The organism is Corynebacterium mustelae, from assembly GCF_001020985.1.
In the GTDB taxonomy this organism is placed as follows: domain Bacteria; phylum Actinomycetota; class Actinomycetes; order Mycobacteriales; family Mycobacteriaceae; genus Corynebacterium; species Corynebacterium mustelae.
The window spans coordinates 2824916-2940258 of sequence record NZ_CP011542.1; the positions used below are offsets into that span (position 1 = coordinate 2824916).

General features: G+C 53.3%; 94 protein-coding genes, 2 tRNA genes and 3 pseudogenes (2 of these 99 running past the window's edge). 35 read left to right on the top strand and 64 right to left on the bottom strand.

Annotation, left to right across the window (positions count from 1 at the left end):
• Nucleotides 1-2532, bottom strand: a pseudogene (locus CMUST_RS12610) (DUF1156 domain-containing protein) (it extends 222 nt beyond the left edge of the window).
• A gap of 85 nt (nt 2533-2617) precedes the next feature.
• On the bottom strand, nt 2618-6091 hold the full coding sequence (locus tag CMUST_RS12615) for a helicase-related protein (protein ID WP_047262805.1): 3474 nt from the start codon (nt 6089-6091) through the stop codon (nt 2618-2620).
• 398 nt (nt 6092-6489) lie between these two features.
• On the opposite strand from CMUST_RS12615, the gene CMUST_RS12620 reads away from it, so the two are divergent.
• Genes CMUST_RS12620 through CMUST_RS12630 form a run of 3 tightly spaced genes read left to right on the top strand, consistent with a single transcriptional unit; the run spans nt 6490 to nt 9202 of the window.
• The gene (locus tag CMUST_RS12620; protein ID WP_158408233.1) at nt 6490-6909 is read left to right on the top strand and encodes a helix-turn-helix domain-containing protein; all 420 of its coding nucleotides are present in this window, start codon (nt 6490-6492) and stop codon (nt 6907-6909) included.
• Between the two features lie 24 nt (nt 6910-6933).
• Nucleotides 6934-8586, top strand: a complete 1653-nt coding sequence (locus tag CMUST_RS12625) for an ABC-ATPase domain-containing protein (protein WP_047262806.1) — start codon at nt 6934-6936, stop codon at nt 8584-8586.
• Between the two features lie 55 nt (nt 8587-8641).
• Nucleotides 8642-9202 (top strand): TetR/AcrR family transcriptional regulator, encoded by a 561-nt coding sequence (locus CMUST_RS12630; protein ID WP_047262807.1) that lies wholly within the window; start codon nt 8642-8644, stop codon nt 9200-9202.
• A 117-nt stretch (nt 9203-9319) separates the two neighbouring features.
• Here CMUST_RS12630 and CMUST_RS16130 read toward each other — a convergent pair whose 3' ends face one another.
• From CMUST_RS16130 to CMUST_RS12680, 10 genes are all read right to left on the bottom strand, one after another.
• Nucleotides 9320-9841: a hypothetical protein gene (locus CMUST_RS16130; RefSeq protein ID WP_052844769.1), complete on the bottom strand. Its 522-nt coding sequence runs from the start codon at nt 9839-9841 to the stop codon at nt 9320-9322.
• Between the two features lie 86 nt (nt 9842-9927).
• On the bottom strand, nt 9928-10482 hold the full coding sequence (locus CMUST_RS12640) for a hypothetical protein (protein ID WP_047262808.1): 555 nt from the start codon (nt 10480-10482) through the stop codon (nt 9928-9930).
• 209 nt (nt 10483-10691) lie between these two features.
• On the bottom strand, nt 10692-11216 hold the full coding sequence (locus CMUST_RS12645; protein WP_047262809.1) for a hypothetical protein: 525 nt from the start codon (nt 11214-11216) through the stop codon (nt 10692-10694).
• Nucleotides 11217-11365: 149 nt separating this feature from the next.
• A complete protein-coding gene (locus CMUST_RS12650; protein ID WP_047262810.1) occupies nt 11366-11632 on the bottom strand; it encodes a hypothetical protein in 267 nt (88 codons plus the stop codon).
• 236 nt (nt 11633-11868) lie between these two features.
• A complete protein-coding gene (locus tag CMUST_RS12655; RefSeq protein ID WP_047262811.1) occupies nt 11869-12183 on the bottom strand; it encodes a HepT-like ribonuclease domain-containing protein in 315 nt (104 codons plus the stop codon).
• Between the two features lie 19 nt (nt 12184-12202).
• Nucleotides 12203-12508, bottom strand: a complete 306-nt coding sequence (locus CMUST_RS12660) for a nucleotidyltransferase family protein (RefSeq protein ID WP_047262812.1) — start codon at nt 12506-12508, stop codon at nt 12203-12205.
• A 175-nt stretch (nt 12509-12683) separates the two neighbouring features.
• Nucleotides 12684-12759, bottom strand: a tRNA-Lys gene (locus CMUST_RS12665).
• Nucleotides 12760-12941: 182 nt separating this feature from the next.
• Nucleotides 12942-14480, bottom strand: a complete 1539-nt coding sequence (locus CMUST_RS12670) for a PTS ascorbate transporter subunit IIC (RefSeq protein ID WP_047262813.1) — start codon at nt 14478-14480, stop codon at nt 12942-12944.
• 9 nt (nt 14481-14489) lie between these two features.
• On the bottom strand, nt 14490-15317 hold the full coding sequence (locus CMUST_RS12675; protein WP_047262814.1) for a PTS sugar transporter subunit IIA: 828 nt from the start codon (nt 15315-15317) through the stop codon (nt 14490-14492).
• Between the two features lie 175 nt (nt 15318-15492).
• On the bottom strand, nt 15493-17010 hold the full coding sequence (locus tag CMUST_RS12680; protein ID WP_047262815.1) for an acetyl-CoA hydrolase/transferase family protein: 1518 nt from the start codon (nt 17008-17010) through the stop codon (nt 15493-15495).
• Nucleotides 17011-17415: 405 nt separating this feature from the next.
• Between CMUST_RS12680 and dusB the strand changes: the two genes are divergently transcribed.
• Nucleotides 17416-18561, top strand: coding sequence for a tRNA dihydrouridine synthase DusB (gene dusB / locus CMUST_RS12685; protein WP_047262816.1), 1146 nt, complete (start codon nt 17416-17418; stop codon nt 18559-18561).
• 7 nt (nt 18562-18568) lie between these two features.
• On the opposite strand, the gene CMUST_RS12690 is transcribed toward dusB, so the two are convergent.
• Complete coding sequence (locus tag CMUST_RS12690; protein ID WP_236690117.1) at nt 18569-19480, bottom strand: M48 family metallopeptidase; 912 nt, start codon at nt 19478-19480, stop codon at nt 18569-18571.
• A 311-nt stretch (nt 19481-19791) separates the two neighbouring features.
• The gene (gene mshD, locus CMUST_RS12695) at nt 19792-20688 is read right to left on the bottom strand and encodes a mycothiol synthase (protein WP_047262817.1); all 897 of its coding nucleotides are present in this window, start codon (nt 20686-20688) and stop codon (nt 19792-19794) included.
• Between mshD and CMUST_RS12700 the strand changes: the two genes are divergently transcribed.
• Nucleotides 20687-21544 (top strand): LmeA family phospholipid-binding protein, encoded by an 858-nt coding sequence (locus CMUST_RS12700; protein ID WP_083987576.1) that lies wholly within the window; start codon nt 20687-20689, stop codon nt 21542-21544. The genes mshD and CMUST_RS12700 overlap by 2 nt on opposite strands.
• Before the next feature lie 411 nt (nt 21545-21955).
• On the opposite strand, the gene CMUST_RS12705 is transcribed toward CMUST_RS12700, so the two are convergent.
• Nucleotides 21956-23005, bottom strand: a complete 1050-nt coding sequence (locus CMUST_RS12705) for a diacylglycerol/lipid kinase family protein (RefSeq protein WP_047262819.1) — start codon at nt 23003-23005, stop codon at nt 21956-21958.
• Between the two features lie 66 nt (nt 23006-23071).
• Here CMUST_RS12705 and CMUST_RS12710 point away from each other — a divergent pair, with 66 nt between their 5' ends.
• Nucleotides 23072-23764 (top strand): FABP family protein, encoded by a 693-nt coding sequence (locus CMUST_RS12710; protein WP_047263642.1) that lies wholly within the window; start codon nt 23072-23074, stop codon nt 23762-23764.
• Here the strand turns inward: CMUST_RS12710 and CMUST_RS12715 are convergent.
• Entirely contained in the window at nt 23761-24684 is a 924-nt protein-coding gene (locus CMUST_RS12715) for an aminodeoxychorismate lyase (protein ID WP_047262820.1), read from the bottom strand. The two genes, CMUST_RS12710 and CMUST_RS12715, sit on opposite strands and share 4 nt — an antisense overlap.
• A gap of 53 nt (nt 24685-24737) precedes the next feature.
• Between CMUST_RS12715 and ygfZ the strand changes: the two genes are divergently transcribed.
• Together ygfZ and CMUST_RS12725 are read left to right on the top strand one after the other, a co-directional pair.
• Nucleotides 24738-25853, top strand: a complete 1116-nt coding sequence (ygfZ, locus tag CMUST_RS12720; RefSeq protein ID WP_052844771.1) for a CAF17-like 4Fe-4S cluster assembly/insertion protein YgfZ — start codon at nt 24738-24740, stop codon at nt 25851-25853.
• Nucleotides 25854-26048: 195 nt separating this feature from the next.
• Entirely contained in the window at nt 26049-26273 is a 225-nt protein-coding gene (locus tag CMUST_RS12725) for a DUF3073 domain-containing protein (RefSeq protein WP_047262822.1), read from the top strand.
• Nucleotides 26274-26605: 332 nt separating this feature from the next.
• Here the strand turns inward: CMUST_RS12725 and CMUST_RS12730 are convergent, their stop codons facing one another.
• From CMUST_RS12730 to CMUST_RS12750, 5 genes are all read right to left on the bottom strand, one after another.
• Entirely contained in the window at nt 26606-27508 is a 903-nt protein-coding gene (locus tag CMUST_RS12730) for an LbetaH domain-containing protein (protein ID WP_047262823.1), read from the bottom strand.
• Nucleotides 27505-28455: an LbetaH domain-containing protein gene (locus tag CMUST_RS12735; RefSeq protein ID WP_158408234.1), complete on the bottom strand. Its 951-nt coding sequence runs from the start codon at nt 28453-28455 to the stop codon at nt 27505-27507. The genes CMUST_RS12730 and CMUST_RS12735 overlap by 4 nt, the downstream gene beginning before the upstream one ends.
• Nucleotides 28456-28657: 202 nt before the next feature.
• On the bottom strand, nt 28658-29755 hold the full coding sequence (gene purM / locus CMUST_RS12740; protein ID WP_047262825.1) for a phosphoribosylformylglycinamidine cyclo-ligase: 1098 nt from the start codon (nt 29753-29755) through the stop codon (nt 28658-28660).
• A 91-nt stretch (nt 29756-29846) separates the two neighbouring features.
• Nucleotides 29847-31394 carry an amidophosphoribosyltransferase gene (gene purF / locus CMUST_RS12745; protein ID WP_083987578.1) on the bottom strand — a complete coding sequence of 516 codons (1548 nt, stop codon included), beginning with the start codon at nt 31392-31394 and terminating at the stop codon, nt 29847-29849.
• Between the two features lie 149 nt (nt 31395-31543).
• A complete protein-coding gene (locus CMUST_RS12750; protein WP_047262826.1) occupies nt 31544-31942 on the bottom strand; it encodes a sterol carrier family protein in 399 nt (132 codons plus the stop codon).
• 235 nt (nt 31943-32177) lie between these two features.
• On the opposite strand from CMUST_RS12750, the gene CMUST_RS12755 reads away from it, so the two are divergent.
• A complete protein-coding gene (locus CMUST_RS12755; RefSeq protein ID WP_407922012.1) occupies nt 32178-33104 on the top strand; it encodes an acyl-CoA thioesterase in 927 nt (308 codons plus the stop codon).
• A 35-nt stretch (nt 33105-33139) separates the two neighbouring features.
• On the opposite strand, the gene trhA is transcribed toward CMUST_RS12755, so the two are convergent.
• The 12 genes from trhA to CMUST_RS12815 all read right to left on the bottom strand — a co-directional run bounded on the left by trhA (nt 33140) and on the right by CMUST_RS12815 (nt 51940).
• Nucleotides 33140-33835 (bottom strand): PAQR family membrane homeostasis protein TrhA, encoded by a 696-nt coding sequence (gene trhA, locus CMUST_RS12760; protein WP_047262827.1) that lies wholly within the window; start codon nt 33833-33835, stop codon nt 33140-33142.
• A 106-nt stretch (nt 33836-33941) separates the two neighbouring features.
• Nucleotides 33942-34841 (bottom strand): class C sortase, encoded by a 900-nt coding sequence (locus CMUST_RS12765; RefSeq protein WP_052844773.1) that lies wholly within the window; start codon nt 34839-34841, stop codon nt 33942-33944.
• Nucleotides 34842-34924: 83 nt separating this feature from the next.
• Complete coding sequence (locus CMUST_RS12770) at nt 34925-36448, bottom strand: SpaH/EbpB family LPXTG-anchored major pilin (RefSeq protein ID WP_047262828.1); 1524 nt, start codon at nt 36446-36448, stop codon at nt 34925-34927.
• 334 nt (nt 36449-36782) lie between these two features.
• Nucleotides 36783-42587 carry a DUF5979 domain-containing protein gene (locus CMUST_RS12775; RefSeq protein ID WP_047262829.1) on the bottom strand — a complete coding sequence of 1935 codons (5805 nt, stop codon included), beginning with the start codon at nt 42585-42587 and terminating at the stop codon, nt 36783-36785.
• A 19-nt stretch (nt 42588-42606) separates the two neighbouring features.
• Complete coding sequence (locus CMUST_RS12780; protein ID WP_047262830.1) at nt 42607-43821, bottom strand: isopeptide-forming domain-containing protein; 1215 nt, start codon at nt 43819-43821, stop codon at nt 42607-42609.
• 15 nt (nt 43822-43836) lie between these two features.
• Nucleotides 43837-44694, bottom strand: a complete 858-nt coding sequence (locus tag CMUST_RS12785) for a class C sortase (RefSeq protein ID WP_047262831.1) — start codon at nt 44692-44694, stop codon at nt 43837-43839.
• A 6-nt stretch (nt 44695-44700) separates the two neighbouring features.
• The gene (locus tag CMUST_RS12790; RefSeq protein ID WP_047262832.1) at nt 44701-44994 is read right to left on the bottom strand and encodes a hypothetical protein; all 294 of its coding nucleotides are present in this window, start codon (nt 44992-44994) and stop codon (nt 44701-44703) included.
• Nucleotides 44995-45861: 867 nt separating this feature from the next.
• Entirely contained in the window at nt 45862-48153 is a 2292-nt protein-coding gene (gene purL, locus CMUST_RS12795; protein ID WP_047262833.1) for a phosphoribosylformylglycinamidine synthase subunit PurL, read from the bottom strand.
• A 15-nt stretch (nt 48154-48168) separates the two neighbouring features.
• The gene (gene purQ / locus CMUST_RS12800) at nt 48169-48840 is read right to left on the bottom strand and encodes a phosphoribosylformylglycinamidine synthase subunit PurQ (RefSeq protein ID WP_047262834.1); all 672 of its coding nucleotides are present in this window, start codon (nt 48838-48840) and stop codon (nt 48169-48171) included.
• Between the two features lie 4 nt (nt 48841-48844).
• Nucleotides 48845-49081 (bottom strand): phosphoribosylformylglycinamidine synthase subunit PurS, encoded by a 237-nt coding sequence (gene purS / locus CMUST_RS12805; protein WP_047262835.1) that lies wholly within the window; start codon nt 49079-49081, stop codon nt 48845-48847.
• A 118-nt stretch (nt 49082-49199) separates the two neighbouring features.
• On the bottom strand, nt 49200-49670 hold the full coding sequence (locus CMUST_RS12810; RefSeq protein ID WP_047262836.1) for a glutathione peroxidase: 471 nt from the start codon (nt 49668-49670) through the stop codon (nt 49200-49202).
• Between the two features lie 152 nt (nt 49671-49822).
• Nucleotides 49823-51940 carry a S9 family peptidase gene (locus tag CMUST_RS12815; protein WP_047262837.1) on the bottom strand — a complete coding sequence of 706 codons (2118 nt, stop codon included), beginning with the start codon at nt 51938-51940 and terminating at the stop codon, nt 49823-49825.
• Nucleotides 51941-52066: 126 nt separating this feature from the next.
• Here CMUST_RS12815 and CMUST_RS12820 point away from each other — a divergent pair, with 126 nt between their 5' ends.
• Nucleotides 52067-52864, top strand: a complete 798-nt coding sequence (locus CMUST_RS12820) for a hypothetical protein (RefSeq protein WP_052844774.1) — start codon at nt 52067-52069, stop codon at nt 52862-52864.
• A gap of 77 nt (nt 52865-52941) precedes the next feature.
• Here the strand turns inward: CMUST_RS12820 and CMUST_RS12825 are convergent, their stop codons facing one another.
• Nucleotides 52942-53835 (bottom strand): phosphoribosylaminoimidazolesuccinocarboxamide synthase, encoded by an 894-nt coding sequence (locus tag CMUST_RS12825; RefSeq protein WP_047262838.1) that lies wholly within the window; start codon nt 53833-53835, stop codon nt 52942-52944.
• Nucleotides 53836-54439: 604 nt separating this feature from the next.
• Here CMUST_RS12825 and CMUST_RS12830 point away from each other — a divergent pair.
• Entirely contained in the window at nt 54440-55252 is an 813-nt protein-coding gene (locus CMUST_RS12830) for a class I SAM-dependent methyltransferase (protein WP_047262839.1), read from the top strand.
• A gap of 62 nt (nt 55253-55314) precedes the next feature.
• On the opposite strand, the gene purB is transcribed toward CMUST_RS12830, so the two are convergent.
• Complete coding sequence (purB, locus tag CMUST_RS12835) at nt 55315-56754, bottom strand: adenylosuccinate lyase (RefSeq protein WP_201779248.1); 1440 nt, start codon at nt 56752-56754, stop codon at nt 55315-55317.
• A gap of 347 nt (nt 56755-57101) precedes the next feature.
• Between purB and CMUST_RS12840 the strand changes: the two genes are divergently transcribed.
• Complete coding sequence (locus CMUST_RS12840) at nt 57102-59753, top strand: DUF5979 domain-containing protein (RefSeq protein WP_144414215.1); 2652 nt, start codon at nt 57102-57104, stop codon at nt 59751-59753.
• A gap of 107 nt (nt 59754-59860) precedes the next feature.
• Here the strand turns inward: CMUST_RS12840 and CMUST_RS12845 are convergent, their stop codons facing one another.
• Both CMUST_RS12845 and purD read right to left on the bottom strand, forming a co-directional pair.
• Nucleotides 59861-61531, bottom strand: a complete 1671-nt coding sequence (locus CMUST_RS12845) for an Ig-like domain-containing protein (protein ID WP_052844775.1) — start codon at nt 61529-61531, stop codon at nt 59861-59863.
• 567 nt (nt 61532-62098) lie between these two features.
• A complete protein-coding gene (purD, locus tag CMUST_RS12850; protein ID WP_047262842.1) occupies nt 62099-63367 on the bottom strand; it encodes a phosphoribosylamine--glycine ligase in 1269 nt (422 codons plus the stop codon).
• A 106-nt stretch (nt 63368-63473) separates the two neighbouring features.
• Between purD and CMUST_RS12855 the strand changes: the two genes are divergently transcribed.
• On the top strand, nt 63474-63902 hold the full coding sequence (locus CMUST_RS12855; RefSeq protein ID WP_047262843.1) for an HIT family protein: 429 nt from the start codon (nt 63474-63476) through the stop codon (nt 63900-63902).
• A 6-nt stretch (nt 63903-63908) separates the two neighbouring features.
• A complete protein-coding gene (locus tag CMUST_RS12860; RefSeq protein WP_047262844.1) occupies nt 63909-64553 on the top strand; it encodes an esterase/lipase family protein in 645 nt (214 codons plus the stop codon).
• A gap of 346 nt (nt 64554-64899) precedes the next feature.
• Here CMUST_RS12860 and CMUST_RS12865 read toward each other — a convergent pair whose 3' ends face one another.
• Entirely contained in the window at nt 64900-66348 is a 1449-nt protein-coding gene (locus CMUST_RS12865; RefSeq protein WP_047262845.1) for a sensor histidine kinase, read from the bottom strand.
• A 36-nt stretch (nt 66349-66384) separates the two neighbouring features.
• Nucleotides 66385-67089 carry a response regulator transcription factor gene (locus CMUST_RS12870; protein WP_047262846.1) on the bottom strand — a complete coding sequence of 235 codons (705 nt, stop codon included), beginning with the start codon at nt 67087-67089 and terminating at the stop codon, nt 66385-66387.
• A gap of 175 nt (nt 67090-67264) precedes the next feature.
• On the opposite strand from CMUST_RS12870, the gene CMUST_RS12875 reads away from it, so the two are divergent.
• The 4 genes from CMUST_RS12875 to thrE (CMUST_RS12890) are packed head-to-tail and all read left to right on the top strand — an operon-like array spanning nt 67265 to nt 72074.
• The gene (locus CMUST_RS12875) at nt 67265-68725 is read left to right on the top strand and encodes an MFS transporter (protein ID WP_047262847.1); all 1461 of its coding nucleotides are present in this window, start codon (nt 67265-67267) and stop codon (nt 68723-68725) included.
• Nucleotides 68718-69254, top strand: coding sequence for a TetR/AcrR family transcriptional regulator (locus tag CMUST_RS12880; protein WP_236690119.1), 537 nt, complete (start codon nt 68718-68720; stop codon nt 69252-69254). Before CMUST_RS12875 ends, CMUST_RS12880 begins: the two co-directional genes overlap by 8 nt.
• A gap of 42 nt (nt 69255-69296) precedes the next feature.
• Nucleotides 69297-70646 carry an MFS transporter gene (locus tag CMUST_RS12885; protein ID WP_047262849.1) on the top strand — a complete coding sequence of 450 codons (1350 nt, stop codon included), beginning with the start codon at nt 69297-69299 and terminating at the stop codon, nt 70644-70646.
• A gap of 12 nt (nt 70647-70658) precedes the next feature.
• Nucleotides 70659-72074 (top strand): threonine/serine exporter ThrE, encoded by a 1416-nt coding sequence (gene thrE, locus CMUST_RS12890; RefSeq protein WP_047262850.1) that lies wholly within the window; start codon nt 70659-70661, stop codon nt 72072-72074.
• A gap of 592 nt (nt 72075-72666) precedes the next feature.
• Here the strand turns inward: thrE (CMUST_RS12890) and CMUST_RS12900 are convergent.
• Nucleotides 72667-72739: transfer RNA gene (locus CMUST_RS12900), tRNA-Thr, on the bottom strand.
• Between the two features lie 172 nt (nt 72740-72911).
• Between CMUST_RS12900 and thrE (CMUST_RS12905) the strand changes: the two genes are divergently transcribed.
• The 5 genes and pseudogenes from thrE (CMUST_RS12905) to CMUST_RS12925 all read left to right on the top strand — a co-directional run.
• The gene (gene thrE / locus CMUST_RS12905; protein ID WP_047262852.1) at nt 72912-74330 is read left to right on the top strand and encodes a threonine/serine exporter ThrE; all 1419 of its coding nucleotides are present in this window, start codon (nt 72912-72914) and stop codon (nt 74328-74330) included.
• Nucleotides 74331-74419: 89 nt separating this feature from the next.
• On the top strand, nt 74420-74743 hold the full coding sequence (locus tag CMUST_RS12910; protein WP_047262853.1) for a hypothetical protein: 324 nt from the start codon (nt 74420-74422) through the stop codon (nt 74741-74743).
• A gap of 15 nt (nt 74744-74758) precedes the next feature.
• Nucleotides 74759-76219: an alpha,alpha-trehalose-phosphate synthase (UDP-forming) gene (locus CMUST_RS12915; protein ID WP_047262854.1), complete on the top strand. Its 1461-nt coding sequence runs from the start codon at nt 74759-74761 to the stop codon at nt 76217-76219.
• Nucleotides 76212-76733 (top strand): hypothetical protein, encoded by a 522-nt coding sequence (locus tag CMUST_RS12920; RefSeq protein WP_047262855.1) that lies wholly within the window; start codon nt 76212-76214, stop codon nt 76731-76733. Before CMUST_RS12915 ends, CMUST_RS12920 begins: the two co-directional genes overlap by 8 nt.
• Before the next feature lie 16 nt (nt 76734-76749).
• Nucleotides 76750-76893 (top strand): annotated as a pseudogene (locus tag CMUST_RS12925) (trehalose-phosphatase); the annotation flags it as partial.
• 16 nt (nt 76894-76909) lie between these two features.
• Here the strand turns inward: CMUST_RS12925 and CMUST_RS12930 are convergent.
• A complete protein-coding gene (locus CMUST_RS12930; protein WP_052844640.1) occupies nt 76910-78367 on the bottom strand; it encodes an IS1634 family transposase in 1458 nt (485 codons plus the stop codon).
• A gap of 252 nt (nt 78368-78619) precedes the next feature.
• Here CMUST_RS12930 and otsB point away from each other — a divergent pair, with 252 nt between their 5' ends.
• Nucleotides 78620-79399 (top strand): trehalose-phosphatase, encoded by a 780-nt coding sequence (otsB, locus tag CMUST_RS12935; RefSeq protein ID WP_047262857.1) that lies wholly within the window; start codon nt 78620-78622, stop codon nt 79397-79399.
• Here otsB and CMUST_RS12940 read toward each other — a convergent pair.
• A complete protein-coding gene (locus CMUST_RS12940; RefSeq protein ID WP_047262858.1) occupies nt 79360-80451 on the bottom strand; it encodes a LacI family DNA-binding transcriptional regulator in 1092 nt (363 codons plus the stop codon). The two genes, otsB and CMUST_RS12940, sit on opposite strands and share 40 nt — an antisense overlap.
• Before the next feature lie 114 nt (nt 80452-80565).
• Between CMUST_RS12940 and CMUST_RS12945 the strand changes: the two genes are divergently transcribed.
• The 4 genes from CMUST_RS12945 to CMUST_RS12960 are packed head-to-tail and all read left to right on the top strand — an operon-like array spanning nt 80566 to nt 83980.
• A complete protein-coding gene (locus CMUST_RS12945; protein WP_047262859.1) occupies nt 80566-81630 on the top strand; it encodes a metal ABC transporter solute-binding protein, Zn/Mn family in 1065 nt (354 codons plus the stop codon).
• Complete coding sequence (locus tag CMUST_RS12950) at nt 81630-82343, top strand: metal ABC transporter ATP-binding protein (protein ID WP_236690120.1); 714 nt, start codon at nt 81630-81632, stop codon at nt 82341-82343. The genes CMUST_RS12945 and CMUST_RS12950 overlap by 1 nt, the downstream gene beginning before the upstream one ends.
• Nucleotides 82344-83216: a metal ABC transporter permease gene (locus CMUST_RS12955; RefSeq protein WP_047262860.1), complete on the top strand. Its 873-nt coding sequence runs from the start codon at nt 82344-82346 to the stop codon at nt 83214-83216.
• Between the two features lie 5 nt (nt 83217-83221).
• A complete protein-coding gene (locus CMUST_RS12960; protein WP_236690121.1) occupies nt 83222-83980 on the top strand; it encodes an alpha/beta hydrolase family esterase in 759 nt (252 codons plus the stop codon).
• Nucleotides 83981-84021: 41 nt separating this feature from the next.
• Here the strand turns inward: CMUST_RS12960 and CMUST_RS12965 are convergent, their stop codons facing one another.
• The 6 genes from CMUST_RS12965 to CMUST_RS12985 form a co-directional block, all read right to left on the bottom strand.
• A complete protein-coding gene (locus tag CMUST_RS12965) occupies nt 84022-84528 on the bottom strand; it encodes an SMI1/KNR4 family protein (protein ID WP_047262861.1) in 507 nt (168 codons plus the stop codon).
• A 111-nt stretch (nt 84529-84639) separates the two neighbouring features.
• A complete protein-coding gene (locus CMUST_RS12970) occupies nt 84640-85464 on the bottom strand; it encodes a hypothetical protein (protein ID WP_047262862.1) in 825 nt (274 codons plus the stop codon).
• A gap of 24 nt (nt 85465-85488) precedes the next feature.
• Nucleotides 85489-86328 (bottom strand): hypothetical protein, encoded by an 840-nt coding sequence (locus tag CMUST_RS12975; RefSeq protein WP_047262863.1) that lies wholly within the window; start codon nt 86326-86328, stop codon nt 85489-85491.
• An 11-nt stretch (nt 86329-86339) separates the two neighbouring features.
• Complete coding sequence (locus CMUST_RS12980; protein ID WP_047262864.1) at nt 86340-87173, bottom strand: hypothetical protein; 834 nt, start codon at nt 87171-87173, stop codon at nt 86340-86342.
• Between the two features lie 8 nt (nt 87174-87181).
• Nucleotides 87182-87412, bottom strand: coding sequence for a hypothetical protein (locus CMUST_RS16615; protein ID WP_144414217.1), 231 nt, complete (start codon nt 87410-87412; stop codon nt 87182-87184).
• A 519-nt stretch (nt 87413-87931) separates the two neighbouring features.
• Complete coding sequence (locus CMUST_RS12985; protein WP_047262865.1) at nt 87932-88978, bottom strand: hypothetical protein; 1047 nt, start codon at nt 88976-88978, stop codon at nt 87932-87934.
• A 171-nt stretch (nt 88979-89149) separates the two neighbouring features.
• Between CMUST_RS12985 and CMUST_RS12990 the strand changes: the two genes are divergently transcribed.
• Nucleotides 89150-89635, top strand: coding sequence for a DUF2004 domain-containing protein (locus CMUST_RS12990; RefSeq protein WP_047262866.1), 486 nt, complete (start codon nt 89150-89152; stop codon nt 89633-89635).
• Here CMUST_RS12990 and rlmB read toward each other — a convergent pair.
• The 8 genes and pseudogenes from rlmB to CMUST_RS13040 form a co-directional block, all read right to left on the bottom strand.
• A complete protein-coding gene (gene rlmB, locus CMUST_RS12995; protein WP_047262867.1) occupies nt 89632-90579 on the bottom strand; it encodes a 23S rRNA (guanosine(2251)-2'-O)-methyltransferase RlmB in 948 nt (315 codons plus the stop codon). The two genes, CMUST_RS12990 and rlmB, sit on opposite strands and share 4 nt — an antisense overlap.
• 22 nt (nt 90580-90601) lie before the next feature.
• The gene (gene cysS / locus CMUST_RS13000) at nt 90602-91996 is read right to left on the bottom strand and encodes a cysteine--tRNA ligase (protein ID WP_047262868.1); all 1395 of its coding nucleotides are present in this window, start codon (nt 91994-91996) and stop codon (nt 90602-90604) included.
• Nucleotides 91997-92135: 139 nt separating this feature from the next.
• Nucleotides 92136-94231 (bottom strand): annotated as a pseudogene (nagE, locus tag CMUST_RS13010) (N-acetylglucosamine-specific PTS transporter subunit IIBC).
• Nucleotides 94232-94234: 3 nt separating this feature from the next.
• Nucleotides 94235-95170, bottom strand: a complete 936-nt coding sequence (locus CMUST_RS13015; RefSeq protein ID WP_047262871.1) for a PRD domain-containing protein — start codon at nt 95168-95170, stop codon at nt 94235-94237.
• Between the two features lie 796 nt (nt 95171-95966).
• Nucleotides 95967-96461: a 2-C-methyl-D-erythritol 2,4-cyclodiphosphate synthase gene (gene ispF, locus CMUST_RS13025; RefSeq protein ID WP_047262873.1), complete on the bottom strand. Its 495-nt coding sequence runs from the start codon at nt 96459-96461 to the stop codon at nt 95967-95969.
• On the bottom strand, nt 96454-97230 hold the full coding sequence (ispD, locus tag CMUST_RS13030; RefSeq protein ID WP_047262874.1) for a 2-C-methyl-D-erythritol 4-phosphate cytidylyltransferase: 777 nt from the start codon (nt 97228-97230) through the stop codon (nt 96454-96456). Before ispD ends, ispF begins: the two co-directional genes overlap by 8 nt.
• Before the next feature lie 2 nt (nt 97231-97232).
• A complete protein-coding gene (locus tag CMUST_RS13035; RefSeq protein ID WP_047262875.1) occupies nt 97233-97817 on the bottom strand; it encodes a CarD family transcriptional regulator in 585 nt (194 codons plus the stop codon).
• Nucleotides 97818-97923: 106 nt separating this feature from the next.
• Nucleotides 97924-98682 carry a hypothetical protein gene (locus CMUST_RS13040; RefSeq protein ID WP_047262876.1) on the bottom strand — a complete coding sequence of 253 codons (759 nt, stop codon included), beginning with the start codon at nt 98680-98682 and terminating at the stop codon, nt 97924-97926.
• Nucleotides 98683-98905: 223 nt separating this feature from the next.
• Here CMUST_RS13040 and CMUST_RS13045 point away from each other — a divergent pair, with 223 nt between their 5' ends.
• Complete coding sequence (locus CMUST_RS13045) at nt 98906-99481, top strand: hypothetical protein (protein ID WP_047262877.1); 576 nt, start codon at nt 98906-98908, stop codon at nt 99479-99481.
• 56 nt (nt 99482-99537) lie between these two features.
• On the opposite strand, the gene CMUST_RS13050 is transcribed toward CMUST_RS13045, so the two are convergent.
• A complete protein-coding gene (locus CMUST_RS13050) occupies nt 99538-99918 on the bottom strand; it encodes a hypothetical protein (protein WP_047262878.1) in 381 nt (126 codons plus the stop codon).
• Nucleotides 99919-100158: 240 nt separating this feature from the next.
• Here CMUST_RS13050 and radA point away from each other — a divergent pair, with 240 nt between their 5' ends.
• Entirely contained in the window at nt 100159-101556 is a 1398-nt protein-coding gene (radA, locus tag CMUST_RS13055; RefSeq protein WP_047262879.1) for a DNA repair protein RadA, read from the top strand.
• On the opposite strand, the gene CMUST_RS13060 is transcribed toward radA, so the two are convergent.
• Both CMUST_RS13060 and CMUST_RS13065 read right to left on the bottom strand, forming a co-directional pair.
• Nucleotides 101543-102355, bottom strand: a complete 813-nt coding sequence (locus tag CMUST_RS13060) for a hypothetical protein (RefSeq protein ID WP_236690122.1) — start codon at nt 102353-102355, stop codon at nt 101543-101545. The two genes, radA and CMUST_RS13060, sit on opposite strands and share 14 nt — an antisense overlap.
• Before the next feature lie 69 nt (nt 102356-102424).
• Nucleotides 102425-103042, bottom strand: coding sequence for a carbonic anhydrase (locus CMUST_RS13065; RefSeq protein ID WP_047262880.1), 618 nt, complete (start codon nt 103040-103042; stop codon nt 102425-102427).
• Nucleotides 103043-103104: 62 nt separating this feature from the next.
• Between CMUST_RS13065 and CMUST_RS13070 the strand changes: the two genes are divergently transcribed.
• Both CMUST_RS13070 and CMUST_RS13075 read left to right on the top strand, forming a co-directional pair.
• The gene (locus CMUST_RS13070) at nt 103105-103980 is read left to right on the top strand and encodes an HhH-GPD family protein (protein ID WP_047262881.1); all 876 of its coding nucleotides are present in this window, start codon (nt 103105-103107) and stop codon (nt 103978-103980) included.
• 36 nt (nt 103981-104016) lie between these two features.
• Nucleotides 104017-105402: a lipase family protein gene (locus CMUST_RS13075; RefSeq protein ID WP_144414218.1), complete on the top strand. Its 1386-nt coding sequence runs from the start codon at nt 104017-104019 to the stop codon at nt 105400-105402.
• A gap of 263 nt (nt 105403-105665) precedes the next feature.
• On the opposite strand, the gene CMUST_RS13080 is transcribed toward CMUST_RS13075, so the two are convergent.
• The 3 genes from CMUST_RS13080 to CMUST_RS13090 all read right to left on the bottom strand — a co-directional run bounded on the left by CMUST_RS13080 (nt 105666) and on the right by CMUST_RS13090 (nt 110171).
• Nucleotides 105666-108290, bottom strand: coding sequence for an ATP-dependent Clp protease ATP-binding subunit (locus CMUST_RS13080; protein WP_047262883.1), 2625 nt, complete (start codon nt 108288-108290; stop codon nt 105666-105668).
• Between the two features lie 142 nt (nt 108291-108432).
• Nucleotides 108433-108630: a hypothetical protein gene (locus tag CMUST_RS13085; protein ID WP_144414219.1), complete on the bottom strand. Its 198-nt coding sequence runs from the start codon at nt 108628-108630 to the stop codon at nt 108433-108435.
• The gene (locus tag CMUST_RS13090) at nt 108627-110171 is read right to left on the bottom strand and encodes a glycerol-3-phosphate dehydrogenase/oxidase (protein ID WP_052844857.1); all 1545 of its coding nucleotides are present in this window, start codon (nt 110169-110171) and stop codon (nt 108627-108629) included. Before CMUST_RS13090 ends, CMUST_RS13085 begins: the two co-directional genes overlap by 4 nt.
• Before the next feature lie 89 nt (nt 110172-110260).
• Between CMUST_RS13090 and CMUST_RS13095 the strand changes: the two genes are divergently transcribed.
• Together CMUST_RS13095 and CMUST_RS13100 are read left to right on the top strand one after the other, a co-directional pair.
• Nucleotides 110261-111868: an FAD-binding oxidoreductase gene (locus CMUST_RS13095; RefSeq protein ID WP_083987584.1), complete on the top strand. Its 1608-nt coding sequence runs from the start codon at nt 110261-110263 to the stop codon at nt 111866-111868.
• A complete protein-coding gene (locus tag CMUST_RS13100; RefSeq protein WP_047262886.1) occupies nt 111865-112758 on the top strand; it encodes a diacylglycerol kinase family protein in 894 nt (297 codons plus the stop codon). Before CMUST_RS13095 ends, CMUST_RS13100 begins: the two co-directional genes overlap by 4 nt.
• Here the strand turns inward: CMUST_RS13100 and CMUST_RS16135 are convergent.
• Nucleotides 112742-114010, bottom strand: coding sequence for an HNH endonuclease signature motif containing protein (locus CMUST_RS16135; RefSeq protein WP_052844776.1), 1269 nt, complete (start codon nt 114008-114010; stop codon nt 112742-112744). The genes CMUST_RS13100 and CMUST_RS16135 overlap by 17 nt on opposite strands.
• Before the next feature lie 97 nt (nt 114011-114107).
• Nucleotides 114108-115343 carry the 3' portion of a DHA2 family efflux MFS transporter permease subunit gene (locus CMUST_RS13110; protein WP_047262887.1) on the bottom strand. 105 nt of this gene lie beyond the right edge of the window, so only the last 1236 of its 1341 coding nucleotides appear in the window; its start codon lies beyond the right edge, outside the window; it ends in the stop codon at nt 114108-114110.

Consider the following 115343-nt stretch of genomic DNA (forward strand, 5'->3'; position numbering starts at 1 on the left):
ACCAATTTTGTCTAGCACCGCTGCCAAGCGAACGGCAGCTTCCCACACGCTAACGTGGTCATCCGTTAACGGATCCCATTCACCGTCCAGTTGGGTTGGCGATAACAATCGGGCTTTTCCACCCTTAGCTTCAAAAATACCGCCGCGTTCCAATGCCCCAATAGAGGTATCAGAACTACGCGCTAATTGGTCAGCGATACCAGCGCTGTCTGATTCCCAGCCGTACTGCCGGTACCATTTCACCGCAAATCGGGTATCTGAATCGAAATCCGATTCTTGCTCGCCCAAGACTTCATCCAGCGTTGCATTAATCAGTTGCAACGCATCTTTCACGCTCATATCATCGCCATTTGCTTTCCGCACCCGCGCAAACCGTGAGAACACCGAAATACCCGGACCAATAGCCGCCTGAGCCAAGTCCACCGGCGCAATCGCACCTTGCATCAACGTACGCAGCGATTCCGGTAATTCTGACTTCAATAACCGTTCAAAATCCCGGCGCGTAATAGTCCGTGCTTCTTCTGGGCGGGCACGGCAAGCCAAAACGATGGAGGATGCCAAGGCATTTGTCCCCAAGGAAAGCATCCTGTTCTTCAATTCACTACGCATTGGCCAAGTGGCGGTAATTTCCCATCCTGAGCGAATCAAACCTTCTAATAATGTGTGCCAACCAGTTGAAGCTGTGCCGTCTTTTCCAGCATCTTGCTGTTTATAGGCGTAATACACAGTCATTGGCACAGATGAATTCACATCGTCTTCACGAATCCGATGAAATACCGTGTTGAATCCTTCAACGAAGAACTTTTCCGCGCCTGCTTTTCCATCATGCCGATACGGATTAGCCACCAATTCATCCGCTTTCGGTGTCAGCATCGTTCCTACTGTTGCAGATTGAATTTCAGAAAGAGATTTCCGGAGCCACACATAAAAGAAATCGGAGAGATCCGAATACCCAATGTTGTCGTAATACGGCGGATCAGTTGAAATTACCAACTGGCCATATGTGCGTTCAGTTGCGCTTATCTGTTTTGCTTCGCCTATTGCCACAGCAGGTGTTTTAGCGACTACTTTACTCACCCAGTCGATTTGCCCGAGAAAGTTACCAGACGATTTCGAAAAAGGATTTACTTCCGCAAAGTCCCACACCATCGGAATTGCTTGCCGGCCGAAGACGTTTCGCATTTTTTCGCCGGTGTTATGCCAACTGCAAAGATTTGAAGAATAATCTGCTGTTCGACTTACGCCTAATGCCAAATAACTAGCAACCGCATCCGCGTACGCTTCTGCACCTGTGCCGCCATCATCAAGGCGTTGACCAGTGGGTAGACCTGCTGCGAGCGCGTCTTTGAGCACTTGTTCTCGGGCTTCTGAAACAAGGTCGCTTAAAGTCGTGAGAGCTGTTAGCTGGCGGGGCGTGAATAAATCCGAAAACTTTGTTAACCCATAAGCTGGAGTCCAGATATTACGCGGATCATACGGCAATTCCTGATTAGGAACGTCAACAGGTGTATGAATATCTGAGACATGCGAATGTTCTATAGTTGGCGAAAGATATAGGCGCCCTTTTTTATCCTCCGCAACAATGGCAGTCATATGGACCCCCATTTTTCCATTGACCCCTTGTTCCTTAATATAGTCGGCGGAAATAGGAGTTCCATCAGCTAGCGAGACACCACCACGCCCTACTCGAGTTCCGTCTTCATCCCCTTTAGGCCCATCAGCATTGTGTTGGACTTCGTAATGGACTTGTCCGTCCTTGACTGTGGCTTGAACCCAGGCTTCTTTGCCTTTTTTTGCTAAGCCACCAAGAACGAACAAGGGGGACTTCGATCGGGTTGGCTGGGTTGGGGCTGATGACTGTACGTGCCCAAATCCAGGCGATGACTGTGTGTTCGGTTCCGCCGGGTGCTTTTACTTTCGGGTAAAGGTGACCGATTCGTTTCTCCGCTTCGTCACGCATCCACTCCCCATAATGGCGGACATCAGCGGCTAATCCTTCGGCACGATTCCAAGATGCTTGTTCACAAGCGGTTTTAGGAAATACAGGTTCTTGACCAGAAAACTTTGGCGGTATTTCGATGAGCGCTTTATTTATTAAAACAGCCAGCGGGTTCAGATCGCTAGCATGCGCTTCCAGCCCTAAGCGCTGAGCTTCGAGAGGAATCGACCCCCCCCCGCGAATGGATCAAGAACAGCAGGCAGGGTGCCATTATTGCTCTTTTTTATTTCCTCACGCGCCTGGGCGAATAGGTTTTCATCGTTGCTATTTTCCCACACAATGAGTTTTTCCATCAGGCTATGCAGCCGGGCGCGTTCCAGGTCTTGCGCCTCCGGGGTGGGAAATTCTTCCGGGCGCGATGCGGGGTCGTCGACAAGCTGGGCAAAAAGCACCGCCCGCGCGGTTGCGAGCGGACGGCGTGCCCAATACAAGTGAAGTGTGGAAGGATGACCATGGCGAATGGACTTCTCCCGCGCAGATGCCGCATTGATTGCTTCAAGGGGCAGAGACGTTTCGATCAGTTTCTTCTTCATGGTTACTTTCTATGGCCGGGCTTAATCTGGGGGTATGTAGCCTGCTATATGGCATGTACATTTTTTACAAAATGCCTAGCCTAGTTTATTGCGGTGGGGTGCCCTTATCCCAATACGCATCCCACTTCTCGGTGTAAGCGTGGGTAGTAATTGCGGATTCAATGTGGTCAAAGGCGTGGGTTATGTACCGCACTTGGTCATATTGGGGGCCATCAGGATGGACTTTAACCAAGGCCAGTATGTGGTGATCGCCTTGGGTTTGGGCAAAAGCCACCTCGTTAGCTGTGATGGTAAAAGAATCAGACCCAGCAATCCGGCCTTTCACCTCAATATAGAGATTGCTTTGGGTAGCTGTGGTGGAGCGGATATCAAAACCAGGATTATTGTGCTGCATCTCCTCCGGGTTGCGGCCCAATTTGCGCTCAGCATTGAGGACAGCCGTAACGGCGCGGCGTTCGACTTCTTTCGTGTTGCGGGTTGGGGCGGATTTCAGCATTGCGCTGGGAATAACCAATGCTACGCCACGAATTTGCACTCGTTTGGGTATCAGTTTTGCAGATTCATCCAATTCAACCATGCGGTTTTCAAGGCGTAGTTCCAATTCCAGCACGCGACTCTTGGCGGTCTCAGCGCGCAATCGGCCGACTGTACCTTGTTGCTCTAGTGCATAGAGACGATTGTATTGTTCATCCCAGTGGTTGATTTCGGCATTAAGGCGTTCTAGAACCTGGGTGCGGGTACGTTCGATATCAATGTCCCGCCGGAGTTTAACCTCAGCAAGACGCGGCTGCATTCCGTATTGAAAACTCCACCCACGAACATCGCTATCGTGGTTAGTTTTCAGCCACGGTTGATTTAATATCTCTGTGATCTGGGTGTATTCCTGTTCCGTTGGTGGTTCGTAGTTCAAATACACAGGTGCAGAGGTATTGGTAACCTCACCAGATTCGGTCAGTTGTACGTAGTCGAAATGGTGGGATACCACATCCTCCTTAGCACCCGCCGTAATGCACTGTTCGAGGGTATAGAGCAATACCGGTTCGTTTAGCTGCTTATCACTTCGATCGACGAAAACTGTACCTTCACGTAAAACATCAGGAAGCCCAGCGATGGTTTGCTCAATAACCGAGTGAAGCAACGCATGACCCGGCGCGATCAAAGTCGCATCAATTCGCGACGGGTGCTCAATGAACTTGGTATCGAAAGTCACTCGTTCATAGCGGTCAGTTATGGGCGTTAGGCTTAAGGCGTTGCGTGCGGCTTGTTTCACTTGCGCGGGAACGCGAGTGATCTCATAGCGTCCTTGTTCACGTTTATGTATCGCTCCACCTAACCTTTTGAAAGCAGGAATAAAGAAAGCACTAATAAAGCCAGGTTGAAGTTTTCTCTCCCGGGCATTCTCCATGCGTTTACGCACTTCATCCAGATCAAGGGGATCAAACATCTCTTTATGTAGTGCCCGCTTCGTCATAATGTCTTCTAATCCCACGGAGACACTGGCATCAATGATGTCATCGAGCTTTTCTTTGGTTTGTGGGTTATCGCCATACCGGATGGCTTCGATAAGCAAGTCCCGCAACGACCGGTTCTCAAATGCACCGCCTTCGCCTAAGACATTGAATAAGTTGCCACTGTAAGCACGGTTCATGTTGTCAATTTTGCTAAGTAGCCGACTAAATACTGCACCTTCACGAGTATCTTCAGCTACGAGATTCCATAGGTGACACACCTCCCGCTGCCCGATGCGGTGAATCCGGCCAAACCGTTGCTCAATCCGATTAGGGTTCCACGGCAAGTCGTAATTCACCATCAAATGGGCGCGTTGTAGGTTCAGCCCCTCCCCTGCCGCATCAGTAGCAAGTAACACTACCGCCTCCGGGTCATGGGTGAACTTCTCTCGAACGCGGAGCCGTTCGTCCCTAGAAGTCGTACCATCAATGGTAAGGACCGCTTCTGCCCGGCCAAATTGCGTTCGGATCTTTTGTTCCAAGTAATTCAACGTATCCCGATGCTCCGTAAACACGATGATCTTGCGAGAATCACCGTCGGTTTTTGCCAGGAGTTGTTCATCAAGGATAGTGCGCAGTTCCACCCACTTTTTATCTTCATCCGTACTACGCACCTGACGTGCTAATCGAATGAGGTTGCCGAGAACCGTAATTTCGTATTCCAATTCTGGGATGGTCTTCGCAGCGGTAGAACTTCCCACCAGGTCTTCAATATCGAATTCTAATTGGATCTGTTCTTCAATGCTGAGATGAAATAGTGGAATATCTTCATCGAAATCTCGGTCAGCGGAATAACCCACTGGTTTACCACCGGTTTGTCTTAGCTGCTTTAGCTGCTCTGTAAGTTTTCCGCTACGACGCTCCAATGACCTCAAAATAGCCTCTGGGCTAGACGCTAACCTGCGCTGCAAAACAGTCAACGCAAAGCCAACGTTATTTCCACGTTTCCCATCACCAGACTGGGCTATTTGGTCAGCGCGCCCCATTTCGGTACGTACATAATCAGAAACTTCCTCGTAAAGTTTGCGCTCACCAGGGCTAAGCTCATACGACACCGTGTAGGCACGGCGTTCTGGGAATAGCGGTTTGCCTTCAAAGGTTAATAATTCCTCTTTCACCATTCGGCGCATGAGCCCCTTGGTGTCCGTACGATGTACCCCGTCCCGGAATTGGCCTTCAAACCGGTCCCTATCTAACAACGACATGAATAACTGGAAGTCTTCTTCTTTGCCCGCGTGCGGAGTGGCTGTCATCAGCAAAAAGTGGTGCGCGGTTTCCGACAGAATTTGTCCTAAATTAAAGCGTCTTGTTTGTTTAATATCGCCCGACCAGGTGGAATACCGCGCGGACATACGGTGTGCCTCGTCAACAATGGCAACATCCCACGATACTGCCTGTAGCTGAGTTAGCAATTCATCGTTACGTGACAGTTGATCCATCCGCGCAATCACGAACGGTTGATCCACAAACGGATTGGACATTTGTTCTTGGGCAAACTGCGGGTTGAAAATCTCGAACCGAACGTCAAACTTTTGCGCCAGCTCGTCTCGCCATTGCTCCACCAGACCACCCGGCGCGACGATGATCGCGCGCTCGCAATCGGATCTCAAAATGAGCTCTTTGATATACAACCCAGCCATGATGGTTTTACCCGCGCCGGGATCGTCGGCAAGCAAAAACCGCAACGGAACTCGAGGCAATAACTCTTCGTATACTGCGCGGATTTGATGCGGTAACGGGTCAACATTTGAACTATTGACCGCAGCTATGGGGTCATATAACGCCGCGTATTTAATGCGCAATGCTTCGGCAGCTAGACGGAAATCATCTGGATCTCCAGTAAACTCCGGCGCGGCTTCAGCATCTGTAACGACAGAAATCTGGGCCATGTCATTGCCTGTCACTATGCGGGTGTCGGTTTTACCTTCACCATCTTTGAACACTATTTCCGCAAGATCATCCGACATTTCAATCACAGCAACCAGCTCCACAAGCCCCTGCGAACTCACGCCATGCAGCCGTTGCCCTGATTTCAAATCACTTATGCGCACTGGTTCGTCTCCTGGTTAGGTACGAAGATTGGTTTCCTGCATAGCATTTTCAAATACCTTAAGAGTGATAAATGGGAAAGTGCAGTTACTACAGTTTTAGATTGTGTGTGCACCACCGAAGCGCCCCATAAACCGTTATTGCACACAACAGAATACCGTAGCATTTAGCCAAATTTTAGGTTTTGGTAGCAGATGGTTACTTAAAATACCTACGGACACCACCCCACCACATAGGCCAGAGAAGTAATCCTGTGATGATACTTTCATGACCATCTATCGGGTTAGTCCATGTAGCAGACCTGCAAAACAAAGCTTTACAGTTATAAGTGAAACCCCTACGATGGTGGTACATGCCCTTATGGGCTGGCAAAGGAACCAAAAATGGGGTGTATAACAACATGTCAATTACAGTTCGCAACACCTGCTCTATCCTGCTAGACGAAGACGAGCGGAAGTCAATCATTACGTTCATAGAGAACCTAAATGGCGATAGTTCAGCAAGGGACACCAACAAATGCGACATCCCTGAAGAAGTAACAGCCTTACTTACACACATCCGAGATGCTCTTGCGCAAGGCGAAACCATCTCCCTTTCCGCAATGCCTACGGAAGTGACAACCACGGCAGCCGCTTCCATGCTGAATGTTTCACGCCCTACCGTGATGAAGTTGATCCGCAGTGGCCGTTTGACTGCCCGAAAGGTAGGAAGCCACCATCGGCTTAACACCCAGGAGGTGTGTGCACTTCGGGAGGAGATGAAGCAAACAGAGCGCGAAGCGATCTTTGAGCTGATCAACTTCGAGGAATCCTTAACGTAGAAGCCTCTTGCTACATTGGTTGTCATGTCTTCGCAGCTGAATCGTCTTCTTAACTCCTTAGATGGCAAGGGCTATAGTGCGTATAAAAGCATCAAGGGTTCTTATGATCTTCGGGTGGGACGGTTATCGATTGATCGGGTGCAAAGTGATCCTTATGCGCCGCCGTCGTTGATGCAGGTGACCATTTCCCGCGCGGTAACGGGGATTTCTGACGACCTCATCAGCGATGATGCTGGCCGGATTGCGGTTGCGGATTTCGTTATGCGCCGGGCTGCGGGTAGAGCGGTGGATTCGGCAGTACACGTGGGGCATCCTATCCAAGTCGTGATGGAACGAACGAATGTTGTGATAACAAAGTCCGAGCTGATTATTCGGTGCGCTGTGGCACTTCCGGCGGCGGGGCGGCGGATTAAAGGCCGGTCGGCGGCGCGGTTGTTGTGCCACACGCTTCCGGCGATTATCGATTATTGTCTTGATTTTGATACGTGCGAATTGGCGGCGCATGTTGCCTTGGTTAGGGATCAGGAGTTTATTCGTGCGCAATTAGCCCGCCGTAATTTGGTGGCTTTCGTGGGAAACGGTGCGGTTTTGCCCCGGCGTTCCGGGGATAGTGACCTGCCGCTGGGTTCAGGCGCAGTGCCGTTTGTTTCGCCGGAATCGTTGGCGGTGTCGGTGGCTGTTCCAAGTGGTAAGACGGTTACGGGAATGGGAATTCCTGCTGGGGTTACGGTGATTGTTGGTGGTGGATACCACGGGAAATCCACGTTGCTGCGCGCTATTGAACGCGGGGTGTATAACCATATCCGTGGCGATGGTCGGGAATGGGTGATTAGCAGGGCGGATGCAACGGCTGTTCGCGCCGAGGATGGCCGGGCGGTAACTGGCGTTGATATTTCGCCGTTTATTTCCAATCTGCCCTCCGGGGTGGATACCAGGTGGTTTTCCACCACTAATGCGTCGGGCTCAACATCGCAGGCGGCGAATGTGATGGAAGCGGTGGCTGCTGGTGCTTCCACATTGCTGATTGATGAGGATACTTCGGCGACGAATTTCATGATCCGCGATTCGTTGATGCAACAGTTAATTCCGGCCGATGATGAGCCGATTACCCCGTTTGCGCAGCGGGTTCGGCCGTTATGTAAGCAGTTGGGTGTGTCGACGATCGTGGTTGCTGGCGGTTCCGGGGCATTTTTTGAAAAGGCCGACCTGGTTATCGCCATGAACGCCTATGTTCCGCGCGATGTGACAGATCAGGCGCATGCAATCGCGGGTGGTTCGGTACAGATACAGGAGGCGTCGATAAGCGATTTCACCGCGCGTCCCCGCATTCCGGCGCGTGGTGGGCTTCAGGCCCCAGATAAGCGCAAACCTGCGAAGGCACTAAGGCGCTCAGAGATCCGGTACGGTAAGGACACCATTGATCTTTCCGGCTTAATCCAGCTCATTGACGCCTCGCAGACCACGGGTATCGCCCACGCTCTTGATTGGCTGGCGGCGCGGGCGGATGGAACCTTAAGTGTGACTGCCCTGGTGGATTCGCTTTTCGACGCCATTGCCGCCGATGGGCTTGCGGTTATCGCCCCTCATAACGGGCATCCGGGGTTATTTGCTAGGCCCCGTCGGCAGGACGTTATCGCAGCTGTAAATAGGTATCGAGGATTGAAGCTCGTGCGCTGAAAATAACCTGTTATTTACGCCTGTAATAGCTTTAATTTTTGTTAAAGTCTTGGGTATGCAGCCAGCTTTTCGGCGGGAAAATCCCGTCGCCGCCCGTTCCCGCGCGGCCCTTATCGCCGCAGCCGATACATTGTTAAACCACTCGCCCGCCGCCGAGATTTCGGTTACAACCGTTGTGAGTACTGCTGGTATGAGCCGCCCCACGTTCTACCAGCATTTCACCGATTTAGGGTCTTTATTCGCTGCCGCAGGCAGCGCCAGGTTAGCACAGGTTTTTGCCGCGATCTCCGGTAATTCCGGCGACCAGATTGCTGAGTTGATCGCAGCTGTTGAGAGCGATGCTCAGTTCTATTGGCATATTTACGACGGCCCCAGTGGGATGGAATTTCACGCCCATGCAGTAAAACTCACCGCCGGTTGGTTGTACAGCCGGTCGGGTGCTGTCGAATACGACGATAACCTGTGGGATTTTCTTGCCGCGGGTGTCGTATGGACGTTAACGAAACATGTGGCAGCTGTTGCTAATAATCCGCAGGCTCACATAGTAAGCCCCGCTGATGATCTTAACCGGATTCTTGACAGCGTTTCAGCATTTCCCGCCCACAACGTTTCCTAGAAGTTTTACAAAAGGAAAAAGTTTTACATCTGTTAAATTAGCATGCTGGCCCGCTCAGGGGTGCTCAGGCAGGCCAGCATGTGACGTGCGGCGGTGGTGCGTCGAAAAGCCCAAAACTTATGGACGACGCGGCCAGTTTTTACACACCTGCGCATCGCGGGCAGGAGCAGTGAACGTCTCGGTGTGGGTGGTACTAAACCACTGCACGGAGGAATTCTCCGGGAATATCGAACGAGTAATCGTCAGCGTCGCTTCGATTTCCCCAACACCAGTAAATATGTCATATCCTGAGATATTTCGGCCAACCGAATGAACGGTATTCGTGCCTTCCTGCCCGGTAGCTTTGTTCTTCCAATGAACCGTCGCAGTGTTGTATGGCAGGATTTTATTGAGATCGAAATCGCCCGAACCGATCACCGGCGAATCATCGTCTTCGATGCTGAAGTACAGCGATTGCTCGAATGGCACATAGCCCTTGCCGCCGGGTGGCGCACACTTAGTACCAGCTTCAAAATCGACTTCCCGTAACCCGATAAGCGGATACGGCATTAATACATCCCTAGCAATTGCCGCTGGTTGGCTGGCGAAAGCAAGGCCAACCGCCACCGCAACGGCTATTAGCTTACGTCCGAAAGACATGGTGTTCTCCTCCTTAACTCTGTTAAAAAATACGAAAACCAAAGCTGGCGCAACGAAACCGTCACGCGGACGAATTAACGCCCCTTCTATAGACCACAAGCTGCGCGACTAGCAGCTGGCAATACGAACGTTTCGCTGTGCGTGCCCGACACAAACGGGACGGACGATCCTGGATCTAGTGTCGGAAGCAAGGAGCGCGTGAGCGTTACCGTCGTCTCAATCTCGCCGATACCGGTTTTGATATGCCCAGACATCGCGCTACTTCCCAGGGTGCGGCCTGTAAACGTGCCCTCCTGACCTGTGGTTCTATTCTTCCACTTCACGGTATACGAGTTATGCGTTAGAAAATGTGAACTAGCCGCATCGATGACGTTTTCGTGGAGCTCATCCTTATCGTAGATGTAATGCGAGATCGATTGATCGATCGGTCCTTGCGGGTTGTTTTTGTCCCAATTGCAGATGGTCCCCATAACGAATCTCATCGTGTGTTCACCGCCACGTGGGTAGAACATCCGCACATTCCGCTCTTCTTGGGCCATCATTTTGTTAGCCTCATCCGCCTGCGCAATCCCCACTGCTGAACCACCAAACACAACGCTAGCGGTTAGCACAGCCGCCACTATTTTTCGTCCTAAAGACATGATGGTGTCTCCTTTCCTAGAATTAACTTTTACCTATCAAAGTTCTTTGCTTCATATTGTAATACTGGTTCGCTGGTCAACACCTTCCTGTTCAATAACTCCGTAATTAAAAGTGCCCTACCCCTTACCGGAGCAGGCCACCACATTATGAACCCAAGGGAAATCCTGGCTGAATGCACAACAAACATTCCACCCAGCCATGACGACAATTAACCCGGAGCTTTCTCACAGGCCACCGGGTCGATAGCACGTGCGGTGATGTTCTCCGTATGCGTTGCCGAGAACAATGGGAAAGAGGAGCTCGGGTTGAGCGTTGGGAATAGCGAACGGGTCACCGTGTAGGTTGCCTCAATCTCACCCACACCAGTATCAATATCCCCGATCGCAATTTCCTTACCGATCGACCGGACAGTCTGCGAACCTTCCTTACCAGTGGTTTTGTTCTTCCAGTTCACGGTCGCCGAGTTGAATGGCAAGAAGTTACCGATGTAGAAGATAAGCCTGCCATTGTTGTTCATGTCTTTGTCGTATGCGCTGACAAAGAAGCGCTGATGAACCGGGCTGTTACCCTTCCCATCTGGCCAGTAACATACCGAGCTGCCATAGAAATCAACGGTATGTACGCCCCCAAGCGGGAACGGCATCTTAACATCCCTAGCCATTGCCGCTGGCTGCCCTGCGATTGCGATTCCGGCTGCCATCGCGACTGCCGCGATCTTACGCATCATAGCCATAGCAATTTCCTTTCTTTGCGATTGCCTTTTCCTTTAATAAATCGCCGAACCCCTCTTAGGCGTTACTTCGCACTGCGTAGCGCCGCATCGTCGCCGCGGGTTACTTGTGTCTCCGCGTGCTTTTCGACGCACACCCAAGCTAGTTACTTTTATTCCATTCGGGTGGAAGCTTCCGACAGATGATCTGCAAGCCCGTGTTTAATGGCGAGGCGTTTCGTAATCGCGCGGCTGATGATGTTTGCAACCGTTATCACCAGCGCAATCAGCCCCATTGCCATAGCCCCCATAAGCGCGAAAGCATATCCGAAGTTCATGCCATTCTCGCCCGAATCGATGGCCCGCAGAACCACCGCAAGCACAACCAACCCAAGTGTTAAACCCCAGCTGACCAGAGTGGCTATAGTGATAGGCTTCATTTCCTGGTCCCTTTCGCGATTAAAAATTTTTGTCCGTCGTGCCACGAAGCTCCATAAAGCACCAGTTTGTTTTGCCAAACATGGTTGCGCTTTTCATCGTAACCCGAATCGCACAAGTGGTTAGCCGCCACGGTCGACTGCAACTGTCCACGAAACATCAACCAGACACACTTTTTGTCCCTTAACCCCCAACCCCCTGCCAAAAACCACAACCAGAAGAGCTAGTTTAGTGGTAGTTAGTCCGCCACAAGCTTTTCAAGTTCTGTAATTAAGGCGTCGAGATGTTCTTCCAATATCTCCCAAACGATTTCCATATCCACCTCACCGTAACCATGGGAGATGATGTTGCGTAGACCAATGAGCTTATTCCAGCTACCTGAATGTACTCGTTGGAAATAGTCGGGGAAATTTCGACGGATTTTCGATAGATTCTCGCCCATTTCCTGGAGCCGCATGCATACTGCGTCTTGAATAATTGGGGCAGCTAAGAATTTATCTAATGTAGCTGGTTTGTATGACGATGCTCGACGCCCCGCGTCTATCGTCATCATTAGATAAGGGGAACGGACTTCACAGTGGCAGTTCCACAAGTTCGGGCTCAATATAGGGGCGAAAAACTTCTTTAATAGAAGTAAGGACGTCAAAACGCCTACCGGTGGCTACCTCTAACTCCTCAGAGAGAAGCAAAAGTTTGCCATAATCCACCTTTCCATCTAATTCAACGAGCAAATCAATGTCACTATTTGGCCCAAGCTCACCGCGCGCAGCGCTACCAAACAGCTGTGCCCGCACCACACCAAATTTGCGCAAAATAGCTAAAACGATCTGTTTTTTGGGCAGGTCATAGTTTTGCGTTGAGGTTGATGGAGTGATCATATGTTCGCATTGTACCACGCGAAAAACCGCAGGTGAATGACTAGATTAATGGCTCGCCCCAATGCACCTCTTCACCCCATCTTTTCCCAACGATCTCGAGGTGAAGCCACACCAACACAGCAAAAACCCTCATCACGAAAATATCTCCATGATGAGGGGTCGAGTAAAACACTAATGGTGGGCCCTCCGGGGCTCGAACCCGGGACCTGCGGATTAAAAGTCCGTAGCTCTACCAGCTGAGCTAAAGGCCCGTGGTTGAAATGAATGCAACCAACAGAGAGCTATTTTAGCGGTTTCTGCTGAAGTTGGGAAATCGCAGTTTTACCTGCCCCGATATGTATCGTCGCGAGGCACGTGGGGGCGTCGAAAAGCAAAAGCTCCGGTATCGCGTGGCCGAAACTGACGACGCGATACCTGAAGCCTTTTATCTCATTTAGATTTCTGCAGCGCGCGGTGGCTGTGGTGCGCCTTCCGGCGGCAGAATCTTCGGATACGCGGTAGCGGCGACCGCAGGGGTTGCCGGGGCGTCTACCGAGGTTTCCGTCGCGGCACTAATAGGAGTGATGGAAACGCCGTCGACGAATTTCTTCTGTACCGCGATGGCGCCGAACAGGATGATCGCATAGACCACCAGCACCCCAATAACGCCCACGGCCAGGCCAGCGTGCGCAGAAGTACCGATAGCGATGCCGAACCAGCCGAAATCAGCGTCGCCGAATGTGGTGTTCTCACCGCCAAATTCACCGAGCACACCGAGCAAGATCGACGGCAGGAATGTAATCAGCAAGCCGTTGACAAACGCACCCAGCATGGCGCCCCGACGGCCGCCGGTTGCGTTGCCGTAGACACCAGCCGCACCACCGGTGAAAAAGTGCGGCACCAGGCCGGGCAGAATCAAGGCGAGTCCGAATGCTGGGTTGAGCCACACCGACAAAATGGCGAGGCCAGCTAGGCCGCCTAAGAAGGAGAAAATGAAACCGATGAGCACAGCATTCTGGGCATATGGGAACACGATCGGGCAGTCGAGGGCCGGGATCGCGCCGGGCACCACTTTCTTGGCAATGCCTTGGAATGCGGGCACCAATTCACCCAACACGGTGCGTACACCAAACAGAATCACGGCGACCGCGACACCAAACTGCAAACCTTGGGTAAACGACTGCACCAGGTAGTTACCGACAGAGCTGGCACCGTCTTCAAACGCGGTGAATGCTTCTTCGGTTCCAGCCCGCACCATAAACAGAATGGCGAGCACCATGTACATCAATGCCATTGATAAGGCGGTGGAAACCATGGAGTCGCGCAAAAAGCGCAGTCCTTCAGGCAGCTTCATGTCCTCGGTGGAGCGACTGTTTTTACCCACTGCTTTGCCCACTGCGGCGGCAGCCACGTAGCCTGCGGTGCCGAAGTGGCCGATGGCGATCGAATCATCGCCGGTGATCTTACGGGTAAACGGGTGGGCAAATGCTGGCAGCGACACCATAACAATGGCCAGTCCCAGCGAACCGAGCAGAATCGCCAGCCACGAATCCCAGCCGGCGGATGCGAAAATGATGGTCACCATCGTCGCCATGAACAACACGTGGTGCCCGGTTAAGAACACATACCGTAGCGGAGTAAAACGTGCGAGCAGTAGTGAAATGGCAAAACCTGCGATCATGATCCAGGCGACTTGGGAACCGAATTTCTCCTGCGCGATACCAACGATTGCTTCGTTGGTGGGCACCACACCCTGGGCACCAGTTGCACCGGTAATCATGGCGCCAAGCGGTTCCAGGGATGCCACGACCAACGTCGCGCCAGCCCCGATGAGCAGGAAGCCCAGGGTGGCTTTGATCGCGCCGCCGATGATCTGCCCACCGGGTCGTTTCATGGCAGCAAGGCCCACGGCCGTGATGATACCAATTAAGAAAGCTGGTACTGAAAGAATTTCATTGACAAGGAAACTGGGAATACTGGTAAGAAAGTCCATGATCTGCCTTTATTCGACAACGTAGAGACTGCGCAGTGCAGCATCGATTTCGGAAAGTGATGTGAAGTCTTGGATGACTCGCACTGGAACCCCGACGTCGCCAAGCGCCTGCGCGATAGCACCGGAGGTTAAAATGGCGTCGGCTTCCTTTGCCTTGCCTTTGGCCGAGATAGTATCGGTGGCTTCCACGGTCATGTATTTCGCCCACCCCCAACGCAACAGCAATTCGTCAAGCGTGTTCTTCAAAAACAGTGAGGTTCCCAGGCCGTTTCCGCACACTGTAAGAATTTTGCCAGTCGATGGCACCGCATCACCAACGCTTGTCGACGCATTTGCCGACGTCACCTCACGGTGGCCTGTAACCTGCGGCTTAGCCGTTGCTGACGCTGGCGGGGTGTCAAGAATTGCTAAAAATTCCTCCGGGGTGGCGGCAGTCTCCAATGCTTTTCGACGCTCCCCGTCGCCGATCACCCGCGCTATTTGTTTCATTGCCGCAAGGTGGGCGGAATGATCGGTTGCAGCCAAAGCCCATACAATGTGCACTGGATCATTGGTTTCGTGCCCGAACTTCACCGGTTCCCGCAGCCGAACCACGGACATGCCGGTGGATTTGACGGCTGTGCTGAACTGCGCGTGAGCGAATGCGAAACCAGGAGCAATTACAATGTAGGGGCCTTTGGTTTTCACCGTGTCGATCATTGCGTCGGTATAGTCGGCCGTTGCTACGTCTTCGGTTTCTAATAAATTTCCGGCGAGGCGGATCGCTGCCTGCCAGGTGCTGGCGGGGACATCGAGCGTGATGCGCGACGGCGCCAGGAATTGTGAAATTGTGCTCATACCACTGCATAGTAGTTGAGTTTTTCACTGGAAGTTACGTCAGATTAGCTGCGGTAATAGTGAACACCTATTTCATGTCAATTGCCTAAATTACAGCTAATAAAAGGCAGAAAAACGGCGGTGCGATCACCACTTTTGTGGGTAATCACACCGCCGCTTTCATTGGAATGAAGAACTACTTGATCTTCATGGAACCAGTCTCAGCGAAGCGTTGGTGGAAGGAAAAAGCAGTTGCCAGGTCGTGTGGCGTCTGTAGGGTCTTGCGCTCCTTAGCAAGAGCCTCTGCCCGCTCGTAGTATTCTTCCAGCAATGGCCGGTAGTCTGGGTGCGCCAAAGCGATGATCTTCTTTACACGCTCACGTGGCGCCAAGCCGCGCAGATCCGCGTAGCCGTACTCGGTGATAATGACCTTGACGTCCTGCTCGGTGTGATCCACATGCGAAACGAATGGCACGATGGCGGAGATGTCGCCGTTCTTTGCATCCGAAGGGGTGATGAAGGAGGAAATGTAGCCGTTTCGGGTGAAGTCAGCAGAACCACCAACACCATTCATGATGCGGGAACCGATCACGTTGGTGGAGTTGACGTTTCCGTAGATATCAGCCTCGATCAAACCGTTGGTGCAGATCAAGCCGAGGCGGCGAACAACCTCAGGGTGGTTGGAAATCTGCTGCGGACGCAGGATGATCTGCTTGGAGTACTTCGAAGCCTCGTTATTCATCCGCTCTGCATACTCCGGAGACAGGGAGAAGGAGGTTGCCGAAGCGATAGTCATCTTGCCAGCGTCAATCAAGTCGACCATGCCGTCCTGGATAACCTCGGTATAAGCGCGGATATTCTCAAACTTCGAGTCCAGCAAGCCAGCCATCACTGCGTTTGGCACGTTACCTACACCAGACTGCATGATGTAGCCGTCGTAAGTAAGGCGGCCAGCTGCAACTTCGCCCTCCAGGAAATCAAGGAAGTGACCTGCAATCTGCTTCGACTGGTCGTCGATAGGCTTAAACGGTGCGTTGCGGTCTGGCAGATCAGTCTCAACAACAGCCACAACCTTATCCACGTCGATGTCGATGTAGGTGGTACCGATACGCTGGCCTGGCTCAGTAATCGGAATAGGCTGACGGTTAGGCAGCGAGTTAATGCGGTAGATGTCTGCCATACCTTCCAGCTCACGCGACTGCCAGGAGTTCACCTCAATGATGATTTTTTCTGCCGCATCCAGGTATTCCACATTGTTGCCAACGGATGAGGATGGCACGATATGGCCTTCCTCGGTAATGCGAACAGCTTCGACGATCGCCACATTCATTTGACCGAAGAATCCCTGCTCAACGTACAAGCCAGATTCGGAAAGATGGTAGTCAGCGTAAAGGGAAATACCTTCGTTAATCTTGCTTCGCAGGATTGGGTCGGACTGGTATGGGGTACGGAAGCGAATTGCATCAGCCTCAGCAAGCACACCATCGCAGTCAGGAGCAGTGGAAGCACCTGTAAACAGGTCGATCATGAACTCGTCACCACGGTCGTGAGCTTCCTTTGCCCGCTCAGCAATCGCAGTAGGCAGCGCCTTCGGGTAGCCCGCGCCGGTGAAGCCAGAAATACCCACTTTATCGCCATGATTGACGAACTGCGCGGCCTCCTCAGCGGACATGACCTTGCCAGCAAGCTTTGCGTTCGCAATGCGCTCAGACATTAAATTCCTCCTCGTTAACCCTCATAACAACCCGTGTGGCTGATATAAGGAAAGCTGTTGCTGTAACACCGCTCATGAGGCAGTCTCCTTAAATGTGAGACAACCCTATGGCAGCATAAATTAGTTACGGAGACCACAATAACGCATTAGAGCGACTTTGGCCCCCTCTTTAATCTAACTTCCCACAACCTACTGCACCGAAATCACTATATTTGCAGGTTAATAGCCAGTTTATCTCTCGCAGCTTCCCAAGGCTTAGAGTCCGCCCCTCCCCCATTTGTTCCCCTCTTTTCCATCTTGAACCAGTAACCTTCACCCCTCACTTTTCTCCTCACCGTTTATATAACTGTGCACATTCAGGTTTTCAGTTTGGGCATGATAGACGTAGTTGGAACAATAAGAAGTGTGACTTTACGCATTGGCTCCATTGAACTTGCCTCACCGGTGGTCTTGGCACCCATGGCTGGGGTAACTAACGTTGCATTTCGCACACTGTGCCGCGAACAAGAACTGGAAAAAACCGGTACTGTTTCCGGACTTTATGTCTGCGAAATGATTACCGCACGCGCGTTGTACGAAGGCAACGAGAAAACAATGCACATGACAACTTTCGGCCCCGACGAATCACCGCGTTCCATGCAGCTGTACACCACCGACCCGGAGTACACCTACAAGGCGGCGCAAAAGATCGTCGACGAGGATCTCGCCGACCATATCGACATGAACTTCGGCTGCCCAGTGCCTAAAGTAACCCGCCGCGGCGGCGGTTCCGCATTGCCCTATAAACGACGACTATTCGGCAATATCGTAGCCGCTGCGGTTAAAGCCACCGAGGGCACAAACATTCCCGTCACGGTGAAATTCCGCATTGGTATCGACGACGAACACCACACCCACTTAGACGCAGGTCGAATCGCAGCATCCGAGGGTGCCGCAGCCGTAGCATTGCATGCGCGAACCGCCGCACAACGGTATTCCGGTGCAGCAGATTGGTCACAGATCACCCGGTTGAAGGAACATCTAGCCGATACCGGCATTCCAGTGCTTGGTAACGGCGATATTTTCAAAGCAACAGATGCGAAGAAAATGATGGCCGAAACTGGTTGCGACGGGGTGGTTGTTGGGCGCGGCTGCCTGGGTCGGCCGTGGCTGTTTGCCGAATTGTCTGCCGCATTGCGCGGCGCAGAAATTCCAGCAGAGCCCACCTTGGGTGAAGTTACCCGGATTATCATCCGCCACGCCGAACTGCTCACCGCCCACGATGGCGAAGAGAAAGGCTGCCGGGATTTACGTAAGCACATGGGGTGGTATTTGCGTGGCTTCCCAGTCGGTGGCGAAGTCCGTTCTCAACTATCAGCAATTTCCAGTCTTGATGATCTCCGCCGAGTGCTTGCACCGTGGTCCGATTCAACCGCACTTGCCGACGACTCCGACGGGGCGCGAGGACGCAAAGGCTCGCCCACCAAGGTCATCTTGCCGGAAGGGTGGCTTGATGATCCAGAAGATGAAACCGTACCGGAAGGTGCCGATATCATGCATTCCGGCGGTTAAATGAGGTTTAAAGCATCTTTCCATGAACATCCCACCCTTTTGTCTCTGCTTCTTTGAGTGCGGCCATACGACGAAATCCAACAGCATGGCTGGAAAAGAAATTTACAACCCTAACCCAGAAGCTGTTTTGATGTTTGCTCACGCTTTCAAAGTACTCGTCTAAATTCACTTTGTGACCGAGATGTTTACCGCAGTAAAGGTGAATCATGCCTTTCCCTCCTTCCGGGGCAAAATAACATGCCACACGATCTGCAGTGTATTCTTGAGCACGAGTAACTGTTGGTTCAAGGAAAAGTGCCATGGTAATTGGCTGCATTATGGAACGCCACAAATCCACGTGCCCGCATTTTATGTGTCCAAGTTCGTGCGCCAAAACAAATCGAATAAAACCCCAGTCACCATGGATGTAACCAACATCAACAATGTCAGAATGCATGACAACATAACCCTTGCGAACCTGACATTTTGAGGCGAAAGCGTTCATCACACCGTTTCCATTGGTTATGTAAAGACGTGGTCTTCGATTAATGCTTTCCCCTTCAACAACAAAACCCATTTTCTGAGTAATTTCTTGATAGATTTTATAAACTTCAGGGAATTGGATAGGAGTCACCTCAACCGCATTGGTGATTGTGTTCCAATATGTCCAACGGATTCCAAAAAACAGAATCAACGGCGCAGCTAGACCAATTAAGATCCCTGTTCCAAAATCACTCAGTGTTTCTCCATCAAAAACCAAATATATACACACTATTGCAGCTAACAGCGTTAGTATAATACCAAGCACCAGCATCGGAATTTCTGCCTTGTGCCGAAACTCTCTTATAGTTGGAACCGCTTTTTCAGCCAACGCCAGTTCACTATTTGTCGAGGACAATACGAATTTACTCGCCTTCTTCTCTGCATCAATGTTACTCAATATTTTCTCCCAACTTCCGCTTCCGGAAAATCTGAAATTACAAAACCATGGCAAAAGGACATTGTACGATTATCAACATTTTCACAAACTACAATAAACACCAAATTATTAATGTTCTGGGGTTGTCCATTAGTTTTGGACAACCCCAGATACATGCCACCTACCACACCCCAAAAATACCCAAGCTTTGAGGTGCTCGCTGACCATTGGTCAAGCTTTGCGTTAACAATCTATTGTCACCTTAATGAAGACACCCAGCCACAGGTTAAATACCACTATTTTCAGCCAGCTCCATTGACCAAAACAACAGACTAGGTGTATAAGACATGCCGTTCAACGGTTGTAAAGCCCAGCGCCTCATAGGCGACAATTGCAGGAGTGTTGTCGGATTCCACATACAAAATCACCCGGCGTGCCCCTTCATCGTAAAGGTGATTAATCCCCGCGCTTAACAGGATGGACCCAAGCCCGCGCCCACGTCCGGCGTCGGCAAGCCCGATGACATACACTTCCGCCTCGGCACCTTCGGCTAGCTCACCGTGGCGTTTCATCCAGTGGAAGCCCAACATAATGTCGTTATCCCACAACGTGAGTACGTCTTCTGGTCGGTACCAGTCGGTGTTTCGGGCAGCTTCGAGTCGGTTGTGGTCCCAGTCCCCTTGTTCCGGATGCCAGCTAAACGCTTGATTGTTTGCAATAAGCCACTGATTATCGAAATGGCGTTGTCCAAATTGTTCAACCGCTTCTGTCGCGGTCAGTAGGGTCAACCCGCTCGGCAGTGGCGGTACTTGGTGTGGGGTAATGTCTGCCGCCATGACAAGCAGTTGCCGGGTGGGGTTCAATCCAAGAGCTTGTGCGAATTGTTGGGCTTCGGTCAGATCGCCATGTGCCCATACCGGGGTGGTGGGAAATGCGGTTTTCAAAGCCGTTGCGCCTTTGCAGCGGCGAAAATCGGGGTGAACAACCATTTCTAAGGTAGTACCGTCGCTGGTGGCTATGCCTATGATCGTGCCGAATTGGGCAGGTTCAGAGACCGTGTGGCGAAACAGCAGCGCGTGGGTGTGGCCTCGGCTAGGGTCGGTGAGGCCTCTGAGGAATTGTTCCGACAATGGTGATATGCCGTCGTGGTCCTGCGCAGCCTCAAGGAGTTTTTTGGTGGCGTCGTAGAGGGGTGGTGGAAGTTGCCCCATGTGCATTGTGACGTTCATGATTACCGAGAGTACTCATTTTCTGCTTTTCGACGCGGCTTGTAGTAACTATGGAGGGGTGAGTGTAAAAAAGCGCAGAATAAAACGGATTGTGGTTACCCTCAGTGTGATTGCTGGGTTGCTGGCATCCACCTGGGTGGTAGACACCGCCGTTGCTGCGCGTAGTGAGAAGCAGCTGTCAGATCGGGTGGAAAGCATTGCCGAATTGGCTGCCGCACCTGAAGTGTATTTGGGGGGTTTTCCGTTTTCCGCTGCACTTTTAACTGGAACACTGCCAGACATGTACGTTTCCATGACTGATGTGGCGGTGGAACCATTTGGCCTGATCCGGGCGCACACGTCGCTTACTGATGTGGAGGTAACAAAGGAGCAAGTACTCGCCGGTGATATTGATGGGTCTAAAGCTGCATTGATTAGCCGCGGCGTGGCTCTTGATGCGGTGGCGCTTGGCTCCCAATTGGGTATTTCTGACTTAGATATTTCTCATCCCTACGATATCTCCCCGGCTGGTGGCCACGTGGCGGAGGTTCAGCTAAGCGGCACGCCTCCTGATCTACCTGGACCGGTGGTGGTTCTGGCGGAATTGCGGTTGGTGGGCAAAATGTTTCATTTAAACCCAGTGCGACTGGTTGATCGTGGCGCTGTATCTGAATCGGGATCCGATGGTCTGACAGAAGCCCAAATATTGGACGCGTTTCGCTGGGAACTAAATACCCGCACCCTGCCACTTGCCAGGCAGGCAAGCTATGTTGCTTCCAGTGGTGGCACTATTTATTTTGAGTCCCAAGAGCGCAATGTCGTTGTGCACACCGAGGATTTAATCCCGAAAGCCAGCGACTCAAAGACCCCTAATTAACGCTTTAGCCACACCAACCTGTGTGCTGCGTTTGTGTTCAAGCCACCCCACCAGTTCCCCTTCAAACTATACTTTCGCAGCACACTGGTTTCCAGAGTTCAATCAGCACCAACCTGTGTGCTGCGAAGCCAATCCAAACTGGCAAAGCGCCTTACTTGTAATTTGCGCTTCGCAGCACACCGAAAACCAGGAGCAAACTACATGCGTTTGGAGATGCGGACGTGGAGGCGTCGATAAGCTTAGTGCTGCGTTTACGCCAAACGGGCACTGCACAGCTGGCTTATTACGGTACCTGCGCAGCACACTGGTTTCCGAAGATCAGCCGACACGAGCCTGTGTGCTGCGAACCTGGGCGAAATGTACAGTAACCGCCCCTTAAATTTCGAGTTTCGCAGCACACAGGTTTGTGGCTTAAAGCCGAATGTCGAAGAAGCTGAGTGCAAGCCGCACCCATGACATTGGAGTCGGGGTTACTTTATCTGTAGGGGCGTAAACCTCGATGGCTTCGGGGATAGCTCCCAAAGTCACAGTCTTGAAATCACCAGCGTATTCACCGTCAACCTGGAACCGCTGGGTTTTGGCGCAAGTTAGATCAACTTCCAGCACATCATCGAAGGTGAAAGTACGTTCTTTGAGCCAGGAAGTGGCAAAGCGCGGCAAATTCGCGCCCAACATTTGCAACATGGCAGTGGCACCTGCAATACCATCAAGCCGGGTTACACCAAATAAACCTAAGCCCATGTCGAAGGAATTGCGGGGGTTGGTCACCACTGGCAGCGGCCCGAAAAACGACCACGGGTTGGTATTCGACGCCATGCACACTGGGAGTTTGGCTACTTTGCGACGTTCACCGTCCCGGTTGATTGCAGAAACGCTAATATTTGGCGGGTATTTACGAAGCCGTCGCCATGCCCGGACGGTGACGCGTAGATAGCGCAGTGGGGTTGCGGAGAAGCCTCGTTGCCGTACCCGTTCCATATTGGCAATTACGTCGGCGTCGATGCCAAAACCTGCATTGACGGCAAACCAGTTGTCGTTCCAGGTTCCCATGTCAATGGTTCGAGTTAGCCCGTGCCGCAGAGTGTGGGCGAGCGTCTCGGTGGCTTGAATGGGTTCCGGCGGGAAGCCCAATGCACGTGCGAAAACGTTTGCGGAACCGGTGGGGATAACTGCGAGCGCTGGTACCTCGTGGTAGCTTTTCGACGCCTCCCCTGTCGCAGGAACAGAGCCAAGCAGGCCGTTGATGACTTCGTTCACTGTTCCATCGCCGCCGACGGCGATGACGACATCGTAATCGGCGCGGGTCAGCCCCTCGCACATGGCGGTGGCGTGTCCGGCGTGGTGAGTAAATTGGGCGTGTAGATGCAACCCTGGTACGGATCGCAACACCGGAATCAGGTGTCTAAATAGTTCTGGTTGCTGGGTTGTGGAATTTGGGTTTGAAATTAATAGTGCCTTCACGTCTCCCCACCCTAGCCGGAAATCTGACTGAATAGGGATACGATTCGACGTGTAATGTGGTTAGGCATGACAGAACAATCACCACATTCAATCCCAGATACCCCAGGCGACGCCGCAGCAAGCAAGGAACCTTCGCCATCACATGTGTCGCTTTCTGGCAGCGCAGCTGTGGATCGCGCAGCGGAAGAATGGAAGGAATCCGCGCACCGAAATATTCCCGGTTTCGGTGACCTTCCTATTCCAGATGACACGGCAAATCTTCGGGAAGGTCCTAGTTTGCACGATGGCCTACTCGCGCTATTGCCATTAGTTGGAGTCTGGCGGGGCACCGGCCAAAAACCCCTGGAAGACGACACCATTGTCAATTTTGGCCAACAGTTGATTATTGCCCACGATGGTGAAAAATACCTCACCTACGAATCCCGTATGTGGGATCTCGATGCAGAAGGCAACGCCACTGGTTTAGATCAGCGCGAAACCGGTTTTTGGCGCATTAACGCCAAGGACGAAATCGAGTTAGTTATCGCATCATCGCTTGGCGCGGTGGAAATCATGTACGGCCAACCGCTCAATGAACGCGCGTGGGAATTAGAATCCGCCTCCACGATGGTCACCGCGACAGGACCGGCTTCTTTAGGTGCGGGTAAACGACTTTACGGCCTTATGCCGAATAACAACTTGGGGTGGGTTGATGAGCGCATGGTAGACGGCGAGTTGAAGCCTCGTATGTCGGCTGAACTGCGCCGCGTCATGGGTTAAGGGACCCCTAGCGCTGCTTCTATCAGCTCCCGGATTTCCGTTTCATTCGCGGGTTTCGGGAGCTTTTTCCCATCCAACTGAGTAACCCGAGTCGCAATCCGCACCGAGCTTAGAAGCCACACGCTGTCGGCGCGGTATAGGTCGTCGACAAGCATATTCTTTTCCTTGCAGCGCCAACCACTGTCGGTTGCGTGCGCAAAAAGTGCAGCTACGGTGGTACCGGGCAATATGTCACCGCCGGAAATTGGGGTGCGGATTTTATTACCACGAACCGTAACGACAGTGGAAGTAGCCCCCTCAAGTACCTGTTCCCCATCAGTGAAGATGACATCGTCGAAGCCTTGGGATTTCGCCCACCGCAACGCCGCCATATTCGCGGCATAATTTAACGACTTCGCCCCAACCACCAACCACGGTGGGGTATTGATAGTTGCATCTGTTTCATGTGCACTGGTCGAAATGTTATATCCACGTGCCCCCGTCATAACTTTGACGCCGGATTCGCGCTGTTCAACGGTTTTATCGCCAACGTCTTTCACCACCAACCATGCGCTGGGGATACCGGTGCTTTCCCGACCCCTGGTGTACGTCCAGACGCAGGACGCATCCCGGTCGGTTTTAGAAAACCACATTTCAGCAGCTAATTCGGTAGCTTTTTCCCACGCTTCCAGTGCAGGCTGCGGCAAGTCTAGTAATCGGGCGGAAGCGCAAAATCGATCAATGTGGCGCTGCACATTGCAGGCGCAGCCGTCTCGCAACAGGAGTGTCTCAAAAACACCATCGCCGCGCGTCACCGCCGCATCATCCCAAAAAACCAGTGGCAGATTGGGGTTATGGTTTCTGGCAGAACCGCCAAACGGTTCCACTGCCAATACTATCGGGGTTGGTGAGGTGGACGAGGGCTGAACGTGAGAAGCCATATGTCCGATTATGCCTTGGATGGATGAACATATGACGCGCTACCATCGATTGCGTGACAAATTCTGAAAAAAATTCGCAAACCACCCCTGAAACGACCTATAGTTCCCCGCTTCTTGCGCTTCCCGGCGCGGCAGAATGCCAGGATTACGGTTTCCCGACTCTACGCTCGGTCGCGTGGCACTACGGCAATCCGTTGGTTGAGCAACGCAATTTTGAAAAACGCGGGCTGGTTGATCGCTCCAATCGGCCGGTTTTTATGGTCAGTGGCGCAGATTCCGCCACGTTTCTCAACAGTTTGCTCAGCCAGAAGCTGATCAATCAGCCTGATGGCTTTTTCACCCAGGCGATCAATTTAGATGGCCAGGGGCGCATTGAACAGCTCATTGATGTGTCTATCCAGGGCGATAATTTCTATCTTGATCTTGCTCCCGAACATGCGGACAGCCTCATTGAATACCTCAATCTGCGGATTTTCTTGTCCGAGGTAGAGATAACACCAACCGATCTTCGTATCCTAAGCCTCATCTCACCCTCCGAAGATGCTGTTACGCTTCCCGACGTGGTTGCATTTAGCCGGGTGCTGGACTGGGGTACCAGCAAACGTCGAGATTGTTTCGTCCCACAAAGCCACCTGTTCACCGTTTCATCGCAGCTTATCGACGCCGGGTGGGCACCTACCGGATTGATGGCTTATACCGCTGAGCGGGTGAAGAATACCATTCCAGAACCCAGCATTGATTTTGACGATAAGACTATTCCGCATGAGGTTCCCCACTTGATTAATCGAGGGGACACCATGGGTGCGGTGGCACTTCAGAAAGGGTGCTACCGGGGTCAGGAAACTATTGCCCGAGTGGAAAACTTGGGCCGCTCCCCCAGGTTGTTGGTTATGGTGCATTTAGATGGTTCCGCGCCTTTGCTACCGGAACCAGGCGCTGTGATCGAAGCTGGTGATAAAACCGTCGGAAGGCTCGGCACGATAGTTCATGACCATGATTTCGGACCTATTGGGTTAGCGCTTATCAAACGCAATGTCGTCCATGCTGATACTCCGGTGGTGCTGCACAGCGGCGACACCGCAATCAGTATTGATCGAGATTCGATCCCGGTGGATGAATCTAGCCAGGCGGGTCGGGCTGCACTCAACCGGCTCAAAGGGTTGATGTAACCGAAAAAAGGGGGACTTAGTTTTTAGCGATACTGGGATTTTGCACATTATTTGCCTAGGTCAGCGCCCCAGTGCGACAAACCGACCCATTTCACGCTATTGTGTCATACAGGAAAACATACTGTATTGATTGAAAGCCCACGGAGCATTCCAAATTCCCAGGGATGCTCCGCTTAGTACCAAGGGGGTCATGCCATGGGTCGCGGTCGCGCGAAGGCAAAGCAGACCAAGGTTGCACGCCAGCTGAAGTACAACACTCCAAATATGGATTTGGACTCTTTGCAACGTGAGCTAGCCGGACAGTCCCCAAGTCGCACCAATGATCGACACGACGATTACGATGATGAATACGACGATTATGCGGATGCATATTCTGAGTATGCCGACTGGGTTGAAGACGAAGAAGATGAGAAGAAGTAACCAACTGGTATCTTCGCCCCTCACCTAAAAGTCTCATAGCACACCTGCTTAACCGGTGGATGTTTAATCCCATAAATAGACATTCACCGGTTTCGTCATGCCAGCAGAGCTCCTGATATTTGCAGCCATTTCCGTTTGGTATCCCATACGTAATCGCGATCCCCATGTCGGTTTTCGGTATATACGCACACCAATCCGCCGTGATAGCAGTGCTAAGCAGTGCCATCTCCTCTGCGGTTTTGTGCATCGTCTACAACAACCGGGTCAGATCATTGGGTTACACTTTCTTTCCCCGAGCACGCTAGCCATGAGCGACCAGTGTGTTCAGGGTTTCAGGCAAGCACCCGGCTGCGCCACTGTTCAATGCGGGTATTCAGTAGCGGGATGAGCGCATGCACTTCCGCTTGCAGGCGGTCTTGTTCAAAATCTGATCGTTCACCGGAACCGTGTCTGGGGTGCGAGATTTCAAACTGGAGAGATTCGATGGTGCCGCGCCACTTCCCCATGGCGATCACATGATTGCTGCTCCCCTGATCGTCGGTGCGAAACACCGTGATGGTGTCTTCTACCAACCCAGTTCTATTGATGATCAAAATGTCGTCGTAATGCTCAATCCGCGCGGTTGCGGAAACCTGAGCGCCACCGGAGATAGCAACCTCACCAGTGATTACCGCATGGCCACAGACCACGGAACCGTTGGATAGGGTAGCACTGCCTGCAATATGCGACTGGCCGCACACATGGGCGCCGCCGGAAATTGCCGCATTGCCAGCCACATGAGCATGCCCGTAGATTTGTGCGCCTTCGCTGACAGTGGCGTTTTCAGACACTGTTGCCCAACCGTACACGTGGGAGTGGTCGACCACCGAGCCGCGGCCTTGGACTTGGGCGCAGCCATAGACTCGGGCGTAATCTCTGATCTCGCCGCTGCCCTCCACGACGGCGCTTTCGCCAATGTGCGCGTGCCCAAACACGGCGACGTTACCGCGCACGATAGCGTCACCGGTTACTTGGGCGCCTTGGTAGACACAAGCGTCATCAAATATCCACGCATTGTCGCGTAAACTGTCAGTGGTTTCCACCCAGCCGCCGATATCTCCAGCAACCACACCGGCGTGCGGAAGATTGATGCGGGCTTTGATCTGATGCACTGTATGCCCGGCGAATACTTGGGTGGCTCCGGTGAACGTGAAGTGCGGTTCGGTTTTAGAATCAGTACTGCTTGCAATCATCATTCGGCCTTCATTCGTTCTTGCAATGCCCACGTTTCCAACCGGGCGGTGAATGCGGGAACAAGGTTGGTAAATTCCTCCAACCAACTTTGCTGCGTCTGGCTGGAAACATCACGGTGGGACCACCAATCGTCGTCGACAAGCGCTTGCGCCTTGGCGGCTAGCTCAATCACAGAACCGCACCACGGTGGGGTGCCATCAGAAAAGCCTATGGCAACCATGTGCCCACCATGCGTGGTGCGGTACATGGTAACGGCGCCAAAGGCTTGCCCCATTGGGTACAAAGTGAAAATATGACTGGAATGGGTCACTTCCGCGCTGGATAGCAGGTGGGCACATCCGGTAACCCGAGCGGTACCGGATACTTGAGCATCCTCGTAAATCATCCCTTCTGCGACTCGGGCGTGCCCCCACACCCGTGCGAAGTCTTTCACCTCAACATTGCCAGTTACTTGTGCAAAACCAAACACCCGGCTGCGGCCGTAAACCCGAGCCCCGTTGGCGATGACCGCGTCGTCATATATTTCCGCATCGTCGAACAGCTGCGCGTAGTGCTTTACGGTTGCCCGACCATGGACTTGGGCGTGGCCGCCTACCCGGCCCCCGTCAAGTACCTGCGACCAACCGTGGATGCGGGCATTATCGCCTACAACTGACCGGCCTGCGATTACGACTTCATCTAGCGCCTCTGCTTCTCCCCCAATGAGCGCCCCGGTGGTTATTTGCGCCATACCGTAAACTTTTGCATTATCTGTAACCCAGCCAGGGTCAATCCCGCTAGGAAGATTATGCGGTGATTCAATCCAACCCCCACTATCGTAGGCTTTAGCACCTACAGCTGGAATATCCTTAAGTGTCCTAATTCGGTGTAGGGTACGTCCTGCATGCTGGCACGTTTCCCCGGTGAATTCGTAATGTGTATCCATTAAGATCGTGCTCCATTCAGTCACTATCGAAGTGTACACATCACCTAAGTGTCTTCGCCGTTGTCCCAGCATAAGCTAAAGCGACGGACAAAAAACCACATTTTCGCCGTCGCTTTTATTGTTAAAATCTTCACCGTTAATAGCCAGAATTAATCATCCCTGGCCAGCTACCCATAAGTGTCTGCGCGCCGCCTAACTCAATCACTAGAGAACCAGCGGCAGCCCGTTAGTGACCGGAGTGGGAACCCGACATGATGACCGACCCGGTATCGGAATCGGTTGCAGTATGAACGGTGCCTAATTCCCACGCCTTGATATGACGCGCCGTGAGCATAGCCAACGCCCGGTCACGGTCTTGCGGTGCCACTACCGCAACCATACCGACCCCCATATTGAAGGTCTTTTCCATCTCTTCCTGCGGCACTTTACCTACGTTTTGGATTAGTCGGAAGATCGGGCCAGGCGTCCAGGTCGCACGGCTCAGTTCTGCCACAAGCCCGTCCGGGATTACCCGTGCAAGATTTCCCGCTAGCCCGCCGCCGGTGACGTGACAGAAGGTGTGAACTTCGCATTCATCAGCCAGCGCCAAGCAGTCCTTTGCGTAGATTCGGGTGGGCTCTAATAGCTCTTCACCCAAGGTGCGGTCTAACTCTTCCACGAAACCATCCAACGGCAGACTTGCTTTTTCCAACAACACGTGGCGCGCGAGGGAATACCCATTGGAGTGCAGTCCGGAAGACGCCATTGCGATCACCACGTCGCCATTTCGTACCCGGTCCGGGCCGAGTAATTCGTCGGCTTCCACAACCCCAACTGCGGTGGCGGAAACGTCGTAGTCACCGGGTTCCATAACCCCGGGATGCTCTGCCGTTTCGCCACCTAAAAGCGCACAACCAGCTTGTATGCAGCCTTCGGCGATGCCGGAAACAATCTCAGCAACATGTTCTGGCACGACTTTGCCAATGGCGATGTAGTCCTGCAAAAACAGTGGCTCTGCACCGCAAACTACCAGGTCATCAACACACATGGCAACCAGGTCAATGCCGATGGTGTCGTGTTTATTCATGGCCTGTGCTACCGCTAATTTAGTGCCTACGCCGTCAGATCCCGCGGCAAGCAGCGGTTCCCGGTATTTACCCAAGGCAAATAACCCAGCGAAGCCGCCTAACCCGCCGCGCACTTCGGGCCGAGTGGCTTTTTTCGCCAGCGGTGCAAAAAGCTCGACAGCGCGGTCGCCGGCTTCGATATCGACGCCCGCCGCAGCGTAAGATACGGCTTCGTCCGCAACTTTTTCATCGTTTGCGTTAATTGGGGTATCAGTCATTTTTGGGTACCTATACGTTCTTATAAAAACTGGATAATGTGTAACGTTTACAGCAAGGCTACGTACTCGCTTTTCGACGAGGGGTTCGCCGCTAATCCACGCCGCCGCAGGAACCGCGTTGCAGCGCCGACACGAGCTCCGCATTGGGATTACCGGTAGGCAATCCCAACGGATATTCTCCATCGAAACAGGCACAGCACAACTCGGATCGTGGCTGCTGCGTCGCGGCCACCATCGACTCGGTTGAGACGAATCCTAACGAGTCAGCACCAATGGCGGTGCACACTGCCTGCACCATTTCTTCTTCGTTGCCCTCTGTGACCGCATTAGCTATGAGTTCACCAGGGCTAGCAAAGTCGATTCCGTAAAAACATGGCCATTTCACTGGTGGCGATGCGATACGCACATGCACCTCCGCAGCGCCGGCTTCCCGCAGCATTCGGATGAGTGCACGTTGTGTGTTTCCGCGAACGATGGAATCATCCACCACGATCAAACGCTTGCCTTGCAAGACTTCTCGCAACGGGTTGAGTTTGAGCCGAATTCCCAATTGCCGCAATGTTTGCGACGGTTGAATAAAGGTTCGGCCCACGTAAGCGTTCTTCACAAGGCCCTGACCAAAGGGGATTCCAGAGGCTTGGGCAAATCCCACCGCCGCCGGAACTCCTGATTCCGGGACAGGAATGACCAAATCACCATCTGCCGGAAATTCTTTAGCCAGCCTGCGGCCAATTTCCAGGCGAGATTCATTGACACTTCGACCCCGAATCACCGAGTCCGGTCGAGCTAGATATACATATTCAAAGACACAGCCTTTACGACGCGGCGCGGCAAATTTCTCTGACCGCACGCCCGCTTCATCAATGGCCACCAATTCGCCAGGCTCAATTTCCCGAACAAACGACGCACCCACAATATCAAGGGCACAGGTTTCAGATGCAACTACCCAGCCTTTTTCTAACCGACCCAGGCACAATGGGCGCACCCCTTCCGGGTCGCGGGCAGCATAGAGGGTGTGCCCGTCGGTAAAGGTTAAACAAAAAGCGCCCGTTACTCTGGGTAACAAGAGTCGAGCGGAATCAAGAACCTTCATTCCGGTGGTAATGCCATGGGCTAAAAGAGCCGTCATAACCTGCGAATCGGAGGGCTGGGTGTGGGCGTCGACAAGCTCAAGCGAGTGAGCTTCATCCAGCAGCTCTAGGTAGTTAACCAAATTTCCGTTGTGTGCCAATGCAACATCTGTCCCATCGGGAGCCACCTGGAACATAGGTTGTGAATTTTCCCATGTCACGCCACCTGCGGTGGAGTAACGGGTATGCCCGATAGCCACGTCACCCTTGAGAGACTCTAAGGTTTGTTCATCAAAGATTTGTGACACTAGGCCCAAGTCCTTAAACACGACTACCTGCTGGCCATCCCCCACCGCGATACCAGCAGCTTCCTGGCCCCGGTGTTGCAAGGCGAAGAGACCAAAATAGGTAAGCTTTGAAACTTCCTCACCCGGAGCCCATACGCCGAAGACCCCACATTCTTCTCGCGGGGATTGCTCCCCCTGGTCGTCGAATCCTGCGATTGAAGAAGTGACCGAAATATTTTCCAACTGTTCTACCGGCTGCTTAATCTGTGCCACCCAACCCATGCTAGACCATAACCTGCACCAGCTTCTAATGCTCCGGTTCGCCAGGAATGGCTGCTGGCTCGGCCTTAGTCGCATAGACCACGCAAAACTACCCGCACATCACCTGACATCCAACTATTCGTTGACTTCCCAACCACCCCCTTACAGCTTCACAGACGCAGCAACGGTAGCCACTGGGCGACGTCTGGAGCGCGGGTTCCGGACATGGTTACCTTCGGATTATCCACGAGCGATTCCACCCCAGTTACTATCCGTAACCATGTGAGCGGATCAGTCTCCACAACGTTAGGTGGGGTGCCTCTACTGTGAGATGGACCTTGAACACACTGCACTGCGGCAAAGGGCGGCACCCGTACCTCAACACTGCCGCCTGGCGCAATATCGCCTAACGTATGCACGGTTAACCGCACAGCGGCTGCAAGAGCCGCCCGGTTAGGGGAAAGCTCATTGTTTTTATTAAGTGCTTGTTCGCGGGGCAGAACAATCCATTCAGCTAATTCCAACACCGCAGTGCGCATCTGATCTGGGTCAACTTTGTGCGTGGCCATTGTATTATCATAACTGGGCGGCGTGGCCACGCTTATCGTGGTTCTTGTTGTGCTAGTTGCGACAAATTTTGGGTATGGTGTGAACATGACTATTGGCAGCACCCCCGCGCAATCATCTGACACTAATCAACTTGCTCCCTCTTCTGGCCCTACTTCCGCCGATAACACCCCAGTATCGGTGCCTCGTTCCCCAGAATTAACACTTCGTTTTATGGCAGCCCCCACTGACATCATTATGGCGGGCAATCACGGTGTGAACGGCGGCCGGGTTTTGGAATGGATAGATAAGGCAGCTTATGCCTGCGCCGTCGGCTGGTCCGGAACGTACTGTGTGACCGCTTATGTTGGACATATCCATTTCACCCGGCCTATCCCCAGCGGGCATATGGTGGAGGTGCGCTCGCGGATTGCCATGACTGGGCGCAGCTCCATGCACATTGTCAACGAGGTACTTTCAGCCGACCCACGCGAAGGCGTGTTTACTAGGGCATGTGACTGTTTGGTCATTTTCGTTGCAAAGGATCCGGAAACTGGCACCCCTACCCCGGTGCCGCCGTTTGAGCCACGAAATGAGGACGAGAAGCGGGTACAGGATGCGGCTACCTCACGCATTGGGCTTCGGAAGGCCATCGAAATGGAGATGGAGAAACAAACGTACGACGGCCCGTCCGATGCGCCTCGGTTGATTACCCGGTTCTTAGCCAAGCCGACGGACGTGAACTGGGGCGGCAAAGTCCATGGTGGCACCGCTATGGAGTGGATTGATGAAGCTGGCGCCGCCTGCACCATGGAGTGGTCCGGCGAACATACCGTTGCTGTTTATGCGGGCGGGATTCGGTTCTACCGACCTATTCAGATCGGCGATTTAATCGAAGTAGACGCCCGACTAATGCGTACTGATGCCCGCTCGATGCAGGTCAGCGTTCATGTCCGTTCTGGTGCTCCCCGGGGCGGCCGGGAGAAATTGGAAACCGCTATCCACGCCACGGTGACCTACGTCGGGGTGGATATTGATGGCATCCCTCTTCCAGCCCGGCAGTTTAGGCCACGCACGGAGGAAGATATCAGGCTCTGGGAGCACGCCGCCACACTGCGGGAGCTACGGGCAGCCTACGCGCCGAAGCCGCTGATGGCCCACCCCAGCATCGAACCTAAGGATTAATTCGCTACTTTCTGGCGTCTGGTACGCTCACGTGGTTATATTCGGGCCACCAGCATCCAAATTGCGATCATATGCAAAGTTGCCGCAATGATGGTGGCCGCGTGAAAATGCTCGTGATAACCGATGAGCCGGGCTTGTCGGCCCGGCCAGCGCAGTGCATAGACCACCGCGCCGAGACTGTATATTAGTCCTCCGGCGGCTAACAAACTAACAATGGCTGGGCCTGCGTTTTTTAGCAACGCGGGCAGAAGCGGAACTATCGCCCACCCCAATACCAGATATACAACAACGTCCAGCCACCTGGGGTGATTAACGAAGGTGAGCACTACACTTCCTAGCGCGGCCAACCAGACAATACCCAGCAACCAGGATGCGTTGCGGGGGTTAAGGGTGAGAACCGCAACCGGGGTGTAGGTGGCAGCAATAAAAATTGAGATCGTGGAATGATCGGCGATTTTCCATGCGCGAACCGCCCGTTCGCTTCGCCACGGCCCCCGATGATAGGCCGCTGAAATGCCAAACAGGGCAACGACTGCAACGGCATAGACTGTGGTGGCCAGCCCCACCTGCCAGGGGGTACGCAGCCAGGCGAATGTTATCAATACCGCGCCCGCGATGGCAGCCACATAGGCGGCAACATGGTGGTATAGGCCACGGGCTTTGGGTCGTGGCCCTCGATCGAGCCGACTACGGGTGAACGAAACCAAGCGGGCGGTTGGAGTTTCCGTCATGATGAAACGGCCTACCTTATGTCATGTGGGGCCAGCAGATAAACAACAAAACCTACCGTACCGTAACTTTTACACCGCACAGTGTACGCCGCCAACTCACACCGCGCTAGCGTTCGCCTCCTACCTCAGTTTTTGCTTTTCGACGCCGCCACGCCAGCCGCAATTCCCAACCTGTCACCCCTAAAACCACACAGATAATGATCGCCGCATCGGCGATCATCCACCACGACCACCGAAACCACACCGTGGTTTCTGAATCCGCACCTACCGGCGCCGGATCAACCCGTTCCGCCAGCACCAACAACCGGTCAGTATTGATACCGTATGGTGTGCACGTTATCAGTGTTAGCAGGTCTCGATCGTGGAAGTATTCCACCGCCGAATAGTCACTGGGTGCCACCACTTGCCGGGACACCACTTGGTAGTACAACGATGAACCCAACACATCAATCCGAATCAACGCGCCATCTTTAATACGCGGCAGATTGTCAAACATGCTGGCATCCACCATCCCCGTGTGGGCCGAAATTACAGCATTGGTACCCATGCCTCCTACCGGCAGCGATGAGCCGTACATATGCCCCGCCCCCTCGTATAGCACTGAACTATTGGTGGTGTGCCGCACCGGTAAGTCCACCCCGATACTTGGAATCCGAATCCGAGCCATGACGCCAAACGTTTCTGGTGGGTTAAGAGTTTCCATATACCGATCGAAACCTGGGTCACTTGGCAACGCCGGGCGGGCATGGTGTCCTTGTTGGGTGAGCCACGAGTTATACGCGTGCGCCTGGAACTGGTAGTGCTCCAATTGTTCCGGCGGGTCGATCCGCGCTACTGATTTCCCATAGGTCGCCGCCTGCTGGTGAATCTTATAGTCGTTATAGATTGTGGCAACCATCGGGTAGAGCAATACCACCACTCCCAGAACCACCCAGATCAAGCTTCGCCGCGACCGTTTCCTGCGTGTCGACGCCCTCGCGTCTCGCCGCGTTGCCACCAGCACCATCGCCCTCCTGCCTTTCACCACGCAATACAAAAAGCTAGTTAGGCTAAGGCAACCGCCCACCCTAACTAGCTTTTGCTTTTTACTTACGCCACCTTGCGATCCCGGTAGCTTGTGTACAGACCCCGCGCTGTCAGCAACAAGCCCAACAGCAGGATCAAACCAACACCCTTCGCACCAGTTGCAGGCAACTGACCAACGATACTGTCTTTGTAATTGGTGATATTCGAGGTAAGCACACGACCTTCATCAGTTATTTCTACTGGTTGCGGTTCTGGATTACGCATGTACCCATCTGGCGCCTTGGTCTGCACGACGCAGAACTTAAGGTCTGTTTGGGAATTCGAATACTTGGTAGGAATATTAAATCCCAGCGCTTTCGATAAGCCAGCCCCACCACCTTGATCAACGGAGCTAATCTTGGACACGATGCTGTCACCTGAGTCTGTGTCGTTCATAGGGACTGGTTGTTCTTTAACTTCCCATTTACCACCAGCGCCCTGTTCGCAACGATAGAGCTCAAATTGCGCCCCGGCTATATTATCACCCGGAGAAGCACCTTCCGCAGTCAGGTTCACAGTCAGATCACCAAATGTAGTACTGGTTGGCTTTTTACCATCGGGACCCTGAACGTCAGTATCAAGCTTCAACCCATTCGGCAGATCGACGTTGGCGGTATTGGTTATGACACCATCACCTGGAATTGAATTCACAGTTACTTTGAACGTGATCACAACTTTCAGATCAGAATCCACCTTACGCAGCTGCATGAGACGCTCAAAACCAGTTTGTTCAAAAGTCCAACTTAAATCCTGTCCAGACACAGAATGCTGAAAGTATCCACTATTTGACAGATCTTGCGACCCGCTAGTTCCGCCTACCGCCGCCACACTTTCAACACTCGCCAAACTCAAACCGGCCATAAGAGAATCGGAAATCTTAAAAGTACTAATTTCACCCGCAGGTACTGGTGCACTAATGGTGTAGGTCAAAGTCTTACCAATAGTCGCATCTTTCGGCTCCACAGTCTTAGTTGGTTTAACTGATTGACCCTTAGGCAATACTTCACGGGAATAGACCCATTTTCCAGCATTGTCGGTGGTTGGCAAAACGACAAGGAAAGGCTTTGCTACCGAAAAATCACCGCTTTGCAATTCAGTAATTCTATACACTCCCGCCGTGAAATCACTATGAGTCGCTTTAGTAACCGTTACGTCGCCAGTCGGGCCGGTATTGACAGTAGTTAATACCTCAGCTTGCGCTTCACCTAAGTTTGCGGCGGTCATATCTTTAAGTAACTTGAACGCTTTGTCAGTATTCAAAGCGACGGGCTGGCCGGACTCCATCAAGGTAATTTTTTCAATCTTAAATTGTGCATTATTGACCCCTGGAAGCCCTTCCGCAGTTCGTGCATCTAGCTGCGGATCACCCAAACGCTTTTTGATCGTCAGCGAAACCTCTTGGCTCAAATCCATCGTATGTGCAGGTGATCCTGGAACTGGATCATTTTGTGACTGGGCGCTAGCCAGTGGAAATACAACTGGATTAAAAACGGTGCCTGAAAAGGCGACAACGGCTGCGGCGATTATTGCAGCGGTGCGGTTTCGCACGTGGCGAGTCCTTGACATCACATTCCCTTGTCGTAGTAGAAACAACGACGCCCCAGGTGGGCGATCGCAAACTTTGCGTTCAATTGTGGGCATTTCAAAAAATAAACCCAACTTTAAGTTTAAGTTTAGTATTTACTTAATATAATTAGCAAATGTTCGGCACTTTAATTGCGGCGCACAATAATCCGAGATCAAAACCTCAGTTTAAAGTACATATCAACGCCACAGCAGAACCCATCTATCCTTCAAAAAGCTAATAATTTGCCAATTTTTACATTAGCTATACCCGCTTGTCGACGACTGGGTGACGCCGTGACGTCGACAAGCGAGCACATTAATCCTCAGCTTCGCTGCGGGCAGAACGGATATACCGCACCACCGCAACGCCTAGAATCACAAGCCCCAGCAGCAAAATGAACACCAGCGTGCGCACACCAGTATCAGGTAACTGCCAGGCACCACCAAATGGGAGGCGAATGACAGTGGTAGATGCAGTAGCCGTTAACTGATTATGGGCATCAGTAGCAGACGCAGTCGCGTGCCCCTCGTGCGAATCCATCACGCCTGGTTCAGCCAACGGCATCTCACGGAAACAGGTATGGCTCGCGCCGGGCTCCAAATCCGGGATCGTACAACCCGCAAGTGGGCTGTTCTCCTCAGAAATCGTGATACCACGCAATGCAGTGGCACCATCGTTACGTACCGTGTATTCCACGGTGGCGGTGGTAGCTTCCGGGGGAAGCACGATGGCGCCGATAATCCCAGCACCAGCGATGCTGCGGGTGAGACTCAACTTCGGATAGTTATTACGGATGCTCATCCGCCACCGCTGACCATCAACAGACGAGTCCGATACTTGCGCAACCGGCTTGACCGAAATAAGAGCGGTTTCATTACGAGGCGGTTGCTGCGGGACAAGCCCAGCACCAAAGTCCCATTCCACGGAAGGTGTACTACCGTCCCCAGTTCCGCCATGCGACTCAACGATGGAACACGCCGACCCTACTGGTACCTCCGCCACCCGCAGATCCCGGCGCGGACTCACCTCACCGGTGCTCACCACTGCGCCACAATCGACGGTTACTGGGAATTCTGACTTCGGTGCGATCCCACCGAGGGTCTTGCCCAATGTGAGATCCACTTTGTCCCGAATCAGGTGGGAGATGGCGAACAGTGGTATGGAATCAGCGTCCGTTAATTCCGGAACTTCAAAGGTGAAACTGTGCTTGTTCCAGGCGTCAAGAATTCCATCACTCATGGAATAGTCGCCCAGTTCAGCGACACCATCCTCGGGTTGGCTGCGAACCACCTTGTCGTTGAGGGCAAAAATTGTTGGCGGGATGCGGTGCTGTGGCGTACCAACCGCTTTCAGTTCGGGTCGCGGGTCCAGTGCCGAGCCGCCAGCAGTGACAGTGCACTGAGCGCCGATGGGAAGATGATAGACCGGATTGTCAATCTCCATCGCGTGGCGGCTTAATTCGGCTACTTGCAACAGATGGGGTTGTTTCGCACCTGCCACTAGCACGGTTGATGTGGCGATATCAACCTGATGCCCGTTGTGAATGCATCGAAAACTCAACTCTGTGTCGCCGTGGCGTAATGCTTCTTCACCAGCTGTTGCCGCAATCACCTCATAGGGGGTGGTGGTGCGGGTGACGTGGTTTGTTATTTTCAACCGGTTCACGGAGGCGTCGTCAAGCGAAACCGTAACCTGAGTGTCTGGCTGCGGTGTGATGCTAAATCCCTGTGGCAACTGGGCATCCTGGGATTCGGTTATCGTGCACAACGACCCGATCGGCGCTTCTAGCTTGCCGACGACCACCGTGTCCGTGCGAGCGAATTGCGATAACCGCACGGGTGTGGCCAGCCCAGAACTATCCACAGCGGTGGAATCAGGACTAGCGCAGATAGCGGTGAAAGAAAACTCAAGGTTCGCCGAAGTTCGCTTGAGGGCCTCCAAATGATTGGCCGCACCGGAAATCTGCTTGGACAATTCCGCCTGCCCCATGCGCCACTGATAACGCGCACCATAAGTAACCCGGTTGGCGTTACCAGTGGCACCATGGTCGACTTTGGTTCGGAAAACAGGAGAAACATTGATGTTTTCATCGGCCGCGTCGCTACCAGAGGCTTCAGAGGTTTGCCCACCGTCGGTGATTGTCCACCGGGCTGAAGGTTCTAAGTAAGCAGTGCGCGGATCTTGCTCCCCATCTAGCGTGAACCCAACTTCAAGTGCTGCGCTCCGAGCTGCAATCTTACAGTCAAGTCCAGCGGGCACGTCTGCCACCTGATTATCGCCCGGCTGCACATCAACCTGGTGGCTAAAGACTTCCCGACCGCCATAAGCACACGTAACTGTTGCGGCAGCAGTAGGGGTTGGCGAAACCACCGACCCACCAGATGCAGGATTATCAGGCACCTCAAAGCTAGCAACAACTGTCACAGAAGTGGTGGCCCTAGCGAAAGAATTAGTAAACCGAACCTCCTGGTTATCCTCAACGACGGTATAGTTAATCGTCCTATTTCCCGCACTACCAGCGGTGGTTGCGGTTGTATCAACCGTAACAACTTCCGGAAAAGCTGTTGCTTCTTGAGTAGCACTACACTGTGTGAAAGCCGGAACACTCAACTTATTTTGCCCAGCGTTATTTGATATTTTCACAGCAAATGGCTGTTCGGTTCCATTAGGTAGCTGGCATATAACCGAAATGGTTGGGGCAAAGGATTCAGTCTCCGGATAATCAGCAAACACCCCACGTTCGGGCTGGGCTTCCACGTTTGTGACAGCAAAAGCCATCGACCGCATGACATATTCGTAATCAATAGTGACGTCGATAACCGCATTGTCATTCGGGATGCTGAGATAATACACCTCCAGCTTCTCGTTGTTTTCTGCGGAGGCTTGCACCAGGTTGGAAAACTCCAAACTACGCACACTTAATGCCCGACGGCCGTCTAAGCTGCGCTCTCCAGAATCCTCTGACATAGAAATTGCGCACTCACTGCCAGCCGGTACTTCTTCTGCAGTCAACCGTAATTGAGGCGCTTGAGGACTAATCTCCACCACTCGCCGGAATATACCAATAATCCCAGGTCGACTACATACCACTGCGGTTGGAATTGGTTGGCCCAATTCCGGATTGGTCGCAAAATTAGCATTGATTGTTAAGCCCGAGCCCGCGTAATTATATTCCACTGTTGCGGTGAAGAGATTATTTCCCGCTTCCACCTGTTTACGGGGAATAGTGGGGACATCAGCACGGATTCCCCGTGGAGCCCACACAGTCTGTATCGTAACACTACACACGTTACCGATCGGCACGAGCAATTCACCCGAGTCGTTACTGAGAATATCTTTGAGCTCACCTTTATATACCAACGACGTTGTTGTATCCGCTGGTACATCCATAAAACCAGCCAACACGACGTTAGTTAGACCACTGGCAGTCCCCACCGTAGCGGTACCGCAGGTGTAGCTAATTGAATACGACGAAATGTTCGCATGGTGGGCCGCTGGCCCAGCCCCGGTAATCCGCACTTTGACCGGTGCCACTTGCTGAATGTATTCGGAAGACAGAACTACCTTATTCGTACCCGGATTCAGTGTAAGAATATGGTGCGGTGACTGCTCAGTTGCCTGTTTTGCTTGACTATTGGTAATCACACGTTTGGTACCTGCACCAAAGCGTTCAATTGTGGTTTCACCAACTTGCTCCACACCAGTAGGAAGAACCAACGAATCTTCCCACACGAAACACGTAGAATCATGCGGCAACGCTTCGGTCACTTGTGGTGCGGCAGTCGCCTGAATAGTACCTTCACGAGGTTGCTGCTCCCCCGGAACAAAACAACGCCAATGAACAGTAGTCGGCAAGGCAACCACTCGTGACGCTCCGGAACCCGTTACGGTTTTGGAAATCTCCAAAACGTACGTCTCAGTGCGTAACCGAGGTTTGAACACCACATCAAGTGGTTGCTCAGTATTAGTATCCGCAGGAAGCCGCACCTCGAACCGGAAAACGCCGTCTTTCACATCTCCTTGTAAAACCCCAGGTATAACCTGGCCATCGTATTCCAAAGAAACCGAGTCAATGTAGCCAACCCGTTTTTGCTGTGCATCACGGTTTTGGTCATAGGTTATGGTGCATGACCTGTCTATCGCCAATCCATCATTGGCTTCAACGAAGCCCGAGGTATGCCGATAGGACAGATTTACCGTAGTTTCGGGCGTATTTTCGCACTGAAAACTAACCCGCGCGTTGTGGTTATTATGCACCTCAGATTCCGCGCCGGGTTGAACATAAGAAACTTCTGATCGCACTCGAAGGTCAACAGTTTCTTTAGACGGTTCGGAATGGGATACCAACCGAATGGTAGAGGTACCAACACTAATGGGATCTTGGGGGTCGACAACAGAGTTATTCACTCGATACGTGAGTTTTTGTCTCGCTGGCCCACCACTTTCGGTAATCGTACACTGCGCTCCGACAGGTAAACCACTGATGTTGAAGTTTCCACCAGCCTGTATCCGCCGATTGCCGGTTAGGATTCGCGGCGCCAAAAACTCGTAGCCGACCAAAAACTTCGGGTCCGGTGGTTCACAGTTCCATTCGAACTTAAAATACTGATCCTGGAGATCCGGATGTGTGGTCTTGGAAACGTTGATTACGCCGGTACGTGGAAACCGTTCTTGCCAAATAACCGTGCACTCCACGGTACCTTCATTAGGCACATCGACCAGCGCAGTTGACTGTGGTCGTGAATCTTCGGTTGTTACTTCCGCAGCTATTGGTGTCTTTGCAGCTCCTTCCTTTAGTTGATTCGTGCACTGCCATTCCGGCCGATACCTGGCAATGACTGCCTCATCGGAGCTTTCGGTATTCGCGACTGTTGAAAAGAACTCAAGCTTCTGGTCAGCTGTGGCAACAAAGCTGGAACCTTTTTGCGCTGGATTAGCTTTGTTTACTACCGTGCGAGTGCTTCCTAGTGGTGATCGGGTTCCCGTCGCTGTGTCAACAACGCGAGTCTCGATACTAAAATCAGATTCTCGTATTCGGCGGCCATGCTGATCGATCACGCCGTTTTCTGCTCGCCGTGCTACCTGAACAACAGAGCTGGTCGAGCGAACTTGTACTGCAAAGGCAACTCCCTGATTTTGAATGCCACCAAGAGTCACCTCAAAATCCTGTGGGTTTTCTACTTTGGCAAAAAAGATGCCACTGCGCTGGGCCCCACGGAACCCAGGCCGAACTGTGCCGCCTAAGCAGTACAAATCGTAGTTATAGTTAATCGTCTGGCCAGATTCCCGCTCAGATTGCGAATAATTTTCTCTCATCCCGCCACCACACGTGGGAGCAGACGGGGTTCCCGAGTTCTGCGGAGCTTCAGATGATGGAAGCTGAGTGAATTTTCCACCCGCATAGGATCGTAAACCGATAAATTCAGGCGCAGAATCAATCCGCTCATTTGTCGTTGATTCTGCATCAGCAACGATCAAGGAGAACTGTGGCTGCTGACCATCAACGTGTTCAAATCTGACGTTGGAAAAACGAATCCGCGGGTTTATGCCTGTGTTGACGGAGCGTTGTCGTCTGGTTGTACCCAACACTGGTTCATGGTCGCTGCCTGATTCCGGCACAAAATAACGATGGTGCACGCCATCAGCTTCAATGGTGCGCCCGAACAGCGCCTTATCCCAGGTGATTTTTGTCGGGGTATCTACATAGCGATTGCCGCTTCTTACCCGAATGGCGGAAGTGGAAGGATTGAAAGTTTCAGACCCCACCACTAGGTCGCGCGCCTGCATTGACCTAATATCAGAGCCTTTATCAAGGATATTAACCTTGAACTTCAACACATATGGGTCCAGCCGGATCTCCATGTTTGAGCCCACTGTGCGGGCTTCTTCAAAGTTAAAGTCTTTGAAATTGATCCAACATAACGACTGCCCTAGTTCGTTTGTTGCTTCCGTAAATTCCCGAAATTGGCATTTGGTTGGATCAAATGCTTGCGAGGTGGTCTGGGCTCGGGTAATCGGCGCGAAAGCAACCGTTAAGCCGACCAACCCGGTGGTTACAACCATCAGCCAAATGACAATATCCGCCAGGATGCAACGTATCCGCGACTTGGGTATCGGCATTTTCGTTCTCCTTTTCTTGCTAGATATTGTCTTTAGCTATGTAAGGGCGGTGCGTCCTCGATAACCGCCATCCCACAAACAGCAGGAGAAGCCCAAAACCGATGATCAGTGTCAATGCAGACCCGGTGTTCGCCAAAGCTGAACGTAAATTTTTCGAAGGTGTGTTGCCGGGTTGCGGATAAGAAGCGGTATCTGATTCTCCCAGGGGCGGCTCAAAGCTAGACGGCGTTCGGGTGACTAGGACCCGAACGGTATTTGATTCGACTGCTCGGCTAAAATTGGGGTCGGATTCCGGATTCCGACCGTCAGTGTATAAATAGGCCTTATTTGTTAGCACGTGTCGTTCTGGGTACCAATCATCCACTCGAACCGTTAGGGTAGCTCGAACTGTGATGAGAGGATTGTGGAGCCGTAATTGTGCCAACGTTTCTAACCCAACACGGTCAAGTTCAATCTCCACCCGAGCGTCGTTGTTTCGAACCTCATGGCTTAGCAACACCCCGGATTCGGCTGTCTGATCAAAAGGGACATCGGAGAGGCTTAACGATGTTGCCTGGTAGGCACGCACGGTAACCGTCACGAGTTCTTGGCCATCAACCAATTCGTCAACAAATAGGAACCGATACAGTTGGTTGTGCGCATCAGGCAATGGAACATTGGCGTCGATCGCGTATTGAAGTACACCGTGAGGAGTCACCGTGCTTTGGTCAACATGCTTAATAAGAATCTGTGGTTGGTGTTTTGTATGAACCTCCACATCGGCATGATCCACGGTTGGTACGGCTACAACAAATGGTTCGGTCACCGAAAATGCCACATCACCATTGCGGTATGGCAGTTCCTCCACCACGTACAACCCTGCTGATAATCCCGTGAACAAAGCAACTGCTTGACCGTTGTGAAGGACTGTTTTTTCTACCCGATCACCGCCGATGTGCGGGAACCGAATAGCTGCCCGCAAATCTATTTCGGATAGCTTCTTTTGTCCCGCTTCGGTAGTGGGGTCGATGTCGACAACTTTGCGTAATCTAAAGCTCACTCCTTGGTGCGCAATGCCAGGATCGGCGGTTTCGCTAATAGTTTTGTACACCCGAACGGAATATGGGCCGGGTGTTTCCTCGGCACCTGCCTTGTAAACCGTTGAAATCAGCGCCATCATTCCTGCGGAAATTGCGCAGCTTACAACCACCATGAGTCGTAAGCTGGTGAGAAAAATAGGAGTTTTTGTATTCATCGTTATTCCACTACTTCAGCTGTCGCTGTGGTCGGGTGCTTTTCTACGGACGACAAACATCAGCCACCACACCAAGTACCCAAGGATGCAGACTGATAGCACAACGGAGAAAGTCATCCACCATTGCCACGGTGACGTACTTCGTTCCGCAGAGCTGAAATGTTCAGGTAATTCCGTTCGGGTACCACGCACCAACAATCGATGTGAATTAATGCCATACGGTGTGCAGGTCACGAGCGTGACATATTCCTGACCCGCAACTGGACGAATGTCATCTATTTGGTTAGGCAGCACCTTTTTAATTTGGTCGACTTCATAAGCCATTACTTGGCCAACCGTTTCAACTACGAAAACATCTCCCAGCTGGATGCGGTGCAAGTTGTCGAACATCGTCAAGGTAGTCAATCCCGTGTGCCCGGTCAGTACCGAATGGGTTCCAGCCCCGCCTACAGGCAACGCGGTTCCGTATAGATGTCCCACGCCATGCGCCAGGGTTGAAAGATCCGTTCCGTGATAGACGGGTAGGTTGATGTCAACATTAGGTACCCGCAACCGAGCCATGACTGAATCGACGGCCAGCAAGTTGCTGTAGTGCTTAAATTCTTGACTCGTGGTGTCTGGCTGGGTTAACCAGGGGTCTTGGATCCCCCTGTCGCCCAAGTTTTGGTTGTATTCTCGCGCAGCGTTTAACAACGCGTCACGTTCGGTTCGATCCAACGTGGCAACATCGCGGGAATAAGCTGTTGCTATTCGCGATTGTTGGTGGTTGTGAATCGTTGTCAGGATGACCGGCGCGAGCAGGACAACCACAGCTAGCAGGAGATAAACGACCGTACGTAGATGTGTTCTACTAGTGCTGCTTTTCGACGACACGGCGGGCTATGCAAAATGCACACATGCATCAGGCGCGGTTTCAAACACCCGCTGTGGAGCGCTCGCTTCACCTGTGATGACAGTTAACATTGGTTGGCCGATCGTTTCAGATTCACGAAGGTTGTCAACCTGCTCTTTAATACCTGGCAAACTGCTAAAAAAATCAATCGCAGGCATCTTGCGGGTCTGGGAACGCACAACTGGCCGAAGTGCACGAAGGTTGGCAATCGGGGTTTTCTGCCCCCAATCCAATTCGGCGGCAGTAGCAAATACCTTCTTAGACACAGTAGCTGTTGTCATCTTTAACTCCTAGATTATGCGTTCAGCAATATCACAATCCAGCTAGCTTCACATAAACTAACTAAATATTAGCTTAAAAGTATTTCGTCAACATTGCAAAGAGTTAGCATCCTTGCTTAATGCCAATCAAGCAGACTTTTTAGCAAGAACATTTATCTCAACTTCCCGCAATAAGAAAGAGATAGCAAATGTTTAACTTTTTAAATACTTAGAAAGCTTAACATGTCAATTAAGAATAGAACAATATCGACCCTCCCCCGGATTGCATGCAATGCAGTAGATACAATTCTTCTACATAGCCACAGTCCCACAACCAAGCAACGGCTAGACTTCCAACGCCTAAGCAAAAACATGACACTTAACAAAGATCACTTTTGAATCAACAGCATCCAACATACGCACCACCCCAGCTACGACAACCACCAATCACCTCCCCATGGAATGGTTGACTCAATGACAAGGCTCACACCTGCGGAGCCTTCGCCCACTTCCAGTACACAAACTGCCAATACCGACACCAACAACATAGTCAAACCATATTAATCAATAGCCTAATTTATAGGAACGAAATATGGACGACCTGTAGCCATAATGAATATATTTGTCATCATTTGGCCAAGTTTGCTACCAGCTACATGTCGTCATGCAAACTTTTTTATAAGTTCTTTCACCCTCAAGCGGAATGATATTCGCACTGCTCCCGGCACCCTTTGTCTCCCATTTCAAGGTTGCGTGATGCCCATTCTTTTACAATCGCTATCCGATGCTTAATACGTCAGACATAGCGTCTTATATCTAGTACAACTGAAGCTGGCTTCCACATTTGTGGAAGCCAGCTGAAAACTCCTAGTAATACAAATGTGCCCGCTACTCGATAACCGAATTAGCTCCTATCGCGTGCCCAAATAATGTCGGAAGAGTTGCAGACCATGCCTCGCTTAGCTCCGCTAATGACAGCGCAACCGTGACTTCCCTATGTCCAGCCTCAAACTTATCTTCGCTGCTAGTCATGCCGATCTTCACGCACGGAATCCCCAATTCCGCCGCACGAGCCGCCACCGCAGCCCCATCGGTTGTCGCCACCACAGCGCGCGACGCCGACTCAGAGAACAACGCGGTAAAGAAGTCCGCATGCACCTCAGACAGATCTAATGTGACACCACAACCTGCTTGGATCGCCATCTCCATGATCGCTGCCCCTAAGCCGCCTTCGGAAAGGTCGTGGGCAGCGGTAACCACGTTCGGGTTGGCGAAGAAATTCACCAGTTTTTCTTCGTTAGCCAGATCAACCTTCGGCGGCATGCCTGATAGCCCAGCACCAGAAACTTGCTGCCAAATGGAACCGCCGAACTCGTCGAAAGTTTCACCCAGCAGATAAAGCTCTTCTTGCGCTTCCACTGTGCGTAGCTGGTTTCCGATCGACTCTCGGACGTCGTCAAGCACGCCAAGCACCCCAACAACCGGGGTAGGCAAAATCGCCTCAGTGCCAGTTTGGTTATAGAAAGACACGTTGCCGCCGGAAACCGGAATGCCCAATTCCTTACAACCATCAGCCAAACCGTGAACTGCTTCACGGAACTGCCACATCACCCCCGGGTCCTCTGGGGAACCAAAGTTCAGGCAATTGGTCACCGCAACCGGGCGGGCGCCGGTAACCGCCACGTTGCGGTATGCTTCCGCCAACGCCAACCGGGCACCAGAATTGGGATCGAGTTTGGTGTAGCGTCCCGAAGCATCCGCAGAAACCGCTACACCTCGGTTGGTTTCTTCGTCAATACGCAGCACACCGGCATCCGCATGCTGTGCTTGTACCGTGTTACCGCGCACATAGCGATCATATTGATCGGTAATAAACGCCCGCGAACAAAGCGCCGGTGAGGAAATCATATCCAGAAGCGCCTTCTTGATCTTTTCCGCATCAGTTGGCTTTTCGACGCCGCCAAACTGTTGCAGTTCATCCTGCCACTCCGGGCGGGCAAACGGCCGCGTGTACACCGGCCCCTCGTGGGCGATGGTGTGTGCTGGGGCGTCCACCACAACCTCTCCCTTATGGCGGATAATCAAGTGCTTGCCATCAGTGACCTCACCAATCTCAGCGCACGGTACGCCCCAATGCTCACAGATTTTTGTGAACTTTTCGACGTCCTCTGGCCGCACCACCGCGCACATACGCTCCTGGGATTCCGAGCACAAAATCTCAGCAGCCAGCATGTTCTTCGCACGAAGCGGAACATTATCCAAATTGATTTCCATGCCGCCGTCGCCGGCAGCCGCAAGTTCAGAGGTGGCACACGATAATCCAGCACCACCCAAGTCCTGAATACCCACAACCACGCCTGCCTTATATAAGTCCAGGCAGCATTCAATCAGAACCTTCTCGGCAAATGGGTCGCCCACCTGTACCGCAGGCAGTTTACGCTCGGCGCCCTCTTCAAAGGTATCGGAGGCCAACACGGACACACCACCAATGCCGTCCAAACCAGTGCGCGACCCAAACAGCATTACCTTGTTACCCAACCCAGAAGCGAAAGCCAATTTGAGGTCTTCCACCTTCAACGTTCCCACACACAACGCGTTAACCAACGGGTTGCCAGCATAGGACTCGTCGAAGATGGTCTCACCGCCAATATTTGGCAGGCCGAGACAATTGCCATAATGCGAGATACCGGAAACAACACCTGGCAAAACCCGGGAGGTGTCCGGAGCATCCGCCGGGCCAAACCGTAGCTGGTCCATGACCGCGATCGGGCGGGCTCCCATCGCCATGATGTCGCGCACGATACCACCAATACCGGTAGCGGCGCCTTGGTGCGGCTCCACATAGGACGGGTGGTTATGGGATTCCACCCGGAAAGTCACCGCATTACCGTCACCAATATCGACCACACCGGCGTTTTCGCCGATACCAGCCAAAATTTTTGCTCCCATTTCCTCGGTAGTGGTTTCACCGAAGTACCGCAGGTGCACCTTGGATGACTTATAAGAACAGTGCTCCGACCACATGACGGAGTACATGGCCAATTCCGCGTCGGTTGGGCGACGACCCAGGATTTCTTTAATGCGGGCGTATTCGTCGTCTTTTAGCCCCAACGATGCATATGGTTGTTGCGCATCTGGGTTTTTAATCGCCTGCTCAACGGTGTCATTGAAAGTAGTCATTGTCCGTGTTCTCCTTTAAGCAGCGATAGTGCCAACAGCCGACAGGAACAACTGCAAACCGTCAGTGGACGGCCCAGTCAAAGTATCAATAGCGTGTTCTGGGTGCGGCATCAAACCCACCACACGGCCAGTTTCGTTCGTGATACCAGCAATGGCGTTGAGCGAACCATTGAAATTGTCGGTGTAGCGAAACACCACCCGACCCTCATCTTCCAACATACGCACCGTCTCCGCCGACGCCTGGAACCGACCCTCTCCGTGCTTAGCAGGTATGAGAATCTTATCCCCAGCTGTCAATGAGGAGGTCCACGCCGTGTCGGCGTTTTCCACCACCAAATGCGTATCGACGCAGTGGAAATGCAATCCTTGGTTCCGCGTCAGCGCGCCTGGCAAAAGCTTCGCCTCAGTAAGAATCTGAAAACCATTACAAATGCCCAACACCGGCATGCCCTTGCCCGCCGCATCGATCACGGACTGCATTACAGGCGCAAGAGCAGAAATAGCGCCGGTGCGCACGTAGTCGCCGTAGGAAAACCCACCAGGTACTACCACCGCATCGACGCCTTTGAGATCATAATCAGCGTGCCACAGACTCACAGCTTCGGCACCTGAATATCGCACCGCGCGGGCGGCGTCGACGTCGTCAAGCGTGCCGGGGAACGTTATAACTCCGATTTTTGCGCTCATGTGGTTACGCCTCGAAGATGATGTCGTAGTCTTCAATAACAGTGTTGGCAAGAAGCTTCTCAGCCATCTTTTCAACCTGCTCTTTAGTTACCGTATCGTCCACTTCAATTTCGAAGCGTTTACCTTGACGAACATCGCTAACCCCCTCAATTTCAAGCAAGCCCAAACCACGGACAACCTGCTGCCCCTGGGGATCCAAAATCTCGGGTTTCAACATCACGTTCACAACTACACGGGCCACGTTGGAAGCTCCTCAATCACAGTAGAATTGCCAGACACCGTACGACAGGCATCATCATGCAAGTAGTTTAGTCACAAAAACAGCAGATTCTACTATCCTTAAGGAAACCCCCGATTATTTAGATAGGTAAATACTGCTCAATCATGTTAATGATCGGCATTTCGTCCGGCTCCATAGCTGGCGCAAACCTACCCACAACCTCACCATCTGGCGATACCAGAAACTTCTCAAAATTCCACTCAATGTCCGGGCCATCACCCTTTAAGAACGTATATAGCGGGTGCGCATTGGGGCCATTGACGTCACTTTTGGCAAGCAGCGGGAAGCTCACCCCATAGTTCGTGCTACAAAACTCCGCGATCTGCTTATCCGTACCCGGTTCCTCCTCTGCGAATTGATTACATGGAACCCCGATAACGAAAAGACCCCGGTGGGCGTAGTCATTAAACAAATCCTGCAATAACTCGTACTGCGGGGTATAACCGCACTTAGAGGCAGTATTGACAATCAGCAATAAATGTCCCGCCCAATCCGCCATTGTCGTTGTAGTGCCATCGTTTGTGGTGACCTCGATATCGTAAATACTCATGCACACTAATGTACCGAGTACACCGTATCAGCCACACCGGTTTTGCGTAGATGCAATCCCGCGCACGTAGCTAGCAGCAAGTGCTTCGGTTACGTTATGCCCCCTATCCACAACGCAACCGGGGCGGGGAAATCCCCGCCTCAATGCACCGTTTAGGCTTCGAGTCCGGTTGCTTGGTTAATCAACCACGCGTATTCGAAAGCAGTCTGGTGCCACTTTTCGTACCGGCCAGATACGCCGCCGTGCCCTGCCGCCATTTCGGTTTTCAACAGGAACTTGCCGTCGGTCGCGGTAGCGCGAAGTTTAGCGATCCACTTTGCTGGCTCAACGTATAACACCCGAGTATCGTTGATGCTGGTTACGGCGAGGATATTGGGGTAGGGTTTGGCCTCAATATTCTCATACGGCGCGTAGCTGGCCATGTAGTGGTACACCTGTGGATCAGCGTATGGGTTACCCCACTCTTCCCACTCCGGCACGGTCAACGGTAGCTCTGGCATAAGGATCGACGTGAGCGGATCGACAAATGGGACGTTCGCTTCGATCGCCTTAAACCGGTCACCGCCCATATTCGCCACCGCACCCATCAACAAGCCACCGGCGGAACCACCATCGGCTACCAACATATCCCGAGTGGTTATGTTATCCGCCAGGAAGAAATCCGCCACCGCGATAAAGTCAGTGAAGGTATTGCGCTTTTTCAGCATCTTGCCGTTTTCATACCAGCCACGACCCATTTCGCCACCACCACGCACATGCGCAATGGCAAAAATCATGCCGCGATCCAACATGGACAGACGGGCCACGGAGAAACCAGGGTCAATGGAAATCTCGTAGGCACCATAGCCGTACAATAAGGTGGGGTTTGGTTTTGAAAAATCAAGGTCAGCACGGTGGATAACGGAGACTGGAATCTCCGCACCGTCTTTAGCTTTCACCCATACCCGGTGGGCTTGATAGTCATCCGGGTTGTAGCCGCCAAGTACCTCTTGTTCTTTCAAAAGTCGCTTTTCCCCGGTTGCAACCACGTAGTCATAGACCTTATTTGGGGTAATGAACGAGGTGTAGGACATGCGTAAAACTGGCGCATCCCACTCCGGATTGCCAGCTATGCCGAGACTGTAGAGTTCCTCATCGAAGCTTAGCTCTTCGAAGCTCCCCAGGTGGCCGTCGTTAAGCTTCATTATCGCAGCCCGGCTGATCGCATCCTTACGGTAGGCGATGACAATCTGGTCGCGGAACGTATCGGCCCCCTCAAGGCGAACATCGTCATTGTGTTCCACAAGCACGGTAAGATCGCCGAAATTGCCAAGCTGATCCTCAGCCCACATCCAACCTAATTCAAAGTTAGGACCATGAGCATTGTGGGTAACTAACCACGCATCTTTGTCCTCTAGAACCGCATGCTCGACGACGTATTCGATGCCCTCTTCACGCGGACGAATCACCCGAAACTCACCGGTAGGGTTGTCTTGTTCCAATACCCATACCTCGCTGGTTACCTTCGATGCAACCTCGATCATCAAGTATTTTTCGCTGCGGGTACCACCCACACCAACGTTGTAGCGCTCATCAGCCTCGTGGAAAACCCGCACATCCTCACTGGCATCCGTGCCAATTCGGTGCCGCCAGACGGAATCGGAACGCCACGCGTCGTCAACCCGCTGGTAGAACAAATACTCTTCGCCCGCCCAGGTAGCACCGTAGTAGACATCCTCAATAACATCGGGCAGCAGCTCACCGGTGTCGAGATCCTTAATGCGCAAGGTAAACCGTTCGTCACCAGCCGTATCAACCGAATAAGCCAGGTACCTGCCGGAAGTGGTCACCGAGGAGGCACCAAGTGCGAAAAAGTCATGGCCTTCTGCCAATTCATTAAGATCAAGCAGCACCTGCTCACCCGGCGCGGCTTCCGCTTCGTCGATGACAGGTGGAACCCATGGGTCGTGCTCTTCATCGACGGCTAGCCGACAGGAAATGCCGTAGGACTTGCCCTCCACGCTGCGACCGTAGTACCAAAAGTCGCCCGCCCGGGTTGGCACAGACATGTCAGTTTCTTTCACCCGAGACTTGATTTCCTGAAAGATGTTTTCCTTCAGCTCCGCAAGATTACTGGTTTCTTGCTCTGTGTAGGCATTTTCTTCTTCCAAGTAGGCAATAGTTTCGGGAGATTCTTTTTCCCGTAACCATTCGTAGTTATCGTTAAAGTCGATGCCGTGGTGGCTGCGGGTATGGGGTTTTTGTGCCGCAATGGGGGCGTTGATAGTCATAGGACTACATCGTAGTGGGTAGCGGCAAGTGGCGAAAACACGGGTAATACGAACGGCTTTCAGTGCGCTACACTTCGAGGACAAGGCCTGTCAGTTTTAAGCAAAAAGGTTAGTTAAAGGAGATTTATGGCATCCACGCATCACTTCGAATCGGAGGGTCACGCACCGAAACGCGCGATAGACCACAAATCTGAAGTCGATAGAGATACTGACCATCATGAGGCTGACACCGCAACCGATACCGCCAAGCCGAAACCGACTAGCGAACTGCCAGAATTTTTAGCCAACGCCACCCGTGCTGATTGGGTGCTATGGGGGCTTATGGTAGCTGCTGGCATTTACGGCTTCGCACTGATCCCGTTTCGAGCTTTGCTACTGGTTAACCACCCGTTTTTGTATGCCGGACTATCAGGATCCAATCTGGCGGTTTTGACTGTAGGCGCCACTCATTCCGACAAACCATGGCATTTGGTGGCGGTGGTCATTATCGCTACGCTCAGCGCCGCTAAATTCTTACCGCTTTATTTCTTGTTAGGTAAACGTTGGGGTAAGGAATTTGTAGACATGATGTTTGCCGGACACCCGCCACGGTGGTTTAGCAAGCTGGAAAACTTCATCTACAACCATCAAGGTTTCAGCTTCCTGCTGTCGTGTATCCCGTTCTCCCCTATTTCACCTGTCCTGATTGTCACAATCTCCGGCATCAAACGTGCCCGTGGCTTGTTCGTATCATTGTGGGTTTTGGGCTTTATTACTTTACTGAAATTGTTCTACCTCTACCTTGGCGTGACATTTGGCACCCAGGTACAAGGAACACTAGAGGTTATCAACCGGTACATCACATGGATCACCATCGCACTGATTGCCTGGCTATTCATTTCCATCAACTTAAAGCAACGCAAGAAGGGCGCGTTACGAAAATAAGCGCTACACCGCACATGGTAAAACCGCTGGTTGCCTGAGTCTAAGATCAGGCAACCAGCGGTTTTTAATGTTTTAGCTTAGGCGCAGCAACCAATCCAACAAGAGAATTTCAGTCCCGTGATCCGCTCAAACGCTTCCACGTAGCGTTCCCGCGTGGCTTCAACCACTGAGCCTGGAAGTGGCGGTGGCGGAAGTTGGGAGTCTTTATCCCAACCGGACTTCGCGGAAGTCAACCAGTTGCGCACAAACTGTTTATCAAAGCTTGGCTGAACTTTACCCGCCTGGTACCCCGCTGCAGGCCAATAGCGGGAAGAATCTGGGGTCAGTACCTCGTCGGCAAGCACCAAGGAACCATCCTCGTCGATCCCAAATTCAAACTTTGTATCCGCAAGGATCAGGCCCTTCTCCTCAGCCATCTTCGCCGCTTCGGCATAAATACGAATGCTGGCATCGCGCAATTCATTCGCACGGGCTTCGCCGAGCTTCTCAACTACCTGCTCAAAGGTGACATTTTCATCATGGTCACCAATATCTGCCTTGGTTGCTGGGGTGAAAATCGGCTCCGGTAGCTTTGATGCTTCAACCAGCCCCTCTGGAAGTTCAATGCCGCAAACGGCACCAGTCTCTTGGTATTCTTTCAACCCCGAACCGGTGAGATAACCGCGCACAACGCATTCAAACGGCACCATTTTCAGCTTCTTGCACACCATCGCACGACCCAATACTTCTTCTGGAATTCGGGGATCGTCGATACCGCCTGCCAGGTGGTTGGGGAAATCGATGTTGTCAAAAAAGAACATACTCATCGCGGTGAGTACTCGACCCTTGTCTGGAATTTCGGTGTCCAGGATGTGGTCATACGCCGAAATTCGGTCGGAAACGACCATGAGCAGGTTTTCTTCGTCGATCTCGTAGATCTCACGAACCTTACCCGCAGAGACGTGATTGTACTGGGAGAGTTCAGGACGCATAAGGAATGAGTGTAGACCTATTTAAAAACAAAAGGCTAGTTAATGAAATGTAATACACATAACGATATAAAAACAGCAGATAGAGCCGTATTTATTTGATTAATCCCACCCCTTTAATAGTGTCCCGCTTTTCGACGCCACCAGGGCCAAACAAGCTACCGCACCCTATATCAAGGCGATGTGCTTTATCAGGCGCAACCCTTTAATCGGAGTTGAATGCTTTCCTAAGCCCTCAACCCGTGTGCTGCGAAACCTCACAGCAGGGCGTCGAAAAGCAACCCCACAGGCACACTTCGCAGCACAGCCCCACAACCACCACTACCTGAACAAACCTCAGTGCTGCATTTCCGCAAAACCATACCCACAACCCCAGCCCCATTTCCCACCTTCGCAGCACACAGCAATCCCCCAGCACAACCCGTGTGCTGCGAAACCTCGCAGCAAGGCGTCGAAAAGCAACCCCACAGACGCGCTTCGCAACACACTTCTATCTCGTACTGGTTTACGCCACGAACTTCTACAAGTGAGCGTACCCTAAGTAATTGAAGGCAGTATGTAGTTTCGGCATGCTGCTTGCAGAACCAGATTCAACGGAGGGTACATCATGGATACCGTTTCCCACACTCTTTTCTTCCCGCTGCTTGGCCGCTCCCAAGCCGCCACCGAGTATCCGGATCTTTTCACACAACCGCCATTCGGGAACGCTGAGGAGATCGCGCGTAAGACACAAACCCCCGCACAACCGTTGGGAAAATTTCCCGCATTTGTGTATGGATTGCGGCATGAAATCACCGTTATCATGGCCAAACGCTACCTTGAAAGCCATCCCGGCGCGGCGATTGTGAACCTTGGGTGTGGATTAGATCAATTGGCGCACGACTTAACTGATTACGAATGCACCGTCTATAACCTTGATTTCCCCTCCGTAATCGAGGTGCGCCAGAAGTGGCTGACCGCGCTTGCCAACGAGGTTGATCTGCCTTATTCGCTCACGGATACAGCATGGTTTGATCAGGTTGATGGGACCAAGGGTGTTATCGCCATTGCAGCTGGGGTGTTTTATTACCTGGAGCCTACAGCGGTTGCGAAGTTCATAGATGAATTTGGGAAGCGGTTTCCTGGTGCGTGGTTAACCTACGACTCCGAGTCGCTGCGGGTGATACGAATGAGCGAACGCTCGATTGCGAAAAAGGGTACTCCGACCACAATGCCGTTTAAACTGGATAATCCGTTCGAGGTTCGTTCTTTCAGCCCGACTATCGCAAATGTTTCAGTTAACTATAACTTCGTTAATTACCTTCCCGCCGCTTTACGACGCACCATACCGCGCCAAATCCGTGCAGCCTTTTGGTTCTTCGAGAAGATCAAAGGCATGTACCAAGTAACCATTACGTTTAATGGAACTTCCTTAAGATAGGTATTTGTAGCCACCGCCCTGTAGTTCAGCGGTGGCTAAAGGCTTTCGATGGGTTTATAAGGTTAAAGAATATCGCCAGGGTTGTAAGCTGCGGCCTCAGGATATCGGTTGACTAGGTCCTGCACCCGCGCATATACACGTTCAGTTTGTGACTCGGCAGAGCCAATGAAGGCATGACGGTCAGCCAGCGCGTCGTTAAGCTCCGTCTCGGTTAGTGGCAATCGGTCGTCGGCAGCAAGACGCGCGATGAGGTCTTGTTCCCCACCGTTTTCACGCATGTTCAACGCCACGGCGACAGCGTTTTCCTTAATTACTTCGTGGGCTGTCTCCCGGCCGACACCGCTGCGCACTGCTGCCATGAGAATGCGGGTGGTTGCCAAAAACGGCAGGTAGCGTTCCAACTCGCGGTCGATCATTGCTGGGAATGCGCCAAATTCGTCCAGCACGGTGAGGAAGGTTTCGAACATTCCATCAAGTGCGAAGAACGCATCGGGCAGCGCTACACGACGGATAACCGAGCAGAATACGTCGCCTTCATTCCACTGCTGACCGGAAAGATCCGCAACCATCGTTAGATAACCACGCAGGATAACCTGCATGCCACCCACCCGTTCACAGGATCGTGCATTCATTTTATGCGGCATAGCCGACGACCCAACCTGACCTTCTTTGAAGCCTTCGGTGACTATCTCATTACCGGCCATAAGCCGAATCGTATGAGCAAGCGACGAGGGCGCTGCACCAAGCTGCACCAATGCGGAAACTGCGTCGAAATCCAACGAACGTGGATAAACCTGGCCGACCGAATCGAATACACGGCTGAAGCCAAGGTGATCGGCAATAAGGGTTTCCAACGACGCTAGTTTAGACTCGTCACCCCCCATGAGATCCAACATGTCCTGGGCAGTACCCATCGGCCCTTTAATGCCACGTAATGGGTAACGCGCCAACAACCCTTCCACCCGCTCGATTGCGATGAGCAACTCTTCAGCTGCCGAAGCAAACCGTTTACCCAACGTGGTGGCTTGGGCAGCAACATTATGGGATCGCCCAGCCATAACCAGGTTCTTATAATTTGCGGCATGCTGTGCAATGCGAGCCACAACCGCGATGGCTTTATCCCGCACCAATTCCAGTGAGCGGTAAATTTGCAGCTGCTCGACGTTTTCCGTCAAGTCGCGAGACGTCATGCCCTTATGCACATGCTCAAAGCCCGCAAGCTCGTTAAACTCTTCAATCCGCGCTTTCACGTCGTGGCGAGTGATCCGTTCCCGCTGCGCGATCGATTCCACATCCACCTGGTCGATCACAGCTTCATAAGCGGAAATCGCATCAGCAGGAATATCGACTCCCAAATCTCGTTGGGCACGCATGACAGCCACCCACAACTGTCGCTCTAAGATGATTTTCGTCTCAGCACTCCACAGTTGCGAAAGCTCCGCAGAGGCATAGCGATTGGACAGGACGTTTGCGATCAAATTCTTTTCAGCCACGCCGCTTATTATTGCATGTTTTGTTCTAATCCCAGCTTTCTTTACCGCAGCGAAAGTATAAAAAGGTCACTACTGCAAAACTGCGCTTTACGATTAACCAGTTTTTATGCTGCTGCCATACGAATATGAATACATAGCCCACCCCACCACCTTCCTTAAACTTATATTTATTTAAGAGTATCTATGGGCAGTGAGGGGCAACTAGCATGCGAATCCCGAAAACCATGCTGCGAAGCAACGGGAACGGCGGTTTTAATCTTTAAAATATTTAATATAATCTTAGCTGAATCACATTTTAACGGAAAGGAAGTCATACATTGCTCCCCTGGCGAACAATAATGACGTATATAATCTGCATGCTGTCGCTCATAGCGTTGTCCAGCACGCAGCTCAACGTCCCAACAGCGTATGCAACTGAATTCGAAGCTGAAGCCCACTATTCCCAAGACGACTATTTGCGCCCCAAAACAGGGAACTTTGTCAACGTCAACGCCTCTTCGCCAACAATTACGCGAGTCGATGAAACTGGCAGAGATGTTCCTGGTGACATTCGAGTGAATGACCAGGTTCGAATCAACATGGTATGGGAGTTGGAGGAAGGGCAGTTTCTGCAAAACGGCAAAGTTTTCTCGTTTAACTTCCCGTCGTTTCTATCATTTAATGCCAGAAAAGCCTTTTCGGAAATCGCAGAAGCCAATGGCGATGATGAACCCATAGCTGGCGGAATTTGCCACTCGTTTCCAGATTACGATACGACGATTCAATGTGGATCCTTTCAACACCATCAGCCAGAAAAAATAAAGAAGTGGGCTGGCGAATTGGAAATCATTGCTCAGGTGGTCAAACCATTTGACAAAAACGACTTCACTATTTCCGTTAACAACGGTGCAGGTGAGATTGCCGGAACTATTCCCAACAACACCCCAGGGATTTCCCCGAGCACGCAACGCTACCCAGAAACCATCAAGAAAACCATGAAGACGCTTCTTCGCGATACTGCGCAGTGGAAGGTTGAGATTCCTGGCGACTTAGTAAAGAAACAGGGCGGTAAAAGTTTCACAGTTACCGAGGTTTTATCTGGTTACCCACATATTTTCAAAACCGACCTTCCCGATCTTTACTCGGCGGAATTTAACCCGCGGCTCACAATTTATGAAGCAGCTAAAGACGAAAACGGGTATCAAATCACTAACTATCGCCCGATCGCAGTGGTAAGGAATCCCAAAACAATACAGTTCGAACCGCAGCGCGGTGATACGCCACTGAAGAAAGGCGATGTGCACAGCGCCCGCATGGAATTTGAACTTCCAGCTTCCGTGAAACCGGATTCCGACTACTTCTATGTCCTTGAATACCAGACAGACCCGCAGTATCACACCTGGGAACGCGAAGATTCGAGCGTTACGAGCACCACCCGGATAGCTGGCGCAGAAGATGTAGCGTTGGTTATTGATGGTCCACCCGAAAGGCTGTTGAAAGGAAAACCACTTATCCGGGTGCGCACGTCAGGCGCTCCGGAAGCTACCGAAAAAAAGTACACCTTTGGCATCAAGTGCTTTTCCATCGAATATCGTCGAGATCAAGAATTTGTCGATGTTAAGGGCAATAACCAAACCGTTCCAGCCCCCAACGAAGGCCATCCCAGCGGAGCACGCTGCTATATCACTGAGAATCGCGAAAAGGCACAAATTCCTGGGTGGCATTTGCCACAGATTCCCGACCGCGTCAAGTTCATCTGGCTAAATGAGGGCCTCACGAACGAAGTAGTCTTCAATTATGACTACACCCAAAATAAACCAGAACCAACCTATCCGGTGTATGTCAAAGCTACTGCCAGCGGAACCCCGAAGCTAACCGGACACCAATACCGCTTTGATTACTCATGCACCAAAGACGGAAAAGTGCTCGGTAGCTCAACTGCTAAAACCACCGTACCGGCCAACACCCCAGACCCAGGGGTTGAAATTGGGCGTTTCCCGGCTGGCACGTCATGTACCGTAACTGAAGATCCAACCAGCATTAATCTCGATGGTGTTCGCACCGTGACACCAGCCACCGACACCCCCATCGTTGAGCAAAAGGTAGTAAGCGATCCACATACCCAGTTCGTGTTCGATCACACCTACATCGAACCTATGGGACAGGTACACGTGAGCATTAAAGCTACTGGCTTAGCAGACCCATCAGTAACCAAGGATCACAGGTTTACCGTCGGTTATGAATGCACCGTGCCGGAAACCCCGGAACGAACCATTGCTGGAAATCTCAGCGTAACCGGCACAGATACAGTTGCTACCATCCCGAACAAGATACCAGTGGGAAGCAGTTGCAAGGTCACTGAGGATACCGCTACCGCACAGATTCCTGGATATGAGTTGGGAACTGTTGAATCGGCCACCGTTACGGTAACCGAAGAGCCTCAAACCGCAATCATCACGAACCCGTATTCCCGTATCTTGGTTCCGTTTATCATCGAGCACAAGATCGTGCCACCGACGATTGACGTCACCGGAAAAACTTTCAATTACTCGTTCAGTTGTACTGTGGATGGAAAAATTGAACATCACACCATCGAGGTACCTGCCAACGGGAGGGTGACCACGGAACAGAAGTTCCCAATTGGAACAGAATGCTCAATAACGCCTGACGGCGAACCAGATGGTGAGGTTCCTGATCACCATATTGCCCCACCGCAACCACATGTATTTAGGATTGGTGAACCTGGCGAGCCAACGATCGTAACTCCCACAATCGAATACATCCCTAACGAGGGCAAAGGCATCCCATTGGGATGGATAGCAGCAATCGCTATCCCGGTAGTGTTTGTAACCATTGGTCTCTTGCTCAAGCATCTCGTAAAGATGCTGAAGCAGCCTGCGCCTCAGCCTCCGGCTGGGAAGAAGGGCATTCCGAAGCGTGCCGATCAAAAGACTGAGAAAACACCAGATTCTGACATCAAGGCACAAATCAATTCCTTCCTCAGTGGCCTAGGGCTTCCACGAATCTAAACCCATTCACATCGGACATTAAAAACGGCGTCACATCGAAATGTGACGCCGTTTTGCTCTCTATACCCGTTACACCCAAAAGGCGCTATCGGGCAGGAAGATATCGCTTACTTTTTCTTTGGCCCGAGGTCCTTGGATGGCGGGGTAGGTTGCTCACCCAGCGGTGGGGTTGGCTTATTGCTATCCTTGGTTGGACCCTGTGGGTTGTTTGGTCCCTTAGGCTGCTCACCAAGTGGTGGTAACAGTTTACCAAGGTTCGGGAACTGGTTAGCTAACAGTGCAACCAGACCACCGATCAGCGGAACCAGAAGCAACAGCCACCAGAGATTCTTGTTGTCGCTAGAACCGGAACTTCCGTTGCCAATTCCGCCACCAGAGGAATCCTTCTGAGCGATGTTGGTAACCTGTACACCAACATTTTCTTCATTCACGATGGTGATAACAGCGGACTTCTTGTCTGCGGAAATTTCGACGTTAGGGTCGTTAGCCTTAAGCGGTGCGAATACTGGATCGCCGAAGGTAACGCCGTCGATCTTAGGCAAGTCAACCTCGGTTAAAGTCACCTTGGTTCCCTTACGCAGTTTCGCATTACCGGAAACAAGTTTTCCGTCAAGACCAACCTGAATCTTTTCAGTCTTTTCAGCAGAACCATCGTTGTACTTCGCTTGAATGGTGAACTTGGTGTTCTGCGGGATGATGTCCTTATCCATAGATTCCGCAAGAACCTTCTTCACCGCGAAGGACTGGCGGTCAACACCTTGGATGGTGCCACCGCTAACCTCGGTACGCTCAATAACAGCAGTGGTTTCCTTGCCGTTGATACGAGCGTTATTGGTGGTCTTCTTGCCCTGTGGAGCGAAGTTTTCGTCTTCTGTCACAGTGCGGTAGTACACACGGTAGTAAAGGTTTTCATCCCAACCCTCGTAAGGCTCAACGATGTCGAATTTCAGGGTCTTGTCAGTTCGCTGAATGTTCTGAATCCCTGTGCCGATGAACCCCACGTGGTCACCGATCTTGATGCTATCGCCATCTTTGATTGCCTTGTAAGAATCAAGGTAGACCTCGCATTGGCCACCGCAGTTGGTGAACTTATGTGGGTAGCTGTCGTTGGTGAAGGAGTCTTCAACAGTGAGTCGTTTTTGTCCAACAAGCTCGGACCCTGGCAGGTTGAGAACCCAGATACCGTGCTTGCCGTCGTCGTCATACCATCCCCACTTGCTGAAATCGCTTGGAACGCCATTGTCATCAGGGGTTACGCCGTCGCCATCACCAGGTAGTTGTGCCGTGATGGTTCGGTTTCCGTTGATGGTTAGCTCAACATCCCGGGACTTACGAGCTTCAGTTGCTTGCAGGGTGCTGAAAAGAGTACCGCGAACATCGTCACGACCAACAAAAGCTTCATTGAACGTGCATTCAATCTGAGTTTCAGCTGGCACAACTTTGCACTTGCCACCAACTTCGTTATTTTTACCCGTCAGGTCAAAATCCTGCATCGCAAATAGCTTGAAGCCATCTGGGTACTTGACGGTGAAGGTGTCACCAGCCTTTACTCCGTTGGGAGCTTCCCAATCAGCTGCAAAAGTTGCCTTTTCCCACTGACGAATGGTGTCAGTAGGTTTGGATCCTTCACCAGAATTTTTACTCTCAACTTTCACGTTCGTGATGTTGATCTCTGCGGTGTCAGCGTAGGCCGGTACGGTTAGATGGCCGCTAAATAAAACGGCAACAGCCGCAACGATGGCTGTTGCCGATTTACGAACACGAACAGCATTCATCATAGAGCTTCCTCCCTTCACTTAGCGGAAACATGACAACATAACCGCTAGATTAATAACGTTTTCTTGAAGTTTAACAAGCGTATTTTCCGACAACAACGATTGCAAGTTTATTAAACTATCCCAAAATTCGCTTAAAACCTTCTCGATATAACCTCGTTGCAGGACACAGCGCTATTGCTTTCATAGGATGTGACGTCCACCACCCCAAACCCTCCCCTTCCGTCTACCCCTATTTGGAACAATAATAATAGGTTATTAAGTTCCACGTTAAGCTTTCGACCCTTGATTTTGACACAAAATCCCACGGAACAGTTTTAATCAAGCACAACGCATTAAAAAATCGCGTGCACAATTTCAATTGTGCGAAATGCATTCACCATCATGCAAAATTAAGAAAACTTTGGATTTTTACACAGGAAAGCTTTTGCCTGCGCGCATTTCCCCAGGAAACTAACCATTAACAAACTCTCATTTCACCATGAAATACAAACCCCAGTTTTCCAGGAATACGGCATGACTAAGCAAAGCCGTAGATACCTGAAAACTGGGGCCGAAGCTGCACCGGAACTAGACGCTTATCCTGCCTTCCACCGCAGGAAGAGCAATATCTGAGCGGAAGTGACCTCCAGGTAGTGCAATCTGTGACAAAACGGAATACGCCGAGTTGCGGGCGTCGAAAAGCGTCGCCCCCGTCCCAACAACGTTGAGGACCCGGCCGCCAGCTGACACCAATTCCCCAGTCGCGGCGCGGGCGGTACCAGCGTGCCGGACCTGCGTTGATTCCGCTCCAGTGATTGCATCTCCAAGGCGCGGAGTACCCGGATAATTATGGGCAGCTAACACCACTGTGACCGCGAATCCGTCCGCCCACTCCAACGGCGGTTGCTTATCCAACGTTCCGGTCGCAACTGCATGCAACAACGTTGCCAGTGGGGTTTGAAGTAATGCCAAAACAGCCTGTGTTTCTGGATCACCAAACCGACAATTGAACTCCACTACCGCCGGGCCGTCCGCACCCCAGGCCAATCCAGCGTATAGCAGGCCGGAATAGGAACAGCCGCGCGCCACCATCTCCTTCGCAACTGGGACGCACACTTCGTCTACTATGCGTTGCACGCCGTCCTCAGGCAACCACGGCAACGGGCAATATGCCCCCATACCGCCGGTGTTAGGGCCCTCATCGTTATCCCCTACCCGCTTATGATCCTGTGCGGGCAACAACGGAACCACGGTTTCGCCGTCTACCAGACAAAACAGCGATACCTCGGGGCCGTCGAGGAAGCTTTCTAAAAGCACCGGATTACCAGCATGCAATACGGCCTCCATGTGTGCACGTGCAGTTTTACGGTCAGTTGTTACTACTACCCCTTTACCGCCAGCTAAACCGTCATCCTTCACCACAAAATTCGGGCCGAAATTGTCAAGTGCAGCATCAATTTCTTCCGCCGTGGCACCGGGAACCACCTGTTCAGCATGCGCGGTTTTCACTCCGGCAGCAGCCATTACATCCTTAGCAAATGCCTTGGAACCTTCAATGCGGGCAGCATCCTTATTCGGGCCAAACACAGCGAAACCATGGGAACGCAATATATCTGCAACACCAGCTACCAGCGGAATTTCCGGGCCGATCACCACTAAATCGGCGTTTATCTTTTGTGCCAGTTCCAACATGGTATCGGGATTGTCCACCGCAGTTATTTCTGGGTAGATCGTGGCGATTTCACCAATTCCAACGTTTCCTGGTGCCACATGTAATTCTGTGACTGCTGGGTCTGCTGCTAAACCGAGTGCTAGGGCGTGTTCACGGGCGCCCGAACCGATGAGAAGAATGCGCATGGTTGCTTATTGTATCGTGTTCGATTCACAACCTTAATCACCTATCTACCCACCCAAGAACACGACAATCCACCATGTGCTTTAAGTGTCGGTAGGCTGAGTAACCATGAGTAGTGTTTTTAGCAAAATTATCGCTGGTGAATTACCGGGGCGCTTTGTGTATCGCGATGATGAAGTCGTGGCATTTTTAACCATTGAGCCCCTCGCCTATGGTCACACATTGGTGGTACCCGTGGCAGAGGTCGACCGGTGGACTGACTTGGAACCTGGCGTGTGGCTCAAACTCAACGAAGTAGCTCAGCGCGTGGGGCAAGCCGTGATTTCCGCATTTTCCAGCCCTCGTGCTGGGTATATCATTGCGGGTTTTGATGTTCCGCATACGCATATCCATGTGTTCCCGACGTCACAGATGTCCGATTATGATTTCAGCAATGCGATGGCAATGTCCGCCACCGACCCGGAATTAATGGACGAAGCTGCGACCAAGCTACGCGCCGCTTTGAACACCGATGACGCTGGTTTTAGCCACAGTTAGCAGCTCGTGCCAATCGTTACCCTCCTACCAACCCGTGGGACGTTTCCGCACTCACGGCCCCCGCAACCCGATGAAACCCCGGTAGTTTTTATCCATGGTGCGATAGCTTCACCGGGGAACTTCGCCGCGCCCGCTGCGGCTCTTATCGAACGGGGTGTGCCGGTGTTTGCCCCAGCCTACGGTAACAGAGGTACGAACCGGCTTGAGAAGTCTCTTGCTGAGTTACTGACCACCATCGACTCTTACGTCAAACAACACGAGGTTTCCCGCATAGCTATCGTGGGCCATTCCGCTGGCGGCCTGCTAGGGCTTCGCATCGCCTGCGCCCGTCCAACGCTGATAACAACTTTGGTGGGACTGGGGGCGTGTTTTCGCGGTGTGCCCTACCCGACCACTTCCGCTTTTCGACGCCGCATCGTCACCACCATCACCGCAGCAGTTGCTGGCCCGGTCTTCCGCGATCTTTTCCAACCAGAGTTACTACCAGTGCACCTTCCCCCAACCACTCGGATAACCTCGATTGTTTCAGACGCCGACCGATACGTTCCCGTTGAGTCCGCAACCCTTGGCAACATCCGTCGTGTTACTGGTGTGCGCCACGAATTGCTGCCCCAATTAATCGAACCAGTCTTAACCGCATTAGACCTCTAGTAACCAACAATTCCACTGCACTCTCCTCTTTGCCTGTGTGCTGCGAAACCTCGCTCCAGGGTGTGGAAAAACACCTCGCAAAGCCAACTTCGCAGCACACATATTCCGGGCCACAAACACACGCTATCGCCCACCAAGCTGTGTGCTGCAAACCTATACTTCCGACCCCCATACAGCGCCCCTAATTACCCACAACGCAGCACACAAGAGAATCCGCACACCAACTAACCAACCCACTCCTGTGTGCTGCGAAACCTCGCCCCAGGGTGTGGAAAGGCACCCGACAAAGCCAACTTCGCAGCACACGGGAATGAGTTGATTAGCTGGTTCGTTACCGGAAGAGACCCTAGATTGTGCGTTTCGGTAGCCGAAGGGTAAATGTGGTGCCTTCGCCTAGGGTTGTGTCAACCGTAACTGTTCCATCGTGAGATTCCACAATGCTCTTTACGATCGCAAGGCCTAGACCGGAGCCACCGGTTGCGCGAGTGCGGGAGGTGTCAGCGCGATAGAAGCGTTCGAAAATGTGGGAGGCGTCTTCTTCGGACATGCCAATTCCATTGTCGATGACATCTAAAATAACTTCCGTTTCGGAGGTATCAACGACCAGTTTCACATCGGCTTCTTCACCGCCATGTTTGAGTGCATTGACCACCAGATTGGTGAGAACTTGGTGCAGCCGTGCGGCATCGCCAGTGACAGTAGGCGCCTCGGCGGCGTTATTAACCACGTCGATATGCCGATCCGGATATGCTCCGCGCAGCGATCTGGTAACTGCAAGTCCTACTTCCAGCATGTCCACCGGAGCGTGTTCGAAGCGGGCCTCTTCACAGCGGGTGAGGCTAAGCAGGTCTTCAACTAGAAGTCCCATTCGGCCAGCTTCTTCCTCGATTTTTTCGATTACCATGCCCACGTTGTCAGTAGCACCAGAGCGATAAAGCTCAGCGTATCCTTTGAGGCTGGTTAATGGGGTTCTGAGTTCGTGGGAGGCATCGCCCACAAATCTTCGCATTTGGGTTTCTTTTGCCTGAAGCTCCACAATGAGGCTTTGTAGCTGTTCGAGCATCACATTGATCGACCGAGACAGAGCACCCACTTCGGTGTTTTCTGGGAGAACCGGAGCGCGGCGGTCGAGGTCGCCGGTGGCAATGGCTTTTGCGGTTTCTTCCACTGCGCGCAGCGGCCGCAGCGTGTGCCGGATAATGAAGTAACTCACAACCCCGATGAGTAGCACCACGATCAAGCCGATGATGAGTTGTCCCATTGCGAGCCTGCGCAGCAATAAGTGCTCATGATCGATGCGTTTGCCCACCACGATGATGGAATCTTTATAGGTGTCAGCCACAACCCGCCACTGGCTTGACGATTTTTTCGGGTCAATGCTAGTGATGATTTGTGGTTCAGTGGTGAAATACACCTGCCTGATGTCGGGCAGGTCAGGCCCTCCGCCACCTGCATTGATGGCGGTATAGCTGCCATCAGCATAGTGGCGGTAGACGAAAAATTCGGAGGGTAAAACAAAATCTTTCGCGAAATCTTCTTGGAAAAGTTCGTCCTGTTTCGCCCAGGTATTCAGTCCTTTTTGTAAGTCTTCGTCAACCCGGGAGAAAGTCACGTCGTACATTGTTTGTTGGATGCCAATGGCGCTGGCTAAAAGCCCCATCGCGGCGACAATGACGGTAACAAATACCAACCCAGACCTCAGCGGCAGCCCGGCGCGGTATTCCCGGGGGGCACGGGTTACTGCTTTCCGACGCCTCTCTGGTGCATGTTCTGCTGAATCTGGGGTGATGCTCACGGGTGGTACTTTCTCATTGCGGGGGCGATGCGATGGTTAGGAACGGGGTTTACGCAGAACATATCCAACGCCCCGGACTGTGTGTATGAGTGGGACGTCACCCGTATCGATCTTGCGGCGCAGGTAGGAGATGTAGGATTCGACGACGTTTCCATCGCCGCCAAAGTCATAGTGCCACACGTTGTCGAGGATTTTGGCTTTGGATAACACGACCTCCGCGTTGAGCATGAGGTAGCGCAGTAGGTTGAATTCGGTGGGTGAAAGTTCCACAACTTCACCGTTTTTGGTGACTTCATGGGTGTCGTCGTTAAGTTCAAGATCGGCATAGGTCAGGATTGCCGAATCGTCGGCTACCTGTTCTACTTGGACCCCACGGCGCAGGATGACTCGTAGCCGGGTGATTACTTCTTCTAAGGAAAATGGTTTGGTTACGTAGTCATCGGCACCAATGGTTAATCCGTGAATCCGGTGCTCGACAGCGTCTTTGGCGGTGAGGAATAACACCGGGCCGTCGAAACCCAATGCCCGTAGTTTCGGAAGCAATTCGAAGCCGTCCATACCAGGCATCATGACGTCCAGGATGAATGCGTCAGGGTTGAATTCTTTGGCTACTTCCAAAGCTTTCATTCCTGAGGTGGCGGTGGCTACTTCAAAGCCTTGGAATTTGAGGCTGACTGTGAGTAGTTCAACAATATTCGGCTCGTCGTCGACGACAAGTACACGGGTGGTATTTTCCTTCATGCCTCTTATTGTTCCTTATGTATGGGGTTTGTATGCTTTTCGACGATCCACGGATGCGATGTATGCACAACTAAGTTAAGCGGATTGATCTGTAGGAGTACTGCTTGCTTACTGGCAATAGGCTGTGAACACCACAATTCCAAACTGTAACGTTCGTTCGGTATAGTTTGCTAGCATGAGTCAATTGTCCCCCACCCACCGGTGGCTGTTTTTAGGAATCATCTCCCTCGGTCTTTTCATGATCGGGGTGGATAATTCCATCCTTTACACCGCGCTGCCTACCCTGCGCAGTGAGCTTCACACCAGTGAGGTTTTAGGCTTATGGATCATCAACGCCTACCCGCTGGTTCTCGCTGGCCTGCTTCTCGGGACCGGCACCCTGGGGGATAAAATCGGCCACCGCCGCATGTTTGAAATTGGCTTGGTCATCTTCGGGCTTGCATCTCTAGCCGCAGCGTTTTCCCCTACTCCGGAATTTCTCATCGCGGCGCGCGCAGCTTTGGGTGTGGGTGCGGCAACCATGATGCCCGCCACCTTGGCCTTGCTTCGACTTACATTCACCGACATACGTCAACGTAACACCGCTATTGGCGTCTGGGGGGCTGTCGCTACCTTAGGCGCGGCATCCGGACCAGTGATTGGCGGACTTCTCTTGGAACACTACTGGTGGGGTTCGGTGTTTCTCATCAATGTCCCAGTGGTGATTGTGGCACTGATCGCAACCTTCGCGTTGGCGCCAGAAAATATCGCCCAACCGGATCGACATTGGGATTTTCTCTCCTCCCTATGGGCGATGGTGGCAATGGTTGGAGTCGTGGTGTTTATCAAAGAAATCACCAACGCAGGCATCACGAGTTTGCTTGGCATGTCCATAGCTTTGATCGTTATCGGCGGGTTTTTATTCTCCCGTAGGCAAAAGCTTCTCCCCGAACCCATCCTCAGCCTAGATATTTTCACCAATCCGGTTTTCAGCGCCGGAGTGTTAGGTGCAGGCGTTGCCATGTTCGTTCTCGCTGGTAGCGAACTAATGACCACCCAACGCTTCCAATTATCCGTTGGCTTTAGTCCCCTAGAGGCAGGACTGCTCACCGCCACCGCTGCCTTAGCCGCATTCCCCACCTCCATTCTCGGCGGCGCAACCTTGCACCGAGTAGGGTTTCGCCCCCTGATCTCTGGTGGCTTTATTGTCATGGCAGTCGGCGCCGCTATCGCCGTATGGGGCGCCCACGCGGAAGTATTCTCACTATTCGTGGCGGGCATGATCGCGCTCGGCGCAGGCGGAGGACTCGTAATGTCGGTAACTTCCACCGCCATCATCGGCTCCGCCCCCGCTAAACGAGCTGGCATGGCATCCGCCGTGGAAGAAGTCTCCTACGAATTTGGCACCCTTTTAACGGTGGCTGTCTTAGGTTCATTACTGCCCGCCCTATATGCCTATTTCGCCCCAGCGGAGGTTGCCTCCGATTTTGATCGTGGTCTCCACCACCCGATATATGCGCTTGAAGCACACCACGCATTCGACACCGCCTACATGCTGGTGCTTGGTGTCGCAGGTACAGTAGCCTTGGTCGCTGCTTTGATCACCGCCGTATTATTGGCAGGAAATCCGAAGGAGCCGGAATATGCGCATGAGTAAACGAGCATTGTTGATTGAAACGGCCATTGACATCGTCGAAAAGCACGGGCTTAACCACCTCACCTACGAATCTCTGGCCGCCGCAACTGGCCTAAGCAAATCTGGGCTGATCTATCATTTTCCCTCCCGCGACGCTCTCCTGCGTGCGATGCACGAACAACTAGCACATACCTGGGAACAAGAGATGATCGCTGCGGCGGGCGGTACTGCCGAGAATATCGACGAACGCACCCGAGTACGGGCAAGCTTCATCGTGATGTCCCAATCGGCAACTCTGTCGGATCTACGGCTGGCGCTCGATGCTGTGGGCAACCCGACAATGCAAGAACCCTGGCTTGATGTGATGCGCCGCTGGTCCGTATCAGAAGAAACAATTACCAAGATCCCCCGACTGTATTTACTCAACGTCATCGCCGACGGACTATGGGTTCATGACCATGTCAACGGCTTCGTCCTCACCGATCAGCAACGCACCGCACTAGTCTCTTCCGCCCTAGCGCTTTACGACGAATGTGTGCCCCCACACTAATCCACTTCAGTTCTTAATAGCACACGGATTAGAGTGTTCTTCATGACTCAATCTGTGCTGACAACACAAGCTCCCACTGGTGAAGAGTTGCTCGCCCACAGCCAACGTACTGACAAGAAAACTGTCATCGCGTGGGCATTGTGGGATATGGGCTCAGCCGCATTCAACGCAGTACTCATCACCTTTGTGTTCTCCGTTTACCTGACGGATTCAGTCGGCACCACCATCGACTCCTCATTCTCCCCCACCACCTGGCTCGGCTTCGCCATCGGTGTGGGCGGGGTACTTATCGCACTGATTGCTCCCGTGGTCGGCCAGCGCTCCGATGCCCGCGGCACTCGGCGCCGAAGCGTCCGCCGCTGGACAGTCATCACGTTCCTGATCATGCTGGCGTTGTTTTTCATACGCAACGACGACCCCATGTACTTCTGGATCGGTATCAGTCTCCTCGCATTAGGCTCCGTCACCTACGAGCTCGCAGAAGTCAGCTACTTCGCCATGCTCAATCAAGTATCCACAGAAGAAAACGTCGGTCGAGTCAGCGGCTTCGGTTGGGCACTTGGCTACTTCGGCGGAATCTTCCTGCTCTTAATCTGCTATTTCGGCATGATAAACAACAACGGCGGACTATTAGGCCTAAGCACAGAAGGCGGATTCAACATCCGACTCACCGCAGTCCTTGCCGCTATATGGTTCCTCCTCTTCGCTCTACCCACCATGTTCCGTGTCCCGGAAGTTCTCCCCAACCCTGCCATTAAAACCGGCGGCGTGGTTGACTCCTACAAAGAATTGATACGCACCCTCGTCGTTCTGTGGAAAAAGGACCGCTCCGCCGTATTCTTCCTCATTTCCTCCGCGATCTTCCGCGACGGACTGGCAGGCGTATTCACATTCGGCGCCGTCCTCGCCGTCAGCGTGTACGGGCTCAGCGCAGGTGACGTCCTCATTTTCGGCGTCGCTGCCAACCTCATCTCCGCACTAGGCGCGGTGATCTGCGGCTACCTGGATGACCTTATTGGCCCGAAACCCGTCATCCTCGGCGCCCTCACCGCCATGGTAATCGACTGCCTCATCCTGTACTTCGTGGAAGGCCCCACCAATTTCTGGATCTTCGGCCTCATCCTGACCCTCTTCGTCGGGCCAGCCCAGTCATCATCCCGCACTTACCTCTCCCGCATGGCACCAGCAGGCCACGAAGGACAAATGTTCGGCCTGTACGCCACCACCGGCCGTGCCGTTAGTTGGATGGCCCCCATCGCATTTTCTATCTTCGCCATCCTATTCGGTGGCGACCGCGCTGGAATTTTCGGCATCGCCCTGATCTTGCTTGCCGGCGCCACCGTTTTGGTTTTCGTCCGCCAGCCCCACAAAGTAGACACCACAATGGTTTAAACTCACACAATTATGAAGCTGTTTCGGCGCCGCACCACCAACCCAGCAACCGCCACCATCGACGTGGCGGCCGCCCCGCCACTCAGCCCCCTCGCCCCACTCGACCTCAACGACCACAGCGAAATCGCCGCCGTTTTAGACGTTGCCGGGCACATCGGCGAAATACTCATTTGCGCCGGTTCCACCAATTCCGATGCCGCCGAACACGTCAAAGCCATCACCGAATCCTTCGGCCTCTGGGACTGTCACGTTGATCTCACCCACAGCCGCATTCGACTATTTGCCCGAGTAGACAATAACCCGCGCGACCCCATCAACGTCATCCGGGTCATCCCCGCCCAGGCCCAAGACTTCAAAAAACTCCGTCAAGTCGACTCGCTGATCCGCGACATCCACACCGGACACGCCTCACTTGCCGACGCCCAACGGCGCCTTTCAGACATCAGCAACGCCAAAGCGTCGATAAGCTTAACCGGGGTCATTACCGCCTGGGCCTGCATGGGTGGTGCAGTATCCATGCTCATCGGTGGCGACCTCGCAGTATCACTACTATCCATGCTGGCCGCCGCAGCGATCATCGCACTCGGCGCACTCCTGGGACGGCTTCGGCTACCAATATTTTTCCAAAACGTGGCCGGGGGCATCTTCGCGGCGGTTCTCGCCGCGCTGGCCTATCACATAGGCACTGACTACGGACTGATCCTGCGCCCCAGCATGGTCATCGGCACATCCATCATCGCGATGTTGGCCGGACTCACACTCGTACAAGCCATCCAAAACGGGGTCACCTTCGCACCCGTGACTGGCAATGCCCGATTCTTCGACACGATCATCATCACCTGCGGAATCGTGGCCGGGGTAGGTATCGGCATCGAACTATCCAACGCACTAAATATGCCACTGCCGCCCATGGAAACTGTCGCCGTCCCCAACTTCGCCTCCAATTCCATCCGTGTACTCGGCGGGGCACTTGCCTCGGCTGCATTTGCCCGCGCCTGCTACGCCGAATGGCCCTCCGTTGCAGTCTCAGGGCTTACCGCACTCGCAGGTTCCAGCCTGTATTACTTTGCGCTGCAACCAACCGTGCTTGATGGAGTTTCCGCGATAGCCGTCACCGCCGTTTTCATCGGCCTGCTCGGTGGCCTGTTGGCGCGCCGGTTCCATATCCCACCGCTGATCGTCACCATCGCTGGGGTCACCCCGCTTCTTCCCGGACTGGCAATCTACCGGGGCATGTATGGTGTGCTACACGACCAAGTATTGGTGGGTTTTGCCAATCTCACCCTAGCTCTCGCCACCGCGACTGCCCTTTCGGCTGGTGTGGTCTTTGGCGAATGGATCGCCCGAAAACTTCGCCGCCCCTGCGGCCTGGCCAGCTACAAACAACTCGCCCGCATCATGGGAAGCTCCTCTGGATTCTTCAACTAGCCTTTTACCGCTAGCAATACGCTTTCACCCTGCACTATTGTGTGTGCTGCGAAACCTCACAGCAAGATGCCGAAAAACAACCGCACAGGCACACTTCGCAGCACAGCTCCACAACCACCACTACCTGAACAAACCTCAGTGCTGCATTTCCGCAAAACCATACCCACAACCCCAGCCCCATTTCCCACCTTCGCAGCACACAACAATCCCCCAGCACAACCCGTGTGCTGCGAAACCTGCTCGAACAGCCTCACAACCTGTCACCATTCCCACGCTTCGCAGCACACGACGATCACGCAGTACTCAAGCATTATCCCCACAACCCGTGTGCTGCGAAACCTCACAGCAAGATGCCGAAAAACAACCGCACAGGCACACTTCGCAGCACAGCCCCACAACCACCACTACCTGAACAAACCTCAATGCTGCATTTCCGCAAAACCATACCCACAACCCCAGCCCCATTTCCCACCTTCGCAGCACACAGCGGCGGGTTATTAGATTGTGGGAAATATCGGACTTTAAAAGGACATTTGTTAGGTGAAAATAAGAAATGGCCACAAGCTAAAAGCCTGTGACCATTTGTTTTATGAGCTGGAGACGAGACTTGAACTCGCAACCTACGGTTTACAAGACCGTTGCGCTACCGATTGCGCCACTCCAGCACATGCAAGAAACATTTGTTTCATGCACGAGGAGAATAGTACTAAAACTCGGCGCATAATCCAATTAAGAACAATTCGGGCGTGTGTGCTGCGGTGTAGGTGCAGGGTGCGCTTAGCCGGTAATGTGTTGCAGAAGCAATGTAAACCCCTGGCGTGATGATTGGTGTGTGCGGTGAAAACACTAAAGGACCTGCTGCGGCAATGGAATATCTGGCCCCAGCATCACGGCCGAATAGCCACCATCGACGCGGTAAAAGCAGCACCACCGCCCTCCCCCCTGGCGCCGGTGGACCTCACCAACCCTGCACAAGTGGCCGGCGTGATGGATGTAGCCGCCCGAATAGGCGACATTTTGTTGTCCTCAGGCACATCCAATAGGGACACAGTTGCCCAAATCCATGCGGTGGCATCGGCCTACGGCCTCCACTATGCGCATGTGGACATTACGCTTAACACCATCACGATTTTCAGCACGGTGGGTACTGAAAAGAAAACCCCGGTGAGCGTGTTTCGGGTTGTTAGCCACATGCGAACGGATTTTTCTAAGTTAAGCGAGGTGGACCGCCTTATCCGCTCGATTCAGGCAGGTGCCACATCGCCAGAATTGGCGGAGAAAATTTTGGACGGTTTACACCGTTCCCCCGCAACCTATGGTTTCAAGACGTCACTGGTGGGTTGGGGGGTATTTGCGGCCGCTGTGTCGGTGATGCTTGGCGGCGGCCCGTTGGTGGCATTGGTGTCGTTCGTTATCGGCATAGCGATCATTGTGTGCAATACGTTGTTGAGCAAGCATCGACTGCCACCGTTTTTCCAAAACATCTTCGGTGGTTTCATAGCCACTGTGCCAGCCAGCATGGTGTTTAGCTGGGCGACTACAGCAGGAATAACGATCGCTCCATCGCATATCATCGCGGCGGGGATCGTCGTTATGTTGGCTGGTCTGACCTTGGTGCAATCGTTACAAGATGGGATTACTGGTGCGCCGGTCACCGCCAGCGCTAGGTTCTTCGAAACGTTGCTGTTAACCAGCGCCATTGTTGCGGGGGTGGGTATTGGCATTCAGGTCTCGGGGCTGCTGGGCATGACTTTGCCGCCGTTGGAACCTGTGCTGCTATCCCCGAATTTGTCCACTTCGACGGTGCGGGTGGCTGCGGGTATGGTGGCGTCGATAAGCTTCGCAGTGGCCTGTTACGCGGAAGTGTCGTCGGTGATAGTTGCGGGCTGCACCGCAGGTGTTGGGGCGGGTATTTATTATTTGGTGCTATTGCCGACCAATATGTCGGTGATTACAGCGACAGCTATCGCGGCGACCGTTATTGGGTTCGCAGGTGGTTTGTTGGCGCGGCGTTACCTGATCCCGCCACTTATGACTGCGATCAGTGGCATTACCCCGCTACTGCCTGGTTTGGCTATCTATCGGGGTATGTATGCAGCATTGAATGAGCAAATGCTGGTGGGGTTTACCAACATGGCGGTGGCGTTATCGATTGCCTCAGCGCTCGCCGCTGGGGTGGTGTTGGGTGAATGGCTCGCCCGGTTGCTGAGACGTCCACCTCGGCTCAACTTCTACCGTGCTTTTCGACGCCCATAAGGCTCACTTTTGTTCCCATGTGGGGCAAAATAGCGTAGAATCATGGATTTGCACCGTTATCGTATTCTTCGTGTTTAAAGGAGGCGACCTTGCCACCAAAGGTCACTGACACCCGTAACCCCGCCGAATCATTGCACGCCGTTGAGGCGGAAACCGCTGCGGCAGCCCGCCGTGTTGTGGCTTCGTATGCAGAGGATTTCTTTGACGGCGTCACACTGATGTGCATGCTTGGGGTTGAACCGGAAGGTTTGTCCTACCGGAAGGTATCGGCAGAGCATGAAGAAGCTACCGCGCCGAAGAAAACCACCAAGAAGGCCAAAAAGACAACAAAGAAGTCTACTGCGAAAAAGACCACCAAGAAAACCACTAAGAAGACTACGAAAAAAGCAACCAAGGCCACCAAGAAAGCTTAAAAAGGTACCAGAGCTGTGAATACTTCCGCCGTAGAAAGCGACTACACCACCAACGATTTTGTGGTGGTGGCTAATCGGCTTCCGGTGGACTTAACCATCGATGCAGATGGAAATCACGAATGGACCCCCAGCCCTGGTGGTTTGGTCACTGCACTTAGCCCCGTTCTAGAGCATCATCGCGGATGCTGGGTTGGCTGGCCGGGAACCATCGGTGAGGCGCCTGAGCCGTTCCGCACCGAAACTGGTGTGTTATTGCACCCGGTTACCTTAAGCGAAGCGGACTTTGAAGGCTTCTATGAGGGGTTTTCCAATGCCACCCTCTGGCCGCTGTACCACGACCTCATCGTTCATCCCCGCTACCACCGGGAATGGTGGGAAGCATATCGGGAGGTAAACCAAAAATTCGCCGTTGAGGTCTCGACTGTAGCTGCCGAAGGTGCGACGGTGTGGATTCAGGACTACCAACTACAGTTATTGCCTGGGATTTTGCAGCAAATTCGCCCGGATCTCACCATTGGGTTCTTCCTTCACATTCCGTTTCCAGCTCCGGATTTATACCGACAACTTCCGTGGCGAGAAGAGTTGCTGCGAGGTGTTTTAGGGGCGGACCTTATCGGCTTCCACTTGGAATCCAATGCCCGAAACTTTCTTGATGTGGCTGAGCAACTATCGGGTAGCGAAGTGTCCGGCACAGTATCGGTGCGGGATGTCACCGCCTTTATCACCACCTCCGACGGCAGGCGGGTAGGAGTTGGTGCATTTCCAATTTCCATCGACCCTAGCCCATTTTTGAACACTGACGTTGACGTTGCCGCAATTCGTGCGGAATTAGACAACCCAGACCTGTTGATTCTGGGAGTGGATCGGCTGGACTACACCAAAGGCATACTGCAACGACTGCGGGCATTGGAAGAGCTTCATGAACTTGAAGCCATCGATACCAACACCGTATTCCTCCAAATCGCCACTCCATCGCGGGAACGCATCGACCACTACCAAGAAACCCGGCGCGAAGTCGAAGAAGCGGTCGGAAGGATCAATGGCAGGTTTGGCAAGCTAGGGAAACCGATTGTCAGTTACCACCACGTGGCGGTACCGAAATCCCGGCTGGTAGAACTCTACAGCGCGGCGGATGTCATGCTGGTTACCCCATACAAAGACGGCATGAATCTGGTGGCAAAAGAATACGTGGCGTGCCATGGCGACGGGTCTGGCGCAATAGTATTGAGCGAATTCGCAGGTGCGGCCGAAGAACTATCACAGGCGTATCTGTGCAACCCATTTGATATAGAATCGGTCAAACGCCAAATTCTCCATGCAATTCGCGCGTTGGAATCCGACCCGGAAACTGCCCGCAGCCGCATGCTTAAACTGCATGAACAGGTGATACAACACGATGTGGATGTGTGGGCGGGTGCTTTTCTACAATGCCTGTATTCAGCGGGCGATGGCGACAATGGAGTTGTAGATGAATAACAGGATTCGGATGGTTGGTGCTGCAGGATTGTGTGTGGCCGTTTTATCTGGTTGTGGGGTTGAAAGCCCGCTGAGTAACACATCCTGGCAAGTAGCTGATGTTTATACCTCGCCGGAGTATCCGTCAACGGTGCCGGATTCCATCGCAGGATTGGTTAGCATCAATTTCGGCAATACCACCATCAGTGGTTTCACTGGTTGCGTACCGCTACAAGGAATCGTTAGTTTTTACCAAGATGCCAGCGAGAAATCCAGCTCACCAGGCGATCCTGCGACCGAGGTGAAGGCGGATATTTTACGGGTTGATAGCATCGAGTTCGATGAGGTCAACGAGGAAAACTGTACCGGGCATGCCCAGTTTATTCATGACGCAATGGTGGAGTTTTTCAAAGCCAGCGAATATAGCCTTACCAGGCCCTCGGACCATGAGGTGATACTCACGGTTCGCAGCAGCGATCCACAGGCGCGGTTCCTGGAGCAGCCTGCAGTCCGGCTAGTGAGCTCCCAATCTTAACGGGTACGGTTAGGTTATGACCTTTACCGCCGATGAGCTTTATTCCTTAGCCGCCACCGATTACCTGCTGGTTGTGTCAGATTTTGATGGTACCCTCGCTGGGTTTTCCACCGACATGTACGACGTGCCGATAAACCAGGATGCGGTGGCTGCGCTCAAACCTGACTTGCACAGTTTTAGTACGACATTTTGTTGAGGATTTCTTGGGCTTCTGGTGTGATTTTTGTGGGGATGGTTATCGGGCCGTGGGGTGTGTTGATGGTTACGTCTCGTAAGGGTTCGAGGATGTTGATGATTTTTTGTCGACTGAATCCGGTGAGATCTTGTAGGAAACGTGCGACGGCTAGGGCGACAAAGACGAGATTTAGGTGGGCGCGGATGGAATCTTCTTTCCGTACGTACATTGGCCTGGCTTGAAGGTCGCTTTTTGCCATTCGGAAACTTCGTTCCACTTCGTATAGGTCATGATATGTTGCAATGATTTGTTCACCTGACATGTCCTCGGCCGAGATGTTGGTGATGTATCCTTTCCAGCCTGCTAGTTGTGACGCTTTTTCAAAATCATCAGTGTTGAACTCAGAATGGCCGCTGGTGTGGGTAACAAACCGTGCCCGTTTTTGTTTCCGCGTTCCTGTGACGATTTCTTCAGCACGTTGACGTTGCTTGGCAAGAGTGTGCTTGTCGTTGGCAAATCGCTTGTGTGAATACTGACAGACCATTCGCCGTGTGGTTCGGTGAGTTGTGCTAGGGCCCATTGTTTTCGTTGATTCGACGATATGCCCATCATCAATAGCGTGTCCTGTCTCATTGATGGGCATATCCATCTTGTAGGGAGCTTTGGACATTCTTGCCCCGATAATGAATTGAAACCCAAGCGCTTCTAGATGATTGCAGTTGTCCGCAGAAATCATGCCAGCATCGGCGACAACAATGATATTTTCCACGTTATGCCGCCTGCGAAAGCTATTCAGTACATCAATCATGGTGAGTGCTTCTGCTTTGTTTCCCTCGAAGCAGGAAATTTCCAAGGGAAGTCCACGGCTATCAACAAGCAGTCCCACAACAACCTGTGGATCGATACGACGCTCTTTCGAGTACCCCACTTTACGTAAATCGTCTTCACGATCTGCTTCAAAATACAACGTCGTAACGTCATAAAGCACCCACGCTACTGTGCCACGTGCCAGGCTGAAATCAAAACATGCTCGGGAAAACGCACTGTACTTATCCTCATCAAAAGCTGTTTTCACTGCAGCTGAAACCGTGTTGCGATGAACAGCAGGTAACCCTAACCGTTGAAGCACCATGGGTACTTGTGACTTCGAAGAAGGCTGGACTACACGTGCAAAAACAGTGCGGGCAAAAACAGAATCCACCGGATAGATCGCATCAAAACCAAGCGTCGACCACGCACAAGCAAAAACATCCAATAATACGCGAGCAGTCATCGACTCCACCGTCAACGAGTCTTCGGTATCACCTGCCACTGGTAACTCAAGATCTAACTCAAGCTGATCAGCGTAAAGCAGATCACGCGCTTTTTTGAGTAAAGCGTGAAGTTCAATCTCGTTATGGGCAGAACCGACATGATAATCCACCACAGTTCGGCGATGCACATCCCGCACGATCTGCACGGCAGTCGCACCGCTAGCAGTCCTAACTTTCCTAATCCGCACCACACAACAAGACTAACAAGCCCAAAAAACCCACCAAATTAGTACGACAAAAACCCAAAAAACACCCTAAAACCCCAGCTCACCCACAACCAAACCCACCAAAACCACAAACCACTGTGCAACTCAGGAGCAGCGATCCACAGGCGCGGTTCCTGGAGCAGCCTGCAGTCCGGCTAGTGAGCTCCCAATCTTAACGGGTACGGTTAGGTTATGACCTTTACCGCCGATGAGCTTTATTCCTTAGCCGCCACCGATTACCTGCTGGTTGTGTCAGATTTTGATGGTACCCTCGCTGGGTTTTCCACCGACATGTACGACGTGCCGATAAACCAGGATGCGGTGGCTGCGCTCAAAAGCTTAACGACGCTCCCGCGCACCGATGTGGCGATCCTATCGGGTAGGCATCTTGAAGGGCTACGTACAGTATCAGGCTTCGGCGACGAGTTTATTTTGGCGGGCTCCCACGGGGCAGAATCAACGATTAACGCAATGGAGTTAACCGATGCGCAACGCGAAGCCCTTGAGCTGGTAACGCAGCAGTTTGAAGAGTTAGCGAACGACGTCGATGGGGCGTTTGTGGAATACAAGCCCTATCACCGGGTACTACACGTGATTGCTGCTAAAGATAAAGAACAAGCCCAGGCGATTTACGATAAGGCGTGCGAGCTTTCACTTACGGGGGTTCACCTAAAACCGGGGAAATTCATCGTGGAAGCTTCCGTATCCACCGTGACAAAAGGCAGCTGGATAACCGCCGCCCGCAAGGAACTACGCCCCTCCGGCATCGTCTTCATCGGCGACGATGCCACCGACGAAGACGGTTTCGCGGTGTTGGGAAACACAGACCTCTCGGTGAAAGTTGGCCCCGGTGCGACCCGCGCCCGGGTACGAGTCGACGATATTCCGGCCGTGGCTGAGTTTCTAGCCGAGCTGGCCCGCCTGCGCCGTAATCACCTGGGTTTAGGCGGGGCTACAGTCGAACCGGAATGAAATTCCACCGGCAATAAGGTGCGTTCGGGGTAATCCTCACCTGCGATAATCCGCGCCAGCACCCGCCCTGCGCAGGCACCCTTTTCCTTATTGGGTTGGATGACGGTAGTCACGTCGCGCAATAGGGCTTCTGTGATCCCGTCGAAACCGGTGACGGATAAGTCTTGTGGAACCCGCAGCCCCTGAGCCGTCGCAAAGTTAAGTGCCCCAAGCGCCATCGTGTCTGTGGTGCACAAAATGGCGGTGAGGTCTGGGTGGGTTTCCAATAATTCCCGCGCCGCCGCCACGTTATTTACCGGGTTATTAATATGCCGCTCAATGATCGGCACCGATTCCGGCTCGATTCCAGCCTGGGCAAACACAGCCAATGCACCGCGCACCCGCGCCTGCTGGACGTGGTGTTGCGCATTGTCGAGCCGCTCCGGGCTGACGTGCCCATTGTTGGCCTCGGGCGAAAGCCTAATACACAGAATGCCAATGCGGCGGTGGCCTGCGTCGACAAGCGCCTGGGCGGCGGGGGCTATGGCAGCATAATCGTCAATGCCGACGAACGGGAACCGGGTGTCGGTGGCGGGCTGGTCGCACACAACCGTGGGCAGCCCCCGGGTATAGGCCGCCTCCAAATAAGGATCATTGTGAGCAACCGAATACACGACGAAGCCATCCACCACTGCGGAATTAACCAGTTGCAGCGCCGCCGCCGGATTAACATTGATCGGCCCGGCTGGCACCAACGTGAGAGTATTTTGGGAGCCTATCGACGCCTCCGCCATGCCCGCGAGGAAATCCACCGACGCCATGTCCTCGAATGCATAGGTCAAATGTTCCGTAAGAAGCACCCCAATGCTGCCGACCTTGCGCATACGAAGCGAACGCGCCGCCGGATCGGGCCCTGGGTATCCCATGCGTTCCGCGGTTTCTAAAATTCGTTCGCGCAACGACGCGGATAACTGCTCTGGGTGGTTATAGGCATTAGAAACGGTGGTGCGCGAAATCCCCAGCTCTTCTGCTAGTGACGCCAAGGATGTCTTGCGGGAATTGCGTTTCGGCATGTCCGTCACCCTAGCCGAATGGGCGGATAAAATCTGTCGTTTCACACTCATCGGCTAGCTTTTTCATTAAATTTTCAATTGACAACGGTTCCCTATAACTGGATCATTGCAGATATGGCTTCGTTAACAACTTTCAAAAAGTCAATGTCAGCACTGGTATTCGCCAGTTCCGCATTCGTCGTTGCTGCCTGTTCCAGCCCCAACAGCGCCCCTGAAACCATGACGACCGACCAATCTGCCGCGAAGACTGCGGATATTTCCATCGTCGCCTCCACCTCCATTTGGGGCGACGTGGCCCAAACAGTCGCCGAGTCCACCGGTGAAGCCGACAAGATTTCGGTGACCTCCATTATTCAAGGCAATACTGTAGACCCACACCACTTTGAACCCACCGCCCAGGACATCGCCCGCGCGAAGGAAGCAGACATCATCGTAGTCGGCGGTGGCGGCTACGACGCCTGGCTCTACGAATCCGTGGATAAAGACAAAGTCGTCCACGCCCTTGATCTGACCGCGCATGACCACGACCACGGTCACGGGCATGACCATGACCACGGAACCGAGGAACAGCACGATCACAACCATGACCACGATCACGGCGAGCACGGCCACGACCATGCGCACGATCATGACCACGGTCACGGGCATAAGGAATGGCCAGGCATCGAATCCAATGAACACATCTGGTACGACACCATCGCGGTATCTGATGTAGCAAAGGAAATAGCAAAGCGGATTAATACCTCCAACACAACCAAACCTGCCGATGCGAAAGACTTCGTCACCCAGCTCGCCGCTCTACATGAGCGAGTACACCACCTGCCTGAGGTGACCGTGGCCCAGACCGAACCAATCGCGGATCACCTGCTGTCCCACAGCCCAATGACCGAGGTAACCCCCGCAGACTACCGCACCGCCACCCTGGCGGAACGTGAACCCGCTGCAAGCGAGGTGGCGGCGTTCATGGAGCTCATCGACTCCGGCCAGCTGGATGTTTTGGTCTATAACCCGCAGACCAAGACCGACGTCACCGAACAGATTCGGGCAGCAGCCGAGCAAAAAAGCATTGCGGTGGTGGAGGTTTATGAAACCCCCGCCGAAGGTGAATCGGTAATCGACTTCATCACCGGGGCCATCGACCGGGTGGAGGAAGCAGCAAAGAAGGCAGCAACAAACTAGTGTCTTGTTTGCTCAGCATCCATAACGCCGCCATCAACCCGCTGTGGTCGGGGCTGAATCTTGACATTCACCCAGGCGATTTCATTGCCGTCTTAGGGCCCAATGGGGTGGGAAAATCCACCCTGCTCCACGCGATCCTCGGCACGCGGGACTTAAGCGCGGGCTCCATTTCGGTTTCCGGCCGGATTGGGTACATCCCCCAACAGCGCATGTTCCCGGAGGACTTGCCGCTTCGGGCTAAAGATCTGGTGTCGTTGTCGCTGGAGCACCGGATATTTCGGCGGCGTAGGTCCGGTGCGCTGCGGGGTGACGTCGAAAAGCTCCTGGAGTATGTCGGCGCGACCGGGATTGCGGACCGTCGGGTTGGCACGCTCTCGGGCGGGCAGCAGCAATTGGTGCGCCAAGCCCAAGCGCTGGCGAACGACCCGGAATTATTGCTCTGCGACGAGCCGCTGCTGAGCCTCGATATGGGAATGCAGCAACGCATGGTCAACGTGCTGGCCAAACGCCAGGCGGCTAAGAATACCGCCGTTTTGTTTGTCACCCACAGCATTAATCCGGTGTTGCAACACGTCACCCGGGTTTTGTATTTCGGGCCGAACGGGCACACCATCGGTGCCGTGTCGGATGTTATGAATTCTCAGACCCTCTCGGCACTCTATGGGGCAAAGGTTGAAGTGGTTCGGGTCGGCGACCGATTGGTGGTTGTGTAGATGAATACATCATCGTTTTTCTCAGACACCCAGTATTTGCTCGGCGTGGATTTCGTCCAACAATCGCTCATCACGGCGGCGTTGCTTGGGGTGCTATCGGGGGTTATCGCGCCCCTGATCGTGCTGCGGCAAATGTCGTTTTCGGTCCACGCCACGTCGGAACTGGCGTTGATGGGGGCGGCCGCCGCTTTGCTGTTTAGTTTTAATATCAGCATCGGCGCAGTGTTGGGCGCGGTCGTCGCCGCAGTGGTGTTGGGGCTATTAGGGCTCAAACAGCAAGACAGCGCGGTCGGGGTTGTCATGAGCTTCGGCTTGGGGCTGTCGGTGCTGTTTATCCACCTCTACCCCGGCAATTCCAATTCCGCTTTTTCATTGCTCACCGGGCAGATCGTCGGGGTGCGCTCCACCTCGGTATGGATTCTGGCCGGGGTTACGGTCCTGGTGGTCGGCATCATAGCGGTGCTATGGCGGCCCCTGCTGTTTGCCTCCGCCGACCCGGTGCTTGCGGCCGCCGCTGGCATTAACGTGCGCGGCTACGCTCTGCTTTTCGCGGTTTTGGTGGGCTTAAGCGCCTCCCAGTCGGTGCAGATTGTCGGCGCGTTGCTGGTCATGGCGCTTCTTATCACCCCGGGCGCTGCGGCGGTGCAAGTCACCAATTCGCCCGGAATGGCCGTGGTGCTGTCGCTGATATTCGCATTAGTGTCTGCGGTTGGCGGTTTAGTGTTGTCTTTAGCGCCCGGTTTGCCGGTATCTGTGCTCGTGACCACCATCAGTTTTGGCATTTACCTTGTGTGCCGGTTTATCGGCTGGCGCCGTCTAAAACGTGCAACCAAGGACGAAGTTGCGGCCAGCCGGATTGCGGAATATAGCTAATAGTCATGACATTTCACATGCGGGATTTCCGCACCACCGCAGGTGTTACTCGTCGCTACGGGATCGTTTCCCCCACCCACCCCAGCGGCGAGGTTTTTCTCTGGTTACACGGCTCCATGCAGTCCGCCACCGTCACCCGCCGCTTCACCCGCTCGCTTTTCGACGCCTACACCGCAGCTGGGGTCACCGTCCTCTATCCGGAAGGGGTGGCACGACACTGGAATGATGGGCGGGTGCACCTAAAAGAAAAGACCCGGGAATTAGAAACCGACGACGTGGGATTCCTCACCGAACTAGTCGGCTCATTCCAACCCACCCGGGTACTAGCAGCAGGATTTTCCAACGGCGGGCACATGATCTTCCGGCTCCTCCATGAAGCCCCCGGTCTGCTATCCAAAGCAGCCGTGATCGCGGCAACACAACCAGTGGCAGACAATTTCCTGCCCACCGCCACCAACTGGGTGGCCACCGACCTCCTTATCATGCACGGCACCGCCGACCCCATCTCGCCTTTCGACGGCGGGATTGTCGGGCTCACCCGCGACGTAACATCGCGCGGTTTAGTACTCTCCGCCCCCGAAACCGTGGCATATTACGCAGACCGCAACGGCTCCCCCAATTCGATCGCCTTCCACCCGCTCAGCGGTGTCGGCCACGTGGTGCCCGGCCCGGACTGCATCACCTCACCGTTGCTGGGCCCCGCCTGCACCGAGGTCCACGCGGCCAAAATCATCGCCGAGTTTTTCGGGTTGGCGTACACATAGACCCATTCGGGTTCTAAAAACCCCTCCGCGATCGGCATGGCTTAAAATCCGGTTGTATCCGCCCGTGCCTTCTCCACATTACGTTGAATAACCTGCCACAACGCATCAAAAGACTCGGCGATAAGAACCTCTTCCTCAACCTCCAAATCAACACACACCAACGCCCCTGGCGGATACATCGGGTTAGTAAGATTCAACAAAATCGGCGTATGAATCTCACCATCCGCCTCACCCACGAAGAACCCCCATTGGGGCATCTCCCAGGTTTCCATCAGTGGTAGACACAACTTGTCCAAGCTATGGTCATCGTATCCATCAGTCGGCTGGCCATTGCCATACAAAGTCTTAACCATGCAGCCAAGCTCATCATCTTCACGAATCCGATTGATCCCGCCACGAATCAATCCCCCACCGCATCCCATAACAATCTGGCGATACGTCTCCGGCAGCACAAACCCAATCCGACGCTCAATTTCCGCAAGCCGCACCGAATCACACGGCTTACCAGTACGAATAAAAACATCATCAAATGAGAATTGATGGGACATGTTGGCACCTTTCTTCTACGAGGATCACGCCATAGAGCTGCCGTCTATCATCAATCAAACACAACCGCAGCGGATCAGATACTCACAGCATTTTACTGAACACCCACTCACCTATGGCCGTAATTCAAGTGCAGCAACAGATATAAAGAAGAAAAGCTGAATCGCTTCAATATCACGTTCTTCCCGAAACTTACGCGTAGCTTCCATGAACCGATCCACCGTAGTGATCGGCTCATCCGTTGAACTGTCATAAACCTCAAACCGGCCATCAGCAAACACATAGCCCATCACCGCATCAAGCGCTTCCAACCACTGAGCTTTATCGGTATTAATATCCGGCCACCGATCCTTAATCCCCGGCCAAAGATACAACCAACCATCAAGACTGACCGAAAACTGCCGACGCAGATCAGTCCATACACAATGGTCAAGAAAGCGTTCAATACTGTGCGGGGAATCAAATTGCCCTAACACAAAATATGTTGGGGTTTGTTTGTGTGACTGTCTGTCTGGATTAAAGTAGGTCAGCGAGCGAAGATCGCCTCTACTCCGGCTATACACGCCTGGAACTACGGAAATAGTTTTATCCTGATTCCAAATCTGCCCATCACCACAGGAAACCAAACCACCACCACACTTCTGATTCCACTCGGCGACAAACTTATCCCGGTCAGATACCGAAATCCCATCAATGTCCGTAAAAGGCGAATCCCAATGCACAGTCATCTCAGTGACCACACCATCCACAATCGTCCACCGCGACTCCGGATACCCACCGTTTACCACATCGTTCGGCATCACTAGCACATAGTCCACACCATTCACAGACACCCGATCAACAGAAAAATCAGGATCAGCCTTACACACAGAAAAATCTATGTCAGCGAAATCCAGCGACAGAAGAAAACTCGGGTCAAACAAGATGGTTGAAGGCATATAGTTTCTTCCGTGAACAAGGGATTAAGCGGCTAGCAACACCCGTAGGTTCTTCGCCACATCTACCCCACCCGCTGTTTGAATCAACGCGGCTGCCGCTTCAGGTGACCCCACCAACTTTCCGGTACGACCATCCGTCACCATAAACCTACCGTCAGCATAAATGAAACCATCCACCGCCAACAACACCTCCTGCTGCTGCCCAACATCATCGGCTATTTCCGGCCACACCTGTATAATCTGCGGCCACGCCAACCCCACCTCATACAACGACTGCGGCATACCCGTTGCCAACTGCCCCCACACACAATCCTCCAAATACCGCTCCACCATAGCCGGGTCATCCCACTCACCAGAGCGGAAATAGCGCGGATCACGGCGGTTCGACTCCACCTCAGGATTAAACCACGTCACAGTATTACGCGGCCACTGCGGATCAATACCCACACTTCCAGTCACCAACACGGAATTATCCGCATTCCACACCTGCTTATCAGCCTCAGCACGAAAATCCCCACCAAATCTCTCATTCCACTGCGAAACAAACTGGACAGGTTCAACAACATCAAACCCATCAATCAGCGAAAAAGTTTTACTCCATCTCACCAAAAAGTCTCTGCCTCCCCCGATTGTCTCCCACCGCAGCGCCACATCAAGCACCTGATTACCCGCAAGCCGCCACCTAAGCTGCGGCGACAACCACCACAACTCCGCAACCCGCTCAGTCACCAACACATACTCAACCCCACCCGACACAAACCGCGTCACCCGGAAATAAGGATCATCCTCAAAACGAACAAAACCAGGAACAAACAACGACGAATCCACCTGCAACGTCGGAAAGAAAATAGCATCAATAGTCACAGAAATCTCCTTTACGGGAACGGCCGAAGCTGCAACACCGAAGGGTAGATGAAAGTGAACGTTCTGAGTCCTGCCATATCATCATTCTCAATGTACAAGCGGCTTTCCTCAGTGAATTGTTCCAGCGTAGTCCATGTTTTACCGGTCAATTCGTCATACACTTCAAACCGGCCATCTTCATAGACAATCGTCATGACCCAGTGCAGTGCCTCCAGCCACTGCGGATCATTCGTTGACATGCCCGGCCATTGCTGGTGAATACCTGGCCAATTCGATACCCAGCAATCTAGCGGCTCAGGCCACAACCGTTGAAGATCTCCCCATAACCGATCATCCAAATACCGCTGCACAATCCTCGGATCATCGAACCTGCCGGGCAGAAAATACTCCACTGAACGCTTTTGTGACGGTACAGCAAGATTAAACCACGTCACAGTATCCCAAAACGGAGCCGTACTGGTTGGGCCACTGTTCGTCACCACCACTGAATAATCCGCATTCCAAATCTGATTGCCACCTTCAACGTGCAACTCGCCATCGAATATGTCATTCCATGCGTCCACAAACTCGTCAGCGTCAGTCAGTGCGACCCCATCAATAGCCGAAAAATATGTCTGCCACCGCAACGAAATCTCCGACACCACACCATCAACAATGATGAACCGCAACTGAGGGTAAAACCCCGAAATCGGAGTATCTTTCTGCATCACCAGGACATACTCAACCCCAGCCCACTCCATACGCGCAGTGTAAAAATACGGATCATCCTCAAATCGAGAAACCCCTGCATCAAACAATGAAATATCAGCATGGAACGTCGGAAAGAAAAGCGAATCAATAGCCATATTTATCCTTAATGATTTTTGACATGCAGTTTAAATTTTTCTGCTACTGTACCGTCTATTATTCGGAAAATATCTAGGGTTACGCCCCCGGATCGGCTACCAGAACGGCGCTGGACTACCGACCCATCCGACATTTTGAAATAATGCATTTCATATTGGCTGCTGCCTGGACGAGGCAAAATTTCATGTCCTTGCTTTAATGTCTTCCAAGCTTCTTCCACGATTTCTTCGTTTGCCACCTCGAAGACATTATATCGAACGGTTTTGATGCGTTTGGATATCCATAGAATCCGTAGCAAGCGATGTGCGTGGTGGGGTTAATGACGTAGTCTTGGGGAGTTGCTATGTTCGGGCCAAACCCAAGTGGGTTTTGGAATCAACAAACACCACCGGTGCACCAGCAACATCCGTGGTCATCGCAGCGAAACCACATCCACCTGCCCATGGCACTACAACAACACCCGTGACGGCTAAACGAAGCCGACTCCGTAACAGGATTACCCCGCAGCCTGCCTTACCAAACCGATGTCGTTTTGCCCCGCTGGCACATCCCCACGACAAACGGCAATCCAAATCTACGAGATGAAAAATCCCAGAGCTCTAAAAGCGTCGAATAACCAAGACCTTTGTTCGAACTCAACCCCTAAGTTCCGGCAAGCACTGGCTAAATTGGCGATATTATCTACAAACTTTGATGGCGCTAGCCGCAACCGCTTAACACAATGTGGGTACCAACGATTGCGGCTTTGCCTTTGATTTTAAGCATCCTGTGCAATGACGATGCCGACGCTGCATTCCAGGCAGATTTGAACATAGAGATCCATTGTTCCGCAGCCTGGAGATATGTCGCTCGCCGGGATCTGCGCAAGGTTGCGCATAAGTTGCGCACAATCAGGGCATTGGACGTAATCGCTTTCCTGCCACCAGATTGGGTGCCCGCCGATCATGGCATGATACGGCGGTGGGCCGTAGTTCAGCCACGGGTTAGCCACACCGAATTGGGTGAGATAATCATCGATGTGGAGGACGGGCAGTTCTTTTTCGCCCTGACTGGGCGTGTATTTTTGTGCGCTAGCGATCGTGTATGTGCCATCGGGGCTAAACCGCACCCACATCCATTTCTCATCGTCGGGGTCGGTAAAGTGCAACCACGGCACGCAGAATGTACAGACTGGTATATGAATGATGCCCGAGATTCCAAAGCGGGCGAACGCCGGGTCCGCACCATCGAAGTGGATTGCGGTGACCAGTTGGTTCCCGCAGGTTGGGCAAGCAAGCGGCTCACCACCACCAGCATAGGTGGTGGCATCGGCGGTGGTTTTCGCCGAAAGTAATGGCACTGAGTCCGGGAAATATAACGGCCGGAACTGCCCGTCTTTCAGATGCCAATCCGCGGCTATGGTTTCCGATTCGACGTCGCCGGGCGCCATCGCGATGCAGCCCTCATCGTCCCATCGTGCGAATGTGTCAACCACCATAGGATCACCGCTGGCTCCTATAAATGCCAGGTTCTTGACGTGCGAACCCGGCCACTCGTTATTAGGGTCGGTTTCACTGCCGTCCACGTACCCAATGAGGCGATCCCGCAGTTCCGCGGGGACGTCTTTATAAAAGAACTCCGGGGTATACCCATCTGTTTTGTTCAGCGCTGCCGCTGTTGAAATTCCGGTGCTGGCAGCGATTGCTAATGCAAAGGATGCTTCCGATTCGCTGGCTGCTGGGTTGGTGACTGTGTCGTCGAAAAGCTGCTGCGCCTCCTGCGTCGTTAATGCGCTTATACGTTCAAACCTCTCCTGAGACTTCACTATGACACCTTCCCGAGAAACCATTATCAGCTGATTTATCAGCTTATCGCACGGTGATAGCTGCGGGCAGGAAAATAGTTATACGAAAATTTGTTCTAATAATTTTAGTGGTGTCAGGGTAGTTTTTTATGGTTGGTTTGTTGTTATTTTTCTTCGCTAAAGGATGTCACCATGACTGTTGTAACTTTGCCCTTGTTCGGTGCCGTGGTCGCCGGAAACGAATACGACACCAGCGTGGATTTCGGTGGCCGCCCCGTCGAAGCATCGCTCATGCTCAGCGAGGTTGCGGAGTTGGAGGCTGGATCTGAGCTGGATGTTTTCTGCACCCAGTTTTTCGGCAACTGGCGTGAAATCATCGAAACCGCGCAGCAGGCGGTAGCCGAGTCCCCAACCACCGCCGAATACCTCAAGCACCATGTAGACGAGCTGGATACGGATGCGTTAACAGCCATTCTTGGCCCAGACACCCCAGTAACCGAGGCTGCGCTCGCCGAAAAACTCCACCCGGTAACAATCTGGAGCTGCCCGATCGAAGATGAGGACGAAGAGGTTTATGGCTCGGTGGACTTCAGCATCGACGCGGAATACTCGCAGATCAAACTGGCCGTCAACTTTGACAAAACCGCCAATGTTATCGGGGTGGAAATAGAAAACTAGCTGGTTTTCGCCCGACGTTGCCGCGCAAATTCGCTGAGCACCACACCGGCGGCGACTGAAGCGTTTAAGGATTCCACCCAGTCGGTGGTCGGAATCGACATGATGGTGTCGCAGTTTTCCTTCACCAATCGGGAGATCCCCTTGCCTTCCGAACCCACGACGATAACCACCGGCCCGGTGCCGTCGTAGGTGTCGATGGTGGCGTCGCCACCAGCATCCAAACCAACCACTTGGTAGCCGTTTTGCTGGAATTCCTTAATCGCGCGGGTGATATTGGTTGCCTTGGCTACTGGCAGCCGCGCTGCGGTACCGGCAGAAGTTCGCCACGCGACGGCGGTCACCGAAGCGCTGCGACGCTCCGGAATCACGACGCCATGTCCACCGAAGGCCGCGACCGATCGAATAACAGCGCCCAGATTGCGGGGGTCGGTGATATTGTCCAGCACGACCACCATGCCGTCTTCACCAGAATCCTTGACTTTGGAAATCAGGTCGAAAATATCTGTGTAGGTAAACGGCGGAATTTGCAGGCCAATGCCTTGGTGCATGCCGTTGCCGGTCATACGATCCATCTCGTGGCGCGGAATCTCGATCAATGGGATCGATCGGGAATGCGCGATCTGCACTGCCTCCGATAACCGGTTGTCATTGCGGGTCCCCTCCACGATGTACATCGCGGTAGCTGGTACCCGCGCCTGCAGGCATTCCACCACGGGGTTGCGTCCAACCACTAGTTCATTAGCTTCTGCCTTGTCGTGGCGGCCCTGTTCGCGGCGCTGCCGCTCCATCTTGCGCTTATGGGCAGCGTGATACACCCGATCTTCTGCTTTCGGGGTGGGGCCTTTTCCTTTCAGACCCCGTCGCCGCACACCACCAGAGCCTTTGGTTGCGCCTTTTTTATTAGTCTTGCGTAGTCCGGGGCGATTCGTACTGTTTCCAGCCATTTTGTTGTAATCCTTTAGAGTTTTAGTTTTGAAGCGACCACTCGGGGCCGTCTGGGGTATCGGTCACGGCAATTCCGGCGGCGTTTAACCGATCCCGGACTTCGTCGGCAAGCACCCAATCCTTGGCCGTGCGAGCATCAGTTCGGCGCTGCAATTCTGCCTGCACTAACACGTCCAATGCGGCATGGGCTGCATCGGCATCAGCGGTTGCGGTTTCCGCCCAGGTGTCGGATTGCGGATCAATGCCAAGCACCCCTGCCATGGCACGTACCGAACCTGCGATGCGCCGGGCTTCCGACTCATCCTGCGCCGCAAGGGCCGAATTGCCTGTACGGACTGCGGTGTGGATTTCCGCCAGGGCGCGCGGAACCGCGAAATCGTCGTCCATTGCCTCGGCAAAACCAGGCGTCCACTCCCCGATTTCCACCGGACCCACCCGATCAAGAAACGCCTCAATCCGGCGGTATCCTTGGGCTGCTTCTTGCAAAGCCTCCGGCGAATACTCCAACATGCTTCGGTAATGCGCCGATCCTAAGTAGTAGCGCAGTTCCACTGGCCGAACCAGCTTCAAAATCTCCGGCACGGATAGCACATTGCCCAGCGACTTGCTCATCTTTTCGCCCGCCATGGTCACCCAGTGGTTGTGCATCCAATACCTGGCAAAACCATCACCGGCGGCGTGTGATTGGGCGATTTCGTTCTCGTGGTGCGGGAATTGCAGATCAAGACCGCCGCCGTGAATATCAAACTCGCCACCTAGGTACCAGGTCGCCATGGCGGAGCATTCCAAATGCCAACCAGGGCGACCGGCACCCCACGGGGTTGGCCAGCTGGGTTCACCAGGTTTCGCGGCTTTCCACAGTGCAAAGTCGAGGGGATTGCGTTTACCAGTATTGTCGGTTTCGCCTTGTTCCATTTCCTCAATCCGATTGCCGGAAAGGCAACCGTAGTCGGAACCCGACGTGGCCACCCACGCGGCCACGTCGAAATAAACGGAGCCGTCGGCTGGGTAGGCGAAACCAGCGTCGATAAGCCGCTGCATGTAGTCAATCATCTGGGTGACGTGCCCAGTTGCGCGCGGTTCCACCGATGGCGGCAGCACGCCCAACTGGTCGTAGGCTTTGCTGAACGCCCGCTCGTAGGTGCTCACCCATTCCCACCAGGGGCGATTGTGTTCGGCGGCTTTGGTTAAGATTTTGTCGTCGATGTCGGTGACATTGCGCACGAACGCCACGTCATAGCCGTTGGCTAAAAACCAGCGCCGCACGATGTCAAAGGCCACCCCGGAGCGGACATGCCCGATATGTGGATGGGTTTGGGGCGTGGCACCACACAGATACATCGACACATGCCCCTTATGAAGTGGGGTGAAGTCTCGCAATGTTCGGGTAGCTGTGTCAAAAATCCGTAACGACATGCAGAATAGTCTAGTTCATAGCCGACGGTTTCACTGACTTCACCCAAGTGCTGCACAGTAAGCTAAACGGCCGCCGGTTCAAGCGTTCAAGAGTTTTAGCTTTTGAACCGGCGGCACAGGCAACGTACCGAAGATACGTTTAAGCCATTGTCACTTGCGCAATTTCAACACCTTGGGTAGCAGTGGTGCCTGCGACTACAACCCCCGCCACCTTTTTCTTATTGGTAAATACCACTGGTGTCACCAATTGCTTACCTGCGGAGCGCACAGCCGAGGCGTCCACTTGAACAAGAAGTTGTCCGGCTGTAACGGTCTCGCCAGCGGAGACAAACTTTTTGAAGCCGATTCCGCCCAATTCCACCGTATCCAACCCGATGTGGACCAGAACTTCCAGACCTTCCGTAGTGGCAATCGCGCAGGCATGCATGGTGGGGAAAATGGTCACCACCTTCCCGGTCACCGGGGAACACACATCAAGGGTAGGAATGGAGCTATGCGGGACCACCGCGAAACCGTCGCCAAGCATCCCTGCGGCAAAAACATCGTCGGGAACTTCCGTAATGGGAATCACCGTTCCAGAAAACGGCGCCGTAACGGTTACTTTAGCTTGAGGTTTCGTGGTTTTCTTCGCGAAGCCGAACATTACAGGGCCTTCTCTCCCTCAAGTGCGACTGTGCTGCCTGCTAACTGACGGGCAACTTCGTCGTAGACAAACTGCACTTTAGGCCCAATGACCACCTGCACTGCCGTCTGCGATGGCCGGATAACCCCGGCTACGCCTGCTTTCTTAATATCTTTCTCTGACACAGCAGCGTAGTCCTTAGTGGTTACCCGCAGCCGAGTGGCACAATAGTCCAGGTTCGCAATATTCTCCGCACCACCTAAACCGGCGATGATCTGTGTTGCGGCCTCAGCGACATCCGCATCAGATTCCATAAGGTTGTCTGATACTTCCTCCTCATCCGGTTCCCGACCTGGGGTGCGCAAGTTTAGGACACCGATCAAAGCGTAGAACACCCCGAAATACAAGGCGAAGAACACAACGCCCATGACCAGCAGCATCCACCACTGGTTGGCCAGCGGATTTCCCGAGGACAAGGAGAGGTCAATCGCACCGCCGGAGAAACCGAAACCGGCAGTCCACCCCATGTGTGCGGCAATCGCAACCGAGATGCCCATAAAGACGGCGTGGATCAAGTACAACAGCGGGGCGACGAACATGAAGGAAAACTCCAGTGGCTCGGTAACACCGGTGGCGAATGCGGCCAGAGCACCAGCCATCATTAACGATCCGACCACTTTCTTGCGTTCCGGGGTAGCACGCAGGTACATGGCCAAGGCAGCACCCGGCAGACCAAACATCATGACTGGGAAGAAACCTGCCTGGTAGCGGCCAACCACACCCACAACTTCGCAAGCAGAACCAGTCCAGGTTCCAGGGCACGATGCTGCATCGGTTGCGGCAGCAGCGGCGGCAATCGTTTCACCGCCTTTAAGGAATTTACCGATGTCATTAATACCAATCACATCGAACCAGAAAATCGAGTTCAAGGCGTGGTGCAACCCGGTTGGGATGAGCAGGCGATTGAAGAAACCATACAGGCCAGCACCGAGCGCACCCATTCCTTGAATGGTTTCACCGAAATTAAACAGGGCAGAGTACACGAACGGCCACACGATGTAGAGCACGCCAGCAAGAATGATGGAGAAGAACGACACCAAGATCGGAACCAACCGGCGGCCTGCAAAAAACGCCAGGAAATCGGGCAGTTTTGTGGTGTGGAACCGGTTATATGTCCATGCGGCGAGGATGCCCACCAAGATACCGAAGAGCACATTGCCGTTACCAACGACCTTCCAGCCCTCCGATGCCCACGAAATGGCATCTGCGCCTTCAAGTGCTTCCAAGTCAATCCCGCGGTAACCGGCTACCGTTTCAGCTTTCAGCAGATTGGTTACCGTGAGGAAGCCAATCAGGCCGGACAATGCGGCGGCACCGTTTTTATCCCGCGAAAGCCCGTAGGCCAGGGCGATGGCGAAAATCAACCCCAGGTTATCCAGCACCGCCGAGCCGGATTTAATCAATACAGCTGCCGGGATGGAATTGGCTCCCCACCCGTCTGGGTCGATGCGATACCCGATGCCCAGCAGCAAAGCAGCCACTGGCATCACTGCGACAGCGCCCATGAGGGCTTTGGCAAACTGTTGCAAGTTTCCAAAGACCTTGTCTTTCATGGCCTAATCCTTTCGTTCGTTCGGGGTGTGTCCCATGCCGTCATGCACGCAGCCGTGGAGGAAAACCGCAAGATATGCGGCTTCACCGGTGGCTTCGGGCGGCACTACGTCGCACCCTAAAATACGGCAGATAATCTGCCCAGAAATCTGAAATTCATTATGAAGTTGTCTAGCTATGGCGTCACCGGCCGCCATCGGCCGGAACGTACCCGCCGTAAGCCGGGAAGTTAAACGCGCAATCGTGGATTCCAGTCCGTCGTTGTGCACCACGTTTTCGCTTTTCGACGCCCCCACCGCCGCACCAGTTCCACTAATCCCCAACCTACTGCGGGCAAATCCCACCAATTCTGCCAGTTTATTCGCCTGCGCCAATGGTGCTTTCACACTCACCCCGGTCCGCGCCGCGTTCAAATGCAGAGCCACGAAACCGGCTTCCGGCTTAGGAAACTGCACGTCTGAAATCGAATTATTGATGTATTGGATGACAACTTCCGCTGCATGGAATTCTTCGGGGAAAACCGCCCGGATTTCTCCGGCAATCGCGTTGGTGATGTGTTCGCCGCGTCGCAACCGTGCGATCGCAAACGATAAGTGCTCCACCAACATGATGTACACACTTGGGTGCAGCGTTCCTAAAATATCGGCCGCTAGTTCTACTGCTTCGGAACACTTTTCCACTAATTCCGGATCAAGCCTACGCAGTGACTCCAAAATTTGAGCTTGTTCCTTACCTAGCTGCACGTATTTTTGGTGATCACTCGCTTCCACCACAGCCTGGCCAATTTTTGCCCCAAAACCAATCCCCCGCCCCACCAATACCTGCTGAGCAGTATCGTCCAAACCAGCGCTGCCAGTAACAACCACAGCATTATTACTCAACACTCGAACTATGCGAGGTTGGGGTACCTGGCTGCCACTCACTTCCACAACTACTTTCATAACTACGACACTTTGACAAAGCGAACACAACAATACTTAAAAGATGTGATCCGCTCCCCCGGTCATGCCTGAATGTAGTTTCAGTAACACCCAGCAGGAAGTATGACCTTATTATAAAGCTGTGAATTCTTTCCACAACGAAACCGCAAAATTCACCCCCAATTTGGCACCCCCAGCCCCCTGTAATGACACTAAAACAAAATACATCCACACCTTTGCTACGACATGTTCACACACGGCCAATACCAAACTGCCAAAACTGAGTATTTCTTAAGACGCAAATCCCGGTTCACCACCCCATTCCTGTGTGCTGCGAAACCGCGCTAAGCGGCGTCGAAAAGCAACCCTCGCATCAAGCTTCGCAGCACACACCCAAGCCGCAATCACGTCAATGCTCGCGAAACAAGAGTGCTGCGAATCCTGAATTACTTCACTGGTCAATCAGACCTAGTTCACAGAAACGCAGCACACCCCGCGAAACGAGAGTGCTGCGAACTCTCTTTCGAGAACACCCACACGCAGGATGAAAAACAGGTTTCGCAGCACACAGCTGCGGTGGGCGGCACCTTCCCAAATGCGAGTGCTGCGAAACCTCAATACACCCCCAAGAAAAAGCTCCGGGTTTTTCGAAAAACGCAGCACACAACCCGAACCTCAGAACACGCGCACACTCGCACCGACTCAATTCGATATGTGTGCTGCGAAACCTCGCTGTGGGCCTAGAACCCCAACCCCGAATCTCCCGGAAACGCAGCACACGGCTGCCGTAAGCAATCCGCACTGCTTGGTTTTGTTTTTAGTCAGATAAGGTTTCCGCCCAAACAACTGCGGTAGCGATTGCGGCACGCCCCTCGCCACGCCCGGTAAAACCAAGGTGATCTGTCGTGGTTGCGGATAGGGAAACGGGGGCGCCAAGGATAGCGCTCATTTTTTGCTCTGCTTCTATTCGACGTGGCCCCAGCTTCGGAGATTGACCAACTAGTTGGACAGCACCATTCCCGATGACAAAGCCTTTGTTTTCCAAAAGGGCACGACATTCAGCCAGCAGCCGCTCGCCGGAGACATTGTCGTATTCTTTGCGTCCTACGCCAACGAAAGATCCCAGGTCGCCGAGGCCAGCGGCGGATAGGAGGGCGTCGACAAGCGCATGTGCCACCACGTCGCCGTCGGAATGTCCTTCGCAGCCGGGGACATCGTCGAAAAGCAAACAAGCGATCCAGCAGGGCTTGCCTTCCTCAATTTGGTGGGCATCAGTGGCTATCCCAACCCTGGGAATGATGGGGTTATTCATGAGGCACCTCAAAAATGGTTGGTTCGACGGCATCGGTTATAGCTTTAGCCAGTGCGTAGTCAATAGGGGTGGTTATCTTAAATGCCATAGGATCACCCGCGACGCAGCGGACTTCATGCCCACACCATTCCATGAGACTCGCATCATCGGTAGCCTCAAAACTTGGCGGATCCTGGGCAAAATAACGCTGATTGGCTTCCCGCAACATCTCAAGGTCGAAACCTTGAGGGGTCTGAACTGCCCTAAGTTCGCTACGGACGGGGGTACTAACCACATGATCTGCGGATACTTGTTTAATAGTGTCAGCTACAGGCAATACCGGGATCACCGCTGGCATTCCAGACAACACACTACGCGCTACCCGAGCAATCATTCCTGGTGGGGTCAATGCACGAGCCGCATCGTGGATAAGCACCACCGCCTCAATATCTGTTATTGCTTGCAGACCACACCACACGGAGTCGGCACGCTCACCGCCGCCAAACACGAGGCGAATAGGGATCGTGGGGTCGAATTGTTTGGCACTATCGACGATACGCTGGGCGTATTCCAGCATCTCCGGGCTAATGAGCACGACGATCTCATCAACGATTTCGCTGGTCATCATGGCTTGGATACTGCGCTCCAGCAGGGTTTTTCCACGCAGCTCAACATAGGCTTTAGGAAGGCGCGCGCCCAGGCGGCTGCCTTGTCCCGCGGCAGCAATGAGCGCAATAACGCGCCGTTTCCCAGGTGAGGGAAACTGACGCGTTACAGAAGCAGAGTCCATAGTTATTCTTCGTCGTCGAAGTTGAGGTCGTCTAAGTCCAGATCGTCATCGATCAGTGGCTTTTTCTCCTCCGCATCGTCGATACCCAAGGCGCGATGCCGCTCAATTGTCGCGTCCACCTGGGCCAGTAGCTCGTCCGCTTTGGCCTCGTCCTTGATAGTGGCAAGCGCTAGCTCACCAACAAGAACTTGACGAGCTTTTGCAAGCATGCGCTTTTCCCCAGGGGAAAGCCCCTTTCCTTCATCGCGGCGCCACAGGTCGCGGACCACCTCGGCAACTTTGTTGACATCGCCAGATGCTAACCGCTCCAGATTAGCTTTGTAGCGACGTGACCAGTTTCCGGCTTCTTCCACGCCGGTCTCCCGCAGGAAACTAAAGACGGTTTGTAGACCTTCACCGTCGACGACGTCACGCACACCAACGAGCTCGACATTTTTTGCAGGTAGCCGCACGACGAGATCTGATTGATGGATTTGGAGAACCAGAAAGTCCAAGGTCTCGCCCCCCATTTCGCGCTGTTCAATATCTTGAATAACAGCGGCACCGTGGTGTGGGTAAACGACGGTATCCCCAACCTTGAATTCCATGTACATTCCTTTGAATAAGAGAATAGAAAGTCAACGTGACATTCTATCACTTACCAATCCAATTCTTTAATGAATGGTGCAAACTAACCCTGCCCCGCACAAATTCCTATGAAGTTTGACTCACACTTTGGGCGAAACTTTGCCGCCGTTGCATAACCGGCCGTTTAGTACACCAATCGCAGTTGTCAGCACCTGTGGAGTGCCAATGGCAGCACGAATTGCGGTAATAAAAGAGCTTTCCGCCTATGATCTCAAACCAACCTAAGCGCGACATACCAGGCCAAAAATCAAATAGCTCCTCGACCCTATGCTTCATTGCTTCCGGATCCTGGTGCGGATCTTGCCGAACAATATTGCGCGCCACGGCACTTATAGTCGCGGCACAATTGCCAGTGAGGTTTGCCCGCCCAACCCCGGTCGCCTGAGAAAAAGCCGCCATAATCGGTATGACCATCTTTTGCGTCCGATCTATAACATCAGCTGCATCTGCGCTCATAAGAGTTGGCGGATTATCTACGTCGACGTGCATTGCGGTTACTGCACCTTTTTCCACTATCACGTGGGTATGTTCTGGGCAGTACTGCAAGAATTTGCCGTCAAGTAGCCAGCAACCAACGCTTGTGCCGATAAGTCGGTGCGCGGCGCGTTGAAATGCCAGCGAACCCGCCTTATATAGATGACTGGGTTGGTAGTGGTTCTGAAACCTAACAGCAAGATCGGCGGCAGTTGCAGGTTTGCTCAAATCCGCTATAGCTACCATCTCGCTGCCCTTTGGAGTGGCAGAAAGCACTTTGTATTGAAATGAGGTGCGACTGATTCGTGCCACAGCTTCCTGCCACGGACTTAAAGGTGTGGGGTTTGTCATGTACTCGCTTCACTTCCAATTGTTGCTTTTCGACGTTTCATACTACGGCCTCTGAGGACAGTCACAACCCACCACTATCCCCCTTTAGTTTCCCCCCATTTGGCAGGGTAAAACTGTGTGGAAGAATGGCAAAAAGACTAGAGTGATAAAGGATAAAATTACCCCTTGATGTTGCCGGGGTCGGCAAGTATCAGCGGGGGAGGAAAACGACGACTCACCCCCAATGGAGGACGAACACGTGAAGCCCCTGAAGATTTCCGCCCGCCGCGGCGCTGTGATCTGCGTTGCTGCCGCTTCTGGCTTTTTCCTAGCAGCTTGCTCCGCAGGCCAAATCACCCAGACTTCCGATCAGGTTGCCGCAGTGGATGGCGCTTCCGCCGATTCCGAAGATGGCACGGTTGTCGTACGCGATGTAACTGTTCATGTGACCAAAGATGGTGAGGCTGGCGTTAAGTTCACCGCCATCAACCAGGATGTCACCAATACCACCCACGAATTGAAATCCATTTCCGTGGATGGCACCGAGGTAACCATTGACGGTGAAACCTCAATCAAGCCACAGTGTTCACTGGTTGCCGATATCGAATCGGAAATGGACTTGCTCACCGAGCCCAAGAACGTGTGCGTGAGCCATGTGATTACATCCATGGAAAACCCAGGTTTTGCACTTGCGGGAAATAAAGAGGTTACTTTCACCTTTGATAACGCCGAGATCATCACGATGGCCACTGTTTCGGAGCCAGTTTTGGTCTCTGGCAGCCAGGACCGGGAAACCGGGGCTGAGAAGCACAGCCACTAAAAAGCAACAAACCAATAGGGCTCACTACCGTGTGATGGTGGTGAGCCCCTGTTGGTTTAGTTATTTTTTACTTTTCGACGTCCCCTCTGGCCGATCACACCATTCACAGTAGCGACCCGAAGCGCAAGGACTATGCCAAGCACGATGATGGAGAGGGAAATGCTGTGCACCATCCACGCGCCCTTATCCAGCGTGCGCACTGCGGCCCATCCAGTGGGAACCTCAAGAGGTTTTTCCCCTTCCCTAATGGGATTTACTGCGTGAGTGCGCTCATACCCGCTGAGCACATGGGCCTCAGTTTCTAAATAGACCGGGGGAACCGTGGTGGGGTTAACTACCGAATTCATAGGTTCAGCCACTGCAGAAATGGGCGACACTGCCCCACCAACGGTCATCAACGCCGAGCCAATAGCTACAATCAACGCTACTCGTTTCACGGTTTCCTCCTTCCCTTAAAAACTCTCCTCAAAGCTGAATAACTCTCATATACCCCCAAACGCTCAGGATATCTATTCACCCAGCCACGGAATAACCGCAGTTCCATCAAGATATCCTTATAATATACTAATAAACACTTCATTTTCAAGCTTAAATTAGTGCAACTAATTAATTAAAGCTCTACCACTGTTCTAACCCGTTTTGCGAGTCATGTCGGGGTGGTGTTCTAAGGTGTGTGCATGGCGAAAAAGGTCAAGAGTGTGCACCAATGTACTGAATGCGGATATTCATCTCCTAAATGGTTAGGCAGGTGTCCAGAATGCGGTTCCTGGGGTTCAATGGAAGAACACCAGCATGCCCCAACCGGAACCGCCACCCAAGCAGCAACCACCGGCGTATTAACAAAAGGGCTCACGCCAACCTCGCCAGCCCAGCCCATCACCACTATTGTTGGCAGCAATGCTCAAACAATTTCCACCGGTATTACGGAATTAGACCGAGTACTGGGTACCGGGATTGTTCCCGGATCGGTCGTTTTACTAGCAGGCGAACCCGGTGTGGGAAAATCCACCCTGCTACTTGAAGTGGCAAGTCGATGGGCCAAGCAACCAGCAGTTACTGGGGCAGGCAATCGAGTGGCCTTATATATAACCGCAGAAGAATCCGCCGGGCAGGTGCGGCTTAGAGCGGAACGCACCGGTGCACTACACGATACGCTTTTCCTCTCCGCAGAATCGAATCTTGACGTGGTGTTTGGCCATGTTGATCAGCTAAAACCCAGTTTGCTTATCGTTGACTCGGTGCAGACCATGATCGCCGCTGGAGTAGAAGGAGTCGCAGGTGGAGTCGCCCAGTCTCGTGCCGTAACCGCAGCGTTGACCACCCTAGCAAAGACCACCGGCATTCCGGTTCTACTGGTGGGGCACGTGACCAAAGACGGAAACGTCGCTGGGCCCCGAGTGTTGGAACACTTGGTAGATGTGGTTTTGAATTTTGAGGGCGATCGGCATTCAAGCTTGCGTATGTTGCGGGGGATTAAAAACCGGTTTGGCGCCACAGATGAGGTGGGATGTTTTGAGCAACAATCAGACGGCATCAAAGAGGTAGCTGACCCATCTGGGCTATTCTTATCGCACCGAGGCAGCACTCCTGATGGTACCGCCGTGACCGTCGCCATGGACGGGGTACGTCCAATTCTTGCCGAGGTTCAGTCCCTAGTGGTTCCGACCGAATCCAAAAATCCTAGACGCGCTGTGACTGGACTTGATGCAACCCGAGTCCCTATGGTGCTTGCGGTGTTGTCGGCTCGGGCGGGGCGCCGCACCCATAATTGTGAGGTCTATGTAGCCACAGTCGGTGGAATGAAAGTAGGTGAACCAGCCACTGATTTAGCAATAGCGATGGCTACTGCTAGTGCAATGACTAAAAAACCTCTACCACAAAAAACGATTGTGGTTGGGGAGGTTGGATTGGCCGGAGAGATCCGTCCCGTGCCGAACCTACAACGCCGATTAGCTGAGGCACACCGCCTGGGATATACCCGCGCGATCGTTCCACCAACCGATGTGGCATTGCCTGGAATGACAATAACCTCCGTGGCAACTATCACGGAGGCGTTGGCGGTTATTGCAAATTAAAGTCGAACGGGGCGGACGCGTTATCCCCAATGACCGTGTGCAAATAATAGGAACCAGGGGCAACAGGTTCCCTTACAGCACATCCATCAGGGCTTGAGGTTGTACGCGACCATTGTGCCCGGAAGTATCGTTCTTGCCCCGCCTTAAAGGTTTGAGTTCCCACCCCAGCGGGGTCATTGCAGTCGATATCAGACCAAATGCGCTGATTGGTGTCCAAGGAATACACTTCAAACCTTAATGAATTTTGACTGATATCGATCTCGCAATCAGCGGCGGTGGGATTGCGAACCTTCATATAGAAACTTGGCATTCCCTCCGGAGTATAGCTTGGATAGTCGGCGCTCGCTTCTACCTGCAAATCGGTAATTTCGCAGGTAGATTTCGCCGAAAGTTCATCGCTGGGTTCCGGTGTTGACGAAGGCGCCGAAGAAATCTCAACCGCTTTTTCTTCCGCACTCTTACTCGACGAGGCACTGCTACTGCTTGTCGACGCTTCTGCGGCTGCCGAACGTGAGGTTGTAGGTTCAGCCGAGGTTGTCATAGAGGAAGTAGCCGATGTAGTGGTGGAATCCGAATCTCGGCCCACCAAGCTCAAAACCGCAACAATGACAACTGCCACCACGATGATCGCGATGACCGCTGCCGCCCTACGACGCCGGTAATAAATTTCCGGCAGCCTGCCGTCAGCTGGTGGGACGGTGTCGTGGTTGTCCAGCGGATAACCACGTCCGTGATACTGGCGACGCGGCGGACGGCTGCCGCCAGAAGGGGTTCCTGGGTTTCTATCTCGGCGATCCACACCTCAAAGCCTAAAACGTATGCGACAGCAAACCACGCAACACCCTCGGTGTGTTGGTGCAGCAAATTTCTAAATGCCTTCGGTTGACACCGTTTCCACCAGGCCGTCTGCCAACCGATACCGGGCCGCAACCACCGCAGTCGTGCCATTTTTCACCGCTTCAGCAATCACAGGTGAAATCTGCATAATCTTCGCCACCACCGCCTGGGCATGCGCCCGTTCAAAATCCGCTGCAGTATGCCCGCCCTTAGTTTTGGATTCCAAAATCGACGGTGCAATCTGCTCCACCAAGGTGCGCTGATGCCCCACCGGCACGTCCGCCCCCTCCAATACCACTTCAGCGGTCGCCCGCACCGCGCCACAAGATTCATGCCCCAATACGACCATGACCTCCACACCCAGGCCTGCGACGGCAAATTCCAATGAAGCCAAAACCGCTGAATCTACCACCTCACCGGCAGTACGGACGGTAAAAATATCGCCCAACCCGACGTCGAAAAGCAATTCAACCGGAACCCGCGAGTCCCCGCACGTTAGCACCGCAGCACGCGGGGACTGTCCTAGCTTTAATTCCTCACGGCGAGAAACACTCTGGTTCGGATGCAACGGTGCGCCTTCAGCAAACCGACGGTTGCCATCAAGCAACCCCTCCCACACAAGTTTCGGGTCACGCGGTAAATTCTTCATAACTCATATCTTTCCACCGGGTTAGCCATTTAGTGCAATAAAGCGCTAGATTAATTGTTCTCATGCCCCAACTATCCCCCACACTCATCGACTGGTTTAACACCAATGCCCGCCCCATCATCTGGCGGGACAACCCCACCACGGCGTGGGGCATCCTGGTTTCAGAAGTAATGAGCCAACAAACCCCCGTTCGACGAGTAGAACCCAAGTGGCAAGAATGGCTCGACCGCTGGCCCACCCCCGCCGACCTAGCAGTCGCCCCTACAGACGAAGTACTCAAAGCCTGGGATAATCTCGGTTACCCACGACGCGCATTGCGATTAAAAGAATGCGCACAACAGATCGTCGAAAAGCATGCTGGAATTGTTCCCAATACCGTCGAAGAATTACTAGCCCTACCTGGCATCGGCGACTACACCGCCCGCGCAGTTTGCGCTTTCGCTTACAAACAACGCGTCCCCGTTATAGACGTCAATATTCGGCGAGTCATTAGCCGCGCTTACCACGGCACATACTTACCCCGCAGCAACGCCACAACCAAAACAGACCTAGTTTTTCTCGAAAACTTATTACCAACTACCAATGCAGCCAGCTACTGTACCGCCCTGATGGAACTAGGCGCGCTCGTATGCACCCCTACCCCTGATTGTGACAAATGCCCCATCAACACCGAATGCGCCTGGCAACTAGCAGGCTGCCCACCACCAAGTGACGAAGAACTCAACCAAGCCAAACGACGCGTTCAAAAATTTGTCGGCACCGACCGACAAGTCCGCGGCATCATCATGGCTGAACTGCGTACAGCCACCACACCAGTGCCAAAAACCGCCATCGATATCCTCTGGCCAGACAACCAACAATTAAACCGCGCACTCTACTCACTACTTGAAGATGGTTTGATTGAAGAAACAAATTCCGAATTCAAACTACCTTCCTAGACAAAACTTACGAAACAGTAGGTAATATAAACACCCATGACGCTTCGACGGACTTCAATGCGCTCCAATCGGCTAGCTTTCCGCACCATAAGACTACTAACAGCACTTACGCTGCTCCTTAGTCCGTCCGTCGTAAATGCTGACCCACTCATCACCCTAACCAACGGCATTAACTGGGCCGCAACCACCAAAACCGACTCATGGATCGAAGCCCCACTCGATGACGCCTTCTACACCCCACCCAACGACTTCGCAACCAATCACCCCAACCCCGGCGACATAATCCGAACCCAACCCGCGCCACACCTACTTAACACCTTCGGCCCCAACTTTCCCGGCTACGCCCAAAAGATCCTCTACACCTCCACTGACGAAAAAGGCAGACCAGTCGCAGTATCCGGCTACATCATCGAACCCACCGTCCCCTGGACGGGCCCCGGTCCCACCCCCACCATCGTCTTCGCCCCTGGAACCCGCGGCCAAGCAGACATCTGCGCCCCCTCCCGCGGCACCTGGCTCTTAAGCTCCGTCGCCCCCACAACCGGGGCATTCTCCATAAACTACGAACTGCCACTCCAGTACTACGCTGCCCAACAAGGCATCCGGGTTGTCATGACCGACTACATCGGACTCGGCACCCCCGGCGTACACACATACATCAACGCCATTGAACAATCACACGCAGTTCTTGACGCCGCCCGCGCCACCATTAAAGCAATGGGGGTGCCCGCTGACTCCCCCATCGGTTTCCACGGATATTCCCAAGGCGGTGGGGCCGCCGCAGCTGCCGCCGAAAACGCCGCCAGCTACGCACCCGAACTCAACGTCAAAGGCACCTATGCCGGTGCCCCGCCAGCTAACCTAGAAGAAGTATTCAACGCCGTCGACGGCTCCACGATCTCTGGTGTATTGGGCATGTCCATCAATGGTTTTGCCGCACGCGACGATGAAGTTCGCCATATTTTCGACCGCTACCTCTCCGACTACGGACGCGAATTCCTCGCCACGGTCGCCACAAGCTGCGTTCCAGATTCCGCGGCACACTACGCTTTTGTCAGCTCAGAGAAATTCACTGTCGACGGCACCAACCTGGCGACCGTCGTGTCCAAAGAACCAGAGCTCCAAGCAACCTTAAAGAAACACCGAATTGGACTGAAACGCCCCAACGCCCCCATCATGGTGGCGACCAGCATTGCTGACGACATAATCCCCACCGAGCAGGCCAAACAACTCGCCCAAGACTTCTGTGCTTTAGGCAGCGCCGTGGAATTTCATGAAACACATCTACCCCGAGTAACACCGGATGTCGCCTCGGGTGTCAATCATGCGTTACAGCTATTTGGTGACGCCCCCGCATCCATCAGCTACCTTATGGATCGGTTTAATAATCGTCCCGCCCCCACCAACTGCGGCGCTCTTTAACACCACAGCGCCCTCCCGCATTCACATCTCATGCGCTGGTTGGTTGTGTGCTGCGTTTCCTGTGTTTTGGGTTTTCAATCCGCAACCCACGTTCCGGTTTCGCAGCACACATTAACTGATGCGTTTCCGCTGGTTGGTTGTGTGCTGCGTTTCCTGCGTTTTGGGTTATCAATCCGCAACCCACATTCCGGTTTCGCAGCACACAGATAGGGCGGCATAAGAGAACCCGCCCTGCGTGAAAGCAGGGCGGGTTTGGTTATGTTTTAGACCTCGGGGCTTGGTTCTGCTACCGGCTCAGCAGCTGCAGTAGACATTTCACCTACGAAATCTGGTAGTGGTTTTGGACGTGGCGTGAAGGTGAATTCAGCCTTGTCCGTATCCTTGGATTCGCCATCCCAACCAGTGACGTCAACGGTGATGATTTCGCCAGCGCCAACCTCACCGAACAGAATCTTTTCAGACAATGCGTCTTCAATTTCCCGCTGAATAGTGCGGCGCAGTGGCCGAGCACCAAGCACTGGATCGAAACCACGCTTCGCAAGTAGATTCTTTGCTAGATCGGTAAGTTCGATTCCCATATCTTTGGCTGCGAGAGCCTTTTCGACACGGCCAACTAGCAGGTCAACCATCTCCACAATCTGCTCCTGGGTGAGCTGGTGGAAGACCACGATGTCATCGATACGGTTGAGGAACTCAGGTCGGAAATGCTTCTTTAGCTCGTCGTGAACTTTGTTCTTCATACGCTCGTATTGGCCAGAAGCATCCTGCTCACCAACTGCACTGAAGCCCATGCCCACTGCCTTGGAAATGTCCTGGGTACCAAGGTTTGAGGTGAAGATCAGTACGGTGTTCTTGAAATCCACCAGGCGGCCTTGGCCGTCGGTAAGCCGACCATCTTCAAGGACTTGAAGCAAGGTGTTGTAAATTTCCTTGTGGGCCTTTTCGATTTCGTCGAAAAGCACCACGGAGAACGGCTTACGGCGAACCTTCTCGGTAAGCTGGCCGCCCTCTTCATAACCCACGTAGCCTGGAGGGGCACCGAACAGGCGAGAAGCCGTAAAGCGATCGTGGAATTCACCCATGTCGATTTGGATCAAAGCGTCATCCTCACCAAAGAGGAAATTCGCCAGTGCCTTAGACAGCTCGGTCTTACCCACACCGGACGGCCCCGCGAAAATAAAGGAACCAGATGGGCGCCGTGGGTCTTTCAAGCCTGCACGGGTGCGACGAATCGCACGAGATACTGCCTTAACAGCATCGTCCTGCCCGATGATCCGCTTGTGCAATTCCTCTTCCATGTGCAGCAGTCGGGAGGATTCCTCCTCGGTCAGCTTAAACACAGGAATACCAGTCCAATGCGCAAGCACTTCAGCAATCTGTTCCTCGCCAACCTCAGCGATATCCTCTAATTCGCCGGAACGCCATTGCTTTTCTTTCTCTGCACGCTCCTCACCCAGTTTGCGTTCCTTATCGCGCAGCCCAGCTGCCTTTTCGAAGTCCTGGGCATCAATGGCAGCCTCCTTTTCCCTACGGACAGCTGCGATTCGCTCATCAACTTCACGCAGTCCCTCCGGCGCCGTCATCCGCTTAATGCGCATGCGGGCACCAGCTTCGTCGATCAAGTCAACGGCTTTATCCGGCAAGAAGCGGTCGTTAATGTAGCGATCCGAAAGATTCGCTGCCGCAGCCAAGGCACCATCGGTGATCGAGACCCGGTGGTGAGCTTCATAGCGATCACGTAGCCCTTTGAGAATATCGATGGTCAATTCCACCGAAGGTTCCGGAACGTTCACTGGTTGGAACCGACGCTCCAGCGCCGCATCCTTTTCAATGTGCTTGCGGTATTCATCCAAAGTGGTGGCACCAATGGTCTGCAATTCACCACGCGCCAACTTCGGCTTAAGCAGCGAAGCTGCGTCAATAGCACCCTCCGCGGCACCCGCGCCAACTAAGGTGTGGATCTCATCAATAAACAGGATAATGTCGCCGCGCTGATTGATTTCCTTCAGCACTTTCTTCAGGCGCTCCTCAAAATCACCACGGTATCGGGAACCCGCAACCAGCGACCCCAAATCGAGGGAATATACCTGCTTATTCTTCAGTGTCTCTGGAACTTTGCCGTTAACAATGTCGAGGGCAAGGCCTTCAACAACGGCGGTTTTACCTACACCAGGCTCGCCGATAAGCACCGGGTTATTCTTGGTGCGACGGGAAAGAACCTGCATGATGCGTTCGATTTCCTGCTCCCGGCCAACAACCGGATCCAGCTTGCCTTCCTTGGCTGCCTGGGTAAGGTTACGACCAAACTGATCGAGCACCAACGAATTGGAACGCTCCCCAGCACCTCCCCGGCCGCCCCGGCTACCAGCACCAGCACCTAAACCACCCGAGCTTGGGCTGGCTCCAGCACCCACAGCATCGTTGCCTTCCGATTCAGGGCTATCACCACCCTCGTAGCCACTGAGTAACTGGATAACCTGCTGGCGCACCCGGGGAAGATCCGCACCAAGCTTCACTAACACCTGAGCAGCAACACCCTCACCCTCCCGGATCAAGCCAAGTAGCAAAAACTCGGTGCCGATGTACTTGTGCCCCATCTGGAGCCCCTCGCGTAGCGAAAGTTCCAGCACTTTCTTCGCACGAGGAGTAAAAGGAATATGCCCAACAGGCGGCTCGGTACCTTGGCCAATAATCTCTTCCACCTCTTGGCGCACAGCTTCCAGAGAGATACCCATTGACTCCAGTGCTTTTGCAGCAACACCCTCGCCTTCGTGGATGAGACCCAACAAAATATGCTCGGTGCCGATGTAATTATGGTTAAGGCCACGTGCCTCCTCCTGCGCCAGCACGATGACGCGGCGAGCACGGTCAGTAAAACGCTCGAACATGTTCACTTCCTAACTTGAAATTCGCTAATGCTCACCACTTTAACCCGCGGAACAAACCTTCAGAACCCAAGCCGCGACCATAACGCGTCGAAAAGCAGAAAAAGCCCAGCTTAAACGCATGTACGCCGGTAGCGAACACCCATCAAGGCACCCGAGCCGCAAAATTCGCCGCCTCAATACCACTCGTGCGCTTAGGGAACCGACGCGGCGAAGCTGGCGCCACCGCCTTAGGCTTCTTGCTTTTCGACGCCCGCATCACCACCCCCACCAGTTTCGCGCTCAACACCGGGTGGTCAACCTGCATCCGGGACACAAACCGATTCCGCCACCGCTTCATCATGACACCTCCGCAACAATCGCGGCAACCTCGGCGAGCGCCGCTTCCCGATCCACCGGAACCAACCCAATTCGGGTACGCCGATCCAACACATCGTCGGCACCCAATGCGCCTTCGTGCGTGATGGCAAATTCAACCTCCGCCCGGGTAACGTCCAGGCCAGCCACCTTCTCCAATGGTCGGTCAATCGTGGCGCGATCAACCACCGTGCGCGCCTCTAAACCAAAACGTGCAATTAAACTCTCAGGCAAACCCGTATGATCGGCGGTGGTTTTGCCTTGAGATTCACAATGCCCCGGCGCCCCCACCAGCGGATAAGCATGGGTGCGGCACGGCCCAGCAGGCAATTGACGGCGACGAATAACCTCATCGACCGTCTCCTGCGCCATCAACCGATACTCAGTGAACTTCCCGCCAACTACGGAAATAACTCCCGTTTCCGATTCCAAAACCGCATGTTTCCGGGACAAATCGGCCGATGTCTTCGACTCCCCGGAATCAATAAGCGGCCGCAACCCGGCAAACGCCCCCACCACATCCGCCTCAGTAAGATCAGTAGCCAACGCCCGGTTAAAAGCAGCAAGCAAAAACTCTTCGTCTTCCTTCGGGGCATCTGGCACATCCGGAATCTCACCATCCAATTCAACATCGGTAAGACCCAAATACACTCGCCCCAACTGTTCCGGCATGGCGAATACAAACCGGGAAACACTACCCGGTAGCGGTACAGTCAACGCCCCGGTGGGATTACCCAATCGATGCGCCGGTATCACCAGATGGGTACCCCTAGACGTACGCAGTTTGATACCCGGATCCACCTGCCCCGCCCATACCCCAGCAGCATTCACCACTGCTTTAGCTGAGATGTTCAGCCGCGCACCGGTTTTTTCGTCGACAAGCTCCGTGCCCGTGCCCGTAACCTGATGCGCTGACACATACGTCAAAACCTTCGCTCCCGCCCCCACCGCAGTGCGGGCAACAGCAGTAACCAGGCGGGCATCATCAATCATCTGCCCATCAAAATTCACAAACGCACCCCTAAGCCCGTTAGGGTTTGCGGCTGGGCACAACGCCAACGCTTCACGACGCCCCACGAAACGACTACGCGGCAACGTTGAAGACTTCGTGCCAGCCATCAACCGCAACACATCACCCGCCCAAAAACCCAGCCGCACCGCCGCTTTCTGGAACAGATTGGTATCCGGCCCCACCAACGTCACCTGCGGCAGCGCCGAAACCAAATGTGGAGCCAGCACCTCCATCAACAACCCCCGCTCCTTAGCGGAGTGAAAAGCAATCCTGACCTCACCCTTCGCCAAATACCTTAAACCGCCATGCACCAATTTCGACGAAAAACGACTCGTACCATGCGCCAAATCCTGCTGATCAACCACCAGAACCTTAAGCCCCCGAGTCGCCGCATCCAACGCCACCCCCACGCCAGTAATCCCCGCCCCCACAACCAACACATCAACCTTCGGGTGCTTTTCCAACTCGGCCCACCAATCACGCCGAACTTGAGCATTCAACACCGTCGAAAACATAGCTACTCCCCAGAAAACCGTGCGTACATCACCAATCATGCGCCCGAAATAAATACGTGTCAACGACGCACCCCACCTATAGTGAAGATATGACACCCGCTTTCCCAACCCCACCCATGCACTTCAACCTCTGGGGAACCCCCGAAGAGGCAAAACCGCTGTCAGAAAGCATGCTCAAACTGCTTAAACCCACCCTCGGACTTAGCCCCAAACCCGCCACCCACCTTAACCTAGAGGACATCACCCTCACCCCCAGCAAACTTTCCGAAAGCGATCTAGCGGAACTCGCAACAATCGTCAACCCCGCACAAATCAGCACAGATGATACCCAACGGGCCCCACGCGCCCGCGGCAAAAGCTACCCAGACCTCATCGAATGGCGATCAGGCACCCCCATAACCGCCCCCGATGCTGTAATAGCACCGGGGTCAGAAGAAGAGATTCTCCAACTTCTGCGCTGGTGCACCGAGAACCATGTTGCCGTCGTACCATTCGGTGGGGGAACCAGCGTCGTTGGCGGAATAACCCCCCTAGCCGGTGATCACCGAGCAGTACTGTCCATCGACCTAGCGTTATTCGACGACATCTACGACGTCGACGAAACGTCCATGGTCGCCGAAGTGGGGGCGGGGTTGACCGGCCCCCACGCCGAACTCTTATTAGAGGAATGGGGGGTGCAAATAGGGCACTATCCGCAGTCATTTCCCTACGCCACCATCGGCGGCTACGCGGCCACCCGCTCCTCTGGACAATCATCGGCTGGATATGGCCGCTTCGATGAGATGGTCTGTGGTTTAACCGTCGTCACCCCCACCGGTGTAATACGGTTGGGAGATCGTTCACCAGCCTCGGCGGCTGGCCCCGACTGGCGGGAACTTTTCCTCGGCTCCGAAGGCATCTTCGGAATCATCACCAGAGTGAAGCTGCGGGTCCACCCCATTCCGGAAGCCAAGTATTACGAAGCCTTCAGCTTCCGGACCTTTGCCGCTGGTGCAAAGGCATTGCGGCTGGTGGAACAAACCGGTACTGGCCCCACCGTGATCCGACTATCGGATGAGATTGAGACGGCGCTGAATTTGTCGTCGACAAGCAATATCGGCGCCGAAAGCCCCAGCGGATGTCTCTGTCTCACCATGTTCGAAGGAACCAAAGAACACGCCGCCGCCCGACACAAGGAAACCCGGGAACTCATCCTCAAAAACGGCGGCCGATCTCTCGGCGAAAACCCTGTCCGCATCTGGGAACAAGGGCGTTTTGCCGCCCCCGTCTTCCGCGACGCGCTTCTCGACGCCGGTGCGCTGTGCGAAACACTCGAAACCGCAACCTACTGGGGGAACGTCGAAAAGCTTAAAACTGCGGTCGGCCAGGCGCTTGTCGACGCACTCGCAGACGCCGACACCATGGCCATCATCATGTGCCACATCAGCCACGTCTACCCCGAAGGCTGCTCCCTCTACTTCACCGTCGTCGCCGGACAAACCACCAACCCCCGCGAACAATGGGCCCAGGCGAAAAAAGCAGCCAGCCAAGCAATAATCGACGCTGGAGGCACCATAACCCACCACCACGGAGTAGGCACCGACCACGCCAGCTACATGGGTAAAGAAACCAACCCCCTCACCACCACCATGTTCAGCGCAATCAAAACCGCCCTCGACCCCGCCGGAATCCTGAACCCAGGAAAACTGCAACCATGAAACGAATCGCGCTACTAACCAACCCCGCCGCCGGAAAAGGCACCGCCACCGAAGCCATGCACAAAGCACGACGCCGCTTCCAAGCACACGGCATTGACGTCATTGGAATCTCGGGGGCAACCAAACAATCCAGCTCTGAACTATGCAACCGCGCCCTGGAGGAAAACATTGATGCGCTAGTAGTCTGCGGCGGCGACGGAATGATCTCCCTTGCACTGCAAGAACAAGCAGGAACCCACATTCCACTAGGAATCATCCCCGCCGGAACCGGAAACGACCACGCGCGAGCACTCGGGATTCCACTAGACGCGGAGGAAGCGGCCGATGTGGTGGCAACTGGCACCCCCTCTATTACAGACTTGGGGGTAATGAAACAGGGGGATCAAAAACGAATCTTCGGTACCGTCGCATGTGCAGGATTTGATTCGCTAGTAAATGATCGCGCCTCCCGGCTTCCTTGGCCACGCGGAAGAAGCCGGTACGTGGCTGCAGCTGCACTTGAATTTGTCCGATTCCACGCCATGGAAATGATCATCACGTTTGATGATGGTTCCCCCCAAACCTTTAATGCGACATCGCTAGCTATTGGCAACACCAAAAGCTACGGTGGCGGCATGCTCATTTGCCCGTCGGCTTCTCCGTACGACGGGCTGTTTGATGTGACTATCATTGAAAAAATGGGCCGGTTTGATGCCATGCGGAAGTTCCCGAAGATTTTTTCGAGTGAAATCGACCAAGTGGATTCGGTTCGCACATTGAAGGCACGCAAAGTACTGGTTGAGATGCCGGTTCCGGTCGCTGCGTATGCCGACGGGGAGCGGTTTACATTGTTGCCGGTTGAGTGCTCGGTATTAGAGAGCCAGGGGTGTTTTATTACTCCTGCTGTTTGATGGTTTGTGCCCGGTTGTGCATGTCTTGGATGTCCAGCTGTGCTACTTGTAGTTTTGCTTCTGGATACCAGGTGTGACATGCACAACTGTGTTTATTGTGGGCCGTTCGTGTGTCTGCGTTGAGGATTGCGTCGGCTTGGGCTTTAGCCCCGCGTCGAATAGCGGGATGTAGATTGGCGCGGATGGTTCCGTCAGTTTGGTGGAGGGCGACGAGGTTTCGGCCTTTGATGTGTGTTATGTGTCCGTTTTTGGGGTGGTTGCGGTCGTCGTCGTTAAGTTTATTGTGGTAGCGGCATAGTGGGGCGAGATTCCACGGCTCGGTTGGGCCGCCGGAGGCGTAGGAGATGATGTGGTGGATGTCGCAGATGGCTGCGGGGATGCTGCAATCCGGGTGGGCGCAGACCAGGTGTTCGAGGATACTAAGAACGCGTTGGGATGCGTTCGCGCGGCGTTGGATGGGGATTGGTTCGAGGCAGACGGTACCGCCGTCTTCGGTCGGTAGCATCGGAACGGCCCAACCGTGGGGGTTGATGGTGTGGGTGACGATGTCTTTTATGTTGACTAGTTCGCCGTCGGAGTTGACTATCCGCCCGTCGGTCATGCAGGTGGCTTGCGCGAGAGGAACGAGAAGGGTGACGTTGTGGCGCAGGTCAAGTGGGTCGGCATCGGTTGCTGCGACACCGCCCACGATGCGGTTATAGGCAGCGATGGCGTAGCCTTCGGCCAGGTCGACGGCGTGACGGGAATGAAGTAGCGCCAGCGCATCTTCTTTGAGCATGACTTGGATGCGCGTCAGTTGTGCTGCCGGTAGTTTCCATAACGCGTGTTTCATGCCGTCGATGTCTGGGGTTGCTGAGAAGCGTAGGTGGCTTTTGCGTGGGGAGATAGATCGTGCGGTTTCAAGATAGCTGGTGATAAACCGTTTGAGTTCGTCGACTGTGAGTTGATCGGCGGTGTTGAGAAGCTCGGTTTTGAATGCAGCGTGATCAATGTCTTTGTTGGCGGCGGTGCGGATGCCTTTCGCGATTGTGGTGAGTTTGGCCAGCGGTAGTTGTTTTTTAGATGCGGTATTGAGATCAGCGTCAGTGAGTAGTGCGGCGTCGCGTATCAGGTGGCTGGCTTCGCTTTTCGACGTCCCCAGGATCGCGGCGAGTGCGTCCGCGCGCACCCCCATGTCTTTAATAGCGCGGAGGATGGCGGCGCCCTCAGCTAACGCCGCTGCATACTTATTAAGGGATTGGGGGAGGTTCATGACCTACACCCTAACGATGATTTTTGGGCATTTGTGCAGTTTATGACCTTTTTCTCAGTTTTGATTTTCATGGAACCAAACTGGGGTCATTGTGAGTCTAATGCAGTTTTTTCCAGCCGTAGATGGTGGCGATTATCGCCATGAAGGTGGCAGTTGCGAATGCTAGAAATGCGCCGTAGTTTTCGGTGGTTCCAAAGGAATGGGCTGCAATCAGGATTGCTGTTCCAACCGCACCTGCGAACTGTTGAAGAGCGCTTAGAATTGCCGAGCCGTGTGGGTATTGGTCGGGGGCTAGACTGCCCAGCGCTGTTGTCATTAGTGGTCCCATGCACAGCGATACTCCGACCGCTACTATGGCGAATCCTGTGGCTGATAGAACTATCCCCAGTAACGGTGTGGTAACTAAATATGCGGTGAGGGTTACTAAAGCAAGGCCTGCTATGAGGCAACTGAGTCCGGGGCGTACGAGGGGTTTAATTCCTACTTGGTCATATTTTCGCCCCACGATAGGGGCTGCGAACGCCTGAAAGAGACCGTTCGGCATGATGGCGAGCCCGCTGACTACTGTGCTTGCTAGTAGCCCTTGTTGAAGATATATCGGGAGGATGGTGATGGAGCCGAGAAATAGTGCCATGATTAGGACGACAACCACAACGCAGTGGGTGAACGTCGACAAGCGAAAGACGCGTAGATCTAACAATGCGGTGCCTGCGGCAGCCCTTCGTAATTGCCGCCAAATGAATAGCGCTATGACCACGCCTGCGGCGGCGCCGACTACTAGTCCGCCGCCACTGAGTGCGTAGATTAAGCCGCCGAAGCCAAGTGCGGAAAGCACAACAGAAATCACATCAAGAGGCGCTTTGACGTTCTCGCCGACATTTCGGACCAGTAGGTAACCTGCGATCATGAGTGTTAGCACGATGGGGGTCATGAACCAGAAGAGGAAGTTCCATCGGAAAAACTGCAGCAAAATCCCGCCAGTTGTGGGGCCGAAGGCTGGCGCCATTGCGATGACGATCGTGATCCAGCCCATCATTTCACCCCGGCGCTGTGCAGGCACTACCGTCATGAGGGTGGACATTAGAAGCGGGAAAACTAAGGCCGTGCCGCTTGCTTGGATTACCCGTCCGAATAGCAGAACCGGAAAATTCAGCCCAGTGGCGGCCACGATCGTTCCGCTGAGGAACAAAATGGTGGCTGCCAGGAATACCACTCGGGTGCTAAACCGCTGCACGATGAAACCCGTGGTGGGAATAACCACCGCCATAGTCAGAAGGAAGCCCGTCGTTAGCCATTGCGCTTGAGTTGGGGCAATATGAAAATCTTCCATCAC

Excerpts from the sequence above, each read along its gene's own strand:
- CMUST_RS12620 (WP_158408233.1), top strand. The coding sequence starts at position 6,490 with ATGTCAATTACAGTTCGCAACACCTGCTCTATCCTGCTAGACGAAGAC.
- CMUST_RS12625 (WP_047262806.1), top strand. The coding sequence starts at position 6,934 with ATGTCTTCGCAGCTGAATCGTCTTCTTAACTCCTTAGATGGCAAGGGC.
- CMUST_RS12630 (WP_047262807.1), top strand. The coding sequence starts at position 8,642 with ATGCAGCCAGCTTTTCGGCGGGAAAATCCCGTCGCCGCCCGTTCCCGC.
- CMUST_RS16130 (WP_052844769.1), bottom strand. The coding sequence starts at position 9,841 with ATGTCTTTCGGACGTAAGCTAATAGCCGTTGCGGTGGCGGTTGGCCTT.
- CMUST_RS12640 (WP_047262808.1), bottom strand. The coding sequence starts at position 10,482 with ATGTCTTTAGGACGAAAAATAGTGGCGGCTGTGCTAACCGCTAGCGTT.
- CMUST_RS12645 (WP_047262809.1), bottom strand. The coding sequence starts at position 11,216 with ATGGCTATGATGCGTAAGATCGCGGCAGTCGCGATGGCAGCCGGAATC.
- CMUST_RS12650 (WP_047262810.1), bottom strand. The coding sequence starts at position 11,632 with ATGAAGCCTATCACTATAGCCACTCTGGTCAGCTGGGGTTTAACACTT.
- CMUST_RS12655 (WP_047262811.1), bottom strand. The coding sequence starts at position 12,183 with ATGATGACGATAGACGCGGGGCGTCGAGCATCGTCATACAAACCAGCT.
- CMUST_RS12660 (WP_047262812.1), bottom strand. The coding sequence starts at position 12,508 with ATGATCACTCCATCAACCTCAACGCAAAACTATGACCTGCCCAAAAAA.
- CMUST_RS12670 (WP_047262813.1), bottom strand. The coding sequence starts at position 14,480 with ATGGACTTTCTTACCAGTATTCCCAGTTTCCTTGTCAATGAAATTCTT.
- CMUST_RS12675 (WP_047262814.1), bottom strand. The coding sequence starts at position 15,317 with ATGAGCACAATTTCACAATTCCTGGCGCCGTCGCGCATCACGCTCGAT.
- CMUST_RS12680 (WP_047262815.1), bottom strand. The coding sequence starts at position 17,010 with ATGTCTGAGCGCATTGCGAACGCAAAGCTTGCTGGCAAGGTCATGTCC.
- CMUST_RS12700 (WP_083987576.1), top strand. The coding sequence starts at position 20,687 with ATGATTACCGAGAGTACTCATTTTCTGCTTTTCGACGCGGCTTGTAGT.
- mshD (WP_047262817.1), bottom strand. The coding sequence starts at position 20,688 with ATGAACGTCACAATGCACATGGGGCAACTTCCACCACCCCTCTACGAC.
- CMUST_RS12710 (WP_047263642.1), top strand. The coding sequence starts at position 23,072 with ATGACAGAACAATCACCACATTCAATCCCAGATACCCCAGGCGACGCC.
- CMUST_RS12715 (WP_047262820.1), bottom strand. The coding sequence starts at position 24,684 with ATGGCTTCTCACGTTCAGCCCTCGTCCACCTCACCAACCCCGATAGTA.
- CMUST_RS12725 (WP_047262822.1), top strand. The coding sequence starts at position 26,049 with ATGGGTCGCGGTCGCGCGAAGGCAAAGCAGACCAAGGTTGCACGCCAG.
- CMUST_RS12730 (WP_047262823.1), bottom strand. The coding sequence starts at position 27,508 with ATGATGATTGCAAGCAGTACTGATTCTAAAACCGAACCGCACTTCACG.
- purM (WP_047262825.1), bottom strand. The coding sequence starts at position 29,755 with ATGACTGATACCCCAATTAACGCAAACGATGAAAAAGTTGCGGACGAA.
- purF (WP_083987578.1), bottom strand. The coding sequence starts at position 31,394 with ATGGGTTGGGTGGCACAGATTAAGCAGCCGGTAGAACAGTTGGAAAAT.
- CMUST_RS12750 (WP_047262826.1), bottom strand. The coding sequence starts at position 31,942 with ATGGCCACGCACAAAGTTGACCCAGATCAGATGCGCACTGCGGTGTTG.
- CMUST_RS12755 (WP_407922012.1), top strand. The coding sequence starts at position 32,178 with ATGGCGGGCAATCACGGTGTGAACGGCGGCCGGGTTTTGGAATGGATA.
- trhA (WP_047262827.1), bottom strand. The coding sequence starts at position 33,835 with ATGACGGAAACTCCAACCGCCCGCTTGGTTTCGTTCACCCGTAGTCGG.
- CMUST_RS12765 (WP_052844773.1), bottom strand. The coding sequence starts at position 34,841 with ATGGTGCTGGTGGCAACGCGGCGAGACGCGAGGGCGTCGACACGCAGG.
- CMUST_RS12775 (WP_047262829.1), bottom strand. The coding sequence starts at position 42,587 with ATGCCGATACCCAAGTCGCGGATACGTTGCATCCTGGCGGATATTGTC.
- CMUST_RS12780 (WP_047262830.1), bottom strand. The coding sequence starts at position 43,821 with ATGAATACAAAAACTCCTATTTTTCTCACCAGCTTACGACTCATGGTG.
- CMUST_RS12790 (WP_047262832.1), bottom strand. The coding sequence starts at position 44,994 with ATGACAACAGCTACTGTGTCTAAGAAGGTATTTGCTACTGCCGCCGAA.
- purL (WP_047262833.1), bottom strand. The coding sequence starts at position 48,153 with ATGACTACTTTCAATGACACCGTTGAGCAGGCGATTAAAAACCCAGAT.
- purQ (WP_047262834.1), bottom strand. The coding sequence starts at position 48,840 with ATGAGCGCAAAAATCGGAGTTATAACGTTCCCCGGCACGCTTGACGAC.
- CMUST_RS12810 (WP_047262836.1), bottom strand. The coding sequence starts at position 49,670 with ATGAGTATTTACGATATCGAGGTCACCACAAACGATGGCACTACAACG.
- CMUST_RS12815 (WP_047262837.1), bottom strand. The coding sequence starts at position 51,940 with ATGACTATCAACGCCCCCATTGCGGCACAAAAACCCCATACCCGCAGC.
- CMUST_RS12820 (WP_052844774.1), top strand. The coding sequence starts at position 52,067 with ATGGCATCCACGCATCACTTCGAATCGGAGGGTCACGCACCGAAACGC.
- CMUST_RS12825 (WP_047262838.1), bottom strand. The coding sequence starts at position 53,835 with ATGCGTCCTGAACTCTCCCAGTACAATCACGTCTCTGCGGGTAAGGTT.
- CMUST_RS12830 (WP_047262839.1), top strand. The coding sequence starts at position 54,440 with ATGGATACCGTTTCCCACACTCTTTTCTTCCCGCTGCTTGGCCGCTCC.
- CMUST_RS12840 (WP_144414215.1), top strand. The coding sequence starts at position 57,102 with ATGCTGTCGCTCATAGCGTTGTCCAGCACGCAGCTCAACGTCCCAACA.
- CMUST_RS12845 (WP_052844775.1), bottom strand. The coding sequence starts at position 61,531 with ATGATGAATGCTGTTCGTGTTCGTAAATCGGCAACAGCCATCGTTGCG.
- purD (WP_047262842.1), bottom strand. The coding sequence starts at position 63,367 with ATGCGCATTCTTCTCATCGGTTCGGGCGCCCGTGAACACGCCCTAGCA.
- CMUST_RS12855 (WP_047262843.1), top strand. The coding sequence starts at position 63,474 with ATGAGTAGTGTTTTTAGCAAAATTATCGCTGGTGAATTACCGGGGCGC.
- CMUST_RS12870 (WP_047262846.1), bottom strand. The coding sequence starts at position 67,089 with ATGAAGGAAAATACCACCCGTGTACTTGTCGTCGACGACGAGCCGAAT.
- CMUST_RS12875 (WP_047262847.1), top strand. The coding sequence starts at position 67,265 with ATGAGTCAATTGTCCCCCACCCACCGGTGGCTGTTTTTAGGAATCATC.
- CMUST_RS12880 (WP_236690119.1), top strand. The coding sequence starts at position 68,718 with ATGAGTAAACGAGCATTGTTGATTGAAACGGCCATTGACATCGTCGAA.
- CMUST_RS12885 (WP_047262849.1), top strand. The coding sequence starts at position 69,297 with ATGACTCAATCTGTGCTGACAACACAAGCTCCCACTGGTGAAGAGTTG.
- thrE (WP_047262850.1), top strand. The coding sequence starts at position 70,659 with ATGAAGCTGTTTCGGCGCCGCACCACCAACCCAGCAACCGCCACCATC.
- CMUST_RS12920 (WP_047262855.1), top strand. The coding sequence starts at position 76,212 with ATGAATAACAGGATTCGGATGGTTGGTGCTGCAGGATTGTGTGTGGCC.
- otsB (WP_047262857.1), top strand. The coding sequence starts at position 78,620 with ATGACCTTTACCGCCGATGAGCTTTATTCCTTAGCCGCCACCGATTAC.
- CMUST_RS12940 (WP_047262858.1), bottom strand. The coding sequence starts at position 80,451 with ATGCCGAAACGCAATTCCCGCAAGACATCCTTGGCGTCACTAGCAGAA.
- CMUST_RS12945 (WP_047262859.1), top strand. The coding sequence starts at position 80,566 with ATGGCTTCGTTAACAACTTTCAAAAAGTCAATGTCAGCACTGGTATTC.
- CMUST_RS12955 (WP_047262860.1), top strand. The coding sequence starts at position 82,344 with ATGAATACATCATCGTTTTTCTCAGACACCCAGTATTTGCTCGGCGTG.
- CMUST_RS12960 (WP_236690121.1), top strand. The coding sequence starts at position 83,222 with ATGACATTTCACATGCGGGATTTCCGCACCACCGCAGGTGTTACTCGT.
- CMUST_RS12965 (WP_047262861.1), bottom strand. The coding sequence starts at position 84,528 with ATGTCCCATCAATTCTCATTTGATGATGTTTTTATTCGTACTGGTAAG.
- CMUST_RS12970 (WP_047262862.1), bottom strand. The coding sequence starts at position 85,464 with ATGCCTTCAACCATCTTGTTTGACCCGAGTTTTCTTCTGTCGCTGGAT.
- CMUST_RS12980 (WP_047262864.1), bottom strand. The coding sequence starts at position 87,173 with ATGGCTATTGATTCGCTTTTCTTTCCGACGTTCCATGCTGATATTTCA.
- CMUST_RS12990 (WP_047262866.1), top strand. The coding sequence starts at position 89,150 with ATGACTGTTGTAACTTTGCCCTTGTTCGGTGCCGTGGTCGCCGGAAAC.
- rlmB (WP_047262867.1), bottom strand. The coding sequence starts at position 90,579 with ATGGCTGGAAACAGTACGAATCGCCCCGGACTACGCAAGACTAATAAA.
- cysS (WP_047262868.1), bottom strand. The coding sequence starts at position 91,996 with ATGTCGTTACGGATTTTTGACACAGCTACCCGAACATTGCGAGACTTC.
- CMUST_RS13015 (WP_047262871.1), bottom strand. The coding sequence starts at position 95,170 with ATGAAAGTAGTTGTGGAAGTGAGTGGCAGCCAGGTACCCCAACCTCGC.
- ispF (WP_047262873.1), bottom strand. The coding sequence starts at position 96,461 with ATGAATAACCCCATCATTCCCAGGGTTGGGATAGCCACTGATGCCCAC.
- ispD (WP_047262874.1), bottom strand. The coding sequence starts at position 97,230 with ATGGACTCTGCTTCTGTAACGCGTCAGTTTCCCTCACCTGGGAAACGG.
- CMUST_RS13035 (WP_047262875.1), bottom strand. The coding sequence starts at position 97,817 with ATGGAATTCAAGGTTGGGGATACCGTCGTTTACCCACACCACGGTGCC.
- CMUST_RS13040 (WP_047262876.1), bottom strand. The coding sequence starts at position 98,682 with ATGACAAACCCCACACCTTTAAGTCCGTGGCAGGAAGCTGTGGCACGA.
- CMUST_RS13045 (WP_047262877.1), top strand. The coding sequence starts at position 98,906 with ATGGAGGACGAACACGTGAAGCCCCTGAAGATTTCCGCCCGCCGCGGC.
- radA (WP_047262879.1), top strand. The coding sequence starts at position 100,159 with ATGGCGAAAAAGGTCAAGAGTGTGCACCAATGTACTGAATGCGGATAT.
- CMUST_RS13065 (WP_047262880.1), bottom strand. The coding sequence starts at position 103,042 with ATGAAGAATTTACCGCGTGACCCGAAACTTGTGTGGGAGGGGTTGCTT.
- CMUST_RS13070 (WP_047262881.1), top strand. The coding sequence starts at position 103,105 with ATGCCCCAACTATCCCCCACACTCATCGACTGGTTTAACACCAATGCC.
- CMUST_RS13075 (WP_144414218.1), top strand. The coding sequence starts at position 104,017 with ATGACGCTTCGACGGACTTCAATGCGCTCCAATCGGCTAGCTTTCCGC.
- CMUST_RS13080 (WP_047262883.1), bottom strand. The coding sequence starts at position 108,290 with ATGTTCGAGCGTTTTACTGACCGTGCTCGCCGCGTCATCGTGCTGGCG.
- CMUST_RS13085 (WP_144414219.1), bottom strand. The coding sequence starts at position 108,630 with ATGATGAAGCGGTGGCGGAATCGGTTTGTGTCCCGGATGCAGGTTGAC.
- CMUST_RS13090 (WP_052844857.1), bottom strand. The coding sequence starts at position 110,171 with ATGTTTTCGACGGTGTTGAATGCTCAAGTTCGGCGTGATTGGTGGGCC.
- CMUST_RS13095 (WP_083987584.1), top strand. The coding sequence starts at position 110,261 with ATGACACCCGCTTTCCCAACCCCACCCATGCACTTCAACCTCTGGGGA.
- CMUST_RS13100 (WP_047262886.1), top strand. The coding sequence starts at position 111,865 with ATGAAACGAATCGCGCTACTAACCAACCCCGCCGCCGGAAAAGGCACC.
- CMUST_RS16135 (WP_052844776.1), bottom strand. The coding sequence starts at position 114,010 with ATGAACCTCCCCCAATCCCTTAATAAGTATGCAGCGGCGTTAGCTGAG.